Source organism: Algibacter mikhailovii, assembly GCF_014651495.1.
GTDB classification, from domain to species: Bacteria; Bacteroidota; Bacteroidia; order Flavobacteriales; family Flavobacteriaceae; genus Algibacter_E; species Algibacter_E mikhailovii.
Map to the genome: position 1 here is coordinate 57,672 of NZ_BMWZ01000005.1, position 115,343 is coordinate 173,014.

Genomic DNA, 115,343 nt, shown 5'->3' on the forward strand with positions numbered 1-115,343 from the left:
GTCTTCGTTTGCTTCGGCTGATACGGCGATTGGAGATACTTTAAATTTAGAAACTCCTCAATTCATTGTAATTACCGCAGAAGATGGTACTAAATATAATTGGAAAATAAAGTCATTTATTGCAACAGCAAACCCGCAGCTTGATAATTATGATCTAAATCAATGGTATAAAACAAGTGCTGATTATTTTGAACCGGGAATAGATGCTACTTCTACCATATGGGGTACCGGTAATCCGGGCACTCAAATATTAAATAAGTTAGCTACAACACCCTTGGATCTTGGAAGTAGTAATCTAGCCGCTAAAATGGAAACGCTCGATAATGGTAAATTAGCTGGGACATTCGGGGCCCCTATTTCAGCAGGATCCATTTTTACTGGTGTTTTTAATTCTGATAATATAGATCCTACCAATCCACAAGCAGCCATTGAGTTTGGAACACCCTTTATAGGGCGTCCGGTAAAAGTTAAGTTTAAATATGCCTATCAGCCGGGTAATGAAAACAAAAATAAAGATGGTGACTTATTAGACTATAGTGATGCATGTGATGTTTATGCGCTTTTAGAGGTGCGGTCAGGAGGGAAAATTGAGCGACTTGCTACAGCTTGGTTTAGAAATGAAGAGGTTCAAAATGAGTTAACTACAAAAGAGCTTGAATTTACATATGGCGCTTTAGATGATAGTTTTCCTGATTATATGAAGCCCATAGAAGGCCGCTATGTGAGTAAAGATTCGGCAAGTTTTGTTTTGCCAACACATGTTACTTTTGTTGGATCCTCTAGTTATGATGGCGCTAATTTTGCTGGCGCTATTGGTAGTTTGTTGATTATTGATGATGTAGAATTTGTTTATGAATAAGCATTGGCTTAATTAACGGGGTTACCGGTTGGTAGCTGCAGTTCTAAAACAATATGTATTAGAGATGAATTTAAACGCATTTTCTAGAGCAATATTCTTGGTGTTTTGAATACCTAATTATCAGAATTAATTGCTTAGAATGATGTATTAATGATCTAATAAATAGGTTTTGCTTTTAAAGTAGTTTTAACTTGTGGCTAAAGTGTTTCGCATACTTATGGTTTTGTTACCTTTGCAGAACTTAAATTATTGTATCTATGATATATTCAATGACAGGTTATGGAAAATCTGTATTGCAACTGCCCACAAAAAAAGTAACAATAGAGCTTAAATCTTTAAACAGTAAAAATTTAGATTTAAACGCAAGAATGCCCTCTATTTACAGAGAAAAGGAGCTTGCCATACGAAAAGTGCTTGCTGATAAATTAGTGCGTGGTAAAGTGGATTTTTCAATTTATGTTGAGGCCACTGCCGAAGACACATCGTCTCAGATAAATACACCGGTGGTCAAACAATATATAGCCCAATTAAAGGAAGTTGTTGATGGTGATACTACCGAATTGCTTAAAATGGCAGTTCGATTTCCCGATGCCTTAAATACAATTAGAGAAGAGATTGATGAAAATGAGTGGCATACTATTGAGGCTGAAATTCGAAAAGCGATAGATGATTTAGTGGATTATAGACTAAATGAAGGGAAAGTGCTTGAACAGGATTTTAATGCACGAATTCGAAGCATTGAGGATATATTGGATCAAGTTATAGCCATGGATCCTGAACGTGTTGAAGGCGTTAGAGAGCGCTTATTAAAAGGGGTGACAGAATTAAAAGAGAAGTACGATGAAAATAGGTTTGAGCAGGAATTGGTATATTATATTGAAAAGTTTGACATAACAGAAGAAAAAGTACGGTTAAAAAATCACCTGAACTACTTTGCAGAATCTATGAAATCTAACGAATCAAATGGGAAGAAATTAGGTTTTATAAGTCAGGAAATGGGAAGAGAAATTAATACCATTGGTTCTAAAAGTAATTATGCACCCATGCAGCAGTTAGTGGTTCAAATGAAAGATGAGTTAGAAAAGATTAAGGAGCAATTATTAAATGTACTTTAATAAATAAGTGATTTGTGAAAAAAGAAACTGCAATAAAAGGTAAGCTTATCGTTTTTTCGGCGCCATCAGGTTCTGGGAAGACCACTATTGTTAGGCATTTATTAGGCATACAGGATTTAAACTTAGAGTTTTCTATATCAGCTACATCTCGTGCTAAACGTGGTACAGAAGAACATGGTAAAGATTATTATTTCCTATCTGCTGAAGAATTTAAGTCGAAAATTAAAAATGATGAATTCTTAGAGTGGGAAGAAGTGTACCGTGATAATTTCTATGGTACTTTAAAAACAGAAGTTGAACGTATATGGGCAAAAGGCAAGAATGTTATTTTTGATATTGATGTTTCTGGGGGTCTTAGAATTAAAAGAAAATATCCTGATGAAACTTTGGCAGTATTTGTAAAGCCTCCAAGTGTTGATGAATTAAAAATACGACTAAAAAAGCGTAAAACGGAGTCTGAGGATAAAATAAATATGCGAGTTGCCAAGGCATCAGCAGAATTAGCTACGGCTCCATTATTTGATACTATTGTAGTAAACGATACTTTAGAACACGCCTTAGAGGAGGCTCATGAAAAAATAAGTACCTTTATTAAGTCTTAAGTTCTCATCATGAAAATAGGATTGTATTTTGGTTCTTTTAATCCCATTCATGTTGGGCATTTAATAATTGCAAACCACATTGCTGAATTTAGTGATTTAGATCAAGTTTGGTTTGTGGTAACCCCACATAATCCATTTAAAAAGAAATCGACACTTTTAGACAATCATCAGCGCTATGAAATGGTATATCGTGCAACTAAGGATTACCCGCATTTAGAGCCTAGTAATATTGAGTTTAATTTACCGCAGCCTAATTATACGGTGAATACCTTGATTCATTTAGAAGAGAAGTACCCTACACATACCTTCTCACTAATTATGGGTGAGGACAATTTAAAGGGATTTCATAAATGGAAAAACCATGAGGTCATTCTAGAGCGGCATCATATTTATGTGTATCCTAGAGTTTCCCAAGACAAGGTTGAAACACCATTTCTTAATCACAAAAAAGTCCATTGTATCGATGCTCCTGTCATGCAAATTTCATCTACTTTTATAAGAAAGGCTATTGCAGCGGGTAAAAATGTAAAGCCAATGTTTCCGGAGCATGTTTGGGAGTATTTAGATGAGATGAATTTTTATAAATAGGATATAAAAATACTTATAAATAAAAAATGCGAACCTTTTGGTTCGCATTTTTTTATACATTACATGGCCACTAAATCGCCTGTAACATCCTTTGATGGTAAATTAGACTTACCCATTAAATATAAATCTACTTGTCTTGCGGCTTCTCTTCCTTCAGAAATAGCCCAAACAATTAACGATTGTCCTCTACGCATATCCCCAGCGGTAAATATATTAGGGACATTAGTTTGGTACTTACCATATTCCGCTTTGTAATTTGAACGGGCATCGGTTTTAAGTCCTAATTTATCAGCTAAAGTGCTTTCAGGTCCTGCAAACCCGAGGGCTAGTAATGCTAAATCACAAGGCCAAGTTTTTTCCGTTCCTGCAATTTCTATAAGTTGAGGACGCTGTCCTGGAACCATTTTCCACTCGACGTTAACCGTTTTTAAAGCGATTAATTTGCCGTTTTTATCTTTAACAAATTCTTTTGTGTTAATCAACCAGTTACGTTCAACCCCTTCTTCATGAGAAGACGATGTTTTTAACTGTAATGGCCAAAATGGCCAAGGTGTTGTTGGCGAACGGTGTCCTGGTGGTTTTGGCATGATCTCAAAATTCACTACAGATTTAGCCCCATGACGGTTAGAAGTACCAATACAATCGGAACCGGTATCACCACCACCTATAACAATTACATTTTTATCGGTGGCCATAACTTGGTTTTCTACCTTTTTGCCAAACAATACTTTTGTTTGTTGCGTTAAGAAATCCATAGCTTGTACTACACCATCAGCATCTATACCTGGGGTTGGTAAGCTGCGTCTTTCAGTTGCACCACCACAAAGCACTACAGAATCAAATGCTTTTAAATCTTCAACATCATAATTAACACCAACATTTACATTGGTTTTAAACGTAATGCCTTCCGCTTCTAAAATAGCTACACGACGGTCTATAATGCCTTTCTCCATTTTGAAGTTAGGAATACCATAACGCAGTAGTCCTCCAATTTCATCATCACGTTCAAAAACAGTTACCGTATGTCCCGCTCTGTTTAATTGCTGAGCAGCCGCCAGACCTGCAGGGCCAGAACCAACTACAGCAATCGTTTTTCCTGTTCTAGTTTCTGGAGGTTGAGGTTTAATCCAGCCTTCTTTAAAAGCACGTTCTACAATATTCTTTTCTATATTTTCAATAGATACAGGGTCTTCAATAATACCTAATACACATGACTTTTCACAAGGTGCTGGACATAATCTTCCTGTAAATTCAGGGAAATTATTTGTAGAATGTAATAACCAAGAGGCTTTTTGCCATTCTCCTTGGTGTACCATATGATTAAAATCAGGAATTAAATTACCTAGTGGACACCCACTATGGCAAAATGGTATTCCGCAATCCATGCAACGAGATCCTTGTTTGGTAATCTCAGAATCACTTAATGGAACTGTAAATTCATTATAATTTTGCACACGGTCTTCTACAGAAGTGTACTTTTCATCTTGTCTTTCAAATTCTTTAAATCCGGTTACTTTACCCATGACACTATGCTGTTGTTAATTCTTCTACCATTACTTCGCCAGTTGCTAAACGGGCAAGCGCTTTTTTGTACTCTATTGGCATTACTTTCACAAAGTTTCCTAAGCTAGTATCCCAGTCTGCCAATAATTCTTTTCCTCTATTACTATTTGTATAAAGCACATGCTTTTCAATTAGTCCTTTTAAATCTGAAGCATCTTCAGTAGTAAAATCTTCAAATTCTATAGTTTCTGTATTACATAAACCATTTACAAATTTGTTGTCCGGATCATAAACATAAGCAATCCCGCCGCTCATACCTGCAGCGAAATTTCTTCCTGTATTTCCTAATACAATGACTTTACCACCAGTCATATATTCACAACAGTGATCACCAACACCTTCAACTACTGCCGTAGCTCCAGAGTTTCTAACAGCAAACCGTTCGCCTGCGATACCATTAATATAAGCCTGACCTTCAACAGCACCAAATAAACAAACGTTACCTATGATAATATTGTTTTCGGCAATGAAATCTGCTGTTTCTGGTTTTTTAACAATTAGTTTCGCTCCTGAAAGCCCTTTACCTAAATAATCGTTTGTATTACCATCAACGGTGAAGGTTAAGCCGTGTGCACCAAAAGCACCGAAACTTTGACCCGCAGATCCTGTAAAGTTGATATTTAAGGTGTCTTCAGGTAATCCTAAATGGCCATAAATTTTTGAAATCTCATTACTTACAATAGCGCCTACCGTACGATTAATATTCTTAATTGGGTAAGATAGGTTTGTTTTTTCTTTTCTGTATAAAGCTCTATGTGAGTCTTTAAGTATGTCAAAGTCTAAAACGCTTTCTAAATTATGATCTTGTGTTTCTGTATTTCTTACGGTAAGATCTCTGTAGGCTGAAGGTCTGTGTAAAATGCTAGATAAATCTAAACCTTTCGCCTTATAGTGTTTAATTGCTTTATTCGCATTTATTTTGTGCGTTTGACCAACCATTTCAGCTAAAGTCCTGAATCCTAATTGAGCCATTATGCCTCTTAATTCTTCTGCAATGTAGTAGAAAAAGTTAATGACATGTTCAGGAGTACCTTTAAAGTTTTTACGTAACTCTTTATCTTGAGTGGCTATTCCAACAGGACAAGTGTTTAAGTGACATTTACGCATCATGATACATCCGGAAGCTACTAAAGGAGCTGTTGCAAAACCAAACTCTTCAGCACCTAATAAGGCTGCAATAGCAACATCTCTACCCGTTTTTAATTGGCCATCACATTCAACAACGATTCGGCTTCTAAGGTTGTTAAGCACTAATGTTTGTTGTGCTTCTGATAAACCAAGTTCCCATGGTAATCCAGCATGTTTAAGTGATGTAAGCGGGGATGCCCCTGTACCACCATCATAACCAGAAATTAATACCACATCAGCTTTGGCTTTTGCAACACCAGCTGCAATAGTACCAACACCAACTTCAGATACTAGTTTCACGTTAACACGAGCTTCACGATTTGCATTTTTTAAATCGAAAATTAATTGTGCTAAATCTTCAATAGAGTAAATATCATGATGAGGTGGTGGCGAAATAAGCCCTACAAAAGGTGTTGAGTTTCTTGCTGATGCAATCCATGGTAAAACTTTTTCCCCTGGAAGCTGCCCACCTTCACCTGGCTTTGCACCTTGAGCCATTTTTATTTGAATCTCTCTGGCATTGGTTAAGTAATGTGAAGTCACACCAAAACGACCAGAAGCAACTTGTTTAATAGCTGAGTTTCTGCTATCACCATTAACATCTTTTTGGAAACGTTTTCTATCTTCTCCACCTTCACCAGAATTAGACTTACCGCCAATACGGTTCATGGCAATCGCTAAATTTTCATGCGCTTCACGAGAAATGGAACCATAAGACATCGCTCCAGTTTTAAATTTCTTTACGATTTCAGTCCATGGCTCTACTTCATCTAATGGAATAGGGTCTAAATTATCAAATTCAAACAAACCACGAATAGTCATTAAGTTTTCTGACTGCTCATTTATAGCTTTTGAGTAAACATCATAACTTTTCTGATCACTTAATCGAACTGCTTGTTGTAGTTTAGCAACGGTAGTAGGATTAAACAGGTGTCTTTCACCATTACGTCTCCATCTATAATCACCACCTATATTTAAGCCAAGTTTTCTGTTAACTTTATTGTCAGGGTAAGCTTGTTTATAGCGTTTATCAATTTCTTTTTCAATTTCATACAATCCAATACCTTCAATTCTTGAGGCTGTATACGGGAAGTATTTTTCAACAAATTGCGAATTGAAACCAACGATTTCAAAAATCTGAGAACCTCTGTAAGAATGTAATGTAGAGATTCCAATTTTATTCATCACCTTTAAAATACCTTTTCCAATGGCTTTGTTAAAGTTGTCAACTGCTTTTTGTTCATCTATATCAGTAATGAAGCCTTCTTTAACTTGCATTCTGATGATTTCATTAACCATATATGGGTTAATTGCACTTGCGCCATAACCAAATAACGTTGCAAAATGATGTGGTTCTCTTGGTTCTGCAGATTCTATTATGATATCAAAATAAGAGCGTTTACGTAAACGGTTTAATTGATGATTTACATAAGAACATGCTAATAAAGCTGGAATTGGCGCATTTTCTTCGTTTACACCTCTATCAGAAAGAATAATGATATTCGTTTTTCTTTCTAAGGCTTTTTCAACTTGTATTACCAAATCTTCTAAAGCATCTTCAAGACCGTTAAGACCTTTTGATTTAGGATAAAGCATCTGAATGGTCTCAGCTTTAAAGCTCTCAATTTGAATGCTTCTAATTTTCTCTAAATCGGCATTAGAAATAACGGGGTTTTGAATTCTTAGTTTTCTACACTGTCTGTCCGTAATACTAAATATATTGCGGTCTTTACCAAGGTTTAAACTGATATCGGTAACAATTTCTTCACGAATACCATCCAATGGTGGATTGGTAACCTGAGCAAATAATTGTTTGAAGTAATTAGATATTAATTGTGGGCGGTCAGATAATACAGCCAAAGGGGTATCAATACCCATAGAACCTAAGGCCTCTTTTCCAACAATGGCCATTGGCGTAATAACTTCCTGAATATCTTCAAAAGTATAGTTAAATAAACGCTGACGTGTTTTAATGTCTATTGTTTCAATAGGACATGTTTCATTGGTGTATGGCACATCTCTTAAATGAAGACGGGTTTTGTCTAACCATTCTTTGTAAGGTCTTTCAGAAACAATTTTGCTCTTTATCTCTTCGTCTTCAATAATACGTCCCTTATTCATGTCTACCAAGAACATTTTTCCTGGTTCTAATCGACCATGCTCTTTAACGTCGGAAGGATTCACATTAACAACACCTATTTCAGAAGACATGATTAGTTTACCGCTTTTTGTAACAGTGTACCTAGACGGTCTTAATCCATTTCTGTCTAGTAAAGCACCGATGTAATCACCATCTGTAAATGGTACAGAAGCTGGACCATCCCAAGGCTCCATAATGCAGCCGTTATATTCGTAAAAGGCTTTACGTTCTTCAGACATGGTTGCATGTTTTTCCCATGCTTCAGGAATCATCATCATCATTATCTCCGGTAATGAGCGTCCTGTATGTGTTAATAATTCCACAACCATATCCATAGACGCAGAATCTGATTTTCCAGGTAAAATAATTGGAAATAATTTGTCTATTTGAGGACCAAATACGTCACTTTTCATGATTTCTTCACGAACGCGCATACGGCTTACATTACCTCTTAAGGTATTGATCTCACCATTTTGACACATAAAGCGAAATGGCTGAGCTAATTCCCAAGTAGGCATAGTGTTTGTAGAAAAACGCTGATGTACTAAGGCTAAACGTGTAACCAAATCAATTTGCTGTAAATCGGTATAATAAGGGCCAATATCTTCAGGCATTATTATACCTTTATATATTATAGTCGTGTTAGATAAACTTGGCACATAAAAATAACCGCTTTCAGAGATTTTAGATTCTATAATAGCGTGCTCAGTTATTTTTCTTGCAGCATACAGTTTCGCTTTAAAATCAGCCTCACTGATGTCCTCTTTTTTCCCAATGAAAAGCTGTTCTATATTAGGCTCAGAAGCCAAAGCTATTTGTCCTAATTGAGAAGAATCAACAGGCACCTTTCTCCATCCTAAAATAGAAAGCCCTTGCTCTTCAATTTCCTTTTCAAAAGTCTTTTTACAAAAATCATATTGGTTAGACGCTTTAGGTAAAAAAACCATACCTACAGCATATTCTCTTTGGGCAGGTAAAGTGAAATCACATACACGATTAAAATAGTCATGAGGGATATCAATTAATAAACCAGCACCATCACCTGTTTTTCCATCGGCACTTACACCACCACGGTGCTCCAATTTTACAAGAATTTCTAAGGCATCATGTATAATTTGATTTGTTTTCTCTCCTTTTAGATTACAAATAAAACCGGCGCCACAATTTTCATGTTCAAATTCCGGTGAGTAAAGTCCTTGTTTCTTCAGCATAATCAACAAATATTGGTTTTAAAAACTTGAGTTGAAGGGCTAAGATACGCCCTAGTTTTTGATTTTCCATATTCGCTATTTCATTATTTCGATTTTATAGGAGAAGTCAAGATAAAAATAATTATATATCAATATTACACCAGTTTTTTAATAAATATTCAAACCATATATTATAGGTGTAATTGCAGAAATATGAATTTCCATTTGTTTTCTTATTAATTCTTAAGAGTAATGTCATTAAAACATGGAAAATACTGACAATAATTCAAATTCCAAAGTTGTTGAAAAACCAATAAATCAAATATTATTGTGAATACCCTTAAAAAAATAGGGTAAAAAATGGAATATTGATAAAAGTAACTCAATTACCCCTATTTTTTATGGGGGTTAAATCTTTTTGACATAGTTTTGACTCGTTCTAAGAAAAAAAGACCTAGAAAAACAACCAAAACATTTAGGTCTTACTAATTAAAAAACTTAAAATGAAAACAATTATGAAAAAATTATTTACTCTTTCAATGCTTCTTGTAGCAACAGCGATATTTGCTCAAGAAGAAGCGACAGAAAAAAAACTTTCAATTACAGGTTCTGTAGATGCTTATTATCAAACGTACTTATCAGCTCCAGATAATCAAGGTGCAACCTTTGGAACTGCTTTTGCAGGTCAGTCTGGTTTTGCTTTAGGTATGGCAAATCTTATAGTTGGTTATGAAGGTGAGAAAGCAGGAGCAGTTATTGATTTAGTTACTGGGCCAAGAGGTGCCGGTGCTACTTTTAGTAATGATATTGTTGATGGTATTGTAAATCAAGCTTATGTTTACTGGAATGTTTCTGATAAAACAACCTTAACTTTTGGTAGATGGAATACCTTTTTAGGATATGAGGTTATTGCGCCTGCAGGAAACTTTAACTACAGCTGTTCATATTTATTTTCAAGTGGGCCATTTTCTCATATGGGTTTAAAAGCAGATTTTGCTTTATCTGATGATTTTAGCTTAATGTTAGCATTGACTAACCCATGGGATACAAATGATGTTTCTATGACAGGAGAATATGCACTTGGTGCTCAATTAGGGTACAAAGGACAGTTTTTAAACTTATACTATGACAGTGGTAATAATGGTGGTTTAGGATTTGAAATTGATTATACTGGTGGATTTGATTTTGGTGATGCATTTTACTTAGGAATTAATGCTGCTTATAATGATAATGACGGTTCTGGTTTTTACGGTGCTGCTTTATATCCACAATTGTCACTATCTGATTCTTTTGGTTTAGGTTTAAGAGGTGAGTATTTTGCACTTCATGGTGATGCAAACAATGACGAAAGTGTTTTTGCAACAACGTTAACAGGAAGCTTTACTGTAGATAACTTAATTATCAAGCCTGAACTTCGTTTAGATTCTGGCGATGAAATTTACGGAAACTTTATTGATAGTGATGGTGCGCCTTCAGATAGCTTAGCTGCCTTCACTTTAGCTGCAATTTATACTTTCTAAGAAAGATAAGTATTAAAAAAAATATAGAGAATATAAAAGGCAAGTTCTCTAAACTAGAGCACTTGCCTTTTTTTTTATTATTAACTAACCCTAAAAATTATTTATTATGTCATTATTAAATATGCCCCTTATAATGCAAGATACTGCCGCTGTTGAAGGCGATATGGGAATGTTATGGATGCTTATTTCTGGTATCTTAGTATTCTTAATGCAAGCTGGATTCACATTGGTTGAGTCTGGTATGACGCGTTCAAAAAATGTTGTGAATATTGCAATGAAAAATGTCTTGGATATTGCAGTAGGATCATTAGTATTCTGGTTTGTTGGTTATTCATTGATGTATGGAGAATCTGCTAGTGGATGGATAGGATGGAGTGGTTTTATGTTTAACCAAGGTCCTGCAGATTTATTCTTCCAAACCGTATTTTGTGCAACAGCTGCAACTATTGTATCTGGTGCTATTGCTGGTAGAACAAAGTATACTACCTATATTATTTTCTCAGTTATTTTAACAGCAATCATTTATCCAATCGCTGGTGGTTGGGAATGGAATGGTGGATGGTTGAATGATACCGATGGTGTTATGCCAGCTGAATTTATTGATTTTGCAGGTTCTTCTGTAGTACACGCCGTTGGTGGATGGGCTGCTTTAGTTGCTGCTTTCCTTGTAGGCCCAAGAATTGGAAAATATTTAAATGGTAAAGCCGTAAATATTCCAGGTCACAACAAATTATTAGCTGCTTTAGGTGTGTTTATCCTTTGGTTTGGATGGTTTGGGTTTAATGGTGGTTCTCAATTAGCTTGGGGAGGTGATGATGCTGTTGGTGCGTCTATGGTTGTATTGGTAACTAACCTTGCTGCTTCTGCTGGTGCTGTTGGTGCTTTGTTCTTATCTTGGTTTAGATACAAAAAGCCAAATTTAGATATGACTTTAAATGGTGCTTTAGCTGGTTTAGTAAGTATTACTGCTGGTTGTGGTAACATGACAGAAGGCGGTGCTATTATTGCTGGTTTTATAGGAGGTATCATTGTGGTATTCTCAATGGAATTTGTAGAACAAAAACTTAAGATTGATGATGCCGTTGGTGCATTTTCAGTACACGGTGTTGCCGGTGCTTGGGGTACTCTTGTTATTGGACTTTGGGGTGTTGATGGTGATACTGGAATTGGACTGTTTAACGGTGGAGGATCTGCACAGTTTGTAGCGCAATTAATTGGAACTTTGGCTTACGCCATTTGGGCCGTAGTAACATCATTTATATTCTTGTCTATTCTTAAGAAAACATTAGGATTAAGAGTTACTGAAAATGAGGAAGTAGAAGGATTGGATCTTTCAGAGCACGGTGCTTTAGCTTACCCAGGAAAAAGACAAAGAGAAATAGAAGATTAATTTTTCGCAACTGAGCGATAAATTAATGATTGAAGAAATATAGATTTTAAATTGAAAGAAATTCAAAATTTAGTTTAATTAGTTTAAGTGTTACTAAAAGGATGTCTATTATTTTAGACATCCTTTTATTGTGATTTCATGGTTCGCTTAAAAGAATGTAGAATCTAAATTATTTTTTACTTTTGGAATCTAACCAAAATAACTAGAAGACATTATGAAAAAAATTGAAGCAATTATTAGAAAATCCAAATATCGTGTGGTAAAAGAAGCGCTTCACGAAGTTGGTGTGAATTTTTTCTCTTATTGGGATGTAACCGGTCTTGGAAATGAGAAGGAAGGTCATGTTTATAGAGGGGTTTCATATAGTACAAGTGATATTCAGCGTAGACACTTAGCTATCGTTGTAAATGATGATTTTGAAGAAGTAACCATTCAGGCTATACTTAATTCTGCTGGAACAGGAGAGGTAGGAGATGGAAAGATATTTGTATCAGATGTCAATGAGTGTTACAGGATAAGAACAGGTGAAAAGGGTGGAGACACTTTAAAATAAAATTATTTAAAACAATTATAATGGAAGGATTATTTACAGCGAATAATGTATGGATGATGATCTGTACAGCACTAGTTTTCTTTATGCATACAGGATTTGCATTTTTAGAAATAGGATTAACTAGGCAAAAAAATACAATTAACATATTATTTAAAAATATCTTTATAATTACCGTAGGCCTATTGCTTTATTATTTAATAGGTTTTAACTTAATGTACCCAGGTTTTGAAGAGGGCTCTTCAGGGTTTTTTAATTTTGCTGGATTTGGTATTGCACCTCCAGAAAATGGAATGACTCCAGAATATGCTGATGGAGGTTATACTTGGTGGACCGATTTCTTGTTTCAAGGAATGTTTGCTGCTACAGCCGCTACAATTGTATCAGGTGCTGTTGCTGAACGTATGAAAATTGGGCCTTTTATGATTTTTACTGTCATATATGTAGGTATAGTATATCCACTTGCTGGATCTTGGAAATGGGGTGGTGGATTCTTAGATATGAGAGAAACACCATTTTATGATTTTGCAGGATCAACTTTAGTACATTCTGTTGGAGGATGGGCAGCTTTAGTGGCCGTATATTTATTAGGTTCTCGAATTGGTAAATTCAAAGATGGTAAGCCTCAAGCAATCCCAGGACATAGTATTCCTCTTGCAACTGCCGGCGTATTAATTTTATGGTTAGGATGGTTTGGATTTAATGGAGGTTCTGTACTTTCAGCTGATCCAGAGTTAACATCATTAACCTTAGTAACTACATGTTTAGCTGCAGCTGCAGGTGGAGTAGTTAGTGCTTTGGTGTCTTTCTTAAAATATAAGAACTTAGACTTAACTATGTTTTTAAATGGTATTTTAGGTGGTTTAGTAGGTATTACTGCTGGAGCAGACCAAATGAGTCCTGAAAATGCAATCGCTATTGGGGCTATAGCAGGTGCGCTTATTGTATTTGCAGTGGCATTTATAGATGCTATTAAATTAGATGATCCAGTTGGTGCTATCGCAGTACACTTAATTTGTGGTATTTGGGGTACATTAGCAGTTGGAATCTTTGGAGCACTAGCAGGTGTAGATCAATTTGTGAGTCAATTAGTAGGTGTTTTATCTTATGCTGCAATATGTATTCCTTCGGCATTTATTATATTCTTTATAATGAAGAAGACGGTTGGAATTAGAGTTTCAGAAAGAGAAGAATTAGAAGGTTTAGATGCACACGAACATGGTATGGATGCTTATCCAGATTTTCGTTTAAATGAGCACTAAATTTTAGTTTCTTAGTTATATATAATCGAAAGATGTCTTGCGTTTGCAAGACATCTTTTTTTTGATACTACAACGACGTTTTTCGGATTGTTTTTACTTGTTCAGGTTTCAGTCTTGTCTCAGTCAAAAGGGTTGCTTTGTGTATCATAATACTCGGTTATTCAATGGAGTATAAATAATTGACATAAAAAAACCTCGCTTTAAATAAGCGAGGTTTTTCGTTTTTATTTGTAATCCTTCTATGCGTTGAATTTATGCAGAGTTTCTACTAGCATTAATATTTCCGAATAAAGAGCGTGTTACAATTTTTTCAAAAATTAATTTTTCAGGATCATCAGCAGCAACCCCCGCTTTTTCTAGTTCTTGAACCTTTTTAAGCGCATATTGCTGAATAGTTAATAAAGGCAGTACTATTGATTCTCTTACTTGGATAGACGCCTTACCTGAAGGTTCATTCTCCATTAATTCGCTATAGCCTGTAAGCTTCAATAGTAACCTTTTCGTGATTTTATACTCTTCAAAAATAATGTTCCAAAATCCACCAAATTCTTCATCCTTAGACATGTATTTTGTTAAATCAAAGAACGACTTGGTTAAAGACATCATACTGTTTTCTAACAGCGTTTTGAAGAATTTAGAGTTGTTATATAATTGTTCCACCTTGCTCCATTCACCTTTGTCTTCGTATTGTTTTAGCGCTGTTCCAACACCGTAGAAACCTGGTACATTTTGTTTTAACTGACTCCAAGACCCTACAAAAGGAATAGCTCTAAGATCTGAAAATACTAATTTATCAGATTTTCCTCTTTTTGATGGTCTACTACCAATGTTAGTTTTGGCATAATACTTTAATGTGCTCATGCGCTCCAAATAAGGAATAAACATTTCATGGCCTTTAAAGTCTTTATAGGTCTGATAACTGGTCTCTGCTAGAGTATTCATAACCAATCTGTCTTCATCAGACAATAGGTTTTTTTCACCATCAATTCTGTTTTTAATACCAGAACTAATTAATTGCTCTAAGTTGTATTGCGCGGAATCATTTGTACCAAAGTTAGAACTTACGGTCTGCCCTTGTATGGTTATTTGCACTTCTTTGTCCTCAATAGTTGGCCCTAATGATGAATAGAAATTATGGGTTTTTCCACCACCACGTGCTGGTGGTCCACCACGACCATCAAAGAAAATAGCTGTAATATCATATTTTCTAGACATTTCAGTAAGTAACTCTTTGGCTTTATAAATACCCCAGTTGGCCATTAAATAACCACCATCCTTGGTACCATCAGAGAACCCAAGCATAATGTGTTGCTTGCTTCCTCTTGCTCTTAAATGAGCCATATATTCTGGGTTTTGGTACAATTGTTCCATTACGCCAGGCGCATTTTCTAAATCGGGGATGGTTTCGAAAAGCGGAGCAACATCTACAGTTAATTCGTCTTTGAAAGCGACTATTTTCAACATAGAAAATAATTGCATCACATTAAGTGCCGTTTGGTTGTTACTAATAATGTATCGGTTAGCACCACGCTCTCCATTGCTTTCTTGTATGTCTTTTATGATAGCAATAGTTTTTAAGGTATTGCGAACCATTTCATCTTCAAAAATTTCTAAGTCTGCAATTGAGTCATCAGCCTTTGAAAGAATTTTAATTTGCTCACCCTCTGATAGATCATGGTAGTTGTCCGGGAATGAAGAATTTCCAGAGGCAATTAAGTGATCAATAACCGTGGTAAATACATTATGGTGAATTCTACTGTCCTGTCTAATGTCTAATGTTGCAAATCTATAATCAAACAGATGTACTCTATTAATTAAGTTGTTTATTTCGTTAACGTAAAGCGATTGGTGTTGCTCAACAATAACATCTCTTATGCTTAAAAGTTCTGCACGCAATTCTTTAGCACTAATAGCCTTTTTAGTTTTGAGGTTTATGCTGTAGTCATACATGATAGTCTCCAAACGAATGATACGCTCTTCAACACCTCTAAAGGTTAGTTTTTTTCTTAAGTCCTTTAAATCTTGATAGTACTTTTTAAGTATTGCTTTCTTCAGCTTTTTGGCTACTTTTAAAGTCGTCTCAGGCTTTACAAATGGATTTCCATCCCGGTCACCTCCTGGCCAAAACCCTACATTAATGATGTCGTTGTGCTTTTTACCGTCATCATAAATATTGGTTTGTATGTAATTGTAAATATCACCAAAGGTTTCATAAAACACATTTTCCAAATACCAAATTAAGCTTTTAGCTTCTTGATAAGGTGTAGGTTTTTTATGTTTAAAGAACGGTGTTTTACCTAATTGACCAAAAAGATTATTTATATCTGAAAGATCGTTTCTCTTAATAGCATCGGTAAGGTTTGTTATTATGCCTAATACAGACCCTGGGTAGAATTGAGTAGGGTGTGCTGTTAATACAATACGTACCTTAAATTCTTCAAGAAATTCTTTGAGTTCATCAAGATTTCCTTCTGCATTTGCTGAGCCTTTTAAGTTTCTTAGAGTACCAACACCTTCCATATTATTTACTGTTGAAAATGAAGCATCTTCAATGGCGTCAAATAATACGACTTGCCTTTCTATATATTGAATGAATCTAAAAAGTAAATTTATCTGACTCTCTTTGTTTCTTCTTGCTTGGTATTTTGAGAAAAAAGTATCTACAATGGTTGTTGGGTTATCCCCTTGTGCAAATCCTTTTTTACAGGTTTCATGAAATAGAGGAAGCAACACTCCCGTTTTTGTAACTGCATCAAATGGTAATGTCATGAATATACTATTGTATATCTGATATTTTGATAAAACGCTTTGATTAAATCTAGTTAATTTTGGCTCTACTGGCATAGTGTCTTTCTATTGAAAATTGACTATAAAAGTACTAAAGAAAGGTATAACCTCATAGCTTTTTAGAAGTTTTACAGATATATAATGGATAGTGAATTTAATTTGATGATAATTAAAAAAATAGGTGGTTATCCTCGTGTTTTTCATTTTGGTTTTGCATGCTGAGAGCCTATTTCTGTAAAAGGTTGTATGACAAAAGTCATATTATAGAAGTGTTTTCATGCATATTTTTGTCGATTAATAAAATGACGAACACTAAAACCAAGTGTTTGCTTTGATTTAATAGTGTAAATTATTTATATATGAAAAAAGCACATTCGTTTCATATCCCAGTTATGGGAATAGGGTTTACCATTGATACGCCTTTAAAAGTGGCACAATATGGTATGGATTCTGTTATTTCTCTTGTTGATGATATTTTACTGGAGAAATTAAGAAAGATGTATAGTGAGAAATTTGAGGTTCCCTATCATGAAATTACCGATAAGATAGATGATTTTAGAGCTAAACGAATTACGTCATATTTAAACTTAATTAGCGATTTAGCCGATAAAAAGTTTGACGCTTTAAAAAATGTAACCGCTAAAAAAGGTGATGAACTATTAGCATATATTAATATGTTACCCGATAATTCTAAGCTTAAAGCAGAGTTTAAAAATTTAACCTCAAAGGGCGTTAATTTTTCTGAAATTAAAGCTTGGGCCTCCAAAAACTTAGTCATGGGTGCTATTGATGTAAACATTATGACTAAGGTTGACAAGGATAATTATAAAAAAGACGAAAAATTATCTGTTGAGTATAATGATGCTCATGCGGCTTTAAGAGGTTTTGCTAATAGTAAATTGCAATCCTCGGTGGTGCTTTCGGCGGGTATGAACCCTAGATTATATAGTTATATGGGTCAATTTGATGACTTTTTTCCTGACGAAAATGGTCAGCTTAAAAAACGAATTATTTTAAAAGTAAGTGATTATAGATCGGCGCTTATTCAAGGAAAGTTTTTAGCTAAAAAGGGTCTGTGGGTGTCTGAGTATCGTATTGAGTCTGGACTCAATTGTGGTGGACATGCCTTTGCAACCGATGGTTATTTATTAGGTCCAGTTTTAGCAGAGTTTAAGGAAAAGCGTGAAGAGCTGCAAGACGCCATTCAAGGGGTGCTAAATCCGGAACTTCAAAATCAAGATAGAGTTGTGCCTAAATCATTGTCGTTTGAAATTACAGCCCAAGGTGGTGTTGGCACTGAAGAGGAACATGCTTTTTTATTAGATCATTATAATTTAGATTCTGTTGGCTGGGGGAGTCCATTTTTATTGGTTCCAGAGGCGACAACAGTGGATGACAAAACGCTCAATAAATTAGCGAAAGCGAAAGAAGAAGATTTATATCTAAGTGATATTTCTCCCTTAGGAATACCGTTTAATAATTTAAAAAGTAATACAAAAGACGCTGAAAAGCAGACTTTGATTAATAAAGGAAGACCTGGTAGTTCATGCCCTAAGAAATTTGTGGCTATGAATAAAGAGTTTAAAGAAACAGGTATTTGTACGGCGTCAAGAGAATTTCAATATTTAAAAATCAAGGCCCTTGATGAGCAGGGGTTAGATAATGACCTGTATCAGAAAGAATATAATAAGATTATAGAAAAATCTTGTACTTGTGTTGGGTTAGGTACTTCTGCTTTAATTAAATACAATTTAGATACCAAGGTGGAAGGCGATGGTGTTTCCATATGTCCTGGTCCAAATATGGCTTACTATTCTAAAGTGATGAGTCTTGAAAATATGACAGATCATATCTACGGAAGAACGAATATGGTGTCTAGAATTGATCGTCCTAATTTCTTTATCAAAGAACTTCAAATTTATATTGAGTATTTAAAGAATAAACTAGAGGATACTAAATATGCAATGAATAAGAAAGAAGAGAAGTATCTTAAGACATTTACAAAGAATATGATGGCAGGAGTAAGCTATTATCAGAGTTTATTTGTTAATGTAAAAGGGAGTTTTCAGGATGTAAAGGCAACCATATTACATGAACTGGAAAGGACAGAATTAACATTAAATCAAATACAAGCAGATATTCAAAATATGTCTGTTGTCGCTTAATAAAGGCATTTTTAGTAAAATCTGGTTTCTCTTTTTATTAATGAATAAAGCCTTTGTTTAGCAATAGTTTAATGATTTAATAAAAAAACTAATGGTTTTATATTCAATGCTTTTTTTTAGAGAATTCGCATTTTACTAACGGTTTTAATTAAGATATTTGTAACTTTATTAATAGTGAATACTAGCTGTTTATTATTTTACAATTATTCTTATAGATTAAAATGGATTTAGTTAAGGAAATCAATCGCCTAAAAAAGGAGAAAAATGCAGTTATTTTAGCGCATTATTATCAGATACCAGAAATTCAAGATATTGCTGATTATGTTGGAGATAGTCTAGGGTTATCTCAACAGGCAGCCGAAACAGATGCCGATATTATTGTTTTTGCAGGAGTGCATTTTATGGCTGAAACGGCTAAAATTTTAAGTCCTTCAAAAACCGTAGTATTACCTGACGTTAATGCGGGTTGCTCGTTGGCTGATTCTTGTCCTCCAGATGCGTTTGAAAAATTCACCAAGGCACATCCAGATCATGTGGTTATTACTTATGTGAATTGTTCTGCTGAAATAAAAGCTTTGAGTGACATTGTTTGTACCTCTTCAAATGCGCTTAAAATTGTGGAGTCCATTCCAAAAGAGACGCCTATTATATTTGCTCCGGATAAAAATTTAGGGCGTTATATCATTAATGAAACGGGTAGAGATATGCTCCTATGGGATGGTAGTTGTATTGTTCATGAAGCGTTTTCAATGGATAAGCTTATCGAACTTCATAAAAAATATCCAGATTATAAGATTATTGCGCACCCCGAATCTGAAACTCATATCTTAGATACTGCAACCTATATAGGTTCTACTTCAGGTATGATTAATTATGTAAAAGAGCATCAAGACCAGAAGTTTATTGTAGCTACTGAAGCTGGGATTTTACATAAAATGCAGCAGGAAATGCCACATACCGAGTTGGTGCCAGCACCTGCAAAAGAAGATAATACCTGTGCTTGCAGTGAATGTCATTTCATGAAAATGAATACCATGCAAAAATTATACGATTGCTTGTTAAATGAGTCGCCTCAAATAGAAGTAGATCCTGCTATAATTGACCGTGCATTATTGCCTATTGAGCGTATGTTGGAGTTATCAAAATAATACCATGACAACAGATTATTTAGTAATTGGTTCTGGTGTTGCTGGCTTAACATTTGCGGTAAAAATGGCAGAAAAGTTTCCTAAGCGAAACGTCGTTATTGTTACCAAAGCCAATGAAGACGAATCTAATACTAAATATGCCCAAGGCGGGGTTGCTATTGTTTCTAACAAAGAAGAAGATTCCTTTAAAAAACATATAAAAGACACTTTAATTGCTGGAGATGGGCTTTGTAATGAAGAGGTTGTTGCCATGGTGGTTAAAGAAGGGCCTGATCGCTTGGAGGAATTATTACTTTGGGGCGCAAATTTTGATGTTAATGATGCTGGGAAGTTTGATTTAGGTAAAGAAGGAGGGCATTCTGAATATCGCATTATTCATCATAAGGATATCACAGGTTATGAAATAGAACGTGCTTTATTGAATAAAGCACACCAATTAGAAAACATTTCTATTTTACCTCACCATTTTGCTATTGATTTAGTTACCAATCACCATATAGCTTATTTAAATTCAGAAGAGTTAAGGTGTTATGGGGCGTATGTTTTTGATCAAAAATCTGGAACAATATTCACTATAAAAGCGAATAGCACGTTGTTGGCTTCAGGTGGTATAGGATGTGTATATGGGCATACTACAAACCCAGTAATAGCTACTGGAGACGGTATTGCTATGGCTTATAGAGCCAAGGCCCGTATTCAGGATATGGAGTTTGTTCAGTTTCATCCAACGGCGCTTTATGAGGCTAAAGGAGAATCATCGTTTTTAATTTCAGAAGCGGTTAGAGGTTTTGGAGCATATCTCAGAAATAAAAAGGGCAAACGATTTATGCCTGATTATGATGAACGCGCAGAATTGGCATCGCGAGATATAGTCTCTCAAAGTATTGATAGTGAACTCAAGAAGTCTGGGGAATCACATGTCTATTTAGATTGTACCCATTTAGATATGGATGCTTTTATAGATCACTTTCCTAATATTTATAAAAAATGTTTGGAGCATCATATTGATATTAAATCAGACTGGATTCCGGTAGTTCCGGCATCTCACTATTTGTGCGGCGGGATTAAAGTAAATAAGAAAGGAAAAACAACCATTGATAATTTATATGCCTGCGGTGAATGTTCTAGAACAGGATTGCATGGGGCTAATCGTTTAGCTTCAAATTCATTGTTAGAAGCCTTGGTATATGCGCATAACATCTATAAGCATCTTGTCAAAAAGGATCACGTGGCTTTTGAATTAGATATTCCTGATTGGAATGACGAAGGAACCACTATACCTGAAGAACATATTTTGATTCAGCATAATTTAAAACAACTTCAAGCCATAATGCGTGATTACGTGGGTATTGTACGAAGCAATAAGCGTTTAAAAAGAGCGATAAAACGTTTGGATTTGATTTATGAGGAAGTTGAAGATTTATATAAAGAATCTAAAATAACCACCTCACTTTGTGAATTGCGTAATATGATCAATGTGGCGCATTTAATTATCAGGCAGTCCTTGGATAGAACAGAAAACAAAGGGGGCTATTACAATATTGATAATTTAAAATAATTAGAACTTTTCCTTTATTAAGTCTACGATTTTTCTAAAATGCAACGGCGCTTATAAGCTCTATACTTGTATTTGTCCTGTTTTGGCCTTTCACTATAAAAACGGCCGTGAAGTGCTCATGCGTTTTCAAATATTTCTGTGAAAAGTGAGATATACTATCAACGTTTGTGAAATACTCTGCAGTGGCACTTACCCCTATGTCATGCTGAGAGAAAAAAACAAGGTGTTCCGTATTATTAGTGTTAGGGTATTTTGAAACAATCGCATATTCTTCGTTGTCGTTGGGGCTATTGATATTGAAGATGTCATCGGGTAAATTTGGATGATGACTAAATATCAAGGTATTCTCTTTGATTTTAAAATATGGGTTTGCTTCATTAAAAAAATGGATAAAATGAGTTTTGTTTTTAGAGGGGCCGGCGTAAATGGCATTTCCTTCCTTTATTTCAGAAATAGAAGTTTGAGTTGAAAAGCGAATATCAAATGTCCTGTCGTGTTTTTGATATAACTTTTGAAATTGCTGTGTTACAAGAGCAGCCATCGTTGTTGTGTAACTATATTTGGCGGGTTTAATAATATCTTTTAATTCAGGGTTTTTATCTAATAAATCGTAAAACTCATTAATACTATTTATATTGAAATCTCTAGTCCAGCCCATGCCATTGGTGATTGTTTTTCCAGTTGCTCCAAAATGATCACCTATAAAAAGATGAGTAGGAGATTTATGGGTAAGAAAGCTTTGCCATATTTGGGGGTGTTTGGGCGGTGATTTGAGGTAGAAAATTATCAATATTGCAATGCATAAGCTCATATAAGGAATAACTCTAGTCCAATGTATGCCTTTGCTCAATATACCATCAGGTTCCTGTTTTAAAAAACGAACTTTATATTGGCCTTTGTCAATGATAAGTTCCCAATTATCATTTAGACCTTCATTTTCGTAATAAGTTTTTATTTTTTTTCTAAGGTTGTATACGTTTACCCTTACTCTGGGATTGCTCTTTTCAGAAACGTTTTTATTACCAAAAAATTCAATATCAACAACACTCTCCTTTAATGGCACGCCTTTGGTGGTTGCATCGAATAAATATTGTAATAATGCAATACTTGTAGGAGCATTTTTAAAAGTATTACTGGATTTTATTTTGGAAACAATCTTTTGTCTTTGTTGGCCGTTTAGTTGCATTTTGTGTTTTAGCTTTCTCCGATTAATTTGGTGTTATAAGTCTAAAAGACTCAAGCATTAACCGTTATAAGTACCGTTAAAGATACGTTAAAGTTATAAAAACAAATACTTCTCATTAGATTTGGTTGGCAAGGAATAAACTATTTATGCGCTAATCAAAATATAGACAATGAAAAAACAGACTTTTATCATAATTACTCTTGTTGTATTAATGCAACAATTTGCTGAAGCGCAATCTGCTGTAAATATGAACAACCAAACAGAAATACAATATCTTTCTGGAACTGGAAAAGATAATATGGTTGCATGGGATTTCTATTGTTCTTATGGAATGAATAGTAAGAAGTGGACAAAAATAGGAGTGCCTTCTTGTTGGGAATTGCAAGGTTTTGGAAATTACAACTATGGGCATGATAAGCGGAGTGGAAAGAAAATACATGATGAGTACGGACTGTATAAACATGCTTTTTCTGTTCCTGATGATTGGAGTTCAAAAAATATTAACATTGTTTTTGAGGGGGTGATGACTGATGCAGAAGTGAAAGTCAACGGAAAGCTTGCTGGAGAAATTCATCAAGGCTCCTTTTACGAATTTAAGTATGCTATTTCGAAACTTTTAAAATATGGACAAGAAAATGTTTTAGAGGTTAAAGTGAATAAAGTCTCAGCAAATGAATCCATTAATTTTGCAGAGCGAAATGCGGATTTCTGGATATTTGGTGGCATATTTCGTCCAGTTTACTTGCAAGTATCTCCCAAGGACTTTATAGAAAGAGTTGCTGTAGATGCCAAAGCAAATGGAGCAATAAAAGCAGATATATTTTCGACATCAAGGAAAGCGGCAGGCATAAATATGTTTTTGTCAGGTGAACAAGGGAATAAAATTCAGGAAATAAAGATTGATACTATTGTAAAGGCAAATGGTAAATGGCGTGTTTCAGGACAGGCAAACAATATAAAAACATGGAATGCCGAAAAACCAAATCTGTATGTTTTAAATATAGAACTCCTAAATAAAAAGAATGAAATACTACATAGTAAAAAGGTGAGAATTGGTTTTAGGACTATTGAAGTTGTGGAAGGAGATGGTGTATATGTAAATGGTAAGCGTATAAAATTTAAAGGAGTAAATAGACATTCTTTTTATCCGTCCTCTGGGCGTACTACCTCTAAAGCCTTGAGCATGCAGCATGTTAAAATGATGAAAGATATGAATATGAATGCGGTTCGTATGTCCCATTATCCGCCCGATGTTCATTTTTTAGAGGCATGTGATTCTTTAGGTTTGTTTGTATTAGACGAGGTTTGTACTTGGCATTCTCCTCATTTAGATACCGAAGTTGGAGAGAAAATTGTCAAAGAAACAGTAATACGAGATGTTAATCACCCTTCTATATTGTTTTGGGATAATGGGAATGAAACCGGCTGGAACACAGAATTGGATGATGATTATGCCATTTGGGATATTCAAAAAAGGGAAGTACTTCATCCGTGGAATATTTTTAATAAAACGAATACAATGCATTATCCTAGCTATCATATTTTCGCTTATGATAGCTATGCCAAGGATAAAATTTATTTTCCTACTGAATTTTTACATGGTTTGTATGACGGTGGTCACGGTGCTGGACTAGATGACTATTGGAAACAAATGTGGAATATGCCGCTTTCGGCAGGAGGCTTTTTATGGGATTTTGCTGATGAGGCTGTTGTTAGAACCGATAAAAATGGAACTTTAGATACCGATGGTAATCATGCAGCAGATGGTATAGTTGGGCCTTATGGCGAAAAAGAGGCAAGCTACATGACAATTAAAGAAGTTTGGTCGCCCATATATATAGAAGAACGTTATATTAAGCCAAGTTTTAATGGGGTTTTTAGAGTTGAAAACAGGTATCATTTTACCAATTTGAATGAATGTAAAATGATTGCTAAATGGGTAACATTCGATAGTCCTAATGGGGATGATTCTTTAAATGTGTTTTCTGAAAGCAATATAAATTTACCAGATTTAATACCAAGTGCTAAAGGTGTATTTATGGTTGATATGCCTTCAGGTTGGCAATCGGCAGATGCCTTATATCTAACGGCTATGGATAGGGACGGAAAAGAAATTTTCACTTGGAGTTACCCAGTTAAAACACCTAAACAGGTTAATGATGCCCTTATGGATTGCTCTGATAATGGAGCCATTAAAACTCAAATAAAGGATGGTGTAATCGTGGTTGAATCAGGCGGGATTAATTATTCGTTTTCAGAAAAAACAAGTTTATTAATTGCAGTTAAAAAGGATGGTAATATCATTCCATTTAATCACGGACCTATAATTTTTAATCATAAGGATAAAATAGAATCGGTTAATGTTAGAACGTTGGATGATAAAGTAGAGATTATTACCGTTTTTGAAAGTACCGATAAATCACCTAATTGGGCTGTACATAAAGAATATAGTTCAGATAAAATTAAATGGACTATTTACCCCAACGGCTTACTGAATTTAGAAGTAGAAATAAAAGGAAAGAAAATTGTGAATGGTTATAAAGGAATTACTTTTTCCTTTCCAGAATCGGAAGTTAGTGGAATGAAATGGCTAGGAGATGGACCTTACCGTGTATGGAGAAATAGAATGAAGGGTACTCAGCTTAAAGTATGGGAAAACGATTATAATAATACGGTTACGGGTGAATCTGGTTTTGTTTATCCTGAATTTAAAGGGTTCTTTTCAAGTTTGTACTGGGCAAAGGTAAAAGGGAAAAACAATAATGGCTTTACGGTGTATTGTAATTCATCAAATACATTTTTACGTATGTTAACACCTCAGAATCCTACGCCTAAAACAGATCCTAAAGCTAGGGTTTCGCCAAAATTTCCTATTGGGGATATATCATTTGTGAAAAACATTCCAGCAATCGGAACCAAATTCCAAGAAAGTGATAAAATGGGACCACAAGGGAATTCTGAAAATTACTTTGGTAACGATGATAACCCAATTAAAATTAACCTAACATTTGAATTTTAAAATAATGATGTCTTTTAAGAATTGCGTGTTGTTTCTAATGATTGGAACTATTTTAGTTTCTTGTGAATCCGATAAAAAGTCGATTGCAGTTGATGTTACTCAAAAGGATTTTCCGTTTTTTCTTCCTAAGGAAAAACCTAATCGCCCATTAAGTGCTGCACTAGAAAGAGGCTATGAAGCATATTCAGCCTTGCGCCCTGAGCAAAATGAATTGTATTCCCAATTCAAATATACAAAGCTTAAAGGATTTGAATATAACGGTGGAGACGGAACATTAACGCGTCGTGATCCATCTAAAGTTATTTTTGAAAACGGTAAACACTACGTATGGTATACCTATCGTAATACACCTGTTAAATCCTTAGGCATGGCGAGGGCTAAGGAAGCCAATGATACGATTCCTTCTGCCGATTGGGATTTATCTGAAATATGGTACGCCACTTCCGCGGATGGCTTTACATGGGAAGAACAAGGTGTTGCAGTGGCTAGGCCGCCTAAGCCAGCTGTAGGATGGCGTTCAGTGACCACCACAGATATATTAAAATGGGAAGGGAAGTATTATTTGTACTATCAAGCATTTATGGAGGCCAGTGGTTTACATGGTGATTATTGCCCCGTGGCAGTCTCCTATGCCTATTCACCTGATGGGCCATGGATTCCAACTCATAAGGTAGTTATACCAAATGGCCCGGAAGGCTCCTGGGACCAATATGCAATTCATGACCCTTATCCTTTAGTTCACGATGGAAAGATATACCTGTATTATAAATCTGGTTTAGATAAGAGACTGGAATTAAATCCTTCAAAAGTACGTATGCATGGTTTGGCAATAGCAGATAACCCATTAGGTCCTTTTATTAAGCATGAGCTAAACCCATTGTTGAATTCCGGTCACGAAACAACGTTGTTCCCCTTTAAAGAAGGTGTGGCTGCATTAATTATTAAAGATGGAATGGAGCGTAATACAATTCAATATGCTAAAGATTGGGTAAACTTTGAAATTGCCTCAATGGTTGAAATGATGCCTGTTGCTGGCGGGCCATACATTCCAGATGCGTTTAATAATACAAAAGACGGAAAAGGAATTACTTGGGGGCTTTCTCATTTTATAAATGCGGGAGGCGATTGGAAACATAATCATACTATTTTGACACGATTTGATTGTGATTTAAGTCGTGATTTACATGATGAACAAATGAAGGAGCATTATGTGAAATTTAGTCCAGAAGACCATTATAAATTTGGCTTATCAAAAAAACAAAAAGATAGAATTTTAAAAGAGAATTAAGGGTCCGTAAAAATGGAATGAAGGAAAATGAAGCAAACTTTAATGCTAATTATTTTGCTTTGCAGAAGCATAGACTTTGCAGTAGTATCCGTAAAAATTTGAATTTGCTGTTATGGGTTTTTAAAGCTGTGTCTGAAGGATTCTTATTATATTGAGAGCTGTAAACGAATGTAATAAGGCTCTGAATTATGGAGTTTTTAAAATTTTAAGTAGAACTCTTTTTAGTAAGCGTTGAAAAACAAAATGCGAGAAAGGAGCGGGATAAATAATAATATCTTTTAATTAATAACCTATGAAATTATCAAAGCATTTAGTCTTAGCCTGTTTTTATTCATTAGTATTTTTTTGTTGTAAAAATGAGAAAAGAGAGTTGAGCAAAGAACAGACGAAAAGACCAAATGTGATTCTATTCTTAGTGGATGATATGGGGTGGACAGATTCAGGTGTTTATGGTAGCGACTTATACAAAACACCTAATATAGATAAATTGGCATCACAAGGTATGATGTTTACTGATGGGTATGCGGCGTGTACTGTTTGTTCGCCAACGCGTGCTAGTATAATGACTGGAAAATATCCTGCGACAATTAATGTGACAGATTGGATAAAAGGACATAACAAGCCATATGCCAAAATGCAAATACCAGATTGGAATATGAAACTGGATTTAGAAGAGAAAACACTTCCTGAAGAGCTCAATAAACGAGGTTATAAAACGGCACATATAGGCAAATGGCATTTGGGAGAGGATGAAAAATTCTGGCCTAAAAATCAAGGTTTTGATGTTAATATAGGGGGGCATAGCGGAGGTTCGCCTAAAGCCAATGGTGGAGGTGGTTATTTTAGTCCTTACAATAATCCAAGATTAGAAAACGGCATAGAAGGTGAATATTTAACAAACCGCTTGGCAGACGAAGCAGTTAAATATATAAATCAGAATAAGGATAGTGCGTTTTTCTTGAATTTCTGGCTGTATAACGTGCATACGCCATTACAAGCCAATGCTAGTAAAATTGAAAAATATAAAAGACTTGTTAATGATTCATTGCACCATTCTAATGCAGTTTATGCTGCAATGGTGGAGCATATGGATGATGCTTTAGGTAGTGTTATGCAAGCTTTAAAAGATAATGCGCTTGAAGAGAACACCATCATTATTTTTAATAGTGATAATGGCGGATTAAGAGGGAATTTTGAAAATAGAAGAATTAAAGTAACCGATAATTACCCATTACGTTCTGGTAAAGGAGATATTTATGAGGGAGGTGTTCGTGTCCCGCTTATTTTTAAATGGCCAAAAAGAATTGAGGCTGGGACTTCTTCAAATACGCCTGAGATTTCAGCTGATTTATTCCCGACTATTTTAGGTCTTATTGATGATGGTGAAAAAAATGATTTTCAATTTGATGGGGTAGATTTAAGCCCTGTATTACTTGATAAGGGCGAAGTTAATAGGCCAGCTATATTTTGGCATTATCCACACTATCATTTAGAAGGCGCAAAACCATATAGCGCGATTCGTAAAGGGGATTGGAAATTAATTCAAGTTTTTGAAAATGACAAGCTCGAACTTTATAACTTAAAGGATGATATTGGCGAGAATAAAAATTTGGTTGATCTATATCCTGAAAAAACAAATGAGTTGTTTGGAGATCTTAATGCTTGGAGAACAAAAACCGCAGCCCAATTACCTTCTAAGAATTTAAATTATGACGCGGAACATGAGAATGATTGGAAATTTAATAAATCTGCAACTATTACAGAAGAGGATAAAAAGGTGAACCAAAAAAATAATGTCAAACTCTAAAGCTTACTACTGATTTTATTATTTTACTAATGGCTTAAATTATTAACCAAATGCAAAAAGGTCGTTTTTGTAACGATCCTTTTTGCAAATAGTACCCTAATTTTATTCTATTTTCCAAGCATCAATAATTCATTACACACTATTTCAGTGATGAAGCGTTTGTTGCCTTCTTTGTCATCGTAACTCCGTGAGGTCAATTTGCCTTCAATGGCAACCTCTTTGCCTTTATTTACGTATTTTTCAATAATTTGAGCTGTTTTTCCCCAGGCAATTACGTTGTGCCACTGTGTATCTGTAATTTTTTCACCATGGTTATTGGTGTAACTTTCATTCGTAGCGATATTAAACTTTGCTAATGTTTTACCTGATTCAAGATTGATGATTTCTGGGTCGTTTCCTAGGTTACCAATCAACTGTACTTTGTTTCTAAGTGTGCTCATAATTTTAAATTTTTAATGTTAAACAGTTAATACTATCGAGTTCTTATGTTTCGACACTGCAAATATCAATAGGCATTAAATGAGGAATCGGTTGTTATTCGTTTAAATTCGATTGTAAATGTTTGTAGTCGTTTGTAAACGAATAATAATTTATATCTTAGCAGGACAAATAACGAAGAATGAAATTTCACATTGAAACAGAACGTTTGATTTTGAGAGAATTACGGCTAACGGATTTAGAAGGCATGTTTGAATTAGATTCTGATCCTGAAGTTCACAGGTTTTTAGGAAATAAGCCTATAAAGACTAAGGAAGAGTCTCAAATAATAATTGAAAAGGTACTAGGTCAATATGAAGAATACGGCATTGGAAGGTGGGCAGTTATTGAGAAGAATACCGGTACCTTTATGGGTTGGTCTGGGATAAAATTTAATACCGACTATAATATGAATGGCTTTGAACAGTATTATGATGTAGGCTACAGGTTAATTAAACGTTTTTGGGGTAAGGGTTATGCCACCGAATCGGGAAAAGCTGCGGTTGACTATGCCTTTAATATTTTAAACTTACCCGAGCTTTTTGCTACCACCGAAATTGGAAACCAAGGGTCACATAATGCGCTCTTAAAAATTGGATTAAAGTATATAGACGATTTTTACTTTGAAGAACAACAGTTGAATTTACGTTGGTATAAAATTGAAAATAAGTAATTATGGAAAAACAATGTTTAGAATGTGGTGAAAACATTATTGGTAGAATTGATAAGAAATTCTGTGGTGATGGCTGCAGAAATAGTTATAATAATCGTGTTAATAAGGACAGTAAAAACTTAATACGGAATACGAATAATAGGCTTCGTAAAAATTATAGAATTTTGGAAGTTTTAAATCCTGAGAAAAAAACAAGAACGTCAAGAGCCAAGCTTATTGAGGCTGGATTCGATTTTAACTATTTTACTAGTATTTATACAACTAAAGCCAAGACCGTGTATTATTTTGTATATGATCAAGGTTATTTACCTCTAGAAAATGATTATTATGCACTGGTAAAACGAGAAAGTTAAAGATTTAACTTATTTCTAAGCTAGGTGTTTTATAGAATTTAGGACTATTTCCAAGTTTGCCCTTTCATAGTCATAGCTGCCTTGAGCACATCTTTTTGACTAATCTGACCAACTAATTTGCCTTTTTCTACAATGGGAAATCTACGGCGTTTTGATTGTAAGAATTTGTTCGCGGCATCAAAAATATTCATATTTCCATCAATGGTCTCAACATTTGACACCATATGTTTTTCTATCGTTTGGTCTTGCATTGGCATATTGTAGTATCGGCTTTCACTAATTTGTTTGATACAATCGCCTTCTGAAATAATGCCAACAAGTTCATTTTTATCATTTACTACGGGTCCACCTGAGATTCTGTTTTTTATTAGAGCCTGCATAACGCTTTCAATACTTTGATCAGGTTTAAATGTAATTAAACTAGTAGTCATGTAATCACTTACCGTTAAAGATTGCGAGTTTGTGCTGCTTGACTGCTGTCTTCTTGATCCTTGAAAGCTCTTGATTCCCATATATTGTATTTTTTAGTAATTCTAAATATAAATAATAAATTTTATAATTCCTAGAAAAATATCAGGCTCAGAACCCGTTTTGCTCAAGTGAAAAAAGTTCAAGTTTTAACCACACTTGAAAGGGGTAGAAATAATTGGCATACTTTTAAGAGTTTAAATGGTATTTTTTTATAGTTTTAGCGCTCAAAATTTAATAGCATATAAAGATGAAAAAATTAGTTGGATTGGTTTTAGTGATTAGCAGTTTAATGATGAGTGCACAAACTAACTCAGAATTAATTAAGCACTATGAGGCTTATTATGCACAGATGCAAAAGCAAGGTGATGTGCAGGGCATGATTAATGGGATGACTCATTTGAATATATTAGCGCCGTCACAAGCAAGAATGGATACCTTAGCATATATTTATATGAGCGAGGGTAAATATGTTCAAGCCTTAAATACCATTGGGTTTGAAGAAAACGCGGCGGATTCTGATATTGCTGTTGAGGTTAAAGCTATTTCTTTAAAAGCAGCAAAACAACCCAAAATGGCTATTGGGCATTTTGAGGAAGTTTTTAAAAGAAATTCAAGTCCGGTAATAGCCTATGAGTTGGCCGAGTTATATTTGCAAACAAGCAACCTGCCTGAGGCAGACAAGCATATTGCTTTTGGTTTAGCCAATGCCAAGGATGATATGAAGCGCGCCTTCTATGAATCACAACAGCCTTATGAGGTGCCTTTAAAGGCGGCTTTTATGTATTTAAATGCATTATCAACTTACAATAAGGATACAAAAGCGAATATAGATTCTGCAGTTGATATTTTAGATGCTGCTTTAAAAATAGCTCCTAATTTTAATATGATTAACATTACTAAAAATGAATTATTAAGACAGAAGCAAATGTTGCAATCTCAAACACCGCAACCTAAGCAATAGAGCTTGTAAGAACATATTTTAAAAGGTGTAGTTATATTATAAGCTACACCTTTTTTTATGCAATACACTGTATTGTTTTTAGAGCATATTATATCAATATTAGGCAGGTTTTTCTATGACCTGGGTGTCGAACTCTAATTTTTTATTCATTTGCAATTTGAAATTAGAAAATGCAACTAAAAACTCTTTAATAGTTTGAAGAAGTTCTGTTTTACTCGTTGTTGATAGGTTGGATAAACTTTCTAGTTTGTAGAGCTTTGTGTCAACAACAAGTAACCTTGCTTCTATGGATGTGGATTTTAAAGGTTCGGGGATATTTTTTTTTAATTCGCGCGAAAGTAAATTGATGGCCTTCTTATTGTCATTAAAAAAACTTAAGTCACCAGTTTTAATACCCGTTATGACATCTTGAATTTGTAGATATTCATTCCAGTCTTGAATAATGGTTTGTGTTTTGGGGTCCAAAGCATAGTCCGTATATTCTAAGGCCTCTATATCCTTTGAAGTAATACCCAAAGTGTTATTTTGTTCGGTAGTTTCAGTTTCTTGATTTTCTTCATTTTTTTTACAGTCGAGAAGGACAAGTGCTAAACTAACTAGAATCAATATTTTAAAACGCATGGTCTTTTTTTAAAATAATATGTTGCAAAGATATAGGAATAGTTGATTTTTCAATATATTTTATGGGAATCAAATAGAACGCAATTGCTCTTAAGAAGGTTGTGATGGCGATATTTTTGTAGTTGCGGTTGAAATATATTAAATTGTATATTTGTCCTCCCTAAATCTTATTTTACTATGCTCGACAATTTTTGGTTTAATGTGGAATACGGTATTAATCACGTGTTAGATATTAATGCTTACGACCATGTTTTGTTTCTTATTGTATTAACAATACCTTATCTGTTTAAAGACTGGAAACGCGTTCTTCTGTTGGTGTCACTCTTTACTTTGGGACATACGTTGTCTTTAGTATTGGCGGCATATAATGTAGTTAGTGTAAATGCTTCAATTGTTGAGTTTTTAATTCCCGTTACCATTATGTTTGTTGCGCTTTTTAATGTGTTTACTGCCGGTAAGGGAGCTCAAAGAGAAAATGTGGGTGTCTTATTTTTATCAACATTATTTTTTGGTTTAATTCATGGTTTAGGTTTTGCTCGCGAGTTTCATATGCTTTTAGGTGATACAGATAATAAACTTATACTTCTTCTAGAGTTTGCCTTAGGTATTGAATTAGCTCAAATTATCATCGTATTCCTTGTACTTTTTGTTGGATATGTGGCGCAAACTGTATTTAGGTTTTCAAAACGAGATTGGATTATGGTCATTTCGGCCGTAGTTGTTGGTTTGGTTATTCCTATGTTATTAAATAGCGATTTTCTAAGTTAGTTTTATCGGATGCTGGTCGTAGGATTGACGTAGAGTTTATCCGTTTTTTTCTTTAATCATGGATTAAGAGTTGGGAGTCTTGCTTCTTTACTCAGTTCGGATTAAATGAATTTCGTAATAAATTTTCGTAAAATTTTAACGTAGTGCCGTTGTAATTAAAATAGTATCTAACTATATTCGTTGCAAACTGCCGGTCTAAGGACTGTAGTTTTATAATTTGTCTGTTTTTACAAGGGCTTTGGAACAAATCCTAGTAAAAATGCTTGTAATGTTAAGAGAATTGATTTTTAGCAAGACATGTAATTTGAATTGTAAATAGAGCTCATGCCAGAACATAAACAGCTAAAGTACGACAAGGCTTATTTAAGAATAGCTAAAGAGTGGGGAAAATTATCTTATTGTAACCGTAGGCAGGTTGGTGCAATAATTGTAAAGGATAGGATGATAATATCAGACGGATATAATGGAACACCATCTGGGTTTGAGAACTTCTGTGAGGATGATGAAGGGTATACAAAGTGGTATGTGCTTCACGCAGAGGCTAACGCTATTTTAAAAGTAGCTTCGTCAACACAATCTTGTAAGGGAGCAACACTTTATATTACAATGTCACCATGTAAGGAATGTAGTAAATTAATCCATCAAGCTGGTGTAGTAAAAGTGGTTTATCATCAAGCCTATAAGGATGATTCTGGATTGAAATTTTTGGAGCGAGCGGGCATAGAATTGGAACAAATTGAAGATTTAAAAGCGTAATGGCGTATCAAAAGAAATATTTACCTCTAATATTTGGTGTAGCTATTGCTGCCGGTATTTTTATTGGTGGTAAATTGAGTTTTACAGATTCTCCAGACCGATTATTTTCTACAAATAGTAAAAAAGATAAACTCAATAGGTTAATAGACTATATTGAATATGATTATGTTGATGATATAAATACCGATAGCATCGTAGATGTTACCGTTAATGGTATTTTAGAAAATTTAGATCCGCATTCCGTTTATATTCCTAAAGAAGATATGGAACGTGTTGCCGAAGAAATGAAAGGTGATTTTGTAGGTATAGGTGTTAGTTTTTACACCTATAAAGATACCATAGCAGTGATAAGGGCGATTGAAAACGGCCCTAGTGCAAAGGCAGGAATTAAGGGTGGAGATAGAATTATTATGGCTAATGGTGATTCGCTTTATGGCGATAACTTGGAGGATGGCGATTTGGTTAAAAAACTCAAAGGGCCAATAAACTCCAAAGTGAATTTAAAGGTTTATAGGCGAGGAGAACCGCAGCTTTTAGACTTTACTGTGAAACGTGATAAGATTGCCATTAATAGTGTTGATGCCGCCTATATGCTCACAGAAAAATTGGGGTATATAAAAGTTAATCGCTTTGCAGAATCGACATATAAGGAGTTTAAAAAAGGACTCGATAAACTTCAAGCCCTTGGTGCCACTGAAATTACGATAGATTTAAGGGATAACCCTGGTGGCTTTTTAAGTGTCGCTGAACAAATATTAGATGAGTTTTTAGAAAATAACAAACTTATTTTGTTTACTAAAAATAAACGTGGAGATATTGAAGAGAGTTACGCAACTAGAAAAGGTGATTTTGAAGGGGGTAAGGTGTATGTTTTAATTGATGAGAATTCAGCTTCCGCGAGCGAGATTGTTGCTGGTGCATTACAGGATAATGATAGAGGTACTATTATAGGAAGGCGTTCTTATGGGAAGGGCCTTGTGCAGCGTGAAATGGATTTAGGTGATGGTAGTGCTGTTCGATTAACGGTGTCAAGATATTACACGCCAACTGGGCGTTCTATTCAGCGTCCTTATGATACGGGTAATAAAGACTATTATGATGAGTATTTTGAGCGCTTAGAAAGTGGGGAACTTCTAGATCCTGAAAAAATAAAAGTAGATGATTCATTGAAATTTACAACACCTGAAGGTAAAATTGTATATGGCGGGGGAGGTATTATTCCTGATGTATTTGTTCCCATTGATGGCAGTATGCAAAATGAAACCTTGTCCTTTTTACAACGCAGGGGTTACTTTGGTAATTTTGTGTTTGAAGAGCTAGAGCGAGATAGACATGCTTTTGACGGTATTTCTAGACAAGATTTTATTGATTCGTATGAAGTAGGGGAGGACTTGGTCTATGCATTTCAGGACTATTTAAATCTAAGATCTGACTCAAAGGTGACTTTTGTGGCCTATCATGATGAGGTAAAGCAATATATAAAATCTACCTTAGCAGATCAGCTCTATGGAACTGGTGCTTTTGATGAAGTTTTCAATCAACGAGATATTATGATTGATGAGGTGATTAAGTTGAGTGAAGCTCAATAGATGGTTAGTAGAAAGCTAAATTTTGTTTGTGCAAAAGCCTTTTGTTTTCCATAAATATTCTTGCAAGTAGTATCTAAACTTTATCATGCACCTTTACGTGCTTCCCATTATTCCAAAGTGTTAAAATATCAGTGGCAACATGAGCACCACTTCCAGAGGCCATAGCAAATTGACTGCGCCATCCAGCTAAGGTGCCTGCTACATATAGGTTTTTTTCTATAAGATGATCTGTGTTTTTTAACCAGATTCTATCTTTTTCAACAGCGGCTCTAGGATGGGGTTCTATATATTGTTCTAGGCCTTTAATAGTCATTAAATTAGTGTATCCAACGGTTATAACAACGCGTTTGGCCCTATATGTTCGTCTATTAGTTTGTACTGCAAATTCACTATCAGATTTAGAAATTTCCAATACCTTTTCTTTTTCTATTTGTTCAATATGTGAATACAAATTAGAGAGTTGGGCTTTTCCGCTTTCTAAAATTGATGCCCCAGTTGTTCCTGGTGCTAGTCCAAGAACATTATTAAATAAGGCGGTTTGAAGGTGTGATGTTTTCTGATGTATTATGATTCCAACAGCTTTGTCTTTTGCAAAGGGTTTGTCTTTTGCAGAACCTAAAACTAAAGCGCAGGAAATACCAGCTGCACCTCCACCAATTATTAAGGTGTCAAACATTATTTATATTTATGTCCTTTTACTTTCTGTGCAATACGTCTAGAAACTAAAAGTATTAGCATTAATATTATAGCACAAAGCGAAGCTAATACAGTGATTAGGCCAACAGTACTTTCTCCTTCAAAAGGGGCGTTAATGTTAATTTTTGAGGCATTAAATATACCCAAGCCTGCAGCAGCTACTATGATAAAATAGATAAAATATTTCATTATTAACGTTTTTACAAATTTAAGCAATATCAAACAATGCTTTTATGTTATGTGCAAAGAGCTTAACGGCAATGGCTAAAAGTATGACTCCAAAAACTTTTCGGATGATATTAATGCCATTAACACCCAAAAAGCGCTCAATTTTTGCTGAAGTTTTAAGAACAATATAAATAATGACAACATTCATTATCACGGCAACAATAATGTTTTCAATATTGAACTCAGCACGTAATGATAATAGGGTTGTTAAACTTCCAGGGCCAGCAATCAAAGGAAAGGCTAATGGGAAGACTGCAGATGTTAAAGAGGCATTTTCATCCTGTTTATATAAGGTGATGCCTAGAATCATTTCTAGGGCAATAAAGAATAAAATAAATGCACCAGCAACTGCAAAAGAGTTTACATCAATACCTATTAGTTTAAGAATGCTATTTCCTAAAAATAAAAATACAATTAAAATGACACCAGCTATTATAGATGCCTTTTCACTCTGAATATGCCCGGCCTTTTTTCTTAAATCTATAACAATAGGAATGTTACCAACAATGTCAATTACGGCAAAAAGAACCATGAATGCTGTGAATATTTCTTTAAAATCGAATTGCATGATTTATGTTTTTTAAATTTTCCGCAAAAATATATCTTTAATGCTTAATTATCTTAAAAAGAAAGTCAAAGTTTATCTATTTTTGTAAATTATTTTTAAAAGATAGTTTTATGTTTCAGTTGGGGAAGACCATTGTTTCTGAAGAGATTATAAAAAAGGATTTTTTATGTAATTTGAATGCTTGCAAAGGGGCCTGTTGTATTGATGGAGATGCGGGGGCACCGTTGGAAAGTGACGAGGCTGAAATCTTGAAAGCAATCTATCCCAAAGTAAAGCCTTTTTTGCGTCAAGAAGGCATTGATGCTATTGAGTCTCAAGGTGTTTTTATTACAACTGACGATGGTGAATTAGAAACGCCACTTATAAACGGTGCAGATTGTGCTTACGTAATTTTTGATGAAAAAGAAGTGGCACTTTGTGCTATTGAAGAAGCTTATAATCAAGGTGAGGTGTCTTGGAAAAAGCCAGTGTCTTGTCATTTATACCCAATACGAGTTCAAGATTACAGTGAATTTTCGGCAGTAAATTATCACAAATGGCAAATTTGTGATGATGCTTGTCAATTAGGCGAAGAATTGGGTGTTCCAGTTTATAAATTTGTAAAAGAAGCCTTAATAAGGAAATTTGGGGAAGATTGGTATGCGGAATTAGAAAAGGTTGCAGAAACTTTTTAACACTTAAGTTTGTGCTTCAAAAATTGTGTAAAAAGCCTTGTGAATAAAGGCTTTATATTGTTCAAACTTCATTTTTTTTTGTAAACTTTTCAAATACTAAAAAAACATAAACACCTGAAAATTAGAAAATTAACTATTTTTTTTTGTAAACTTCCTGATTACTAGTGTTTTTATTCTTTGTTAAAAACTTGTTGAAAAGCTTTCATTGTTTTTTTGAAAAAGTATCAATCATTTTACAATCTTTGTTATCCCGAAGTCAAAACAAAAAATCGTATAACTTTAAATAAAATCAATTTACAATGTCTCAAGTCGTAGAACCCATTCTTCAAGAAAACAAAGATCGTTTTGTTATTTTTCCAATTCAACATCATGATATTTGGGAATGGTACAAAAAACAAGAGGCTAGTATTTGGACAGCTGAAGAAATTGATTTGCATCAAGATCTTAATGATTGGAATAACAAGTTAAATGATGATGAGCGTTATTTTATCAAGCATGTTTTAGCGTTTTTTGCTGCAAGTGATGGTATTGTGAATGAGAATTTAGCTGAAAACTTCGTGTCTGAAGTACAATACTCAGAAGCTAAATTCTTTTATGGTTTTCAAATCATGATGGAAAACATACACTCTGAAGTGTATTCCTTATTAATTGATACTTACGTAAAGGACGATAAAGAAAAAGAAGCCTTATTTAATGCTATTGAAGTATTTCCAGCCATTAAAGAAAAAGCGGAATGGGCACTTAAATGGATAGATTCACCAAGTTTTGCAGAACGATTAATTGCATTTGCGGCAGTAGAGGGGATCTTCTTCTCAGGAAGTTTTTGTTCCATATTCTGGCTTAAAAAACGTGGTTTACTGCCAGGATTGACATTTTCTAATGAATTGATTTCAAGAGATGAAGGCTTGCATTGTGATTTTGCCGTTCATTTACATGAAAATCACATTGTAAATAAAGTTCCAAAAGAAAGAATCACAGAAATATTGACAAATGCTTTAGATATTGAGCGTTCATTTATAACAGAATCACTTCCAGCTAGTTTAATTGGAATGAATGCGAAGTTAATGACGCAATATCTCGAATTTGTTACAGATAGATTGTTAGGAGAGTTTGGTTGTGAAAAAGTGTACAACTCAACAAACCCATTTGATTTTATGGATATGATTTCTTTACAGGGAAAAACTAATTTCTTTGAAAAGCGCGTGTCTGAATACCAAAAAGCGGGTGTCCTTAACAAAGAAGAAGATGAAGATAAATTCAGTTTCGACGCAGATTTCTAATTGACCTCATTTTTTCAGAATTTATTTTTTGAGAAAAACATTAGAATCATATTTCCATATTTGGAAAATTAACAAAGAACTAATTATTGAATTAATTAAACCAACTGAATATGCTCTGTTCTTAAGGAATGATCATATTTAGAATAACCAATCAACCCATTTTCTGAAGGTGTGTCAGAAAATATAAAAAAAGTGTAAAAGTATGTATGTAGTAAAAAGAAACGGCAGAAAAGAACAAGTCATGTTTGATAAGATTACTGCCAGAGTAAGAAAATTGTGTTACGGATTAAACGAATTGGTTGATCCATTAAAAGTGGCTATGCGCGTAATAGAAGGGCTCTATGACGGTGTTACTACAAGTGAACTCGATAATCTTGCTGCTGAAGTTGCCGCAACTATGACTACTGCTCATCCTGATTATGCACGCTTAGCCGCTCGTATTTCAGTATCTAACTTACATAAAAACACGAAGAAAACGTTTAGTGAGGTGATGGAGGATTTGCATAAATATGTAAATCCAAGAACAGGGAAAGATGCTCCTTTACTTTCAGATGAAGTGTATAATGTAATCATGGAAAATAAGGATCGTTTAGATTCAACTATAATTTATAACCGTGATTTTGGATATGACTTTTTTGGCTTTAAAACCTTAGAACGTTCTTATTTGTTAAAACTTAACGGAAAAATTGCAGAGCGTCCACAACACATGCTTATGCGTGTTTCAATAGGGATTCATTTAAATGATTTAGATGCTGCCATTGAGACTTATGAGTTAATGTCTAAAAGATATTTTACACACGCTACACCAACATTATTTAACTCTGGTACACCAAAACCACAAATGTCATCATGTTTTCTTCTAACTATGAAAGATGACAGTATTGATGGAATTTATGATACACTGAAACAAACGGCGAAAATATCACAATCTGCCGGTGGAATTGGGTTAGCTATTCATAATATTCGTGCTACAGGAAGTTATATTGCTGGAACTAACGGTACTAGTAATGGTATTGTGCCTATGCTTCAGGTTTTTAATGATACCGCTCGTTATGTAGATCAAGGAGGTGGAAAACGTAAGGGTAGCTTTGCTATTTATATTGAAACATGGCACGCAGATATTTTTGACTTTTTAGAATTAAAGAAGAATCATGGTAAAGAAGAAATGCGCGCGCGTGATTTGTTTTATGCTATGTGGACTTCAGATTTGTTCATGAGACGAGTTCAAGAAGATGGCGATTGGACCTTAATGTGTCCAAATGAATGTCCTGGATTACCGGAAACACATAGTGAAGAATTTGAAGCGTTGTATACAAAATATGAAGCCGAAGGCCGAGGACGAAAAACTATAAAAGCACGTGAACTTTGGGAGAAAATCTTAGAATCTCAAATTGAGACCGGTACACCATATATGTTGTATAAAGATTCTGCTAACCGTAAATCAAATCAGCAGAACTTAGGGACTATTCGTTCTTCAAACTTATGTACTGAAATTTTGGAGTATACCGCTCCTGATGAGGTTGCTGTTTGTAATTTGGCTTCTATTGCATTGCCAATGTTTATTAAAAATGGCGCTTTTGATCATAAGGAGTTATTTAGAATCACTAAGCGTGTAACAAAAAATTTAAATAGAGTTATTGATAGAAATTACTATCCAGTAAAAGAAGCTGAAAACTCTAATATGCGTCATAGACCTATTGGTTTAGGCGTACAAGGATTGGCAGATACATTTATAAAATTGCGAATGCCATTTACAAGTGATGAAGCTAAAAAATTAAACCAAGATATTTTTGAAACACTTTACTATGCTGCAGTAACAGCTAGTATGGAAGAGGCAAAAGTTGATGGGCCTTACCAAAGTTATGAAGGGTCACCTATAAGTAAAGGGGATTTCCAACACAATCTTTGGAATATTAAAGACGATGAATTAAGCGGAAATTGGGATTGGGAAAAACTACGTAAGCAGGTGCTTAAAAATGGTGTTAGAAACTCGCTTCTTGTGGCGCCAATGCCAACGGCATCTACTTCTCAAATCCTTGGAAACAATGAGTGTTTTGAACCGTATACTTCTAATATTTATACACGTCGTGTTTTATCAGGTGAGTTTATTGTAGTAAACAAGCATTTACTTGAGGATTTGGTTGAATTAGGACTTTGGAATGAAAGCCTGAAGCAAGATATCATGAGAGCAAATGGATCTGTTCAACATATAGATATTATTCCTCAAGATATAAAAGATCTTTACAAGACCGTTTGGGAATTAAGTATGAAAGATATCATCGATATGTCTCGTCAAAGAGGGTATTTTATTGATCAATCACAATCACTTAACCTATTCTTAGAGGGGGCTACTATGGCTAAGTTAACTTCAATGCATTTTTATGCATGGAAAAGTGGCTTAAAAACAGGAATGTACTACTTAAGAACTAAGAGTGCAGTAGATGCTATTAAATTTACCTTAAACACAACTAAGAAAGAAGCTCCGGTTTCACAAGCAGTGGAAGTAAATACAGTAGCTGTTGAACAGGAGGAGTCAAAGAAAAAGAAATTGGCCGCACAAAACGCTGCTAAATTTGCAAAACAAAGTGAAGTTGAAGTAGAACCCATGTCAGCTGAAGAAATGAAAGCGCTTATTGCCCAAGCAAAAGCGGGTGAAGGTGATGATTGTTTAATGTGTGGTTCATAATTAAGTATTGATGTATTGGGTTATTTCCTGCTGAAAAGGTAGTAACCCTAAATTTATAGAAGAGCATTTCTTTTTAGAGATGCTCTTTTTATATTTTTAGAATATCTGTGCCTAAATATTTATCGTCCTTATTGTAATACCAAGCTCTTATTTTAGGCATTTTAATGCTATTAATAATAGCTTCTTCTGATAGTAGAATATATTCCCCTGTATCCGGTTTTGTTTTGCCCTTTTCATCTGTTCTAAAAAACTGATAAATTTCCATGGCATAAGTGATAGGGTCAAAATAAAAGGACCACGCATCACTTCCCACCTGCGCATCATAATTTACGTCTATTACCAAATAATCCTTGCCTTTAAAGGTTTTATGTTTCACTTCTTCGCTAATTATGGTTCCAGGATCTTTTAGCTTCATAGGCAATCCGTATAAATATGTATAGTAATTCTTATAGAGTTCAGTCATTTCACAATGGGATCGTTTTGGTTTCTCTTTTTGCATGGAAATTCGAATAGAATCATTTTTAGAGATGATGCATTCGCCTTTTTTATGCGTATAAGTCACAATAGCCGAATCGCGTTTAGTGATGAGATTAAAGTATTCATGCGCTAAATCAATATTAATTTTACTATCTCTATTTGATTTATTTGGAATTTCCATGGTTACCTCTAAAGTGCCCTTAAAAGTATGCCATGCATTGTTGGGGTCATGATAGGCAATACTTTTATTTAATAATTCTTGAGCTGTTAAGCTTTGACAAAAGCTTTTTGAAGATATTGAGATGAGTAATACGAAGAGGATAAGTTTTTTCAAAATAGATGCGTTTAGCTTCTAAGATAGTATTTTTTAACTTGGGAAAAAAAGCATCATGTTTTGAGTATACAAAATATATTATTTTAAAGTAAAACTCGTTAGTTATAAATATATTTGAATATTCAAAAGTACCTTATGATAAAAAGACTTTTTGTAATACTATTTTACGTATGCCCTTTAGTGCATTTCTCTCAAGATTTTTCTGCGCTATGGCAAGGTCATTTTTCATATAATCATATAAAGGATATTAGTCAGGGTAATGGCAAGATATACGCCGCTGCAGATAATGCTGTCTTTAGTTTAAATACGCAAACCAATGTAATTGAAGAAATAAACACTGTAAATGGATTATCAGGAGAATTAATTTCAGCCATTTTTTATAGTGATATTTATGAGTTATTCGTCATCGGTTATGAAAACGGACTCATCGAAATTGTTTTTGACAATAATGATAGGGTATTGACTTTTGTCGATATATTAGATAAGCCTACAATAGCCCCAACTAACAAGAGGGTTAGTCATTTTAATAGTTATCAAAACGTGGTTTATGTGTCCACTAATTATGGGATTACTGTATTAGATTTGGAAAAATTAGAATTTGGTGACACCTATTTTATTGGTGCTGGAGGGACTCAAATTCCAATTACACAGACAACTATTTTTGAAGGCTTCATTTATGCATCTTCAACAAATAATAATGGTTTAAAAAAGGCTGATATTTCAAGGCCAGATTTAATTGATTTTCAAAATTGGCAAACCATAAGTTCAGGGAGTTGGAGTGGGGTACAAGCACATTCAGGCAAATTATATGCAACAAATGAAAATAAAACTATTTATCAAATAGAGAATTCTAGTATTAATGAATTATTTACGTACTCTGATAGTCCTATAGATCTAAGAGCTGTTGAAGCAAACTTAATAGTAACCACACAAAATGAGGTGTTTATTTATGATGACAATTTTAATGTTAAAACTAGTATAACAAGCAGCGAAGATTTTGAAACTAAGTTTAAAGTGGCCACGGTTAGCCAAGAAAGTGTCTTTATTGGTACAGAATTATTTGGAGTTTTAAAATCAGATATTAATGATGCTTCAGTGTTTGAAGAAGTGCACCCGCCCGGGCCTTTGTTAAACAATCCATTTTCTATTCAAGCAAGACTAAATGGTTTATGGGTAACTTTTGGAGAACATGATTTGTTTTTTAATCCTTATCCGTTAAATAGTCGTGGCATAAGTCATTTGAAAGGCGAAGAATGGATTAATACGCCATATTCTAATGTATTAGACGCTAAATGTTTAAATGCCATTTCTGTTAACCCTTTTAAAGAAAGTCAGGTTTTTATAAGTTCTTTTTTTAATGGCTTGTTGGAACTTAATGAGGAGATTCCAACCGTATTGTATAATGAAAAAAACAGTGGTTTGGAGTCCTTAGTCTTGCCAGATAACCCAAATTATGTTGATATAAGACTAGGTACTTCAGTATTTGATTCAGATGGCTTATTATGGAGTATTACCAGTAAAATAGATAGTCCTTTAAAATCTTATAATCCAAGTAATGGGAGTTGGAAATCCTTTAGTTTCACAGACATCATACAAGATGGACTTACGGGAGATTTAGGGTTTTATGATTTAATTATAGGAAGTGATGGCACTAAATGGGTGGCATCATATAGAAATGGGTTTATTGGATTTAATGAAAAAGGTAGTTCCAATCAAATCAAAAATATAGTGCGGGAAGACCAAAATATGCCAACGGATTTAGTGACAGCTCTTGCTATAGATAATAGAAATCAATTATGGATTGGTACCTTCAGAGGCTTGCGGGTGTTATATAATACTTCCAATTTCTTTACTGATGATAATATAAGAGTTGACGAAATTATAATTGAAGAGGACGGCGTAGCTAAAGAATTGTTGTTTCAGCAGAATATTACGGATATTAAGGTTGATGGGTCCAATAATAAATGGATAGGCACATCTGATTCTGGACTCTTTTATTTCTCTCCCGATGGTCAAAAGACTATTTTTCATTTTACTAAAGAGAATTCACCTTTGCCTTCAAATAGTATCCGAGATGTATCATTGGACGGAATTAACGGCATTGTGTATATAGCCACTGATGGAGGACTGGTTTCTTTTAAATCTGGTAGTTCTGGACCTCTTGAAAATTTAGAACGTGCTTTTGCTTATCCAAACCCTGTAAGGCCTGGATTTAATATGCTTGATAAGAAAGTTAAAATTAAGGATATTTCAGAAAATGTAAATATTAAGATTACGGATATAGAAGGTAATTTAGTGGCTGAAGCGCAATCAAAAACAAACCAACGTTATGGAGGTTTCAATTTAGAGATTGATGGGGGTACGGCATATTGGAATGGTAAAAACCTTGCCAACAATACAGTAGCGTCAGGGGTGTATCTTGTCATGCTTTCAGATTTGGAAACTTTTGAGACTAAAGTCATTAAATTAATGGTAGTAAGATAATGCTGTTAACGACCAATGCCATTGTGCTCTCTAAATTGAAATACAGAGATCATGATTTAATTGTTAAGTGTTATACTCAAGAAAAAGGCATTCTTAGCTTTTTATTGAGAGGTATTTTAAAAAGTAAAAAAGGAAGTATTAAGGCGGCTCATTTTCAGCCTCTAACGCAATTACAAATAGTTGTTAATTTCAAAACAAATAAGTCTTTACAAACTATTAAGGAAGTAAAGCTTTTAGCTATATATAATAGCCTGCATTCGCATGTGCTTAAAAGTTCAATAGTTATATTTTTATCAGAGGTGCTATCAAGTACCTTACAGGAAGAAGAAAAAAATGAGACACTTTATAGTTTTTTAGAAAACACTTTGTTGTGGTTGGATGTGCAGTCAGAATATTCAAACTTCCACCTTTTGTTTCTTTTAAAGTTAACTAAATATCTTGGGTTCTATCCAGATGAAGAGGCTATAGATTATCCGAATTTTAATTTAAAGGAAGGACAGTTTCAATTAAAGCCCACAAGGCTATACAACGTATCTGGAGAAAATTTAATTATCTTAAAACAATTGTTGGGCACAACATTTGATGCTTTACCTAATATTAAAATTAATTCAAAACAGCGACAATCATTTTTAAGTATGATTTTGCTTTATTTTGAATTACATTTGGGAAGTTTTAAGCCTCCCAAGTCGTTACAGGTATTTAATCAAGTTTTTAGCTAAAACATGAAATTAATTAATTTTTTAGTCCTCTTATTTCTTGTTTCTATAAAGCTTCAGGCACAAAATATAAAAGTTCTTAATAGTGCCACTAAAACACCCATTTTTGGTGTGGCTATTTATAATTTAGATAAGTCTAAAAGTGTCATTACTAACTTTAGAGGTGAAGCTGAGTTAAGTCTGTTTCTTGATGATGAAGTTATATATTTTAAGCATTTATCGCATGTGCTTCAAAAGCTAACGAAGCGGGAGATAGGCCCTTTAAATAAGGTGTTTTTAGATTCCAATACTCAGGGATTGGAAGAAATTGTTATTTCTGCCTCAAAGTTTGCTCAAAATAAAAAAGACATACCTCAAAAAATAATTAGTCTTGATGCGGAAAGCATCACATTTACCAATCCCCCAACAAGTGCAGACTTAATTGAGAATACAGGTCTTGTTTATGTTCAAAAAAGTCAATTGGGAGGTGGAAGCCCTATGATTAGAGGTTTTGCAACTAATAGGTTATTGATAACCGTTGATGGCGTAAGAATGAATAATGCCATATTTAGAGGGGGTAATTTGCAAAATATTATTTCTATTGACCCCTTTGCAATTCAAAATACTGAGGTAACCTTGGGTTCTGGTTCTGTTATTTATGGAAGTGATGCTATTGGTGGGGTTATGAGTTTTTATAGCCATAAAGCCCAATTGTCATATACCGATGCTTTGGAGGTAAAAGCCAATGGTGTGGTGCGATATGCATCAGCAAGTGACGAAAAGACTGGACATTTTGATTTTAATTTAGGAATTAAAAAGTGGGGGTTTAAGAGTAGTGTAAGTTATTCTAGTTTTAGTGATTTGCAAATGGGAGATCATGGTCCAGAAGATTATCTACGTCCGGAATATGTTTTGGTTACTCCAGAAGGGGATAAAATTATGCAAAATATGGAGCCTTCAATTCAAAAGTTTACGGGGTACAGTCAATTAAATGTCATGCAAAAAGTGCGTTATGAACCTAAGGCAGATTTGAGTTTTGATTTAGGAATACATTATGCCACTACCTCGGATATTCCAAGGTATGATCGTTTAATACGATATGGTAGTGACGGTAATTTGCGTTCTGCCGAATGGAATTATGGTCCGCAACAATGGTTTATGTCCAATATTCAAATGACCAAGTTAAGTAGTAGATCTGATTTCTATGATAAGATTAAAACAACCTTGTCCTATCAAAATTTCAAGGAGAGTAGAAAGGATAGAGATTTTCAATCCATATATAGAAATGTACGCGAAGAGGCAGTTGGTGCTTATGCTTTTAATTTGGATTTGGAGAAGGCCTTAAGCCCAAAAACAAAACTGTTTTACGGTGTAGAATATGTGTTTAATAAAGTCACCTCAGAAGCTAATCAGGAAAATATAGTGAATGCCACAGCAGATAACACAGTCACTAGATATCCCAATGGAGCTACTTGGCAATCGGCATCTGTGTATTCAAGTATTAAGTATAAACCTAACCCTAAGTTTGTATTTCAGTCTGGATTACGTTATAATTATGTGATGTCGAAGGCTAATTTTGAAGAAAATAATGTCTTTTTGAATTTGCCTTTTAGTGCCACAGAAAACGAATCAGATGCCCTTACCGGAACCGCAGGTATTAGCTGGTCGCCCAGTACCATGATACAATGGCGATTAAATGGGTCAACGGCCTTTAGGGCGCCAAATATTGATGATATTGGTAAAGTATTTGATTCTGAACCAGGGTCTGTTGTGGTGCCCAATGAACATTTGAAACCGGAATATGCTTACGGTGGTGAACTTGGATTGAAATTAAATTTTAATGATAGGTTGATTTTAGATATGAGTACCTATTACACGTATTTGGATGATGCCTTAGTACGAAGAGATTATCATTTAAACGGTGAAACAGAAATTATTTATGATGGTGAACTGAGTCATGTTCAGGCAATTCAAAATGCATCAAAAGCTTGGATTTACGGTTTTGAATTAGGTCTAAAATTAGAATTAACCAAACATCTTGATTTAACATCTCAGTATAGTATTGTTGGAGGGAAAGAAACTATGAATCTTATTGAAGTACCTATAAGGCATGTGGCACCGCAGTTTGGTAACGCACATTTGCTATGGACCAATAAGAAGGTTAAATTGGATTTTTTTGCCAATTATAATGGCACATTAGATAACAATCAATTGGCGCCATCTGAACTCGAGAAGGATTATATCTATGCAAAAGATCAAAATGGTGACCCTTACAGTCCGTCATGGTATACGCTTAATTTTAGAAGTCAGTACCAATTGACTCATGCAGCCGTAATTACTGCCAGTTTAGAAAACTTGACAGACCAACGCTACCGAACCTACTCCTCAGGAATTGCAGCTGGTGGTATAAATTTTATAATGGCATTGAGGTACAGTCTTTAAATAAAACGAGCCTCAAAATTTTATATTTTGAGGCTCGTTTAACGTTAGGCTTAGACCTTAAATTTAATTCTTAATTATTTTTTTTGTGATTACCGCACCATTTGAAAGCTGTACCCTTACCACGTAAGTGGCTTTGCTTAAATTAGATAAACTATAGGTTTCAGCACTTTTAGTTCCTTTTAAATCATAGAGCTGTCTGCCCAAAAGATCAAAAATAGCTACTGTTTTAATACTCAGGTGATCTGAGGTCTTAAAAAGAAACGCATCACCATACAATGACACAATACGTAGGGTATTATTTTCTACATTGTTTTCATCCAAGGACAAGGCAGCCTCTTCTTTAAATATAATTTCAAAACGCTCGTTAAACTCACCAACTTCTGAGGTAAAGCTGTAATCTGAATCTGTTAAATTATGAATGGTGTTGAGCGCGTTATCTTTAATATAGATGGCATTACTGTTTAAGAAATCCCCTTGTAAATGGTCAATGGAGAGTTTGAATTCTGTAGGTACAGTAATAGTGGTGCTAAAACCAAGTTTTATAACGTCGTCTTCGTTTATACTATTAGGCTCTTTGCCTTGAATAATATATTTTCCACTGTCATTCTCCATAATGCTGTAAAGTGCAGCAGCAAAACCAGGGTTAAATACTTTTGGAGCATCATAAGCCATAGGATCTTTACCATCTGTAGCCCCATCTACATAAGCTATTAGGGTTTGATTAAACACACCGTTATTAGAGGTTAAATTAACCCAAAGTTTATTAGCAATAGTATTAGTAGCGGCCGATTTTTTTGTACTTGCGATTTTAAAAAATTGTTCATTACTTGTAGCGGTTGCCATACGCATGGTATTGGTAAAGGTCGCCGTGCCTGTTGTTATAGCAGGAATAAAAAAGCCTTGTCCTGATGGTATGAAACCGTTTGGTGTCACTCCTGCGCCTCCAGGTTCAGTGCCAACACCACCGCTAAAATTGTAAACAGCATAGTCAGCCTGGTTCAAGTTTAGCTTGCTATTGCCTGGATTTGACGCTAAAGGCGGTCTGAACTGCGACCAAAAATATGCAACGCCTTCAACTACCGCTGAATTAGCAGCAGCAAAGAGGTCAAAATCTATAGCAGACGGATAGGGGTTTCCTATAAAATTCCATTTGACATTAGGGTTTCCGCCGTTGACAAAGATATCTACAGTTTCATCACCAGTATTGAATTCTCCAAAAAAGGTGACATTATCAACCGCTGGATATGTACTTGACTTTATCCCGGTTACAGCATAGCCAACACCTGTTTCCATGGTTGAAGACCCAAAGGCAAAATTCCAATCATCACCGTTATCGTCTACATCATCACCGTCACTATCACGAAAGTTTATTGCCTCGAAATAGTAGCGACTATCGCCATCAACTAAAGGGAATACATCATCAATAGTTGCTCCAACTACCGGAGAACTCCAATAGGTATAATAATACCAATCTGCCTTTGAGGGCGTTGTTTTATTTACTGTGCCACTACCTATAAAGCTTCCTGCATCTGAACCTTCGCCTCTTTGCACAAAATTACCTTGCGTTTCAATAGTTAAATCCCCATTTACAATAGCATCATGTTCTATTTCTATATAGGTTGTGTTTTCAACTGTTAGGGTAACTCCTGTATTAATTGTTATACTACAGGCTGTTATATCGCCGTCATCTGCTGTATTATAAGGGGAAGCAATAATCACTTCATTGGTTGCATCTGGACCTGTTCCATTGCTCCATCCATCATCATCCCAAGTTACTCTAGCACGGCAATCTCCGCAGACAAAGTCGCAATAATCTGACAGGTCATAACGGGGTGTGTCTTGGGTATCCCAATTACCGGCAATACAAATAGATTCTAAAATGGAGCCAGTTCCTAAAGTGACTGTGCAGTCATATTTTCCATTGTCAAATTCAATGACACTGACTTCATCAATATTATCAGTTAATCCCCGAGGTTGGCCTGAAGTCTGATCACTGTTTGCACCGCGACCTCTCCAATCATCAGCATTGAAGTTAATACCGAATACAAAATCAGGATTATCATCAGTACCTTGGTACGCCAATATTTGGTCACCATTCGTGTCTAAATCAAAATTGGAAATTTCGCTAATGTCTAATTCGCCATCAGAGGGTTCTAAGTCAAAAGTAAATGGAATACCAAAAAACCAGCCCTCTCCTGTACCCGTGGGTATTGTTATTTCCGTACCACAAGGGAAATCGCTGTCGGCGGTCCAAATTAATACGCCTTCCCCTGTTCTAAACGTGTCAGGATTATCCTGATCATTCCAGCCATTATCGGTAAATCTAATGACAGTGCCATTTTCAATGTCATTTAAAAGGACAAACGAGAATTCATTTTCTGTGGTAGTTCTACTTCCAAAAAAGCCTATAAACCCCGCCTCAACTACACTATCTTCACTATTAAACCCTGTAATAGCAATGTCACCAGGGTTAAGGGTAGTCCCTTGTCCATAACTAAAAGTACTGACAATAAAAAGTAAAAGTATACAGGTTATTTTTTGTATCATGACACGTAGGTTTGTAGGTTAGGCTTCCTTTAATTAGGCGAAAGTAATAAAATGAATGCGGTTTTTTTAGGCTTTCATCGTATTTTTTTGCAAATAAACGATATTTTTTGCATAAAGTCAGAAAATCTTTACAATAAAGAAGGATTAAAAGATAAATGCCCCGTTTGGTGTTTTAAATCTACTAGTTTTTAACCATTTTTTTGGTGATTATGGCGCCATTTGAAAGCGTTGTTTTAATAATGTAAACCGTTTGCTTTAAATGGGATAGTCTATAGGTCTCAGAATGGGAATGGCCTTTTAAATGATATAAGGGCCTGCCTAAAACATCAAAAATGACTATGGTTTTTATGTTAAGGTTTTCAGCGGTCTTGAATTGCACTTGCTGATTATTTAGTTGCATAATATGCAACATGTTGTTTTTTAAATGGTTTTGAGCTGTGAATAGGGCCTTGTCTTGAAATACAAGTTCAAAACGATTATTAAATGCACCTACTGCCGAGGTAAAACTATAACCCGATTCGCTTAAATTATGAAGGGTATTCAGTGCATGATCTTTGAGGTAAATGTTGTGACTACTTAAGAATGCACCCTGCAAATGGTCAATAGAAAATGTGTAAAGGGCAGGGCTACTCATGGTGTTAATAAAGCCTAGTGTAATAACTTCATTTGGGCTTAAAGTTTGAGGGTCTTTTCCCTGAATGACATACTTAGTGTTATCGTTTTCTATGTGGCTATATAGTGCAGCAGCAAAATTAGGCTGTAGTACTTTTGGCGCATCATAGGATAGGCCATCATTGCCATTAGTAGCGCCATCAACGTAGCCTACTAATATTTGTTGAAACACGCCGTTATCAGAAGTTAAATTCACCCAAAGTTTGTTTTCTAAAGGGTTAGGGGCGTTTAATGATTTTGAACGTGATTGCTTAAAAAACTTATTATTACTGGTGTTATCTGCCATGCGTATGGCATTGGTAAACGTAGCTGTCCCTCTGTTAATGGCAGGAATAAAAAAACCTTGCCCACTGGCAATATACCCATTTGGTGTATCTGGTCCTCCACCAGCCACGCCGCCAGTACCAATGGTAAAAACAGCATAATCATTTTGACTTAAGTTTAATTTTGAGTTACCTGGGGCATCTTCTGATGGAGGCGTGGCTTGTGACCAAAAGTAAGCGGCACCATCTATAATCGCTGAATTAGCGAGTTGAAAGGCCACAAAATCTATTGCCGACGGATAAGGGTTGCCAATAAAATTCCATTTCATACCCAAATTAGTGGGGTCAAAAGTAATATCGATTTGCACATCACCGGTATTGAACTTGCCTTCAAATGAAATGTTATCTTGCCGAGGGAATATGCCTGATTTTTCAGCTGTTACAGCTTAACCAACACCAGGTACCATGGTGTCTTCAGCAACTGCAATTTCCCAGTCATTATTGTTGTCATCAACATCGTCTGTGGGGGCGTTATCTAAATAATTTTGAGCATTAAAACGATAACGTCTATCGGCCCCAACCAATGGAAATACGTTTCCAATAGTTTCATTAACAACGGGAGAGCTCCAATAGGTATAGTAATAATAATTTGGTTTTAATGGGGTTGTTTTGTTTAAAACACAGGATCCTGACGGGCCTAAGGTGATCGTGCCGTTTGAATTATTTTGTACAAAGTTACCTTGATGCTCAACCATTAATGTGCCATTTATGACCGCATCGTTTTGTATGGCGAGAAATGTTCCATTTTCAACAGTGAGAGTAAATCCGTAGTCTACAGTCAAACTACAGGCCATTAAACTATTAATACTTGTACTGTAGTTTGAGGAAATTTTAATATGCTTACTCATATCGGGATCCCCATTAGACCATGAAGAACCATTCCAAATTGTTGTGCTAAAACAAGTATTGGGCGTTGTACAGGAAATAGAACCGCTTGAGATACCTAATGTTTGACGTATGGTATCGTCACCAGTCCAATTTAAGGGATCAACGGTTGCCGCTAGGATTAAAGACTGATTGCTGGTAACGCTATAATTATAAATACAGTTGTCTTTATTAAAAGCTACGGCATTAATACCGTTAGTTAAGCCTGCTGGCACGGCGCTATTTTTATTGTCTACAGCATCAGTCCATCCATTGCTATTACCAAAATGAAGCGCATATTTTAATTGCGGGGTCCATATGTTGCTTTGAAACGCAATAATTTGATCGCCGCCAGTTTCATTAAATAGAAAGCCATCTTCTGATTCAACGGCTTCCCCAAGTGTTGCAGACCATATATTACCACCAGCTCCTGTAATAATAATCTCTGTACCACAATTTAAATCGCTGGTAGCAGTCCATTTTACAATACCTTCTGGCACAGGATCATTTGAACTGTCAAGAATAAAAGTACCTGTGGTATCCCAACTTTTATCGGTAAAATTAATTTCAGTCCCACGCAATATATCAGTCAACAGAATAAAAGAGAATTGGTCAGAATCAGTTGTATTGACGCCCGTTATGGCGAGGTCACCTTCTTCTAGTATGGTGGTGTCACAAGTAAAAACTCCTCCTCCTGGAATGCCTAAGGTTTGATAGTTACTACTGCTACCAAGCCATTCATTAGGATTAACAAGAGCTGCTAAAATCAAATTGGTGTTGCCTAAAATGTTATAATTATAAACAATATTATCCCTAGAAATATGAACGGCATTGATGCCGTCAGTTAAGCCTGTTGGTAAGGCGCTCTGGTTAGTGTTGACGGCATCAGTCCAATTAGAGCCGTTGGCAAAATGAAGCGCAAATAGGAATTCAGGAACTAATGTAGTGCCTTGAAAGGCGATAATTTGGTCGCCTGACCGTGAAAGCGTAAAACCTTGATCTGATTCAAGGGCTGTACCAACGGCTGGTGATACGGACCAATTATTGCTACCAGTATCTGTAATAATAATCTCTGTACCACAGTTTAAAGAACTGCTAGCTGTCCAGGTTATCATACCTTCACTAAGTAGGGCGCCATCTGTGCTAACATTATAAAATCTGCCGCTGGCTAGCCAGCCCGTATCTGTAAAATTAATAATGGTGCCATCTTCTACATCAGTTAATAATACAAAAGAGAAGGCATCGCTAGAATCTCCTTCAATTCCTGAATTTACTCCTGTTATTGCAAGCTCACCGGCTCCAAGACTAGTTTGCCCAAACCCAAGACCAAAAGTTAACATTGAGAATATAAATGAAGTTATTTTTTTCATAATGGCAGAATTTCCTGTAAATTGGATTTCTATGTCAGAATACACTTATGATAAAGATAGGTTTTTATTTTTTGTAATCCAATGATTACAAAAAAAACATACACGGTAAAAGAGGCTACAAAAAAATTAGAACACTATTGTGCCTATCAAGAACGCTGTCATCAAGAGGTGCGTCAAAAGTTAATAGCCATGGCTATGATTCCAGAAGCTATAGATGTAATTATTGTGCATCTTTTAGAGCATAATTACCTTAATGAAACACGTTTTGCTCAAGTTTTTGTGAGTGGAAAGTTTAGAATAAAGCACTGGGGAAGGCGGCGGCTAACTCTAGAATTAAAGAAAAGAGATATTTCAGTGTATAATATCAATAAGGGGCTAGCTGAAATTGATGATATAGAATATTTGGAGGTTTTTAATCAACTTGCTGAAAAAAGAGTTGAGACCATAAAGGAAACACAGGTATATAAAAAGCGCAAAAAGTTTATAGATTATTTTTTATATCGTGGTTGGGAGTCTCATTTGGTATATGATAAGGCGCAAGAACTCATTAAGTAAATTAACTAGTGCACCCAATAAAAAAGCCCTGTTATATGTATAACAGGGCTTTTTTACAATATTACATTGTCTTATAAGTTAAACGAAGCACCTATATTTACTGTAAATTGATTGTTTAGTTCTTCAGCAGGTGTTAACGTCCCAGATTTGTATTTTGCTATAGGTGTATTAAATTCAGTGAAAAGACCAAAGCCAGAACTAAAAAAATATCGAACACCAAGATGCCCACCAAAATTTCTAAGACCTAAACTTAATCCAGGATATAAATCGAAATTATCATCAATATTAATCACATTTCCTAAGTTGGCATTAAACCGACCTCTTACGTCAAAGCGGTCTATGAATTCAGCATTAATAATATCGTTAACGCCTAAAGCGTAAGATGATGAAATACCTAAGGATATATTCTCCCCAATACCAAAGTCATAACTGGCATTTATACCGGTAGCATTATTTTGTAAATTAACACCTAATTGAAATTTGTTATCTCCTTTGCCAATAAAAGCTTGAGAATTGACTATAGTAATACTTAAAAGTATGGCTATAAAAAGTAGTTTTTTCATGATTTGAGTTTGTTGTATGAACAGGCAAAGATATTATAAGTTCATGAATATCAAGCCAAATATTACAAATGCTTATGCGTGCGCATTATAGCTTGGTCGTTTTTCCAATCTATCCACTGCTGTCCTTTAATTCTACGCATGATATTATCAAAACTGCGCATAATGAAAACATTATAGACGGCTTTACCAAAGTTTTTTGGATTTCTTGCTATGGCTCGTAAACTCATTGAAAATCCAGGTGTAATATAACGCATATAGTGCCAGTAGCCTTCAGGCATGTAAAGCACCTCACCGTGATTAAGTTCGGTTTTGTATCCCTTAGCTTTTTTTAATAAGGGCCATTTTTCAAAATCAGGATTTTTAAAGTCAATGTCTTCTCTAGTGATTAGAGAGTGTGGTATTTTGTATAAAAAATCGTTCTGGTCTTGATCAAATAGGATGCATTGCTTTTTACCCTCAAAATGAAAATGAAAAATATTTGCCAAATCAATATCATAATGCATGAAGGTATGTGAATCTTGTCCACCAAAAAAAAGCATGGGCATGCCTTTCATAAGTCGTAATCCAAAATCGGGAAACGTAAAATCCTTTTGAAGCGCAGGGATCTCTTTCAGCGCATTCCACAAAAAAATACGGTATTTAGTGGGTTCGCGTTTTAAAAGATCTATATAGTCTTTTAGCTTCATTTTAGCATGGGGCTCATTAAACCCATCTTTGTAGTCTACTGGTCTATCGTCATAGAGGGGGATTGTTAAATCACCTCCCATTTTTTTCATATAGTCTAAATTCCATTTGCTGTAAGCCGGCCAATCTTTTATGACCTGCTCTATGACCACAGGTTTTTGTGGTTTAAAATAGTGCTTTAAGAAATCTTCCTTGGTAATGGTTTTTACTCTTGGAATGTCTTGTAAGTTTAATGACAAAGCGTGATAGTTTTGACTTCAAAGTTAAAAAAACGTTATAAAACAAAAAACACCCTCATGATATAAATGAAGGTGTATTTTGTAATTGTTATATCGCTTAAACTATTTTAAAGCTTTGGCTTTAACCTTTGCAGCTTCATTACGCTCAATGGTATGATCTGGTCTAGTCCATTTTGGCTTTTCACCTAATGATTGATATTCAGAATTTTGGGCTTCAACAGTTTGTGGTTGCACCTTTTTAGTAAAAGGTTTTTGTGGGTTTAAACCAAGTTCCTCAAACATTTTCATATCCTCATTCACATCTGGGTTAGGTGTGGTTAAAAGTTTATCACCTGCAAAAATAGAGTTCGCTCCAGCAAAGAAACACATGGCTTGACCTTCTCTAGTCATCTGTGTTCTACCAGCACTTAAGCGTACTTGAGTTTCCGGCATCACAATTCTAGTTGTTGCTACCATACGTACCATATCCCAAATCGATACTGGTTTTTGATCTTCAAGAGGGGTGCCTTCAACCGCTACCAAAGCATTAATAGGAGTCGATTCGGGCTGTGGGTTTAATGTAGAAAGAGCTACTAACATACCTGCCCTGTCTTCAATGTTTTCACCCATGCCTATAATACCACCGCTACACACAGTGACATTGGTTTTACGCACATTATCTATGGTGTCTAAACGGTCTTGATATCCTCTAGTGGAGATGACTTCTTTATAATATTCTTCCGAAGAATCTAAATTATGATTGTAAGCGTATAAACCAGCTTCGGCTAAACGTTGCGCTTGATTTTCTGTAACCATACCCAATGTACAGCAAACTTCCATCTCTAATTTATTAATGGTACGCACCATTTCAAGAACTTGATCAAACTCTTCACCGTCTTTAACATTTCGCCAAGCTGCTCCCATACAAACACGAGAACTACCTGTCGATTTTGCACGTAAAGCTTGTGCTTTTACCTGCTGAACAGACATTAAATCATTCCCTTCAATATCGGTATGATATCGTGCGGCCTGTGGGCAATAGCCACAATCTTCAGAACAACCTCCCGTTTTAATAGATAGTAAGGTGCTTACTTGAACCACATTTGGATCGTGATTTACTCTGTGAACCGTTGCCGCTTCATAAAGTAACTCCATAAATGGTTTGTTATATATCTCAAGAATTTCTTCTTTGGTCCAGTTGTGTCTAGTCGCGCTCATAATTTTGAATAAGGTTGTAAAAGTAGAAAATTCCGCTGTAAAAGCGGAATTTTAATCTTATTCTTTACCTTTAGAATTATCAACATCCTTTTTGGGAGGGCTAGTTTTTGGCTTTGTTTCTACTGTTTCTGCTTCAACTTCTTTTCCACTCAGATATTCCGGTAATGTCATACCTGCCATATTGAACATGTCTTGTAATGGCGGAACAGATTTATACATACCAGATAAGAAATTGGCTGTAGAAGACTTGCCGTCTTTTGAGCCACCATTTTCCCAAACAGTCACCTTGTCAATTTTTATGTTTTTAATGGCTTCAGCCTGAGTTTTCACTAACTCTGGTAACTTGTCTGCAATAAGTAATAATACAGCATCTTTAGAGTCATTACCTGCAGCTTTTACAATTTGATCTAAACCAGCTGCTTGTTTTGTTAATACTTCATATAGGCCTTCAGCCTCAGCTTGGGCTTTCAATAGGATAGCATCAGCTTCACCTTTAGCTATTCTACGTATGTTTTCAGCTTCAGCTTCCGCATCTATTTCTACTTTACGCTTGTCAATTTCAGCAGGCACAATAATGTCAGCCAATTGCGAAGAGCGTTCTCTTTCTGCTCTAGCTTCCTCTGCTTCTCTCTCAGCTGCATAGGCTTCTTCTAAAGCTTTTGCAGCCTGAACTTTTTCAGATGCAATAGCACGTTTTTCTGCTTCAGCTTCACGTTCTCTACGTTGAGCATCGGATTCAGCAATAGAAATTTTTGCAATATTTTCTCCATCAATCGCTCGGGCATTAGCTTCTGATGTTTTTATTCTTTCTTCTTTTAATGCTTCAGCTTCACCAATTTTGGCTAAGGCGACTGCACTTGCGGTTTGTATGCGCTCATTTTGATTCGCATTAGCTTCTCCAATTTTAGCTTGAGCATTGGCTGCGGCTACTTGAGTTCTTTCATTTTGCATAGCATTAGCCTCACCAATTTTAGCTTTGGCGTTTAATTCGGCAACTTGAGTTCTTTCATCTTGTACCGCATTAGCTTCACCAATAGAACCGTCCCTAGTTTTTTCAGCTACCGATTTACGTGCTGCATTTATGGCATGAGCAGCAGCTTCTTTTCCTAAAGCTTCAATATATCCGGATTCATCAACAATATCTGTAATGTTTACGTTAATTAGCTTTAATCCAACTTTTTTAAGTTCAGATTCAACACTCTTTGAAATATTGGTTAAAAATTTGTCCCTATCTGAGTTGATCTCTTCAATATCCATTGAAGCCACCACCAAACGTAACTGACCAAAAATAATTTCTTGAGCCAACTCTTGAATTTCATTTTGTCCTAAGCCTAATAACCGTTCAGCAGCATTTTGCATAATACCTGGTTCGGTAGAAATACCAATAGTAAAACGAGAGGGCACATTAACACGAATATTTTGTTTGGATAGCGCGTTTATGAGATTAACTTCAATAGATATAGGTGTTAAATCTAGAAATTCATAATCTTGGATTACTGGTAATATAAAGGCCGCACCACCATGGATACATTTGGCCGATTGTCCACCACCAACTTTACCATAAACCACTAAAATGCGATCTGACGGACAGCGTTTGTAACGTCTTATTAAAATGATGAAAAAGACAAAAACAAAAAAGATAGCGGCAATAATAGCCATGGGCAAGCCTAGATTAAAGGCTTGTAAAGAAAATGTTAAATACATATGTTACTTGTTAAGTTGTTCTACAATTAAAATACCATTATCGGTTACAGATGTTACCGAAATTACAGTTCCTGATTTTAAATCGACTTGGGCATCTGTTAAAGCTTCAAGTTCTCTTAAAGCGCCTTGAATGCGGATATGGGCTTTTCCAATGCTTGATCTGTTAGCCCCTATAGTTAGGTATACTTCGCCTACGCCGCCTATCGCGTTTTTGTAATTTAAAGTACCACTATGGTTTAGTTTATTCATATAATAAAACATGCCTGCCATTATGGCCATCATAATTAAACCAGCGATTAAGGCAATAATGATGGTTAATGGTTTTGATAAACCGGCATCTATGCATGCAATACCACTCCAGCCAAAAAGGGTGAAAAAGCCAACCAAATTTTTGAATGTGATAAATTGAAAACCAATGCCCGTATCGGTTTCTATTTCGGCGTCAGTATCTAAATCAGCAGAGTCGCCTCCTATAAATGTGGTCATGATAATAAAAACAAATATTACCGACCCCAATAAAGCAATGCTCCAAAATATCTTTGGGAAAAGTTCTAAACTCGAGTACCACTCCATAGTATTAAAAATTAAAATAATTAAATAAACGGGTAAATATTTGATGATAGCTAGGGCGTAGATTCAAGAAATATTTGAAAAATAAATGTAAGGCTTTTTGTATAATCTTACAATGTTAAATTGAAAGTAATATAGAAACGGCATTGCCACCAAAGCCTACAGCATTAACTAAGACGTTTTTTATTTTTTTTGGTGGTTTAGGGTTGTCTATATAAGGGACACCTATACAGGTTTGATGCTGAAGCATCAATACCGCGAGTTCAATGTTTAGCGTTCCCGAGGCTCCAAAGGTGTGACCTATCTTCCACTTATTGGTAGTTAAAAAAGGAGTTTTGTTACAAAATATTTTTTCAATGGCCTTAAATTCTGAAAGATCACCTTTTATTGTACCTGGTGCATGCATGACAATAACATCGACTTCATCGGGGTTGATATCCCCTAAGGCCATTTTCATGGAGCGCTGAAAGCACTGCGCATCACTAGAAATAGAGATATTGTGTTTTAATAGTTCTGTGGCATATCCAATGCCAACAATGCTAGCAAGGGCATGGTCTTGCCATCCTTTTTCTAAACAAACCATTGCAGCGCCTTCGCCCAATACCATGGTGTTTTCAGTTTTTTTAAAATCCAATGCACGACACGGGTAGTGGTCTGTACGCTTTGAATATATTTTTAAAGCTTGCATTTGGGCAATGGTAAAAGCTGTAAGTGGTGCTTCACTTCCGCCAACCAAAAATTTATCACACATGCCGGAATTAATCCAAGCAATACCATTTAACATGCTATGTAAGGCTGTAGAACACGTTATAGAATGACTGATTTCAGGACCTTGGGTCTGTAAATCGTGTGCCACCCAAGAAGAAATGTTGCCTAATGTGGTGGTTGGAGAACTTAAGGTTTCGGCTTTATTATTTTTTATGAATGAATCATAATAGGTTTCAAAAAGTTCAGTGGCTCCTCTTGAAGATCCAATATTGATTCCAAAATTGTCTGAACCATCCCAGTTTGCTTGTTTTATAGCTTCCCTCGATGTATAAATAGCGTATAGAACGGAGTTGTCTAATGATTTGTATTTGCTATCAGATAGCCTTAATTGTTCAATGTCTTGTTTTACTTCATCAGAAATTTTAGATACAAGTAACTCTTTTCCTAAAACCTCTTTTGTAGTAATGTGATGCGAATTGTTTAGGTAGCTTTTCCAAACTTCAGTAGATGATTTCCCTAAAGAAGATATAGAGCCAATGGCTGTTATTGAAATAATATTCTGCAAGGTTTTTAAAAGCTTTTGGCAAAAGTAATGCTTATGCCTCAGTGATAGAAGCGGCACCCATTTTAATTTTCAAAAAAATAAAAAAAGGCGGTGTCTTGACCTTTATGCTAAGACTCTAAACTATTTCTAATACGTCTTCAATTGCTTGATAGACTTGCTGTAATTCAGCATTAGAAATCACATAAGGTACTTGTATGTAAATGGTATTACCGAGCGGTCTTAAAAAGACGCCTCTATCCATGAAAAATGTTAAAAGTTTATCTCTTAGACTGCCATAACGTTCCATTTTAGTATTAAGATCAATGGCTAAAATAACACCTATATGTCTTGTGGTTTTTATTTTAGAGTGGTTTTTTATGCGTTTTAGGAATGCCTTATGGTTGCTACTTATGTTTTTAATATTATTTTGAATTTCTTCTGAAATAAGCAGCTCAATACCTGCAATGGCAGCTGCACATGCTACGGGGTTTCCAGAATACGTGTGGCAATGGAAAAACCCTTTTGCCATATCATTGCTTAAAAATGCATTGTAAATATCTTGGGTGCAAGATGTGATGGCCATAGGAATTAGACCTGCTGTTAGGGCTTTGCTAAGGCAAATAATATCTGGCTTAGTGTCTATATAATCAGAAGCAAAATATTTTCCGGTTTTACCAAACCCAGTCATCACCTCGTCTGCAATAGTAAGAATATCATGATTTTTACAATATTCTAAAATAGAATTAAGTCCATCGGCGTCATGAGTTTTCATTCCAGCAGCACCTTGAATTAAAGGTTCATAAATAAAACCAGCAATATGGTGATTAGAAATATAATCCTCCAATTGTTTTAAAATGTTTTGTGTGTTGGATCCGTTTGGTGTTGGAATGCGTTGTACATCAATTAAAAACTCTTCAAACGGGCCATTGTAAACAGATAATCCAGAGACGCTCATGGCTCCAAATGTGTCACCATGGAAGCCGTTTTCAAAGGCTATAAATGTTGAGCGTTTGTCTTTTTTGTTAAAATAATATTGAAGGGCCATTTTAATGCCTGATTCTACTGCTGTTGAGCCGTTATCATTAAAATAAATTTTATTTTGATTTTTGGGAAGTATGTTGATTAACGCTTCAGATAACTTTATAGCAGGTTCATGGGTAAAATCACTAAACATAACTTGGTCGAGCTGTTGCATTTGCTTGTGAGTGGCGTCTATAATATAGTCGTTACAGTGTCCATACATGCAAGTGTACCAAGAGGCAATGGCGTCTATATATTCGTTGCCATTTTCATCCGTAAGTATGCAGCCTTTTGCTTTTACAATGGCTAAGCTTTCTGGGTTTAGTTGGTGCTGTTTTAACGGATGCCAGAGGTGTTTTTTGTCTCGTTGTTTTAGATTCATAGGCGTCATGCTGAACTTGTTTCAGCATCTCATTATTTTGATTTTTAATATTAAAATAGAAATTAATATTCCAAAGTTTTTAAAGTTGGGTTTACAGTTTTAATTAAGTTTAATTTCCATGCTTTATGCCAATTCTTCAATTGCTTTTCTCTTGCAATAGCTTGATGGACATCTGAAAATGTTTCAAAATAGATTAAGTCTTTAAGTTGATACTTCTTTGTAAACTTTGAAGCAGTTCCATCATAATGTTCTGCAAGCCTTTTAGAAAGGTTAGCTGTAACACCAATATAAAATGTTGTTCTATATTTATTGGTTAATATGTAAATATAACTTGTTTTCATAATTTGATGGGACCCTGAAACAAGTTCAGTGTGACGTTACAATTTATCTTTAAACAATTTGGCATATTCTTTAACCACATTTTGATCAAAATAAGGCTCTTCATCGATTCTCCCAATTACCGGAACTTGGGTCATTTCAATAATAATATCTTCAGTTGATTGATGCGCGTTACCACTAAAAATTAGGGCAACTTCAAAGCCTTTTGCTTTTAAAGCGTTTATAGTTAAAAGGGTGTGATTGATGCTTCCTAAATAATGGCGTGAGACCACAATAACTTTATAGTCTGGTTTAATTAAATCGAAAATAGTGTTTTTATCATTAAGCGGGACATACAATCCACCAGCCCCTTCAATGACCAAATGATTCTCTGTTTTTGGGGACTTAATCGCTTTAATATTAATTTTAATACCATCAATATCTGCAGCAGCATGCGGACTCATGGGTGTTTTTAAGGCATACGCATTGGGGTAAAATGTTGACTTAGTATTGGATATTAGCTGTTTTACCTTTTTTGTATCGCAATGGTCTAATTCTCCGGCTTGAACAGGTTTCCAATAATCGGCTTGTAGGGCCTCGGTTACTATTGCAGATGCAATGGTTTTACCAACATCGGTTGAAATTCCAGTAATAAAATAGGTGCTCATTTAAAAATAGTTTGACAATCATTACAGATATGCTTTGACTTTTCAAAAAAAGGAAATAACATATATAAAATATTCTTTCTATCCGGTGGCGCCATTAAAATATGGTTTGAATTGCAATTAGGACAATGAATATCTTGCCCGTTTTCAGTTTTGCGGTAGCGCCGAATCTCATTATATATTTCAGTGGCTCTTTCTAAATCATGTTTATGAACTAATAGCTTCACACCGCCTATAGCCTGACTGAGTAATGGGTCAGTGTCTATTGTTTTTTCATCAGCTAACATGGTGTTGATGTGCTCTGAGTCTAACTTTGATTTGGTAATTTGAGCTTCAGTGGAATACTCAAAAACAGCTAAAACAATAAAATTATCATTCATCACATTTTCAATTTAATGGACAAAGGTAGCCAACAGACCTAAGACTTCCGAGATTTCTTTTTCAGAATTATAGGCATGTAAACAAAAACGCAAACGTTCTTCGTCTTTAGGAACTGTAGGAGATAATATGGGTTTTACATCAAAACCACTATCCTGAAGCTGTTGTGAGATGGATTTTACGTTATCATTACCAGAAATAATACAACAATGTATGGCTGAGTTTGATTCAATAAAAATATGCTCAAGATTATTATTTACTATTTCAGCTTTAAAACAAGTAATATTTTCATACAGTTTGTTTCTGCTTTCGGTATTCGTTAACATCTTGTAGGCTGAATGTATTGTTGCTAAACTATGCGGGGGTAAAGCCGTGGTGTATATAAAACTCCGCGAAAAGTTAATAAGGTATTGCTTTAGTTTTGAGCTTCCTAAAATGGCTGCGCCATGACATCCCATAGCTTTTCCAAAAGTTATAATACGCGCAAAAATGTCGTGTTCAAGTTTTAAATCCTGAATTATACCGGCACCGATATCTCCATAAACACCAATGGCATGGGCTTCATCTACAACAAGAAGAGCATTATAAGTTTTACAAATGTTGGCTATACCTGTTACATCTGGAGAATCTCCGTCCATTGAAAAAACAGATTCTGTAACAACATAAATTTGAGAATCAAGAGGACTTCGATTACGCTCCATCTTATACTTTTGTTCTAAGTCTGCAAGATTGTTATGCTTAAACTTGTAGGCCTTAGCGTTACTTATTTTAATACCATCTCTTATGGAGGCATGGATAAATTCATCGTAGAGTATAATGTCTCCACGTTGAGGAACCGATGAAAAGAAGCCAATATTGGCATCGTAACCTGAATTAAAAATTAAAGCAGATTCGCTATTGTGAAATTTACTAATATCACGTTCAAGGTAATTATATAATGTGTGATTTCCTGAAAGCAACCTGGAACCTGTGGAACCATTCTGCTTTATATTTTGTTCAATTAAAAAGGTATGGGCGTTGTTAAAAATGGTTTCGTTTATAGAAAATCCTAAATAATCATTTGATGAAAAATCTATTAAATCATCTGGTGTTCTTAGTTTACGTAAGGCATTATTCGCTTTACGCGCATCTAATTTTTGATTTAGTTTTTTAGGGAAGTCTTTCATCTAAAAACAAATATAAATAATGCTTCCCTGATTTTATGGTTTAAAATATTTTTAATTAAAATTATTGTTTATCAATAATTTTATATACTTTTGTTACTGTTAAACAATAATAAAATGAAAAAACTAGCTTATTTTACAGCGTTAATTTTATTTTATTTCATAGCTGCAGTGCTTCTGTTTGTATTCTTGTTTTCCATACTTTCGTTTTTAGAATTAAAATTTGGAATTCAAATTCCGTTTGTAGAGGTTGTTGAGAATCGCGGTAAAGTACATGTCCCTTTCATAGGGCTAAATATAAATGTACCTTTTAACTATGGTGTTCTAATCATGTGGAGTGCTATGTCTTATTATACCATATACTTTTATGCCTTCAAGGAATTTTTAAAAGTATTTATCGAAAAAAAGGTTTTTGAAAGTAAGTCTTTAAAACGAATGCGGTTTTTTATGATATTAAATCTCGTACCGTTAATTTATATCTTAGGATTCAGCGTATCATTTTTGGTAAGAGGTATTCCTGTCCGTTTAGAAGATGATTATTTTATTGTATTTGCTCATGTAGTAATAGCTTTTCTAATCTATTTATACTTGGATGTTTTGAAAAAAGGGAAGTATGTTCAAGAAGAAAACGATTTAACCATATAGCCATGAAGCACAATACTACTATTTTAATTGTTATAACTTGGGTGCTTTTGTTATCGGCTGTTTCAATATTACTAAATGATATGCGTGAGTTTGATTTTGATCAATTCAAAGATTTTCAAAATTGGGCAAAAACAGCGAATAAAAATGATCCTTGGTTTACCTCAAAAAATGCTATCCAATGGAGTTATTATGCTATTAACGCTGGCTTGTTTTTTTGGAGAGGTTATCTTATTTATGGGTTTTCATATTTTTTATCTATTTTGAAAGAGATTGAAAATGGAAATTATTTTTGTGATAAGAATATTAATTATTTTAAAAAGATTGGAAATATCTTTATTTGGTATACCATTAGTGTTTTAGTATTAAGGTTTCTATTGGCGGCAATTGGAGGATCTACGTTTAACTTTTTTAATGAACTTAAAGGAGAATTTACCTTTTTAATACCAGTAGGTTTAGCATTTTATATTTTAGCAGAAATTTTTAAACGAGCAAAACATACCGAAGAGGAAAACGATTTAACCATATAGCCCATGTCAATAATTGTTAACCTAGACATTATGCTTACAAAGCGAAACATGAAAAGCAAAGAGCTAGCTGAAATTATTGGTATAACCACGGCGAATATATCTATTTTAAAATCTGGTAAGGCTAAGGCGGTCCGGTTTTCTACTTTGGAGGCCATTTGTAAAGCTTTAGATTGTCAACCTGCTGATATTTTGGAATATGTTGAAGATTAAAATTGTATTTTTGAAATGATTTAAATTTTACACGTTCGCTATGAAAACCCCTTTTATTATTTTGTTCTTTTTTGTGTCGTTTATTGGTTTGGCTCAAAACAATTATATTGTGAAAACTGAGGATGGACGTCGTGTGTTATTAAAGGCAGATTACACTTGGGAATACATTGATTTAGAAATTCCTGCTGCAAAGACTGCAGATTCTACATTGGTTGCTGCAACTTTGCCTGTGGCATCAAATACTTGTGACCTTGCTCCAGATTTTGAAGAGCCAAAGTTGAATAGTAAAGTTCAGTCACAGTTAAAAAAGGGTCGTGCTACCATGAAGTATGTTAAGAAAAAGGTAGCTAAGGATTATAATTGTAATGAAGAAGATGTTTTGTTGATTTCTTATAAAGAACAGAAAGAAAAAGGATCCTACACTTTATGTGCCAATGGAAGTAGAGTGGCTTATAAACGCATAGGTACTAAAATTATGAAAAAAGGTAAGTTGTTTTAGAGAGCCGCATACAATCTTCTTTTAGTTTCTATTTTTTGATTAAACTTTACTATATTTAGTACCAAAGTATATTTAAATGATAGCACACAAATCAAATGCACTAAATATTTTTCAACCGCAGTTTACCGAAAGTCTTGGTGCCCTGTTTTTTGATACAGGGATTTCAGCGGGGTTTCCGTCACCTACTGAAGATTTTGAGGAGCAACAGCATCTTTCGTTGGATAAAGAACTGGTTAGGAACAAGGAAACTACGTTTTATGCGCGAGTAAGCGGACAGTCAATGATTGGCGCAGGGTTAGATGATAATGATTTGCTTGTCATTGATAGGAGTTTAGCACCAGCCAATAACAAAATAGCCGTTTGTTTTTTAGATGGTGAGTTTACAGTGAAACGTTTAAGAGTGGATAAGGATGAAATATGGTTACAACCTGAAAATCCGAACTATCCAATTATTAGAGTTACGGAAGACAATGATTTTGTTGTTTGGGGTATTGTTACTAATGTAATAAAAAAGGTTTAACCTGATTTAGAGATAAAAAAAAACGCGAAATCAATGATTTCGCGTTTTTTTTATCTCTAAGAAATAATACTAGTCGGCTAGTATTATAACCTTGTTATCCTTCATTTCCAGTGTACCTGATTTTATATCAACTAATAGCACTTTGTTATCCACCATATGAGGTTTTACTTCAGGGTGTAACTGATCATAATCTAAATGACTCTCAGTATGTACTCTAATTTTTACTTTTCCAGCAGTTAGTGTTGAAACAATAGGAGCGTGATTATTCAACATTTGAAATTCACCATCAGTTCCTGGAACAGTTACTGAGTCAACTTCTGAACTTGTAAATAATGTAGCTTCAGGTGATACAATTTCTAAATACATATTCTTGATATTAGTTATTTGTATTAGTTTATAGTGATATCAAAATAACCATAAACTAATAGCTGTTAACACTTTTTAAGCTTCAGCTAACATTTTCTCTCCAGCTTCAACAGCTTCTTCAATGGTTCCTTTAAGGTTAAATGCTGCTTCTGGTAAGTGATCTAATTCACCGTCCATAATCATATTAAATCCTTTAATGGTTTCTTTAATATCAACCAATACACCTGGGATACCAGTAAATTGCTCTGCTACGTGGAACGGTTGAGATAGAAAACGTTGTACACGTCTAGCTCTACCTACTGCCATTTTATCTTCTTCAGATAATTCTTCCATACCAAGAATGGCAATAATATCTTGTAACTCTTTATAACGTTGTAATAACTCTTTAACACGTTGCGCACATGCGTAATGTTCGTTTCCTAAAATATCAGCAGTTAAAATTCTTGAAGTAGAATCTAATGGATCCACCGCAGGATAGATACCTAATTCTGCAATTTTACGAGATAATACTGTTGTTGCATCTAAGTGAGCAAAGGTTGTAGCAGGAGCAGGGTCAGTTAAATCATCTGCAGGTACATATACCGCTTGTACAGATGTAATAGAACCTCTTTTAGTTGAAGTAATACGCTCTTGCATCGCACCCATCTCAGTTGCTAAGGTTGGTTGATAACCTACCGCAGAAGGCATACGTCCAAGTAGTGCAGATACCTCTGATCCAGCTTGTGTAAAACGGAAGATGTTATCTACAAAGAATAATACATCTTTCCCTTGTCCTTCTCCAGCACCATCACGGAAATATTCAGCAATAGTTAAACCTGATAAGGCAACACGTGCACGTGCTCCAGGAGGCTCATTCATTTGTCCGAATACAAACGTGGCTTTAGATTCTTTCATTCCAGCTTTATCAACTTTAGATAAATCCCATCCGCCATCTTCCATAGAGTGCATAAAATCTTCACCATACTTGATAATGCCAGATTCTAACATTTCTCTTAAAAGGTCATTTCCTTCACGAGTTCTTTCTCCTACACCTGCAAATACTGATAAACCACCGTGACCTTTTGCTATATTATTAATCAACTCTTGAATTAATACTGTTTTTCCAACACCAGCACCACCAAATAATCCAATTTTACCACCTTTTGCATAAGGCTCAATTAAATCAATAACTTTAATACCTGTATATAAAACTTCAGTTGATGTAGATAAGTCTTCAAATTTTGGAGCTTGTCTGTGAATTGGTAAGCCAGCATCGCCAGCTTTAGGTAAATCACCTAATCCATCAATAGCATCTCCAATTACATTAAATAAACGACCATAAACATCACCACCAATTGGCATTTGTATTGGAGCTCCAGTTGCAGTAACTTCAGTTCCTCTACTCAAACCATCAGAAGAATCCATGGCGATAGTACGAACTGTATCTTCACCAATATGAGATTGTACTTCTAGTACTAATAAAGAGCCATCAGGTCTTTTAATTTCTAATGAATCGTAAATTTTTGGAAGTTCTGATCCAGCAGCGAATTCAACATCGATTACTGGTCCTACTATTTGTGCAACTTTTCCTGTAACTTTAGACATTACTTATGTGTTTAATATTATGCGACTTAATTGCGTGAAAACTCTTTTTGTTTTCGCGCTGCAAAGATATATTTTTTAATTGAAAATGAAAGTTCTTTTTTCTAGCTTTTTTGGAATAAAAAAAGACCTTCAATTTGAAGGCCTTTTCGTTTAAATATATCGTTATATTATTTAGCAGGTAATAACGGAGAGTAATTGGTTGGATACGTCCCTATATCTACTAAATTTCCTGAAGCTTCAAAATTAGAACTATATGTAATATCTATGGCTTTCATAAACTCATTAGCTACTAATGCATAACCTCTAGATGTTAGGTGAATGCCGTCTAGTGAAAAAGCGCCCCCTGTTATTAAGCCAGATGTTAACGTAAAGTTATCTGAAGTAATACCAGTACTTGTTAATTGCGTTAATAAAGCATTCATGTCTACAAAGGCTAATCCAGCCTGATTCGCCGCAGCTTCTATAGTGGCGTTAAAATTATCAACAGCGGTTTTAATTTCTGCCTTTTCACTTGGTATTAAAACCCATTTATCTGCTAACGGAAAACTAATCCCATTAACATTTACGGGGGCAGGTACTCCAGGCTGTGTTTGAGCAATAACTCCACCAGCAGATAATACCACCAGATCATCGGCAGTAGCTTGTCTAGCTTTTCCAAAAATGACCCCAAAAGCCCCTGCCGTAGGTGCTCCTAAAACAGGTGTTAGCGCAGCAGCAATTTCAGCTCTTCTATCCGTTGCCGTTTCATCATTTATTAAAAGGGGGTTAGGACCATCTGCAGTTAATAAATCAATTCTATCTGGCTCTCCTAATGCCGTAAAAATAGCTTTTAGAGGACCATATAATTGCGCGTTTAAAACAGGAATTTGAGGTGCAAGATCTGCTTGACATTCATCCGTTGGATCAAGCGTATTCCAGGCAATAGTTGTGAAATGAGCAATATCTGTAACGTATGGTATGTTAGCCACGATACCTTTTGCGCCCCCAGAAGTTAATGTGGCAATCAAAGCGCTATAGGTCTGATTAAAACCAACGCCTGGAGGGCCATCAACTGGAGTTATAGGATTGGTGCCATCGCCACCGGAAGTTGCATAACCCAAAACATCATTATTACCTATCCATAACGAAAAGAAGGAAGGCGTTTGGGCCATAGTCAGTTCTAAAACACTCGCATCAGGGGTAGATCCTGTCATTCTTATAAAATATGGATTTGCTAACCCTAATGGTAAATTAGATAAATTACCATATCCAGGGGCTAATAAATGATAACTTTTAGCACCAGGAACCCCCATATTATTGAATGGTCCTGTTGGATTATTTAATAAAATATCTGTGGAAACAGTAACAGGTCCTATTACACTTTCTAGACCTGCAGGTGTTGGATCTCCGCTACATGGATTTTCACCTATTACAAATCTAGGACCTGCAATTCTACTGCCATTAAGGGCTAAGCCGCCATAGTTGTCATTTACTAAGGGTTGCGTGAAATCTCCTCCGCCAACTAAACCAAATTTTTCTGATAAAATTTTTGGAAATGACATTTTTTGAGCTGCCAGAAAAACAGTGCCATCAGAAAGTCCTGAGGTTAATGAATTTCCTACTGATACAAATTTGGAAAAATCAGCTTCTCCCGCAATGAGTGCTGGTAACTGAATTTCTTCTTCAATAGGCACGTTATTATCTCTTAATACATCTTCAGGTGAATTGCATGAAGTAAAACCTATTAAGATGAATAGAATAATTATATATTTTGTACTCATGATGTTCTTTTTTATTAATTGTTAATTGTCCAAGAGAGATAGAACATTGATCCGATGTTACCCGTTCCAAATGCAGTAAAATATTCTTCACCAAGTAAATTGGTAGCACCTGCCTTAAATGAAGATTTAAAACTAGGTACCCTTAGGTTAATTTGAGCATCAACAACATGGAACTCTGGAACCAATCCATTACCAAATGTAGCTTCCCAAAAATAGTCATCACTAAATCTATAGGCGACATTAAATCCGAAGTTTTTAAACAAATCTGTATTCCCAAACGAAGCTTTAAATTTATGTTCAGGCGTGTTGAAATTTGTCGTGAAATCTGGAAATCTTTGACGATCAAAATCTAATTTGGCATAAGTATAACTTCCGCCTAAGTCAAAATTTCCAAATATTTTGGTAGATAAACCAATGGATGCGCCATACGAGTTAACATCGGCTGGTGAATTGGTGTATGTGCTCCAAGCTTGATAATCATCATTTGCTATTGCAGCAATAGAAAGACCACCATCTCCTGCAGTTCCGTAAAAAGGAGATATTACCACCTCTTGGGAGATGAAATCCTTGTAACTATTGTAATAGGCACTTAAATCAACTATAATGCCGCTAAACTTACCTCTATATCCAACTTCAATAGAGGATACTTGTTCTGGTTTTATTAAATCAGGATTGGCTACTTCCAAGTCGCCAGGGTTTTTAGATTCACCAAATGCTTGAACAGAACTGGCTTTGTATGAATTTTCATAAGCAACTCGTCCTGTTTGAGTTACCGAACCCGGTTGCCCTATGGCTTGTCCTTCATTGCTAATATCAAAAGTTCTTACATAACGATCTAGGTTACTTGGAGCAGCACCAATTAATATGGCTCTACCCGCATCCAGACCAATAAATAAATCTTGTGTGGTTGGATTTCTAAAACCAGTTTGAACAGAAGCTCTTATGTTATGATCTCTATTAATGGTTAAACCAGCTGATAATCTTGGGGAGAAAAAGCCGTCAAAAAATTCAGATTTATCAAATCGTACAGAACCTGTTAATTTCAGGTCCAGACTTTCATTAAGTTCCAAACTTTTTTGAATTTGCGTATATAGACCAAACTCTGAGTAATTAATAGGCCCATCTAAATCTGTATAAATGGTTCCAGATGAATTTAGGCTATATCTTCTGTATGAACCTCCTACTTGTATTTCGGCAAAATCAATTAAATGACTGAAATTATAATTCGCATCGGAGTGATAGTATTTAGATGCATCTTGAAATTTTGACCCCGTACTTAAGTCTGGATCATTAATACTTCTGTCAAAAGCCGCTTGATATTCTGGAGTTCCAGGTTCAAATCTGCCTGATTCGGCTTGAGTTCTTGCTGCAGCATGAGCTTCCTCTTCAGTAGCACCACCTAATGTGGCTCCGGCATAGGTTTCAATATATTCTCTAAACCAATCTTCATCACTTTTCCAAGCTCTATTGATGTTTATTCCTGTGAATACCATATCATAGGAATCACCTGCTTTATCAGCTACAACATAGCCTCGTACAAAGAAATTATCATTTCTTATTTCTAACTTATGCTGTTGTTGGAAGAAATTTGCAATATTATATCGGTTAGTTCCTTGATAAATCGTTGATCCAGTACCCACTTTACCAACATAAGCAATTTCAAAATCATCTTCAAAAGGACGGTAATAAAGCCCCCAATCTGCTTTAATGCTTTCGGCATTATAGTTTGTTAAATACTTTTCATTATAACCTGTTCTACTAACGTCAACATCAGGAATAATGCCCTTAACACTTTCAGGAGCTTCTGTTCTTATGTTTGCAGACACTTCATCACCATATATATTAATACCGTCATAATCTAAATCGGCTCTTGTTCTATTTGGGTCAATTTTATCAACTTCACTTACTGCAGCCCAATCTGTACCTTTGAGATAACCAAAATTAATTTTTGCGGCAAATTTATCACTGAATTTATGTGCAATGCGAAGACTTAAGTCGGTGTAGGCATTATCTCCTGCAGCTTCTTGAGAAGTAATACCCCTTTTAATGGATGCGCTGATGCCTTCATAATCAAAGGGATTTTTACTTCGCATAAATAGGATACCATTAAAGGCGTTTGCGCCATAAAGCGCGGAAGATGCTCCCGGTAAAAGCTCCACACTTAGGACATCTGTTTCTGTCATACCTACTAAATTTCCAATAGGAAAGTTCAATGCAGGTGTTGAGTTATCCATACCGTCAACAAGTTGCATAAAGCGATTATTAGCAAATGTGGCAAAACCTCTCGTGTTTACAGATTTAAATGTTAAACTGTTGGTGTTCACATCTACACCTTTTAGGTTTTCTAGACCGTCATAAAAATCTGCTGATGCAGTGTTTTTTATTTCTTTTAGGCCTAAGCGTTCTACTGTTACAGGAGATTCAAAAATGCGCTCAGGAGTTCTCGATGCGGATATTACAACAGCGTCTAGTGCAGTACCTTCAATAAGAACAAAATCTATCGTTTGGTTATTTGAAGTAATGTCTTTGGTCACAGTTTCAAATCCTACACTACTTGCTTGAATAGCAAATGGCGGATTTTGGCTATAAGTAAGCGTAAAATTGCCGTCAAAATCTGTAACTGTACCACTTGATGTTCCTACAACAATGATGTTTGCACCAGGAATAGGTTGTTGGTTGTCATCTACTACAGACCCGGTAATTGTAGTTTGCGAATGGGCGAGGCCACAAAAGAGCAACAATAAAATTGGGTAAATTGTTTTCATTTAATTAGTGATGTTTAAGTTGAATAATTAGGTCGGTAAGATTATTCAATTCATATTTTTGCTAAAAATATAAAAAATTATGCACGCATAGTATATTTTAATAAAAAAAGTATGGTTTTATTATGTAATAGATAAAAATAAGGGCTAAAAACACGAATGCCATGATTTGTAAATCATGGCATTCGTGTTTTTAAACAAGTTACTCGCAATATTATTCCACGGTAACTGATTTAGCTAAGTTTCTTGGTTGGTCTACATTTTTATCTAACATAACTGCTATATGGTAGGACAGCAACTGTAGCGGGATGGTTGTTAAAAGGGGTGATAGAAGTTCTAGGGTTTCTGGAACTTCAATGACATGATCAGCCAGACCTTTAACTTGTGTATCTCCTTCAGTAACAACGCCTATAATTTTCCCTTTTCTTGATTTAATTTCTTGTATGTTACTTACAACTTTCTCATAATGCCCTTTTTTTGTTGCGATAACAACAATGGGCATGTTTTCATCAATTAAAGCAATTGGACCATGTTTCATTTCCGCCGCCGGATAACCTTCAGCATGGATATACGAAATCTCTTTTAATTTGAGTGCGCCTTCTAAGGCCACCGGGAAATTGTACCCTCTTCCCAAATAAAGAAAGTTACTAGCGTTTTTGTAGACTTCAGAAATGGTTTGTATTAGACCGTCAGATTGTAGCGCCTTTTCTACTTTTTTCGGAATCATTTCTAACTCCAGAAGATGTGTTCGGAAATCAGAACTACTAATAGTCCCTTTAGCTCTTGCAAGTCTTAAAGCTATTAAAGTTAAAACAGTAATTTGAGTAGTAAATGCCTTTGTTGAAGCAACGCCTATTTCCGGCCCTGCATGGGTGTAGGCTCCTGCGTCTGATTCTCTCGCAATAGAGGAACCAACAACATTACAAACTCCAAAAATAAATGCGCCTTTTGATTTAGCAAGTTTTATGGCAGCCAATGTGTCGGCTGTTTCTCCCGATTGAGAGATGGCAATAAGCACGTCTTTTTCTGTAATAACCGGATTACGGTATCTAAATTCGGAAGCATATTCAACTTCAACAGGAACTCTAGCTAAATTTTCAAATATATATTCTGCTACCAAACCTGCATGCCATGATGTACCGCAAGCTACGATAATTATTCTATCGGCATTAAGAAACTTTTTCATGTTATCCTCAATACCCGCCATTTTAATAATGGCTTCGTTTGTTAATAATCGGCCTCTGTATGTATCAGTTATAGCTTTTGGCTGTTCATGGATTTCTTTAAGCATGAAATGATCATAACCACCTTTTTCTATTTGTTCTAAATTAATTTGAAGTTCTTGAACATATGTGTCAACCAAGGAGTCATCCTTGATTTTTCTTATTTTAATGCCTTTATGAAATCGTATAACGGCCATTTCTTCGTCTTCTAAATAGACTGCATTTTTAGTGTATTCTATAAAAGGAGAAGCGTCACTAGCAATAAAGAACTCATCTTCATTTTCACCAATACCTATCGCCAAGGGACTACCTAATCTTGCTACCACAACCTCTTCAGGTTTGTTTTTATCAAAAACAGCTATAGCATAAGCACCAATGACTTGATTTAATGCTATTTGAACGGCCTTACCCAATTTTACATTTTCCTGCTTTTTAACATCTTCAATCAGATTAATTAAAACTTCAGTATCTGTATCAGATTGAAAAGAATAGCCCCTTGTGATTAATTCTTGTTTTAAGGACTCATAATTTTCAATAATACCATTATGAATAATTACTAATTCTCCTGAATTTGAAACATGAGGATGAGAGTTGACATCATTAGGGACACCGTGTGTTGCCCATCTTGTATGCCCAATCCCTACATTTCCATGTCTGGTAATTTCTTTGGAAGCTCGATCTTCTAAATCTGCTACCTTACCCTTTGTTTTGGCTACTTTAAGCTCAGTGCCATCAAATAAGGCAATTCCTGCACTGTCGTAACCTCTATACTCTAAGCGCTTTAAGCCTTCAACAACAATAGGGTAGGCTTCTCTTGGTCCTATATATCCAACAATTCCACACATAATTTTGTTTTTTGATTAGGGTTTTTAAATTTTGACAAAGATGTCGAATTAATAAATATTATTACTAATTAATATTTGAACGCTATGATTTTAACGATGAAATCCATGGGCAAATACAATTGAAGACCTAATTGTTTAATTCAGAAACCTTTAAATCTATTTTGACTCTGTAAAGAATATCTTTAGTTGCAATTTTTTGTCTTCTTTACTAGGCGTTTCTTTACTACCAAAAACAATAGTGCCTCTAGGAGAGAGTACCGTTGCTGAAGGGACTTCTGTGACATCGTCAGTACTATTTAGTATTTTACCCGTATTGGTGTAATTTACATTAGTAGAAATCACTAAGCCCAATTTGGTATTGGTAGAATCATTGATTAAAATATTATTTAAATGTTCCGTTATACGAATTTTATACTTGCCGTTGTCTGGATTTCTTTGCCCTAAACTAATAACTTTAGAATTAAAGGGTTCCTGTGTATTATCCGTTTGATCTATTGTGTAGTCAACAGTTGGTTCATTGTTTTTTATATCGTAGGCATAAATTCTGTCATAAAAATGATAGTTCTCGTCACCTAAATCTGGTAAGTCTTCATCTTCAAAAACCATTAAATGGGCTTCGTTTATAAGTCTTTTTAATAGATATCTATTCGTTAATGGATCTTGAATATATTCGCCATCTTCATCGATTTGTCTAAAGGTATTTTTAAAACATTCGAGAGCGTCGTCATTTATATTGCCATCACCATCGCAATCCACTAAACCATTAAATAAATCTACTACAGCCATAGAGCCTTCAGTGCCTTTAAGGTATAACTTGGCGTCACCTAAATTTTGATCGCCATCATCTAGAGGGATATCATAATTGTTGATAAAGGTATTGAGTTTGTTACCGGTAAAATTAAAAGCGTAATTGTTACTAATTCTAGCAGTATCTTCCCCATTTGTGTAATACATAGTAATACTGGCATCAGCGTCTAAACTAAATTGCACCATAGTGCCATCAGTTTGAATAGGTTCAACTTTGAAATAAAGGCCTCTAAAGTAATTTCGAAAGTTATTGGCATTGCTTAATACAGGGTCTCCTTCTTTTTCAATAATTTTTTTCGTCCAGAAGTCATTATCGAGTGGGTATCTAAAAGCGGGCTCAGATCTTGTTGTTACAGCATCGTCACCCGTTCCAACGGTAGTTTTTATAGTTTCATTGCTAGGAATAAAATCCTCAATATTCAAAATTGGAGCATCTACACCAACAATATGATCATCAAACTTAATTGTAGTGCTTCCGTTTAGAGCCGTATTAACAGAACTACTTGCATTTGAGTAATAATTTTGAGCAATGCCCTCTTCGTTATTCGGGTCAAAATCCCTTAAAAAGTATCCGTTTTCATAAATGGTTAATTTGATTTTTGGACTTAAAGTAAGGTCTTCTTTGTTAGCGCCATATAATGAATCCAACCGATACGTAGGAAATCCATCGTCATCTGCACCGTTTACAGTACTAAAGTATGGGATAGAAATTATAACACTATCAATTATGGGGTTAACGCCGAATTCTGGATCAAAACTATTAGGGGTGATTTGAGTAATGATGCTAGCTTTAGTCTGTCCATAAGCAGGGTCATTAAATATACCTAATAAGTGTGATGCTAAATTATTTACCTGAATTGCCTCTGTTTTTCTGTTGTAAGCCGTTATTGGCCACAAGGAATCTCTAGTAGCAAAATTAAAATTTTCTTTTCCTAATACATCACTGTCAATAACATTGAAATCTTTGTCACAGGCAATAAATGTAGAAACCATTAATATAAAAACAACGGATATATTTAGGGCTTTAATTGTCTTTTTCATATTTAATAAAAAGCGTAAAATCGTTTAGCTTAAAACGGTATCATTGAAAAATGTTGTATAAGCTTCACCAAATTCATCTTTACTTTTGTATTCTAAAATAGGTTTTTCTGAAGATTTAAGATAAGCTTCTAAATCATCCGGAATATTTTCAGAGCCAACAATTAGAGCGTCAGAATGATCAATAGCAACCTTCATTAAATTATTAAAAGAAGGTTCTTCCAGAGATTTAATAACGTTCTCATCAATGTTGTCAAATTTAACTTTATTGACCATGTCTTTATTTAAGGCCCCATCAAAACTTTGGTTGTAAATTGACGTGACCACTTTACTCTCATTAAATAAAGGTTCATCTTTATAGAATTCTTTGAGATATAGCGGTAGTAATGACGCTAACCAACCATGAACGTGTATTATGTCAGGTGCCCAATTTAATTTTTTAACAGTTTCTATTACGCCTTTTGCAAAGAAAATAGCGCGTTCATCATTGTCAGAGAATAACTGGCCATCTTCATCTGTTAGTGTTGCTTTTCTCTTAAAGTATTCATCATTATCAATGAAATAAACTTGAATACGTTCCTTAGGGATGGAAGCTACTTTGATGATAAGAGGCATGTCTAAGTCGTTAATAACTAAATTAATACCTGACAACCTTATGACTTCGTGTAATTGATGCCTTCTCTCATTAATGTTACCGTATTTAGGCATGAAGATTCTTATTTGTCCCCCTTGTTGATTCACCATACGAGGTGCTTCAAAGGACATGGAAGAAATTTCAGTTTCTGGTAAATAAGGCACAACTTCAGATGATACGTATAATATCCTCTTATCTTTCATATATTAGTTTTATTTGACTTAAAAATGCTTTTAAAATTAGAAAATACCTGTTTCAATTTACTGATTGAAATTTTGTAAAGTCTAATAATAAAGGTTTAGGTTTCTATTATTGAAAATAAAAAACACGCAAAAATACAAAATTTTATGCTAATTGCGTGTAAAATCTTAAGTTTGCACCCGTTAATTTTATATTAAATTGTGGAAGTTTACTCAGAAAAACAACAAATTACAGCAGCCCTTGATTCCTTGAGAGGGGAAAACTTAAACGTTGGATTGGTTCCAACTATGGGGGCATTGCATGAAGGTCATTTACAGTTAGTAAAAAAGGCTTTGACCGAGAATGATAAGGTTGTTGTTAGCATTTTTGTGAATCCCACGCAGTTTGATAATAGTGAGGATTTAACAAAGTATCCGAGAACACTTAGTGCTGATATTGCATTATTAGAGGCTATAGATAAAGCGTCTATTATAGTGTATGCGCCCACTGTAGATGACATGTATGAAGGGCAAACTGTGTCTCAAAAATTTGATTTTGAAGGTCTTGAGTTTGAAATGGAAGGCAAATTTAGGGCAGGACATTTTGACGGTGTTGGTACTATTGTGAAACGCTTTTTTGAAATAATAAAGCCGGATAAGGCCTATTTTGGTGAAAAAGATTTTCAGCAGTTGGCTATTATTAGAAAAATGGTTGAATTGAGCGATTTACCTGTTGTTATTGAGGGTTGTGAAATTCATAGGGAGACCAATGGACTGGCTATGAGTTCAAGAAACACGAGATTAAAACCACAATTCAAAGAGGCCGCACCGTTCATCTATAAAACACTAAAAGCTGCCAAAGAAAAATTTGGCACAGAAAGTGCTAATAAAATCGTGGATTGGGTGGAAAAGGAGTTTTCAAAGCATGCTTTGTTGGAACTTGAGTATTTTATAATTGCAGATACTAAAACCCTAAAGCCAGTTAAACGAAAAATAAAAAACAAGGCATATAGAGCCTTTATTGCCGTATATGCTGATGATATTAGACTTATTGATAATATCGCATTAAATTAATTATCTTTGCCGCATGCAAATTCAAGTAGTAAAATCTAAAATTCATAGAGTAAAATGCACTGGTGCTGAGCTCAATTACATCGGTAGTATTACCATTGATGAGGACTTAATGGATGCCTCTAATATTATACAGGGTGAAAAGGTTCAAATTGTTAATAATGACAATGGTGAGCGTTTGGAGACCTATTGTATTCCAGGGCCGCGAAATACTGGAGAAATAACCTTAAATGGCGCAGCAGCTCGTAAAGTATCAGTAGGAGATACACTAATTTTAATTACTTATGCTTTTATGGACATTGAAGAAGCTAAAGTTTTTAAACCTGCATTGGTTTTTCCAGACGAAGCTACCAACTTATTAAAGTAGTCATTTGAATAAATACACAAAAAACATACTAAAAGTATCACTCCCACTGTTGTTGGGAGTTTTTTTGGTCTGGTATTCTATGTCCAAAGTGTCTCTTAGTGAGTTATTAGTATATGCTAAAAATGCCGATTACACATGGATTGTGTTGGGGATGTTTCTGGGTTTGCTAAGTCACTTATCTAGAGCATATCGTTGGCGTTTTCAATTGGAACCCATGGGGTATAATGTAAAACTGGGCAATAGTATCATGGCTGTTTTTGCAACGTATTTGATTAATTATACCATTCCAAGAGCTGGCGAAGTGGCACGTGCTTCCATTCTCACAAATTATGAAGGCGTTCCTTTTGAAAAAGGTTTTGGAACTATTGTTGCCGAGCGCATAGCAGATATGATTGTTATGCTTGGTATTATAGGAATAACATTATTTCTTCAATTTGATTTTATATATGGCTTTTTAATTGAAAGATTTGATACTACTAAGATCTTAGTTGCAATAGTTGTAGGTCTTATATTAATTTTTCTGTTTTCTAAATTTATAAATAAAAGTCAATCTAAATTTGCTCTAAAAATCAGAAGTTTTATTGTTGGTTTAATTGAAGGTGGGTTAAGTATTTTTAAAATGAAAAAGAAGTGGGCATTTATTGCTCATACGCTATTTATTTGGGGTATGTATTTGCTAATGTTTTATGTAACCTCCTTTGCAATTAGTGATTTAGAAGGTATTTCAGCTGGTGCTGTTTTAATAGGGTTTATTTCTGCAAGTTTTAGTATTGCTGCTACAAACGGTGGAATAGGATCATATCCTTTAGCTATTTATGCGGCATTTTCAATTTTTGGAATTCAGGAGGAGCCGAGTATCGCTTTTGGTTGGATTATGTGGTCTTCTCAAACATTACTTATTATTTTATTTGGAGGGCTTTCATTGGTGTATTTACCAATTTATAATCGCAATAAAAAGAATATGCCCTAAAGTTACTTTAAGTGTAATTGTTTAAATTGCGTTCCCAATATTATAATACATAATGCTTATATGAAATTGAAATTGTTATTAATAACGCTGCTTGCCTGCTTTAATACTTTGTTTTCGCAAGTTATATATGAGGCGTTTGATTCTTATAAGTTAGGAGAAAAAAGAAATATTAAGATTCAACTTCCTAATAATTATAACCCGGAAGATGATCTTAAATACCCAATCGTTCTAGTCCTTGATGGAGATTATCTTTTTGAACCTATTGTTGGTAATATTAACTATCAAGCCTATTGGGGTGAAATTCCTGATTGTATTATTGTAGGTGTAAGTCAGGCAAAAACAAGGCTATCTGATTTTGAATATAGCAATGAAACCTTCTTGCCTTCTCAAGACGGAGCTGCATTTTTTGAGTTTATTAGTATGGAGCTTTTGCCTTATATTGATGCTAGGTATAAAACATCTTCCTTTAAAGTTGTGGCTGCACATGATTTGGCCGCTAATTTTATAAATTTTTACCTCTTTAAAAAAGAACCGCTGTTTAATGCCTATATAGCCATAAGTCCTGAATTTTCGAAGAAAACTCCAAGCCGACTTAGTTTAAGGTTGTCAAATATAGAAAGTGAAAAGCAGTTGTTTTATTATTTAGCTACAAGTGATACTGATATAAAGGGGTTTAGGTCAACTATACTTGAGGCGGACAGTAAATTAAAGGATGTATCGAATACTAATTTGCATTATAAGTTTGATGATTTTGAAGATGCAAATCACTACACGATTGTAGGTCAGGCTATACCAAGTGCTTTGAGTGAAATATTCCAATTGTATAAGCCAATTACTAAAAAAGACTATACAGAGGATATTCTTACATTTGGTGGTTCAACTTTTGAATACTTAGAGCAAAAGTATGATAACATTGAGGATTACTATGGGCTTAAAAAAGTGGTAATTGAAAATGATTTAAGAGCCATTGCTGCTGCCTGTAAAAAGAGGGGTGATAACGAGTCGTTGTTGGAATTGGCTAAAATAGCACGAAAAACCTATCCAGATTCAATGATTGGGGCCTATTACTACGGTATTTATTATGAAGCCATAGGGAATTATAAAAAAGCATTGCAAAGGTATCAGTCTGGGTTGTTGTTGATGCCGTCACAATTTATTGATAAGGATATTTTACTTGAAAAAATCTACGAAATAAAGGAGGAACGTTTTTAATTTATGCGTTTCATCGAAAAAATTGAACACTTTATCTGTAATTGATTATCTTTCGGCACCAAATTTAATCAAACCTACTATGAAGAAAGGCCTATTCTTTACGCTCTTCCTATGTTTTTGTGGAAGTGCTATAGCTCAAATTATTACCAAGTCTATTGATTCAAAGATCTTGAATGCTAAACGATCTATTAGTATTAAGTTACCTGATACTTATGATCAAGCTAGTAATATCAAACACCCAGTTATCGTCGTTTTGGATGGCGACTTTTTGTATAATCCAGTAGTTGGACAAACAGATTTTCAGACCTATTTTAAAAAAATGCCAGCTTCAATAGTTGTTGGAATTAATCATGGTGATATGAGGGTCGCAGACAACTTATTTAATAAGGTTTCCGGTTTGCCTGAAGATTCTGGTGCCGAATTTTATGGATTCATCAGAGAAGAATTATTGGCATATATTGATGAAAACTATAATACAAATAACTTTAGGGTTGTTGTTGGTTATGAAAAGAGTGTCAATCTAATGAATTCATTTTTACTCGAGGAACAACCTTTATTTCAAGCCTATGTTAATTTAAGCCCTGAATATAATGACGCCATGAGTCAAAATATCGTTGATAGAATTCAAAGGTTAAATGAGGATGTTATTTATTATATGACATCAGCCAAAACTAACGTGGAAGATATAGCTACAAATCTAACAAGCGTAAAAAACATGCTAAGCAATATAGATAATGCTTATTTTAAGTTTTATTTCGATAATTTCAAAGAAGTTCCTCATCACACATTGGTAATGCGAGGAATGGCTCATGGTTTTGAAAAAGTTTTTGACGTTTATAAACCAAGTTTAGACCGTAAAAGAAATGACAAATTATTAAGCTATGAAAATATTTTAGATTAATATTTTGCCGCGCCTATTAAGTCCCATGAACGCATAGTATGTTTATTATCGTAGAATTGTTTTTCTGGGAAGCACAAATATAAAAAGGACATTTAAAATGATGTTTAAAGATCTAATTCTGGAAAAAAATCAAACTGAAGGTTTCAAACAATTTTTATAACCATACCATATTATATTTTCAGTCTTTTTTTAGTGTCATCATCCCTTTTGTCTTGTTTAAGTAAAACTTCAAATCAGCTAAAAATGAAATATATTCCAATCTACTTATTACTACTTTTTTTTATGCCAATGGGCGTATTTTCTCAGGTGAAATTTGAGACTATTCAATCATCAAAACTTGAGGAAAAACGCGAAATTAAAATTCAGTTACCAGAGGATTATGAGAATAATATAGATAAAACATATCCGTTATTTATTGTTTTAGACGGTGACTATATGTTTGACACTGTTGCAGGAAACGTGAAGTATTATTCTTATTGGGATGATATGCCAGAGGCTATAGTTGTTGGGGTAAGTCAGTTGAATAGCCGTTATGATGATTCTGTGTATTCTGAACAAAATTCATTACCCATTGATACGGGTGCTGATTTTTTTGAATTTATAGGTCTGGAATTGGTTCCATATATCGAGAATAAATATCGAGCAAATAAATTTAGAGTTATTGTAGGTCATGGCGAGACAGCAAATTTCATAAATTATTATCTATTAAAACCAAAGCCGTTATTTCAAAGCTATATTGCCATTAGTCCAGAATTGGCTCCAAATATGATTGATTTTCTGCCTAGTACATTAGAAGTATTAAAGTCGAAAATATTTTATTATTTAGCAAATACTAATAATGATAGTGGTTCGATAAAAAAAATGTCGCAAGTTTTAAATAAGGATATTGTGGCTATTGAAAACCCAAATCTAGACTATAGGTTTGATGCTTTTGAGGGGCCCTCTCATTATGCAGTGCCTACCCATGCGATACCTAATGCATTAGAGAAAATGTTTAAAGTTTATGAGCCTATTTCAAAAAAAGAGTACAAAGAAATTATTTTAGAATTAGAAATTTCCCCAGTTTTGTATCTTCAAGAAAAATATCAAAACATTGAAGATGTGTTCGGAATAAGCAAAAAAATACGAATTAATGATTATAGAGCCATTTCATCTGCTATAGAAAAAAATGAAACCTATGAGTATTATGAGGAACTTAGTAAGATGGCAAGAAAGGATTATCCAGACACCTTATTGGGAGAGTTTTATATGGCTAGGTTTTATGAAGAGACCGGAGAACCTAAGCGCGCTATGAAAACATATCAGGCGGCATATAGTTTAGATGAAATAGCTGGGGTTACTGTTGATGACATGCAGGATAGAGCGGCGTTAATAAAAGAGGATTTTGGATATTAACTAATGGCAAAAGTTAAAACAGCATTTTTTTGCCAGAACTGTGGCACCCAATATGCCAAATGGCAAGGGCAGTGTAATGCCTGTAAAGAATGGAACACCATTGTTGAAGAGCTGGTTCAAAAGCCAGAAAAAAGTGATTGGAAATCACCGAACACAAAATCTAAAACGGTTTCCGTTCCATTAAAAATCAATGAGATTGATACTGCTAAGGAGCCAAGGTTGGATACGTTTGACGGCGAGCTCAATCGCGTATTAGGCGGGGGTATTGTGCCGGGTTCATTAACGCTTTTAGGAGGTGAACCAGGTATTGGAAAGAGTACCTTGTTATTGCAGATTTCTCTTAAACTACCATATAAAACGATTTATGTTTCTGGTGAAGAAAGTCCGAAACAAATTAAGATGCGGGCTGAAAGAGTCAATCCAAATTCTAGTAATTGTTATATACTAACCGAAACAAAAACCCAAAATATATTTAAGCAAATTGAGGTTCTAGAACCGGATATAGTAATAATTGATTCAATCCAAACCTTACATAGTGATTATATTGAATCGTCTTCTGGTAGTATTTCTCAAATTAAGGAATGTACCACAGAGCTGATTAAATTTGCTAAAGAAACGGCAACGCCCGTTTTATTAATTGGCCATATTACTAAAGATGGTAATATAGCCGGCCCTAAGATTTTGGAACATATGGTAGATACCGTGTTGCAATTTGAGGGGGATAGAAATCACGTTTTCAGAATTTTGAGAGCTCATAAAAATCGATTTGGCTCTACCAATGAGCTTGGAATTTATGAAATGCAAGGTTCTGGATTACGCGAAGTTACTAATCCTTCAGAAATTCTTGTTTCAAAAAAGGATGAAGAATTATCGGGGAATGCTATTGCTGCTACCCTGGAGGGTATGCGTCCACTTATGATAGAAGTGCAAGCTTTGGTAAGTACGGCTGTTTATGGCACGCCTCAGCGTAGTGCAACTGGCTTTAATGCTAAGCGTTTAAATATGTTATTGGCAGTATTAGAAAAACGAGCGGGATTCCGTTTGGGAGCCAAAGATGTTTTTTTAAATATTACAGGCGGAATTACTGTAGATGATCCAGCTATAGATTTAGCGGTTGTAGCTGCTATATTGTCCTCAAATGAAGATGTTCCGCTGCAAAAGGATTTCTGTTTTGCGGCAGAGGTGGGGCTTTCAGGTGAAATTCGTCCCGTGCAGCGTGTAGAGCAGCGTATTTTAGAAGCCGAAAAATTAGGTTTTGATACTATCTTTGTTTCTAAATACAACAAAATTTCACTAAAAAATACAGCTATTAAAGTTCAATTGATTTCTAAAATTGAAGATTTGGTAGATTTGATTGTCTAACAATACGCATAGCCGTAAAAATCTAATTATACCTTTGTATAGCTTTAATGCTTTATTAGGAAGTTTGGTAATTCAAAGCTTTTTGTGCTGAGTATGAGCAAACTATTTTATTGACAATACGACTTCTTTTTTTCCTAAAATTCCTTAAATTCGCGAACTTATAAGAATCAATAGTAAATGAGCGCTAAATTTCCTGAATATAAAGGACTTGACTTGCCAAATGTAGCTAATGAGATACTACAATATTGGCAAGAAAATAACATTTTTGAGAAAAGTGTATCTACCAGAGAAGGAGCAACACCATATGTGTTTTATGAAGGACCTCCTTCTGCAAATGGACTTCCGGGAGTACACCATGTTTTAGCACGTGCTATTAAAGATATTTTTCCGCGTTATAAAACCATGAAAGGCTACCAAGTGAAGCGCAAAGCAGGTTGGGATACACATGGTTTACCTATTGAATTAGGTGTTGAAAAAGAACTCGGTATAACAAAAGAAGATATTGGTAAAACTATTTCTGTTGAAGATTACAATGCTGCATGTAGAAAAGCGGTGATGCGCTACACAGATGTTTGGAATGACCTCACTGAAAAAATGGGTTATTGGGTGGATATGGATGATCCATACATTACCTATGAACCTAAATATATGGAATCTGTTTGGTGGTTGTTAAAGCAGATATATAACAAGTCATTGCTATATAAAGGTTATACTATTCAGCCATATTCGCCAAAAGCAGGAACGGGTTTAAGCTCCCATGAATTGAATCAACCTGGAACGTATCAAGATGTTACAGATACTACAGTTGTGGCTCAATTTAAAGCGATAGCCAATACATTACCCACTTTTTTACAAAATGAAGGTGATGTGCATTTTGTAGCATGGACAACAACACCTTGGACCTTGCCAAGTAATACGGCTTTGACTGTAGGGCCTAAGATAGATTATGTATTAGTAGAAACTTATAATCAGTATACCTTTGAGCCAATAAAAGTAGTTCTAGCTAAGAAATTAGTGAGCTACCAATTTTCAGGGAAATTTAAGCAGGTTGAAGCCCAATCGGAATTATCAACTTTTAAGGCAGGTGATAAAAAAATACCGTTTTTTATCATAAAGGAGTTTGTTGGTAAAGATTTGGTAGGTATTCAATATGAGCAATTGTTGCCATATGCATTGCCTAATGATAATCCACAAGATGCTTTTAGAGTTATTTCTGGAGATTTTGTTACTACTGAAGATGGTACTGGTATTGTGCATACAGCACCTACTTTTGGAGCAGATGATGCTTTAGTGGCAAAACAAGCAGTACCAGAGGTGCCGCCATTGTTAGTCAAGGATGATAGTGATAATTTAGTGCCCTTAGTCGACTTGCAAGGTAAATTCAGACCAGAAATGCAGGAGTTTGCCGGTAAGTATGTTAAGAATGAGTATTATAATGATGGAGAAGCGCCTGAACGTTCTGTTGATGTTGAATTAGCCATAAAATTAAAAGAAGAAAATAAGGCCTTTAAGGTTGAGAAGTACAAGCACAGCTATCCAAATTGTTGGCGTACAGATAAACCAATTTTATACTATCCATTAGATTCTTGGTTTGTGAAAGTGACTGATGTAAAGGATAGAATGCATGAACTTAATAATGCTATTAATTGGAAGCCAAAAAGTACTGGTGAAGGACGTTTTGGTAACTGGTTGGCAAATGCTAATGATTGGAATTTATCCAGATCGCGCTACTGGGGTATCCCATTGCCAATTTGGAGAACTGAAGATGGTAAAGAAGAACTGTGTATTGGATCTGTTGAAGAATTAAAAGTAGAGATGGCCAAAGCGGTTTCAGCGGGTGTTTTAGCAGCGGATATTTTTGCAGATTTTGAAGTTGGAAACCATTCTGAGGAGAACTATGCTAAAATAGATCTACATAAAAATATTGTTGATGCTATTGTATTAGTGTCGCCAACGGGTCAGAAGATGTTTCGTGAAAGTGATTTAATTGATGTTTGGTTTGACTCGGGGTCCATGCCTTATGCGCAATGGCATTATCCTTTTGAAAATCAAGATTTAATTGATAAAGGAACAACATTTCCAGCCGATTTTATTGCGGAAGGTGTCGATCAAACACGTGGATGGTTTTATACCTTGCATGCTATTGGAACTATGGTTTTTGATTCTGTGGCCTATAAAAATGTGGTTTCTAATGGCTTGGTGTTAGATAAAAACGGACAAAAAATGTCTAAGCGTCTAGGTAATGCTGTTGATCCTTTTGAAACATTAGGGAATTATGGGGCTGATGCTACACGCTGGTATATGATTTCAAATGCCAACCCTTGGGATAATTTAAAGTTCGATTTAGAGGGTATTGAGGAGGTAAAGCGAAAGTTTTTCGGAACGCTTTATAATACCTATTCCTTTTTTCAATTATATGCGAATTTAGATAAATTCAATTATAGCGAAGCTGACATTTCTTTAAATGAAAGACCAGAAATAGATCGATGGATTTTATCCGAACTGCATACCTTAATCCAAAAGGTAGATGCGTATTATGCAGATTATGAACCAACTAAAGCAGCGCGGGCGATTTCAGATTTCACACAGGATTATGTGAGTAACTGGTTTGTAAGATTAAGTAGAAGGCGTTTTTGGAAGGGTGATTATCAGCAAGATAAAATATCGGCCTATCAAACCCTTTATACCTGTATGGTCACTATTGCAAAATTAAGTGCACCTATTGCTCCATTTTTTATGGATAGGTTGTATTTAGATTTAAATGCGGCAACCAAAAAGGAAACTTTTGATAGTGTTCATTTAGCCGACTTTCCTGTTTTTGATGAAGCTTATGTTGATAAGTCATTAGAACGTAAAATGGAAAGTGCTCAAATTATATCATCTTTAGTGCTTTCATTACGAGCAAAAGAAAAAATTAAAGTAAGACAACCGCTGCATAAAATCATGATACCGGTGAATAATGAATCTCAAAAAAATGAGATATTAGCCGTTGCAGGACTTATAAAATCAGAGGTTAATGTTAAAGAGATTGAGGTTTTAGAAGATGCTTCAGATATTTTGGTGAAACAAATAAAACCAAATTTTAAAGTGCTCGGTCCTCGTTTTGGAAAAGACATGAAATCCATAGCACAGGTAGTTAATAACTTTACTGCTGATGATATTAAAAAAATAGAACAAAATGGTATTTTAGGCATTGAAGTAAACGGAAAAAATATTACTTTAGAACTTGGAGATGTAGAAATAACATCGCAGGATATTGAAGGTTGGTTGGTTGCAAATGAAGGGGCTTTAACAGTAGCTTTAGATGTGACTATTTCGCCGGAATTGCGAAGTGAAGGTATTGCAAGAGAATTGATAAATCGTATTCAAAACTTGCGCAAAGATTCAGGTTTTGAAGTTACAGATAGAATTGATGTTTTGCTTCAAAAAGATGAACAAGTTGTAAATGCTGTAGAAGCTAATATGACTTATATTAAATCGGAAACTTTAACTAACGGACTTGAAATAATAGATAACTTAGAAAATGGTATTGAAATTGCTTTTGATGATGTAAATACCAAATTATTTATACAAAAACATTAATACAATGACAGATAGCGTAAGATATTCGGATGCAGATTTAGCTGAATTTAAAAAACTGATTTCAGATAAAATAGAGAAAGCTCAGCATGATTTAGAGCTTATTAAAAGTGCATATATGAATGACCATAATAATGGTACAGAAGATACATCACCTACGTTTAAAGCCTTTGATGAAGGCAGTGCTGTGATGAGTAAAGAATCAAATTCTCAATTGGCGATTCGTCAAGAAAAATTTATTCGAGATTTGAAGAATGCGCTTATTAGAATTGAAAATAAAACATACGGTATTTGCCGTGTTACTGGGAAACTAATCAACAAAAAAAGATTAGAGCTTGTGCCTCATGCTACGTTAAGTATTGAAGCTAAAAACATGCAATAACCTTATAATAAATGATGTAATTAAACGTCTCATTCTATGAGACGTTTTTTGTTTAAATGCATTTTTCGTTCTCGCTTAGGTGAGAATATACTTTGTAAAACATGTCTCTAAAAAAGTCAATACTCCTTATTATTCTAGTTTTGCTTATCGATCAAATAAGTAAAATATATATTAAAACGCATTTTGCACTGCATGAAAGTGTTGATGTGTTTAGTTGGTTTAAAATCTATTTCATAGAAAATGATGGTATGGCTTGGGGAACAAAAATTAGTGATTTTACTTCTTTTATTTCAGATAGGTCGGCTAAAACAATATTAACCGTTTTTCGTGTCATCGCTATTTTTGGTATCGGTTATTGGTTGTATGACGCCACTAAAAAGAAAAGTTCAAGTATTCTGATATTAGCTATTGCCTTAATATTTTCAGGGGCTCTAGGGAATATTATTGATTCAGTATTTTATGGTGTTCTGTTTGGAGATAGTATGGGGCAAGTAGCCTCTTTTATGCCAGAAGTTGGTGGTTATGATTCGCTGCTACACGGTCGTGTAGTTGATATGCTATATTTTCCTCTTGTGGAGATTGACTTGCCAGAATGGTTCCCATTTTACGGTGGTAAACGTTTTAACTTCTTTGAACCTGTATTTAATATTGCTGACATGGCAATAAGCACGGGGTTTATTATGTTGATTGTATTTAATAAGCAGGCGTTTTCTAAGAAGCCAATATAAATCAAGACAGATTTAAAGTAAGTATTTACACATAAGTTTATTTTTTATATTTATCTTATGCTATTATATTTAATTCCCTCAATAAATGAAAGGTAAACACGTAATCTTAATTGTTTGCTTATTGTCTCTTAAGCTTACTTTCTCTCAAAATACTTATGATATTGTTTTTCCAAAAAAAGGTGAAAATGAAAAGTGTCGAACCTGTTTTGAAATATTTAATCAAAAACCCGAGGATGTTGAATTCTCTATAACTAGAAAGGGTGATATTGTTTACTTTCAAGTTAATGACATTAATTGGTTTAATCGGTTATTTGAAAATTCAGGTGATGGTTTGGCGGTTGATATAGTACCAAAAAATAAATATAGTTGCTTAAAAAATTCATTGCCAGTAAATGAAATTCGCGGTACATTACTTAAGCCAATTTATTCTAAGTTGTTAAAGAAAAATTTGGAATTAAAAGGTGAAACTAATTATCAAGTTGAACTTGGAAAAATCCCGAAAGAGTTGTTAAATGAAGATTTAGAGTTTAATATTTTATTTTTAAGTAACAGGAATTTATGTAGATATTATATAATTTATGACCTAAAATCGTATGATTGGGATTTACTTGATATGGGAATGTATTTGGATGAATTAACTTTTACACCTAAACAAATAAAATCATCTGATGATCAATCTTTTTTGGTAAAAAATAAGTCGCTTAAATTTATTATTCCATTTAATAAAAATCAAACCACATTTTCAAAGACGGATATAAAACCAATTTACGATTCCTTAAAGTTAACCGATTTCAATATCAAAACTATAAACATAAAAGCGTATGCTTCGATTGAAGGAATTGTCAAGAGGAATATGGTCTTGCAAGAGCAACGTGCAAATAGTATTGTACAAGCTTTGCAGTCATTTCAAAATCCAACTATTGAAACTTATGTGACGTCTTCTGAAAATTGGGTTGAGTTCTTTAATGATATAGAAGGGACAAAATATGAGTATTTAAAACCATTAACAAAAAATGAGGTAAGAGATAAAATAGCAGGATCTGTTTCAAAGCAAATGGAGCCTATTCTTAAAAACCACAGAAAAGCTGTTGTAGAGTTGGAGTTAGTAAGGAAAGATAAATACAAAAGCTTTTCCTCAGACGATTTGATTACGAAGTTTAATACTCTAATTAAAAAAAAGAATATTGAAGAAGCAAAGGATGTTCAAAATTCCATATTTGAAAGACTAAAAGGGAAGCCGGAAGAATTAAAACTTTTAAATAAAATGTCCATTCCTAAGGAGCAAGCGTTTATTGATATATTAAATAAAAATGAGGCTTTTAAGTTTATGACAGATTTCACATATGCCTTGATTGTGTATACAGAACTTAAGGAACTTGAAAAATTAGCTCCAAATAATGCAGCAATTAAGTATAACTTATCAACACTTAAGTTGAAGTTATGGCATTGGAATGCATTAAATATAAATAGAGAAGACTTAAATACGCAAATATTTTCTTTAGAAAAGTACGGTGTGGCTCAGACCGAAATTTCGCGAATGCTTGTTAATTCACATATAATTCTATCGGAATTGTTTTCCGGTGAAGGGGATTTCGCTAGTAAAGATAATTCAGTAGCTTTCGTTAATAGTAATTACAAAAAATTCAAACTATCAAATAATGATTATTTGAATTTAGCTCAATATTTGAATAAATACGGTAACCCAACAATGGCTGTAGATTTGCTAGACGGGAAAGCTAGAACAATTGATATTGATGAGGATTTATTATTTTATTATTTGAACTTGTCTTTAATAGATGAAAAATTAATCGAAGATAAAGGATATAGAACAATAATGCTAAATGCCATTAATATGAATAAAGCTCGCTTTTGTAAATTGTTTAACTCCGTCGATTCAGGAGGAGTCACCTTTCAGTTGTTGGAAAATCAGTTTTTAAGAAAGACCTATTGTGAAAATTGTAATAATTAAAATTGAAAGATCTGTTTTGGTGTGACGCAATAATCCAGTTTAATATCGTGTTCAAAAACGTCTATAATTTCATTTTCAGCTTCAAAAAAAGACAATCCAATTTTAAGGGTATTAGGTTTGCAGTTTGCTAAAAAGCGGTCATAAAAACCTTTGCCATAGCCAATACGATTACCTTTTTTGTCAAATGCTAAAAGTGGTATAAAAATTACATCAATTTTATCAGTTGAGATTTCAATACCGTCAACTGGCTCTGGGATGTTATAACTGTTTTTCTTAAAAGACATGTTATCCGTAAGTAAGAAATGCGTCATGTCTCCTGACGCGAAATCACTTTTAGAAATGAGAATATTTTTGTCTTTACCTGCCAAAATATTTAGAATAAAGTCTGTATTAACTTCCTTTAATTCTACAATAGCTAAAAAGATATGATAAAAGGAATAGGTCCATATAGGCAGTTTTAAAAGTTGGTTGGAAATGGCCAAACTTAAATTTTCAATGTCATTTTCCGATAATGCTTTTCGTTTTGCCTTGTAGGTTTTACGTAATTCTCTTTTAGTCATTTTATTTTTTTAATTCTAACGAAATATGAAATAAAGCATCACCTTGATACACTATTGGTGATTCATTAACATTGATAACAAAACCTGAGTTTCTAGCACGAACAAAATAGTTGAATTTGCCATAAGGGTCCATAATGTGTCCTAAAATATCTTCTTTTTCAACATGAGTGCCACAAGGAACAACCGCTTTAAACATTCCAGAATACTTGGCACGTATCCATTTGCTTTCAGTTATAAATACGCAATCATTTTTTGGTTTACTAGATTTAAAACCTGTATTTAACATGCCTAAATGTTTTAATATCCGTTTTGATCCGTTAACTCCAGAGTTTGTAACTATATCATCAATATGAAAAGATTTTCCACCTTCAAAAAGCAGTAAAGGTTTGTTTAGTTTAAAACAAGTGGTTCTGAAGGATTTTGATACGTTTTTTGAATATAATACAAATGGCGCTCCAAATACTTTAGCTAGGTCATTTAATTTGGTATTACCTTTTGAATAGCGCAGTTGTGGTGCGTTAAACCGACCAGAGCCACCAGTATGAAAATCAATGATTAAATCTGCATGCGGTATGATTTCATGCGTAAGTTTGTGAGCTACCCTACCTGCTAACGAGCCATTAGAATTTCCAGGAAAAACTCGGTTTAAATCTCTGCCGTCAGGAAATTCTCGTTTTAGGTTTATAAATCCAAAAACATTAATAACAGGCATACATATAATAGTGCCAATTTTCGGTTTGTTAATGCCTTTGGCTATAAGCTGTCTTACAATTTCAACACCATTTACTTCATCTCCATGAATCCCAGCCGTAAATAAAACTATGGGACCAGATTTGTTTGAACGTTCAATGATAACTGGAACATTTACGGGCGTTGAGGTGTGCAGGTTAGCCACATCAAAGTTTACCTCTTTACTTTCGCCAGGGAGAACTTCTTCTCCTAGAATATGTAATATATCTATTTTAGTGTTAGACATTTTTGACGTTTTGTTCTATAAATCTAATAATGGCTTTAGCTATATTTCTTCCTGTTGCAGTTTCAATTCCTTCAAGTCCAGGTGTAGAATTAACCTCTAGTAATAAAGGACCTCTTGAAGACTGCAACATATCAACACCACAAACAGGTAAGTTTAATACTTTTGATGCATTCATAGCCAATTTTAATTCGTCATGGTTTAGCTTGATGATAGTTGCTGACCCTCCACGATGTAAATTAGAGCGAAATTCGCCAGCTTTGCCTTGACGCTTCATGGCGCCAACAACCTGGCCGTCAACAACTAATGCTCTTAAATCTGCTCCACCTGCTTCTTTAATGAATTCTTGAACAATAACGCGAGCTTGTAGCCCATTAAATGCTTCAAGGACTGATTCTGCTGCATTTTTAGTTTCAGCCAAAACGACCCCTAGACCTTGAGTACCTTCCAATAACTTAATTATTACAGGTGTTCCTCCAACATGTTCAATCACCTCTACAACATCTCTAGAATAGTTAGTGAATACTGTTTTTGGCATGCCAATGCCTGCCTTGCTTAGTCGCTGTAAACTTCTTAATTTATCTCTTGAACGTTGTATGGCATCGGAGGTTACAATAGTAAAAACACCCATCATTTCAAATTGCCTAACCACAGAACAACCAAAAAAGGTTACAGAAGCACCTATCCTTGGGATAATGGCGTCAACATAATCTAAATAACGATCTTTATAGTAAATAGTAGGTTTTTCTTTTTCAATAATAATGTCGCATTGTAATGGGTCTATGACCTCAATTTTGTGGCCTCTTTTTTCACCTTCTTCAACAAGGCGATCCGTAGTATATAGCTGCGGGTTTCTGGATAGAATGACAATATTCATAAAAGTACTTAAAGTTACAAAAGTTGACGTACTTAAGGTGATTTAAAGTTTTTTTAAATACTTTAATTATTTGTAATATGAAATGCAAGATACTAAAAAAAGGTCTGTTGATTTTTAGATTTTTACTATTTAGTATATACCTTTACAATAATGGATACCCCTGATTTAGAGATACAATTAAAAACCTTGCCTAGCCAACCTGGCGTCTATCAATATTATGATAAAGATGGCGTAATTATATATGTTGGAAAAGCAAAAAATTTAAAGAAACGCGTTAGTTCTTATTTTACCAAGAACCACGATTATGGTAAAACACGGGTTCTTGTAAAAAAGATTGCCGATATTAAACATATCGTTGTTGCTACTGAAACGGACGCACTTTTATTAGAGAATAACTTAATTAAAAAATATCAACCACGGTATAATGTATTACTTAAAGATGATAAATCATACCCGTGGATTTGTATAAAAAATGAGCGTTTTCCGAGGGTGTTTTCAACCCGTCGGGTTTTTAAAGACGGTAGTCAGTATTTTGGGCCATATACCTCGGGAAAAACGGTTCATACCTTACTCGATTTAATTAAAGGGCTTTATAATTTACGCACTTGTAATTATGATTTGTCACAAGATAAAATTGAAGCTGGAAAATACAAAGTCTGTTTAGAATATCATTTAGGAAACTGTAAAGGACCTTGTGAAGGTTTTGAAACAGAAGAGGAATACAATCAAAGTGTGAAGGCTATTAAGGAGATTTTGAAAGGAAATTTTAAGGACTCATTAGCTCAATTTAAAGGTCAAATGAAGCAGTATGCTGAAAACTTGCAATTTGAAGAGGCTCAAAAAATTAAGGAGAAAGTTGAAGTATTAGAAAACTATCAAGCGAGATCTACTATTGTTAATCCTAAAATAAGCAATGTTGATGTGTTTTCAATTGTGAGCGATGAGAGCTATGGCTATATTAACTTTTTACAATTGTCTTACGGATCCATTATTCGATCGCATACTTTAGAGATTAAAAAGAAGTTGGATGAAACAGACGAGGCCTTGTTGGGTTTAGCAATTACTGAAATAAGGCAACGGTTCAATTCTAATTCAAAAGAAATATATCTCCCATTTAAGGTTGAATTAGGGGAAGGCATCAAAGTAACGGTTCCTAAATTAGGGGATAAAAAGCATATTCTTGATTTATCATTAAGAAATGCGAAATATTACAGAATGGATCGATTCAAGCAAATGAAAATTGTTGATCCTGACAGACATGCTAATAGGATAATGGCCCAAATGAAGGCTGATTTAAGACTCTCAAAAGAACCTAGACATATAGAGTGTTTTGATAATTCAAATATTCAAGGAACACATCCTGTGGCTGCATGTGTCGTATTTAAAAATGGAAAACCAAGTAAAAAGGATTATCGCCATTTTAATATTAAAACCGTAGAAGGGCCGGATGACTTTGCTTCTATGGAAGAGGTAGTGTATAGAAGGTATAAGCGTTTGGTAGAAGAAAATCAGTCTTTGCCACAGCTTATTATAATTGATGGTGGTAAAGGCCAATTATCTTCAGCATTAAAAAGCTTAGATGTACTTGAATTGAGAGGCAAGATTGCTATCATCGGAATTGCCAAACGTTTGGAAGAATTATTTTATCCAGATGATCCAATTCCTTTATATTTAGATAAGAAAAGTGAAACGCTCAAGATTATCCAGCAACTGCGTAATGAAGCGCACCGCTTTGGAATTGAACATCATAGAAATAAACGAAGTAAAACTGCGTTAAATACAGAACTTGAAACTATTCAAGGTGTAGGAGAAAAAACAGTTGTAGAGTTGTTAAGACATTTTAAATCTGCCAAACGGGTTGCTAATGCCAAATTAGATGAATTGGAAGGTGTTATTGGTGTTTCTAGAGCAGAAAAAGTATATAATTATTATCATGAAAAGTAAATTGCAATGACCATAACCATTTCATAATGTCCAGTTAATTATTTAGAAGTTTTCAAAACTCAATACATATAAAACTCAAAAAATTTGAGAGTTAAAAGCGCCATACTAGTTCTATTTGTTTTTGCTTTGTTTACGGTACAAGCGCAAAACAAAACAGAAGCGCATAAACCAAAAGTAGGATTGGTTTTAAGCGGTGGTGGCGCAAAAGGTCTTGCTCATATAGGCGCATTAAAGGTTATTGATAGTCTGGGTATTAAGATAGACTATATTGCAGGAACTAGCATGGGTGCCATAATAGGAGGTCTTTATGCTTCCGGATACTCTGGAAAGCAACTCGATTCTATTTTTCAAGTTCAAGATTTCGATATCATTATTAATGACAATTTACCCAGAGTTTCAAAAACATCTTATGAACGGGATAGCGATGATAAATATGCTGTAAAATTGCCTTTTGATAATTATAAAATTAAGCTACCATCGGCGCTTTCTAAGGGATACAATGTTTATAGTTTGCTTTTAGAGTCATTAATCCATGTTAATCAGATTAATGATTTTGATAAATTACCAATCCCATTTTTCTGTATTGCTACCGATGCAGAAACAGGATCTCAAATTGTTTTAGATCAGGGGGATTTAGCAAGGGCTATATTGGCTAGTGGAGCGCTTCCGTCGGTGTTTCAGCCTGTCATGATTGAAGATCAACTATTAATTGATGGCGGAGTTGTTAATAATTATCCAGTGGATGAATTAAGAGCTAAAGGTATGGACGTTATTATTGGTGTTGATGTTCAGGATGGTCTTAGAAATCGTGAAGCGTTGGCTTCAGCTCCTGAGTTGTTAATCCAAATCAATAATTTCAGAACCATCCAAGACATGAAATTAAAAGCCCAACAAACAGATATTTATATTAAGCCAAATATAGAGGATTTTAATGTCGTTTCTTTTAGTGATGGCGATCAGATTATTAAGAATGGGGTAGCAGCAACAAAAACACAGGTAGAGGCGCTAAGTACTTTGCCCCGTAAAACAAAAAATGATACGCTTTCAAATTTAAGACCAAGACGTATTGATAGCCTTAAGATAAATCATGTGCATTTAAAAGGTATTGATAAGTATACAAGAGCATATGTTTTAGGAAAGCTAAAAGTGAAAGGCTATGAAACCCTTAGTTATGAAAAAATTAGAGCAGGGATGGATCGCCTAGAAGCTACCAATAATTTTGATAACATAAAATATGAGTTTATAAAAACTGAAGACAACAGTGGTTATGATATAAACGTTTATGTTAAAGAAACGAATCAGAATTTATTTTTGAAACTCGGTATACATTATGATGACCTCTATAAAAGCGCGGCGCTGGTTAATGTTACAAAAAAAAGATTGTTTTTTAAAAATGATGTTGCATCATTTGATTTTATTCTTGGGGATAATGTCAGGTATAATTTTGAATATTTAATTGATAGGGGATTTTATTGGAGTATTGGTTTAAAATCAAGGTATAATCAGTTCGATAAGAACATTAATACGCAGTTATTAATTGATAATCTCGTGCGTTTTGATGCAGGCGGAGTAAATAAGATAGATGTTAAGCTCAAAGATTTTACCAATCAGTTTTATGTACAGACATTATTTATGCGAGATTTTGCATTAACCATGGGACTTGAGCACAAGAATCTTGAATTGAATACGGAGACTATTTCAGAGGATGATTCGGGAAATAGGATAAAGTTTGAAAATACAAACTACCTCAGTTTGTTTGGTAATATGAAATTGGACACCTATAATAACAAGTATTTTCCCAAAAGAGGGGTTTATCTCAATGGAGATTTAAACATCTATTTGTTATCCTCAAGTGAAGGGAAGGATTTTAATAATTTTTCAATAGCTAAGGCAAATATGGGGTATGCTTTTAGCGTGCATGATAAACTGGCATTTAATTTGCAAACAAGCGGTGGTTTCAAAATTGGGAATAGTACTACTGCAGCTTTAGATTTTGCTTTGGGTGGCTACGGTAGTGATCTAATTAATAACTTCATTCCTTTTGTGGGATATGATTTTGTGTCTTTAATTGGAAATAGTTTTGTGAAGGCGAGCGCCGTGGCTGACTATGAGATTTTTAAAAAACATCATATTACTTTAGAAGGCAATTGGTCTAATGTAGAAGATGATATTTTTGAAACTGGAGAGTGGTTTACATTACCAGATTATAGAGGTTATGCCTTGGGTTATGGTTTAGAGACGTTTTTAGGACCTATTCAAGTAAAATATAGTTATTCCCCAGAGCAAAAGGAGAGTACTTGGTTTTTTAATCTGGGCTTTTGGTTTTAACGGTTTACCTTTCGTGGTAATAATACTGAACATATAAAAGGCTAAACAATAAAATAAATTTTCCGATATTTGTGTCAATATGAATCTTTTCTGGAAAGACTTATTAGCATATCTTCATTATCTCATCAAGAGAAATCCTGAGTGAGTATACTTTTTGTATCTTTAGAAGTATTAGCTATTTAGACTGTTAAAACCTGTTTTTTATAGCCAATAATAATTAATTTTTAAAATAAAAAAGTATGCCTTTTTATCATAAATTAGGAAACATTCCACATAAGCGTCATACCCAATTTAGGAAGCCAGACGGCAGTTTATACTATGAACAATTATTTGGGACCATTGGTTTTGATGGTATGTCAACAAATAGTTATCATGAGCAACGACCAACTCAAGTTAAATCTATAAAAAAACAATATAGTATTGCTCCTAAAATTGCCTTAGCCAATAATATTAAATCATATCGTTTAAAAGGCTTTCAAATAAATCCTGAAGAGGATTATTTAGATAGTCGAAAAACGGTTTTAATCAATAGTGACTGTGCTATCATTTTAGCAGCACCCAGGCAATCAACACAAGATTATTTTTATAAAAATACAGATGCCGATGAACTTTTATTCATACATAAGGGTACTGGAAAATTAAGAACCATGCTAGGTAATCTGGATTTTAAATATGGTGATTATTTACTAATACCAAGAGGAATTATTTATAAAATTGATTTTGATACAGCAGATAATAGGTTGTTTATAGTAGAATCTCGTAGGCCTATATATACACCAAAACGCTATAGAAATTGGTTCGGCCAATTATTAGAGCATTCCCCGTTTTGCGAACGCGATATTAGAAGACCTCAAGAATTAGAAACCAATAACGAATCAGGCGAGTTTTTAATCAAAGTAAAAAAGCAGGATGATATTATAGAAATGATTTATGCCTCACACCCCTTTGATGTCATTGGGTATGATGGTTATAATTATCCTTATGCGTTTTCTATTCACGATTTTGAACCTATTACGGGCCGTGTACATCAACCGCCACCGGTACATCAAACATTTGAAACAGACGCATTTGTGGTATGCAGTTTTGTACCTAGACTTTATGACTACCATCCGTTGTCTATCCCTGCGCCATACAATCATAGTAATATTGACAGTGATGAGGTGTTATATTATGTAGATGGTGATTTTATGAGTAGAAATGATGTTGAAGCAGGTCATATATCATTGCATCCAGCAGGTATACCGCATGGCCCGCACCCCGGGGCTACAGAGCGGAGTATTGGTAAAACTAAAACCGAGGAATTGGCGGTGATGGTAGATACATTTAAGCCACTAATGCTTACGGAAGAAGCTTTGGCAATAGCCGATGAAAATTATCATAAATCATGGTTGTAATAGTATTTTGATTGGCATCTACTTTTTATAATAGTTTATTTGCCCTATAGACCTTTAAAGACTTATTTGATGGCTAGAAATAAACTAAATACAAGATGTCAAAGTTGCAATAATTACAAAAAAAAGAATCTTATTTCAACGCGGTTTGACAATCACGAATTATCTTTTTTTGATAAAAAAGCACCCTAATAGGATAGCAATTAATAAATAGACAAAATGAGTAAAGATATAAAATCAGTAAACTACGGTTTAGAAAAAATATTTGAAGGTGCGCAAGATTTTTTGCCGCTTTTAGGAACGGACTATGTCGAGTTCTATGTAGGTAATGCCAAACAATCGGCGCATTTTTATAAAACAGCATTTGGTTTTCAGTCCTATGCATATAAGGGGTTGGAGACAGGTTCAAGGGATCAGGTCAGTTATGTCTTGAAACAAGATAAAATAAAACTGGTATTAACAACACCGTTAAATAGTAAATCCATAATAAATAATCATCTTGTAAAACATGGCGATGGGGTAAAGGTAATTGGTCTATGGGTTGAAGATGCAAGAAAGGCATACCAAGAAACCACTTCAAGAGGTGCTAAATCATATATGGAACCTGTCGTAGAAAAAGATGATCATGGTGAGGTGGTTAGAGCAGGCATTTATACTTATGGTGAAACGGTGCACATATTTGTGGAACGTAAAAATTATAATGGTTGTTTTTTACCGGGCTTTAGAACTTGGAAATCTGATTACAACCCAAAACCTACAGGGTTAAAATTTATAGACCATATGGTAGGCAATGTAGGTTGGGGTCAAATGAATACATGGGTAAAATGGTACGAGGATGTTATGGGTTTTGAGAACTTTTTGTCTTTTGATGATAAGCAAATTCATACCGAGTATTCTGCCTTAATGAGTAAGGTGATGAGTAACGGTAATGGGCGGATCAAATTCCCCATAAATGAGCCAGCAAAAGGTAAAAAGAAATCGCAAATTGAAGAGTATCTAGATTTTTACGAAGGGGCAGGAGTACAACATATTGCTGTAGCCACTGATGATATCATTAATACGGTATCTCAATTACGGGAACGTGGCGTAGAGTTTTTGTCAAAACCGCCAGAGGCTTATTATCAAGCTGTACCGGGGCGCTTGGAAGAACATAGCCATGAATTAAGAGAGGATATTGAACGTTTAAAAAGTTTAGGTATTATGATAGATGCCGATGAGGAAGGCTATTTATTACAGATATTTACAAAGCCCGTGGAAGATAGACCCACGTTGTTTTTTGAGATTATTCAGCGTATGGGAGCTCGTGGCTTTGGTGCCGGAAATTTTAAGGCTTTGTTCGAGTCCATTGAAAGAGAGCAAGCCAATAGAGGGACTTTATAACTTTTTTAAAATTCAAATAATGATACGTTTTCTATAAATTCTAACAGAACTATAACATTCATAAATAACGCTAGTTCAATTAAATTTATATTTTTGGAATGGTAATTGTAATTCTTGGTAAAAACAATAAATTGTAATTAAAAGAGTTCATTAGGAATTACCCAGGCTATTATGAGAAAAAAACTGCTAATTTTTTGTCTTACATTTTCCTTGCAATTGGTTTTTGCACAACAAGAATCCTCCTTTGGTGCAGGAGAATGGTTTAAATTCAGAATGAGTTACAGCAGTTGGCTTAAAGCGGGTAACGCTACACTTCATGTGAAAAATGCTAAACTTGGTGATAAGGACGTATATCATGTGGTAGGCAAAGGTTGGACCACAGGCATGATAAAATGGTTTTTTAAAGTGAAAGATCGTTATGAAACTTATTTTGACAAAGAAACCATCCTGCCTTATAAATTTGTTAGAAATATAGATGAAGGAGGACACACCAAAGATATTGTTATTAATTTCGATCAAGAAAATAATAGGGCGGTCATAAATAACAAAAAGAACAATTCCGTTAAAATAATAGATACCAAACCTAATATTCAGGATATGGTTTCTACGTTTTATTATTTAAGAAATAATCTAGATATTAAAAGCCTTAAACCAGGAGATGAAGTTAGAATTGATATGTTTTTTGATGAAGAAAATTACGGATTCAAACTTAAATATCTTGGAGAAGAGGTCATTGAGACAGAATTTGGTACCATTGAATCCATAAAATTCCGACCATATGTGATGGCTGGACGGGTCTTTAAAGAAGAAGAAAGTTTAACATTATGGGTATCCAAAGATAAAAATAAAGTACCTTTACGTATTCAGGCAGATTTGGCTGTAGGGTCTTTACGAGCTGACTTAGAGGCTTATAAGGGTTTGAAGTATCCCTTTGAAATTGTGGTTAAACATTAACGATTTGAGTGCTAAACTTTCCAAAAAACTAAAAGATAAATACGAAGCTATTCACCAAGATGTGGAAACGCATTTGGAAGGGTTATTGCACAGTAAGCCAATTAATTATTGGGATTATATACAAACAGATGCGCTTTTAAACCTTCAAGTACAGCGTACTGTTTTTCCAGATGAGAAGGTGTTTATCATGTATCATCAGATTTCTGAATTGTTATTCAAAATGATTTTAAGTGAAATAGAGCAGGTTGCAAAATCTACTAGCTTAGATACGCATGTTTTTACAGATAAGATAATGCGTGTTAGCAGATATTTTGATGTACTCACCTCGTCTTTTAGTATTATGAAAGACGGTATGGATGTTGAGCAATACAATAAATTTAGAACAACTTTAACTCCGGCCAGTGGTTTTCAAAGTGCACAATATAGAAAAATTGAGTTTGCATCTACAGAGCTAATCAATCTTATTGATAATAGATTTAGGAAAACTATAGATAGAAATTCATCTTATGAACATGCCTTTGAACACTTATATTGGCAGGCAGCAGGAAAAGATTATAATACGGGTAAAAAGACTTATACTTTAACAGCTTTTGAGGAGCGCTATAAGGAAGAATTTATTAGATTTACCAAATTTTATCAAACGAACAATTTGTGGAGCAAATTTAAAGGGTTACCTAGTGATGCTCAAACAAATAAGGATTTGATAAAGGCCATGCGACATTATGATTTTACGGTCAATATAAAATGGGTTATGGCACATTATAATACAGCAAATCATTACTTAAATATTGGTGGTGAAACGGCTGAAGCAACTGGAGGAAGTGAGTGGGTAAAATACATGCACCCTAAATATCAAAAAAGGATTTTCTTTCCAGATTTATGGACAGAGCAAGAAATAGCAGCGTGGGGAACAAATATATAGTATTAATAGTATTAGCCGTTTTATTTGCGGCATGTAAGAAGGACTTAAAGGAAGAAGTCATCGTTGTTGAAGAGGTTGAAGTTGAATTACCTCCGGAAAATATTGAATTTGGATTCAACCTAAATGACTATGTTGTAAAACGAGATACCATAAAAAGAGGTGACAGCTTTGGTGTTATTTTAGAGAGAAATAAAGTGGGTTATCCTAAAATATTTCATATTGCGGAAAAGGCAAAAGATACTTTTGATATAAGACGTTTACAAGTCGGGAAACCCTATACGTTATTATGCTCTAAAGATTCTTTAGAGTTGCCACAATCGTTTATTTATCAGCCTAATTTGGAAGAATTTGTGGTTATCAATTTCAAAGATTCCATACACGCCTACAAAAGTAAAAAACCTATTACTTATGTCGAAAAAATTGCAACGGGTGTCATAAATAGCAGCATTTCATTAACCTTAGAGGAGAAGGGACTAAGCCCACGATTAGCCTATAAGCTTGCCGATGAGATTTATGCTTGGACCATAGATTTTAGAAGGTTACAAAAAGGAGATCGTTTTAAAGTGATATATACAGATAAATACATTGATGATAGTATTTATGCTGGGGTTCATGATATTAAGGCGGCCTATTTTGAACATAATAAAGAACCTTTTTATGCTTTTGAATTTATGACAGATTCAGTTAAGGAGATAAAAGATTACTTTAATGACGAGGCTAAAAACTTGAGGCGGGCCTTTTTAAAAGCACCGGTTAAATTTAGTAGAATTTCTTCAAGATATAACTTAAAAAGGCGCATTGCCGTCTATGGTTACAAAGTAAGAGCTCATAAGGGTACTGATTTTGCGGCACCTATAGGTACCCCAATCATGGCTACTGCAAATGGTACTGTGACAAAATCTGAAAGACGCGGTGGCAATGGTAATTATGTGAAAATTAGACATAATGCGACCTATGAAACCCAGTATTTGCATATGAGAAAACGCAATGTCAAGGTTGGCCAATTTGTAAAGCAAGGCGATGTTATTGGATGGGTTGGTATGACCGGAAATACTGGAGGACCACATGTATGTTATCGTTTTTGGGTCAATGGAAGACAAGTTGATCCGTTTAGACAGAAATTGCCGGAAGCAAAGCCTATTTCAGATTCTTTAAAAACAGAATATCTTTATTTTATTCAGCCAATAAAACAACAATTGGATGATATTAACTTTTTAGAAGACGTTTTTGAAGATCAAAATCAACCAGAACACTTAATAAAACAAAACAATAATCCTATTTCATATAACGATTAATCATGGCATTACCAAGTATAAATCCAACTACCACAGAGGCGTGGAAAAAACTACAAACAAATTTTGAAACGGTTAAAGATCTACAAATGAAAGATTTATTTGCTCAAGATCAAGAACGAGCTAATAAATTTACCATTACATGGGATGATTTTTACGTAGACTTTTCAAAGAATAGAATCACAGAAGAGACCTTTAGGTATTTACTAGAACTGGCTGATGATGTGAAATTGAAAGCCGCTATTAAAAGTCAGTTTTCAGGAGAAATAATAAATCAAACAGAAGGAAGAGCAGTTTTACATACGGCTTTAAGAGCGCCTAAAACCGCAGATTTTAAGGTAAACGGTGTTAATGTTATTCCGGAAGTCTATGCCGTAAAAGAAAAGATTGAAGGGTTTACCAATGAGGTTGTAAACGGCGATAGAAAAGGTTACACGGGTAAAGCCTTTACTGATGTTGTAAATATTGGTATTGGAGGTTCAGATTTAGGACCTGCCATGGTTGTAGATTCATTACAATATTATAAGAACCACTTAACAACGCATTTTGTAAGCAATGTAGATGGAGACCATGTTAATGAGGTTATTAAAAAATTAGACCCAGAAACAACCTTGTTTGTTATTGTATCTAAAACATTTACAACACAGGAAACACTGTCAAACGCAAACACCTTAAAAACTTGGTTTTTAGAGTCGGCCAGTAATGAAGCCATTGCAAAACATTTTGTTGCGGTATCCACTAACATTGAAAAAGTTCAAAGTTTTGGAATAGATGCTAGCAATATTTTTCCTATGTGGGACTGGGTAGGCGGTCGTTTTTCACTTTGGAGTGCGGTAGGATTAACTATTAGTTTAGCGGTTGGATATGACAATTTTGATAGCTTGCTAAAAGGCGCTAACAAAATGGATGAGCACTTTAAAACTGAAGATTTTGGTTCGAATATACCAGTGGTATTAGCACTTATTAGTATTTGGTATAATAATTTCTTTAATGCGGAAAGTGAGGCTGTTATTCCTTATTCGCAATACCTCAATCAGTTTGCAACGTATTTGCAACAGGGTATAATGGAGAGTAATGGTAAAAGTATTGATAGAAACGGAAATTCTATTGATTACCAAACAGGTACTATTATTTGGGGGGAGCCTGGAACAAATTCGCAACACGCCTTCTTTCAGTTAATTCATCAAGGCACTAAATTAATACCAGCAGATTTTATAGGTTTTGTAAAATCGTTGCATGGCAATCAAGATCATCAAGATAAATTGACGTCTAATTTCTTAGCGCAAACTGAAGCTTTATTAAACGGTAAAACAGAAGCTTCTGTAGTAGCCGAAGGTACTGATGAAGCCATCATTCCATTTAAAGTGTTCCAGGGTAATAAACCGACGAATACCATTTTTATAAATAAACTATCTCCAGAGAGTTTAGGGAAACTTATTGCTATGTATGAACATAAAATATTTGTGCAAGGCGTAATTTGGAATATATTTAGTTATGACCAATTTGGTGTAGAGTTGGGGAAACAACTGGCAAGTAAAATTTTGCAAGAATTTGGTGGAAATCCTGTTGGAGCCCATGATTCATCAACCTCTAATTTATTGAACTATTATAACAGTAGGTCTTAGGCTTAGTCAAGACTTTAAAATTTATAGAAACCGCTTCAATCCGAAGCGGTTTTTTTAGGTTATTAATTGTTACATTTGCTTTTTAATTTTTAAATAAAACCCATCATGTACAATATTATACAAACACTTCATTCCTATTGGGCATACGTAGTACTCATTGTGTTGATCATTGCTACTATAAGCGCCATAGTAAAAACTGTAGGGGATAAAGAATATGAAGCTAATGATTTTAGAAGGTCTTTGTTTACATTAATTGTTTCGCATATTCAACTATTAATTGGTTTAGTGCTGTATTTTGTATCACCACGTTTACAATTGTTTGGTGAGTTAGGTATGGGAGGTGTGATGAAAGATGCTGTGAACAGGTTATATTTAGTTGAACATCCTTTTATAAATATTGTTGCTGTAGCTTTAATTACAATTGGCTATTCAAAGCACAAAAAGAAACTAACCTCTAATGCTAAGTTGAAAACCATAGCTATTTTCTATACTATTGCCTTAGTATTGTTTTTGTCGAGAATTCCATGGAGTTCTTGGATAGGCTAGGTTAATTTTTTGGAATTTCTTTAATAAGATAAATGAACACGGGAAAATGGTCGCTAAAACCATTGCTAAAAGACCCGTTTGACCAACTGCGATAAGGATACCCTTTATATCGTCCTTTTTGATGTGTAAGGTATTGCTTATTATAGATGCCAGCTTTATAGTATCTAAAAGCAGAATAATCTTTTTCAAGCAACGGAGCACTTACCATAATTTGGTCAAATAAACTCCAATCATCTCTATATGCTGTTGTCCCTAATCCGTTTTTATGAAAATCAAAAAAGGGATTATATAGCGCTTTCAAGCCTACTCTTGTTTTATTTGATTTGGGTTTTAATATTTTTTTTACACTTGGGTTGTTCGGATTATCATTTAAATCACCCATAATTAATATTTTGGCATATGGGTCAATTACCTGTAGTGAATCGATTAAATATTTGTTCAGTTTTGCAGCAGCAATACGTTTAGGCCTACTTCTTGTTTCACCACCTCGTCTTGATGGCCAATGATTTACTATAATATGTATTAATTCCCCTTCCAGTTTGCCGCTTACCAAAAGCTGATCTCTGGTGTATGCACGTTTTTGATTGTGATTATCATAAATTTTTAACTCGTGCGAACTCGTGTTTAAGGGTGTAAATATTTTTTTCTGAAAAAGTAGGGCCACATCTATACCACGAACATCTCCGGAATCATAATGAATGATACCGTAATCTTTGGGTTTTAATAACGGATCATTAACTAAGTCTTCCAGAACCCTTTTATTTTCAATTTCGCAAACACCAAGAATAGCAGGTGTGTTTTGAGAATCCGTATAACCAATATCGGCAATCACTTTGGCCATGTTTTTAACTTTCTGGTTATAGGCCTCAGTTTTATTGGATTTCAACTCCATTATAGGGCTATACTCGTCCAGCTTATTTGGGTTATTAATCGTGTCGAAAAGGTTTTCTAGATTATAGAACGCCAGCGTATGAATTTGAAATGTTTTGTCTTGTGCATGCAGACATAAAACTAAACATGAAAGAAAAATGGAAAAATATATTTTTTGGTAAGACATGCATGTAGATATTAATTATGTAGAATAAATAATACGTATTGTAGTAAAAAACACATGTAATTTATGTAAAAATTACGTATTTTACTACTTTAAAGTAGGTTTTTAAGGCAATAATTGGCGTGGTATATGCATAAAGTATTTTCTTTTATTTTCTTCTGTTGTCATACGTACTGTTTTTACGCTCAGGAAACAGGGGTTAAAGGAAGCGTTATGGATGCAGCTACTTTTTTAGCTATTGAGAACGTAGTCATTAGTTTTGAAGGTGTTCCTCTTAATACTTTAACAGATTCCGTTGGTGTATTTCGTTTTACTAAAAATGTGCCTTTAGGTACTCAAACCCTGCGTGTTTATAAGGACGGATTTGTCACCAAACGTTTTCCTATCATTGTTAATAAAGGTGAAATTTTAAGCCTTAACGACATAACTATTACCCGTGATGCTCCAAATACTGATAATTTATTCTTAATAACCTTATCTGATGATGAACTTAATACGGATACTGGTAGTGCTGATAATATTTCTGGGTTGCTAGGCGCTTCCTTAGATGTTTTCCAAAGAACTGCAGCTTTCGAGTTTAGTGCTTCTTTTTTTAGAATGCGTGGACTAGATTCTAATCATGGTAAGGTGCTAATAAATGGTATTGAAATGAATAAAGCATTTAATGGGAGACCGCAATGGAGCAATTGGGGAGGTATTAATGATGTGCTCCGGAATCAAGAATTAACTGTAGGTTTGTCACCTTCAAGATATGGTTTTGGTGGTGTACTTGGCACTACTAATATAGATGTTAGGCCATCTCAATCTAGACCCGGTGGACGATTAACCTACTCTTCATCAAATAGAAGTTATTCCAATCGCCTTTTGGCAACATACGCTTCTGGATTATTAAAGAACAATTGGGTGTATACTTTGTCATTAGGTCGGCGCTGGGGAAATGAAGGGTATCAAGATGCTACGGTATACAGTGCTAATTCGCTGTTTGTTGCCGTAGAAAAGAAAATAAATGATAGTCACAGTTTGAATTTTACGGGCATATACACACCCAATAGAAGAGGGAAATCATCGCCTAACACCCAAGAGGTTTATGATTTAAAAGATATTAAGTACAATGCCTTTTGGGGATGGCAAGATGGCAATAAAAGGAATTCAAGAATTAAGGAAGTCATAGAACCCATATTCTTATTGAATCATTTTTGGACTATTAATAAAACAACTACTATTAACACTAATGTTGGTTATCAGTTCGGGAAACTTGGCAATAGCCGCTTAGACTACAATGGTAATGATCTAATTGATGGAGTTCCACAAGGGGGCGGCTCAAACCCTAGTCCTACCTATTATCAAAAACTTCCAAGTTATTTTGAGCGGAATTTTCCGGATAATCCTGGTCTGGCATATTTAGCCCTAAAAGAGTTTCAAAGCGATGGACAGATTAATTGGCATACCATGTATCAGGCGAATATTAATAATGCGCAACATGGTGGAAATGCGAAATACGCCCTTTATGAAGATAGGGTGGATGATTCTCAATTAACAATAAATGTTATTTTGGATACGGCATTAAATGATCATGTAATTATAAATGCAGGAATCAACTATAAAAAGCTAAAATCTGAAAATTTTGCTGAGGTTCAAGATTTATTAGGTGGGTCTTCTTATTTAGATATCGATCCTTTTGCTAATACTATAGATGAGGCGCAAAATGATCTTCTAAATCCCAATAGACTAGTTGGGGTAGGTGATAAATTCAAGTATCATTATAATATAGAATCGAGCTCAATAAAGGTATTTGCCCAAGGTCAATTTTCCTATAATGCCATTGATTTCTATTGCACTGGAAGTGCCTCAGGTACAAACTACCAAAGAGAAGGTATATATCAAAATGGCGGTTTTCCTAATCATTCTTTGGGTAAAGGTGAGAAATTATCCTTTAGTGGTTTTGGTTTAAAAGGCGGGATTACTTATAAATTGTCTGGAAAACATGTGTTTAATACGAATGCAGGCTTTATTTCTAGAGCTCCATTTATTCAGAACACGTATTCTAATTCTAGAGAAAACCATAATGTGGTTCCTAATATTTCTGAAGAGCGTATTCTTTCTTTTGATGGGAGCTATATATTAAGATCATCCATAGTCAAAGCAAAATTGACTGGGTATTTTACCAAAATTACTGATGCTAGCCAAATAGCTTTTTATTTTGCTGATGGTGTAGGCGGTGATAACGCGATTTTTGTTCAAGAAATATTACAAGGGATAGATAAAAAGTACTTTGGAGCAGAGTTAGGTATTGAAGCTCAGCTAACCTCTACAATCAAGTTAAAGGGGGTTGTTGCTATGGGCCAATATACCTATGATAATAACCCTAATTTATTTCTAACAACGGAGCCAAATAAGGAGGCCGAAGATGCTGGTTTTATTGATGGTTTTAAAGATTTTGGAATCTCTACCTTAAAGAATTACCGTCTAGGTAATGGTCCTCAAAATGCATATTCAATAGGTTTTGAGTATCGCGATCCCGATTTCTGGTGGTTCGGAGCTACAGCAAATTTTTTCGCAAACACCTATTTAAGCATAAATCCATTAACTCGATCTTCCAATTTTAATACGGATTTTGATGGTAATCCTTTTCCAGATTATGATAAGGAATTAGCAAGAGAATTATTGAGGCAAGAACAATTTGATGATTATATGGTAATAAATCTGATAGGAGGGAAATCATGGAAATTGGGTAAATATTATATCGGCCTGTTTGCCAGTGTTAATAATTTGCTAGATGAAGTATACAGAACAGGTGGTTTTGAGCAAAGAAGAAATGCCAATTACAGAGAGTTAAGAGATGATCAAGCTCTGGAAACTCCTGTTTTTGGACCTAAATACTGGTATGGTAGAGGCTCTACGTATTTCCTTAACCTGAATCTGAGTTTTTAATGAAATAAAATTCCAGTCATTTTAAGAGCTAGAATTAAAAGTGAATTTAATATGCAAAATAAAAATAAAATAGTAGAATTAGTCCACCTTCTTATAATTGTCTTTTTGATAACATCATGTGTTAATGGTGATGATTATTATGTTCCAGATATAGCATTTAATGAGCCAGAAATTCCTATAGAAAGTATAACCACTTTTGGTGCTATAAAATCGCTTTATGATCAAGCTGTAAACGGCGGTAGTACTACAGTAACAATAGATGAATCCCCAATTCTTTATATTCAGGGTTATGTAGTTTCAACTGATAAGTCTGGGAATTTTTTCGAAGAGTTAATAGTTCAGAATAAAACGGATGATAGCCATCCAGATGATGATCCAAGACTGGGGTTTAAAATTGACATTAATGCCAGTAGTCTATCTGACACCTATCAATTTGGTCAAAAAGTATATATTAAAATGAATGGGCTCACTATCGGTGAAACTAGTGGAGTAATTACGATTGGTAAGGGTGATGCTATAAAAGTAGAACAAATTCAGGCATCAGAATACAAAGATATCGTGATTAGAAGTAATGAAATTGTAGACATTAAGCCGAAAATTGTGAGCTTACAAGATTTAACACCTCTTGATGAAAACACATTAATTCAGCTTCAAAATATGCAACTGAATAGATTTGAATTGGGTGCAACCTTTGCGAGTGAATCTTTTGATGAGTTTGATGGACTTCGGTTGTTGGAAAGCTGTGAATCTGGTATATCTATGGTAATGCAAACCAGTACATTTTCAGACTTTAAAACCTTAATAGTACCGCAAAGTAAAGGAAGTGTAACTGGTGTTTTTAGTAGAGATTACAGAGATAATTTTAATGTACTCATTATTAATAGTTCTGCTGATGTTGTTTTTGAAGATACTGAACGTTGTGATCCACTAGAATTTAATTGCGGCCTAGCTAACGTTTCCGGGATAACCAATATATTATATGAAGACTTTGAGGCGCAAAAAAACAATAAGCCTATAGATATTGATGGCTGGACTAATTTTATGGAGTCAGGTTCTCAATCTTGGGAAGGGTATTCCTCAACATCATCAAACGCATCTTTGGGCAGATCAGCTCGATTTCAATCTGCGAGTTCAGGAGATATTAGTAATATAGGATGGTTGATAACACCTCCAATTAATTTAGATACTCAAGATGGAGAGACCCTAGGTTTTAAAACGTCCAATAGTTTGGCTGATAGTAGTTTTATGGAAGTTTTGTATTCCTTAGATTGGGATGGTAATGAAGCAACCATAACATCGGCGACTTGGGGTGTAATGTCATCAGCCTATATTGTAAAAGATACCGATTCTTTTGCCGAATGGTTTACCTCAGGAATCATAGATTTATCTTGTGAGGCAGGCATTATCTACATTGCCTTTAAATATACAGGTAGCGGACAATCTTCTTTTGATGGCGTTTATGAATTGGATGAAATAAGCGTGGATTATAAGGAGTAATTTTGATTAATTGTTTTGAGTCATTACATTAGCCCAATGACAACATTTGATAATTTCTTCTTTCATTTTTTACAGTATTATAAAACCAAAAAGAATAAAAAAGCGACGCGTATAGCAACATTTTATATTACGTTTCTGCAAAGTAGTTTGTTACTGCTTCTAGGTGTTTTTTTTGCTAAGTTTTTCAAACAAATGCACGTAGAAACCATGTCGTCCACAAAGGCATGGACCTTGTTTACTTTAACTGTCATTATTCTATATTTTAAAAATTGGATGCAGTATGGTGGTAAGAAACTTAAAGTTAGAGGTGCCAAAATGCTTAAAAACAAAAAACTAAATTATAATATTTGGATGCTATGGTTGCTTCCTTTTATAATTCTGGCCTTAACCTATATCTTATTTCAAGCCGCTTAGTTCCCCCTTATTTTTTTAAAATGGCATACACTGGAAAATGGTCGCTATAACCGCCTTTGTATTTTTTTCCAACATAGGTTCTATATGGTGCACCTTTAAAAGGGCCTTTGAAAAGTTTTAAAAAGGCTTCATCAAAAATATTTGCACGATAGAATTCAAAGGCATGTTTTGAACTTTTAAAAAAATTGGTTGAAATTAAAATTTGGTCAAATAAAAACCACTGGCGCTTGTGTTTTACTGAGCCTCTATTGTAGGAGCGTATGGTTTCAAACGGATTATAAATATCAAAATTATCAACTAAGTTTTTTATGCTTTCACTATGTGGATCATCATTAAAATCGCCAATCACTATTATTCTGGCCGTGTCATTATTTGATTTTAAATTAGAAATAATTTCACCTACCTTATGAGATGAAGCCATGCGTTTAGGTTGCGTTTCTTTTTGACCTTCTCGACGCGATGACCAGTGATTAACAATAATATGAACTTCTTCGCCATCCAATAATCCAGATACTAATAAAATATCACGCGTGTAATCTGCCGATCCGTCATTACGGGTTAATTCTATCGCGAAAGGCTCTGCACTGAGAACTTCAAAAACATTTTTGTCATATAACAATGCTACATCAATTCCCCGTTCATCTAAAGAATCAAAATGGACATAGCCATAATGGTAATCCTCTAAATGTTTTGTTGCTAATAATTCTTCAATCACCTTAGCGTTTTCAACCTCTGCTAGCCCAACCAGTGCAGGATGTTTACCGGTTTCTCTCCTACCAATATTTGAAATGGCATAACTTAATTTTCTAAGTTTATTGTCATAGCGTTTTGGTGTCCATTTTTTTACTGATGTTGGTAAAAAATCAGTATCGTTTGTATGTCGATTGTTCTTTACATCGAATAAATTTTCAAGGTTGTAAAACGCAATAGTTTGCATGTCTTTGCGTACAGGGATATCTTCAAAGGGTTCTGTCATAATCCAAAAATAGGCCTAAAATTATAAATATTAAAATGCTAGCAATTGTGTAACTTTGCACAAATTTATTTACAGTATTTAAAAGAAAGATGTGGGTTTAGAAAAAGCAGTTTTAATAGGTGTTATTACCAAAGATCAGGACGAAGTTAAGTCTAAGGAGTACTTAGATGAGCTTGAGTTTCTAACCTTTACAGCTGGGGGTTATGCTGTGAAACGTTTTACTCAAAAAATGGACATGCCCAACCCTAAAACTTTTATAGGTACTGGTAAAATGGAGGATGTGCGTCAGTATATCAATGAGCATCATATTGATACGGCTATTTTTGATGATGAATTGTCTGCAGCCCAAGAACGTAACATAAGTAAAATTCTGGATGTAAAGGTTTTAGATAGAACGAATTTAATACTCGATATTTTTGCGCAACGTGCTCAAACCAGTTATGCTAGAACACAAGTTGAATTGGCGCAATGTGAATATTTATTGCCAAGATTACGTGGTATGTGGACGCACCTTGAAAGACAAAAGGGGGGTATTGGTATGCGCGGACCTGGTGAAACAGAAATAGAAACAGATAGACGTATTGTTCGCGATAAAATTGCACTACTAAAAAAGCGTATTAAAACTATTGATAAGCAAATGGCTGTGCAACGTGGTAACCGTGGTAAAATGGTGAGAGTCGCGCTAGTGGGGTACACCAATGTAGGGAAATCTACCTTAATGAATGTTATTAGTAAAAGCGAGGTGTTTGCTGAGAACAAGTTATTTGCAACTTTAGATACCACCGTGAGAAAGGTAGTTATACAAAATCTGCCTTTTTTGTTATCAGATACCGTAGGTTTTATAAGAAAGTTACCTACACAATTGGTAGACAGTTTTAAGAGTACCTTAGATGAAGTCACAGAGGCCGATTTGTTGCTGCATGTGGTTGATATTTCGCATCCTAATTTTGAAGAACATATAGCTTCTGTAGAGAAAATTTTGGGTGAAATAAAAAGTGGTGATAAACCAACTATAATGGTTTTTAATAAAATAGATGCGTATCAACAAGAGCATATTGACGACGATGATTTAGAAACCGAACGTACTGCAAAACACTATTCTTTGGAAGAATGGAAAAGCACTTGGATGAGTAAAATAGGGGATAATGCGCTGTTTATTTCTGCTTTGAATAAACAAAATTTGGAAGATTTCAAAAAACGCGTCTATGCTGAGGTTAGAGAAATTCATGTCACACGGTTTCCTTATAATCATTTTCTTTATCCAGATTACGAGGAAGAAAGCTAAACCAGGTTTATGAGTTTTAAAATTTCAAGGTGGTTTAAAAATAAATGGTTGAAATGGCTCTTTGTTTTTGGGACTACCATTTTATTTTTTTTCGTAGGTCTCTATTTTAGTATTTATCTTGGCTTTTTTGGAGAATTACCTACCACCGAAAGTTTAGGTGGAATTAAACAAGATCAAGCCACTCAAGTATTAGATAAAGACGGTGCTTTAATTGGGAAATATTATATTTACGATAGGCAGCCACTCCAATTTAAGGATTTTCCTAAATATTTAATAGATGCTCTAGTGGCCACTG

Annotated in this window: 92 protein-coding genes and 1 pseudogene (2 of these 93 cut by a window edge); 57 read left to right on the top strand and 36 right to left on the bottom strand. The window is 34.6% G+C overall.

The features are described from left to right. From IE051_RS11350 to nadD, 4 genes are all read left to right on the top strand, one after another. On the top strand, nt 1-859 hold the 3' portion of the coding sequence (locus IE051_RS11350; protein WP_189360918.1) for a PCMD domain-containing protein. The gene continues 212 nt to the left of window position 1, outside the view; only the last 859 of its 1,071 coding nucleotides appear in the window; its start codon lies off the left edge, out of view; its stop codon occupies nt 857-859. A 257-nt stretch (nt 860-1,116) separates the two neighbouring features. Further along, complete coding sequence (locus IE051_RS11355; RefSeq protein WP_189360919.1) at nt 1,117-1,974, top strand: YicC/YloC family endoribonuclease; 858 nt, start codon at nt 1,117-1,119, stop codon at nt 1,972-1,974. A gap of 14 nt (nt 1,975-1,988) precedes the next feature. Continuing rightward, the gene (gene gmk / locus IE051_RS11360) at nt 1,989-2,576 is read left to right on the top strand and encodes a guanylate kinase (protein ID WP_229796792.1); all 588 of its coding nucleotides are present in this window, start codon (nt 1,989-1,991) and stop codon (nt 2,574-2,576) included. A gap of 9 nt (nt 2,577-2,585) precedes the next feature. Next, nucleotides 2,586-3,164 carry a nicotinate (nicotinamide) nucleotide adenylyltransferase gene (nadD, locus tag IE051_RS11365; RefSeq protein WP_189360920.1) on the top strand — a complete coding sequence of 193 codons (579 nt, stop codon included), beginning with the start codon at nt 2,586-2,588 and terminating at the stop codon, nt 3,162-3,164. A gap of 59 nt (nt 3,165-3,223) precedes the next feature. Here the strand turns inward: nadD and IE051_RS11370 are convergent, their stop codons facing one another. Next, a complete protein-coding gene (locus IE051_RS11370) occupies nt 3,224-4,687 on the bottom strand; it encodes a glutamate synthase subunit beta (RefSeq protein ID WP_189360921.1) in 1,464 nt (487 codons plus the stop codon). Between the two features lie 4 nt (nt 4,688-4,691). Continuing rightward, complete coding sequence (gene gltB, locus IE051_RS11375) at nt 4,692-9,206, bottom strand: glutamate synthase large subunit (RefSeq protein WP_229796793.1); 4,515 nt, start codon at nt 9,204-9,206, stop codon at nt 4,692-4,694. A 494-nt stretch (nt 9,207-9,700) separates the two neighbouring features. Between gltB and IE051_RS11380 the strand changes: the two genes are divergently transcribed. From IE051_RS11380 to IE051_RS11395, 4 genes are all read left to right on the top strand, one after another. Next, nucleotides 9,701-10,705, top strand: a complete 1,005-nt coding sequence (locus IE051_RS11380) for an outer membrane beta-barrel protein (RefSeq protein WP_189360922.1) — start codon at nt 9,701-9,703, stop codon at nt 10,703-10,705. 106 nt (nt 10,706-10,811) lie between these two features. Beyond that, nucleotides 10,812-12,095, top strand: coding sequence for an ammonium transporter (locus IE051_RS11385; RefSeq protein ID WP_189360923.1), 1,284 nt, complete (start codon nt 10,812-10,814; stop codon nt 12,093-12,095). Between the two features lie 214 nt (nt 12,096-12,309). Beyond that, a complete protein-coding gene (locus IE051_RS11390; RefSeq protein WP_189360924.1) occupies nt 12,310-12,648 on the top strand; it encodes a P-II family nitrogen regulator in 339 nt (112 codons plus the stop codon). Between the two features lie 20 nt (nt 12,649-12,668). After that, nucleotides 12,669-13,907, top strand: coding sequence for an ammonium transporter (locus IE051_RS11395; RefSeq protein WP_189360925.1), 1,239 nt, complete (start codon nt 12,669-12,671; stop codon nt 13,905-13,907). A gap of 252 nt (nt 13,908-14,159) precedes the next feature. Here the strand turns inward: IE051_RS11395 and IE051_RS11400 are convergent, their stop codons facing one another. After that, the gene (locus IE051_RS11400; protein ID WP_189360926.1) at nt 14,160-16,751 is read right to left on the bottom strand and encodes a phosphoenolpyruvate carboxylase; all 2,592 of its coding nucleotides are present in this window, start codon (nt 16,749-16,751) and stop codon (nt 14,160-14,162) included. Between the two features lie 302 nt (nt 16,752-17,053). Here IE051_RS11400 and IE051_RS11405 point away from each other — a divergent pair, with 302 nt between their 5' ends. From IE051_RS11405 to nadB, 3 genes are all read left to right on the top strand, one after another. Then, the gene (locus IE051_RS11405) at nt 17,054-18,859 is read left to right on the top strand and encodes a hypothetical protein (RefSeq protein WP_189360927.1); all 1,806 of its coding nucleotides are present in this window, start codon (nt 17,054-17,056) and stop codon (nt 18,857-18,859) included. A gap of 221 nt (nt 18,860-19,080) precedes the next feature. Then, a complete protein-coding gene (gene nadA / locus IE051_RS11410) occupies nt 19,081-20,007 on the top strand; it encodes a quinolinate synthase NadA (protein WP_189360928.1) in 927 nt (308 codons plus the stop codon). A 4-nt stretch (nt 20,008-20,011) separates the two neighbouring features. Beyond that, nucleotides 20,012-21,565, top strand: coding sequence for an L-aspartate oxidase (gene nadB, locus IE051_RS11415; protein WP_189360929.1), 1,554 nt, complete (start codon nt 20,012-20,014; stop codon nt 21,563-21,565). 34 nt (nt 21,566-21,599) lie between these two features. On the opposite strand, the gene IE051_RS11420 is transcribed toward nadB, so the two are convergent. Next, nucleotides 21,600-22,751, bottom strand: coding sequence for a helix-turn-helix domain-containing protein (locus IE051_RS11420; protein WP_189360930.1), 1,152 nt, complete (start codon nt 22,749-22,751; stop codon nt 21,600-21,602). Nucleotides 22,752-22,920: 169 nt separating this feature from the next. Between IE051_RS11420 and IE051_RS11425 the strand changes: the two genes are divergently transcribed. The 3 genes from IE051_RS11425 to IE051_RS11435 all read left to right on the top strand — a co-directional run bounded on the left by IE051_RS11425 (nt 22,921) and on the right by IE051_RS11435 (nt 28,865). Further along, on the top strand, nt 22,921-25,770 hold the full coding sequence (locus tag IE051_RS11425; RefSeq protein ID WP_189360931.1) for a glycoside hydrolase family 2 protein: 2,850 nt from the start codon (nt 22,921-22,923) through the stop codon (nt 25,768-25,770). A gap of 37 nt (nt 25,771-25,807) precedes the next feature. Next, nucleotides 25,808-27,058, top strand: coding sequence for a glycoside hydrolase family 117 protein (locus IE051_RS11430; protein ID WP_189361310.1), 1,251 nt, complete (start codon nt 25,808-25,810; stop codon nt 27,056-27,058). A gap of 292 nt (nt 27,059-27,350) precedes the next feature. Further along, nucleotides 27,351-28,865 carry a sulfatase gene (locus IE051_RS11435; RefSeq protein ID WP_189360932.1) on the top strand — a complete coding sequence of 505 codons (1,515 nt, stop codon included), beginning with the start codon at nt 27,351-27,353 and terminating at the stop codon, nt 28,863-28,865. A gap of 107 nt (nt 28,866-28,972) precedes the next feature. Here IE051_RS11435 and IE051_RS11440 read toward each other — a convergent pair whose 3' ends face one another. Continuing rightward, nucleotides 28,973-29,305, bottom strand: coding sequence for a single-stranded DNA-binding protein (locus IE051_RS11440; RefSeq protein WP_189360933.1), 333 nt, complete (start codon nt 29,303-29,305; stop codon nt 28,973-28,975). Nucleotides 29,306-29,484: 179 nt separating this feature from the next. Between IE051_RS11440 and IE051_RS11445 the strand changes: the two genes are divergently transcribed. Together IE051_RS11445 and IE051_RS11450 are read left to right on the top strand one after the other, a co-directional pair. Then, nucleotides 29,485-30,015 carry a GNAT family N-acetyltransferase gene (locus IE051_RS11445; RefSeq protein WP_189360934.1) on the top strand — a complete coding sequence of 177 codons (531 nt, stop codon included), beginning with the start codon at nt 29,485-29,487 and terminating at the stop codon, nt 30,013-30,015. A 2-nt stretch (nt 30,016-30,017) separates the two neighbouring features. Next, nucleotides 30,018-30,368 (top strand): hypothetical protein, encoded by a 351-nt coding sequence (locus tag IE051_RS11450; protein WP_189360935.1) that lies wholly within the window; start codon nt 30,018-30,020, stop codon nt 30,366-30,368. Nucleotides 30,369-30,412: 44 nt separating this feature from the next. Here the strand turns inward: IE051_RS11450 and IE051_RS11455 are convergent, their stop codons facing one another. Continuing rightward, nucleotides 30,413-30,880 (bottom strand): CBS domain-containing protein, encoded by a 468-nt coding sequence (locus tag IE051_RS11455; protein WP_189360936.1) that lies wholly within the window; start codon nt 30,878-30,880, stop codon nt 30,413-30,415. A gap of 206 nt (nt 30,881-31,086) precedes the next feature. Between IE051_RS11455 and IE051_RS11460 the strand changes: the two genes are divergently transcribed. Continuing rightward, nucleotides 31,087-31,800 carry a tetratricopeptide repeat protein gene (locus IE051_RS11460; RefSeq protein ID WP_189360937.1) on the top strand — a complete coding sequence of 238 codons (714 nt, stop codon included), beginning with the start codon at nt 31,087-31,089 and terminating at the stop codon, nt 31,798-31,800. 99 nt (nt 31,801-31,899) lie between these two features. Here IE051_RS11460 and IE051_RS11465 read toward each other — a convergent pair whose 3' ends face one another. Continuing rightward, nucleotides 31,900-32,421: a hypothetical protein gene (locus IE051_RS11465; RefSeq protein ID WP_189360938.1), complete on the bottom strand. Its 522-nt coding sequence runs from the start codon at nt 32,419-32,421 to the stop codon at nt 31,900-31,902. Between the two features lie 177 nt (nt 32,422-32,598). Here IE051_RS11465 and IE051_RS11470 point away from each other — a divergent pair, with 177 nt between their 5' ends. The 3 genes from IE051_RS11470 to IE051_RS11480 all read left to right on the top strand — a co-directional run bounded on the left by IE051_RS11470 (nt 32,599) and on the right by IE051_RS11480 (nt 35,534). Then, complete coding sequence (locus IE051_RS11470; RefSeq protein WP_189360939.1) at nt 32,599-33,189, top strand: HupE/UreJ family protein; 591 nt, start codon at nt 32,599-32,601, stop codon at nt 33,187-33,189. Between the two features lie 324 nt (nt 33,190-33,513). Then, complete coding sequence (locus IE051_RS11475) at nt 33,514-33,945, top strand: deoxycytidylate deaminase (protein WP_189360940.1); 432 nt, start codon at nt 33,514-33,516, stop codon at nt 33,943-33,945. Next, nucleotides 33,945-35,534 carry a S41 family peptidase gene (locus IE051_RS11480; protein ID WP_189360941.1) on the top strand — a complete coding sequence of 530 codons (1,590 nt, stop codon included), beginning with the start codon at nt 33,945-33,947 and terminating at the stop codon, nt 35,532-35,534. The genes IE051_RS11475 and IE051_RS11480 overlap by 1 nt, the downstream gene beginning before the upstream one ends. Before the next feature lie 73 nt (nt 35,535-35,607). Here IE051_RS11480 and IE051_RS11485 read toward each other — a convergent pair whose 3' ends face one another. Genes IE051_RS11485 through IE051_RS11495 form a run of 3 tightly spaced genes read right to left on the bottom strand, consistent with a single transcriptional unit; the run spans nt 35,608 to nt 37,026 of the window. Next, nucleotides 35,608-36,210 (bottom strand): FAD-dependent oxidoreductase, encoded by a 603-nt coding sequence (locus tag IE051_RS11485; protein WP_189360942.1) that lies wholly within the window; start codon nt 36,208-36,210, stop codon nt 35,608-35,610. Next, nucleotides 36,210-36,419 (bottom strand): hypothetical protein, encoded by a 210-nt coding sequence (locus tag IE051_RS11490; protein WP_189360943.1) that lies wholly within the window; start codon nt 36,417-36,419, stop codon nt 36,210-36,212. The genes IE051_RS11485 and IE051_RS11490 overlap by 1 nt, the downstream gene beginning before the upstream one ends. 19 nt (nt 36,420-36,438) lie before the next feature. Beyond that, nucleotides 36,439-37,026: a MarC family protein gene (locus IE051_RS11495; RefSeq protein ID WP_189360944.1), complete on the bottom strand. Its 588-nt coding sequence runs from the start codon at nt 37,024-37,026 to the stop codon at nt 36,439-36,441. Nucleotides 37,027-37,136: 110 nt separating this feature from the next. On the opposite strand from IE051_RS11495, the gene IE051_RS11500 reads away from it, so the two are divergent. From IE051_RS11500 to IE051_RS11510, 3 genes are all read left to right on the top strand, one after another. Further along, entirely contained in the window at nt 37,137-37,700 is a 564-nt protein-coding gene (locus IE051_RS11500) for a DUF3109 family protein (RefSeq protein ID WP_189360945.1), read from the top strand. A 299-nt stretch (nt 37,701-37,999) separates the two neighbouring features. After that, nucleotides 38,000-38,980: a ribonucleotide-diphosphate reductase subunit beta gene (locus tag IE051_RS11505; protein WP_189360946.1), complete on the top strand. Its 981-nt coding sequence runs from the start codon at nt 38,000-38,002 to the stop codon at nt 38,978-38,980. A 202-nt stretch (nt 38,981-39,182) separates the two neighbouring features. After that, nucleotides 39,183-41,666, top strand: coding sequence for a ribonucleoside-diphosphate reductase subunit alpha (locus IE051_RS11510; protein ID WP_189360947.1), 2,484 nt, complete (start codon nt 39,183-39,185; stop codon nt 41,664-41,666). Between the two features lie 88 nt (nt 41,667-41,754). Here IE051_RS11510 and IE051_RS11515 read toward each other — a convergent pair whose 3' ends face one another. Further along, nucleotides 41,755-42,477, bottom strand: a complete 723-nt coding sequence (locus IE051_RS11515; RefSeq protein ID WP_189360948.1) for a DUF6503 family protein — start codon at nt 42,475-42,477, stop codon at nt 41,755-41,757. Nucleotides 42,478-42,612: 135 nt separating this feature from the next. On the opposite strand from IE051_RS11515, the gene porZ reads away from it, so the two are divergent. From porZ to IE051_RS11530, 3 genes are read left to right on the top strand one after another with little or no spacing between them, the layout of a single operon-like run. Further along, nucleotides 42,613-44,961 carry a type IX secretion system anionic LPS delivery protein PorZ gene (gene porZ / locus IE051_RS11520; protein WP_189360949.1) on the top strand — a complete coding sequence of 783 codons (2,349 nt, stop codon included), beginning with the start codon at nt 42,613-42,615 and terminating at the stop codon, nt 44,959-44,961. Further along, nucleotides 44,961-45,680, top strand: a complete 720-nt coding sequence (recO, locus tag IE051_RS11525; protein WP_189360950.1) for a DNA repair protein RecO — start codon at nt 44,961-44,963, stop codon at nt 45,678-45,680. The genes porZ and recO overlap by 1 nt, the downstream gene beginning before the upstream one ends. A 3-nt stretch (nt 45,681-45,683) precedes the next feature. Next, nucleotides 45,684-48,098, top strand: coding sequence for a TonB-dependent receptor plug domain-containing protein (locus tag IE051_RS11530; protein WP_189360951.1), 2,415 nt, complete (start codon nt 45,684-45,686; stop codon nt 48,096-48,098). A 63-nt stretch (nt 48,099-48,161) separates the two neighbouring features. On the opposite strand, the gene IE051_RS11535 is transcribed toward IE051_RS11530, so the two are convergent. Together IE051_RS11535 and IE051_RS18790 are read right to left on the bottom strand one after the other, a co-directional pair. Further along, nucleotides 48,162-50,645 (bottom strand): RemA C-terminal-like gliding motility protein, encoded by a 2,484-nt coding sequence (locus tag IE051_RS11535; protein ID WP_189360952.1) that lies wholly within the window; start codon nt 50,643-50,645, stop codon nt 48,162-48,164. A 181-nt stretch (nt 50,646-50,826) separates the two neighbouring features. Beyond that, nucleotides 50,827-53,874: pseudogene (locus IE051_RS18790) on the bottom strand (RemA C-terminal-like gliding motility protein). A gap of 81 nt (nt 53,875-53,955) precedes the next feature. On the opposite strand from IE051_RS18790, the gene IE051_RS11550 reads away from it, so the two are divergent. Further along, nucleotides 53,956-54,429 (top strand): regulatory protein RecX, encoded by a 474-nt coding sequence (locus IE051_RS11550; RefSeq protein WP_189360955.1) that lies wholly within the window; start codon nt 53,956-53,958, stop codon nt 54,427-54,429. A 71-nt stretch (nt 54,430-54,500) separates the two neighbouring features. Here IE051_RS11550 and IE051_RS11555 read toward each other — a convergent pair whose 3' ends face one another. From IE051_RS11555 to IE051_RS11605, 11 genes are all read right to left on the bottom strand, one after another. Beyond that, entirely contained in the window at nt 54,501-54,992 is a 492-nt protein-coding gene (locus IE051_RS11555) for a DUF6646 family protein (RefSeq protein WP_189360956.1), read from the bottom strand. Between the two features lie 62 nt (nt 54,993-55,054). After that, nucleotides 55,055-55,915, bottom strand: coding sequence for a cupin-like domain-containing protein (locus IE051_RS11560; protein WP_189360957.1), 861 nt, complete (start codon nt 55,913-55,915; stop codon nt 55,055-55,057). Between the two features lie 102 nt (nt 55,916-56,017). Beyond that, complete coding sequence (bioB, locus tag IE051_RS11565) at nt 56,018-57,112, bottom strand: biotin synthase BioB (RefSeq protein ID WP_189360958.1); 1,095 nt, start codon at nt 57,110-57,112, stop codon at nt 56,018-56,020. Between the two features lie 57 nt (nt 57,113-57,169). Then, entirely contained in the window at nt 57,170-58,771 is a 1,602-nt protein-coding gene (locus IE051_RS11570) for a flotillin family protein (RefSeq protein ID WP_189361312.1), read from the bottom strand. A 48-nt stretch (nt 58,772-58,819) separates the two neighbouring features. Continuing rightward, entirely contained in the window at nt 58,820-59,389 is a 570-nt protein-coding gene (locus tag IE051_RS11575) for a hypothetical protein (RefSeq protein ID WP_189360959.1), read from the bottom strand. Nucleotides 59,390-59,504: 115 nt separating this feature from the next. After that, nucleotides 59,505-60,659 (bottom strand): beta-ketoacyl synthase N-terminal-like domain-containing protein, encoded by a 1,155-nt coding sequence (locus tag IE051_RS11580; protein WP_189360960.1) that lies wholly within the window; start codon nt 60,657-60,659, stop codon nt 59,505-59,507. Between the two features lie 115 nt (nt 60,660-60,774). Next, entirely contained in the window at nt 60,775-62,040 is a 1,266-nt protein-coding gene (gene bioA / locus IE051_RS11585) for an adenosylmethionine--8-amino-7-oxononanoate transaminase (RefSeq protein WP_189361314.1), read from the bottom strand. Between the two features lie 62 nt (nt 62,041-62,102). Beyond that, a complete protein-coding gene (locus IE051_RS11590) occupies nt 62,103-62,381 on the bottom strand; it encodes a GIY-YIG nuclease family protein (protein ID WP_189360961.1) in 279 nt (92 codons plus the stop codon). 36 nt (nt 62,382-62,417) lie between these two features. Further along, nucleotides 62,418-63,026 (bottom strand): dethiobiotin synthase, encoded by a 609-nt coding sequence (gene bioD, locus IE051_RS11595; RefSeq protein WP_189360962.1) that lies wholly within the window; start codon nt 63,024-63,026, stop codon nt 62,418-62,420. Then, nucleotides 63,023-63,403 carry a putative signal transducing protein gene (locus IE051_RS11600; protein WP_189360963.1) on the bottom strand — a complete coding sequence of 127 codons (381 nt, stop codon included), beginning with the start codon at nt 63,401-63,403 and terminating at the stop codon, nt 63,023-63,025. The genes bioD and IE051_RS11600 overlap by 4 nt, the downstream gene beginning before the upstream one ends. Nucleotides 63,404-63,415: 12 nt before the next feature. Further along, nucleotides 63,416-64,567, bottom strand: coding sequence for an aminotransferase class I/II-fold pyridoxal phosphate-dependent enzyme (locus tag IE051_RS11605; RefSeq protein ID WP_189360964.1), 1,152 nt, complete (start codon nt 64,565-64,567; stop codon nt 63,416-63,418). Nucleotides 64,568-64,681: 114 nt separating this feature from the next. Here IE051_RS11605 and IE051_RS11610 point away from each other — a divergent pair, with 114 nt between their 5' ends. The 5 genes from IE051_RS11610 to IE051_RS11630 all read left to right on the top strand — a co-directional run bounded on the left by IE051_RS11610 (nt 64,682) and on the right by IE051_RS11630 (nt 66,965). Further along, nucleotides 64,682-65,209 (top strand): DUF2975 domain-containing protein, encoded by a 528-nt coding sequence (locus IE051_RS11610; protein WP_189360965.1) that lies wholly within the window; start codon nt 64,682-64,684, stop codon nt 65,207-65,209. Nucleotides 65,210-65,211: 2 nt separating this feature from the next. Then, nucleotides 65,212-65,736, top strand: a complete 525-nt coding sequence (locus IE051_RS11615) for a DUF2975 domain-containing protein (RefSeq protein ID WP_189360966.1) — start codon at nt 65,212-65,214, stop codon at nt 65,734-65,736. A gap of 3 nt (nt 65,737-65,739) precedes the next feature. Continuing rightward, complete coding sequence (locus tag IE051_RS11620; protein ID WP_189360967.1) at nt 65,740-65,946, top strand: helix-turn-helix domain-containing protein; 207 nt, start codon at nt 65,740-65,742, stop codon at nt 65,944-65,946. Between the two features lie 40 nt (nt 65,947-65,986). Then, a complete protein-coding gene (locus IE051_RS11625; RefSeq protein WP_189360968.1) occupies nt 65,987-66,445 on the top strand; it encodes a DUF3157 family protein in 459 nt (152 codons plus the stop codon). Nucleotides 66,446-66,521: 76 nt separating this feature from the next. Beyond that, nucleotides 66,522-66,965, top strand: a complete 444-nt coding sequence (locus IE051_RS11630; protein WP_189360969.1) for a LexA family protein — start codon at nt 66,522-66,524, stop codon at nt 66,963-66,965. Nucleotides 66,966-67,034: 69 nt separating this feature from the next. Here the strand turns inward: IE051_RS11630 and IE051_RS11635 are convergent, their stop codons facing one another. The 7 genes from IE051_RS11635 to IE051_RS11665 form a co-directional block, all read right to left on the bottom strand. Continuing rightward, nucleotides 67,035-67,331 (bottom strand): F0F1 ATP synthase subunit delta/epsilon, encoded by a 297-nt coding sequence (locus tag IE051_RS11635; RefSeq protein ID WP_189360970.1) that lies wholly within the window; start codon nt 67,329-67,331, stop codon nt 67,035-67,037. A 75-nt stretch (nt 67,332-67,406) separates the two neighbouring features. Next, the gene (atpD, locus tag IE051_RS11640; RefSeq protein WP_189360971.1) at nt 67,407-68,915 is read right to left on the bottom strand and encodes a F0F1 ATP synthase subunit beta; all 1,509 of its coding nucleotides are present in this window, start codon (nt 68,913-68,915) and stop codon (nt 67,407-67,409) included. A 167-nt stretch (nt 68,916-69,082) separates the two neighbouring features. Further along, nucleotides 69,083-70,675, bottom strand: a complete 1,593-nt coding sequence (locus tag IE051_RS11645) for an SGNH/GDSL hydrolase family protein (protein WP_189360972.1) — start codon at nt 70,673-70,675, stop codon at nt 69,083-69,085. Between the two features lie 14 nt (nt 70,676-70,689). Next, nucleotides 70,690-73,440, bottom strand: coding sequence for a TonB-dependent receptor (locus tag IE051_RS11650; RefSeq protein WP_189360973.1), 2,751 nt, complete (start codon nt 73,438-73,440; stop codon nt 70,690-70,692). 211 nt (nt 73,441-73,651) lie between these two features. Then, nucleotides 73,652-75,505 (bottom strand): glutamine--fructose-6-phosphate transaminase (isomerizing), encoded by a 1,854-nt coding sequence (gene glmS, locus IE051_RS11655; protein ID WP_189360974.1) that lies wholly within the window; start codon nt 75,503-75,505, stop codon nt 73,652-73,654. A gap of 156 nt (nt 75,506-75,661) precedes the next feature. Next, complete coding sequence (gene bamH, locus IE051_RS11660) at nt 75,662-77,353, bottom strand: BamH family beta-barrel-assembly machinery protein (protein WP_189360975.1); 1,692 nt, start codon at nt 77,351-77,353, stop codon at nt 75,662-75,664. A 24-nt stretch (nt 77,354-77,377) separates the two neighbouring features. Next, nucleotides 77,378-78,187, bottom strand: a complete 810-nt coding sequence (locus IE051_RS11665; RefSeq protein WP_189360976.1) for a glycogen/starch synthase — start codon at nt 78,185-78,187, stop codon at nt 77,378-77,380. 198 nt (nt 78,188-78,385) lie between these two features. Here IE051_RS11665 and panC point away from each other — a divergent pair, with 198 nt between their 5' ends. From panC to IE051_RS11720, 11 genes are all read left to right on the top strand, one after another. After that, complete coding sequence (panC, locus tag IE051_RS11670; RefSeq protein ID WP_189360977.1) at nt 78,386-79,237, top strand: pantoate--beta-alanine ligase; 852 nt, start codon at nt 78,386-78,388, stop codon at nt 79,235-79,237. A gap of 13 nt (nt 79,238-79,250) precedes the next feature. After that, complete coding sequence (gene panD, locus IE051_RS11675) at nt 79,251-79,601, top strand: aspartate 1-decarboxylase (protein WP_189360978.1); 351 nt, start codon at nt 79,251-79,253, stop codon at nt 79,599-79,601. 4 nt (nt 79,602-79,605) lie between these two features. Next, complete coding sequence (locus tag IE051_RS11680; RefSeq protein WP_189360979.1) at nt 79,606-80,571, top strand: lysylphosphatidylglycerol synthase transmembrane domain-containing protein; 966 nt, start codon at nt 79,606-79,608, stop codon at nt 80,569-80,571. 60 nt (nt 80,572-80,631) lie between these two features. Next, nucleotides 80,632-81,783, top strand: coding sequence for an alpha/beta hydrolase (locus IE051_RS11685; RefSeq protein WP_189360980.1), 1,152 nt, complete (start codon nt 80,632-80,634; stop codon nt 81,781-81,783). Between the two features lie 79 nt (nt 81,784-81,862). Continuing rightward, the gene (locus IE051_RS11690; protein ID WP_189360981.1) at nt 81,863-82,684 is read left to right on the top strand and encodes an alpha/beta hydrolase; all 822 of its coding nucleotides are present in this window, start codon (nt 81,863-81,865) and stop codon (nt 82,682-82,684) included. A 243-nt stretch (nt 82,685-82,927) separates the two neighbouring features. Further along, nucleotides 82,928-84,079 carry an alpha/beta hydrolase gene (locus IE051_RS11695; RefSeq protein ID WP_189360982.1) on the top strand — a complete coding sequence of 384 codons (1,152 nt, stop codon included), beginning with the start codon at nt 82,928-82,930 and terminating at the stop codon, nt 84,077-84,079. A 3-nt stretch (nt 84,080-84,082) separates the two neighbouring features. Next, nucleotides 84,083-85,441 carry a DNA repair protein RadA gene (radA, locus tag IE051_RS11700; protein ID WP_189360983.1) on the top strand — a complete coding sequence of 453 codons (1,359 nt, stop codon included), beginning with the start codon at nt 84,083-84,085 and terminating at the stop codon, nt 85,439-85,441. A gap of 177 nt (nt 85,442-85,618) precedes the next feature. Beyond that, complete coding sequence (gene ileS, locus IE051_RS11705; RefSeq protein WP_189360984.1) at nt 85,619-89,023, top strand: isoleucine--tRNA ligase; 3,405 nt, start codon at nt 85,619-85,621, stop codon at nt 89,021-89,023. A 4-nt stretch (nt 89,024-89,027) separates the two neighbouring features. Beyond that, nucleotides 89,028-89,402: a TraR/DksA family transcriptional regulator gene (locus tag IE051_RS11710; protein ID WP_189360985.1), complete on the top strand. Its 375-nt coding sequence runs from the start codon at nt 89,028-89,030 to the stop codon at nt 89,400-89,402. A 101-nt stretch (nt 89,403-89,503) separates the two neighbouring features. Beyond that, nucleotides 89,504-90,130 (top strand): lipoprotein signal peptidase, encoded by a 627-nt coding sequence (locus IE051_RS11715; protein WP_189360986.1) that lies wholly within the window; start codon nt 89,504-89,506, stop codon nt 90,128-90,130. An 85-nt stretch (nt 90,131-90,215) separates the two neighbouring features. Next, a complete protein-coding gene (locus IE051_RS11720; protein WP_189360987.1) occupies nt 90,216-92,099 on the top strand; it encodes a hypothetical protein in 1,884 nt (627 codons plus the stop codon). Here the strand turns inward: IE051_RS11720 and IE051_RS11725 are convergent. Genes IE051_RS11725 through rimK form a run of 3 tightly spaced genes read right to left on the bottom strand, consistent with a single transcriptional unit; the run spans nt 92,096 to nt 94,509 of the window. Then, nucleotides 92,096-92,659: a 5-formyltetrahydrofolate cyclo-ligase gene (locus tag IE051_RS11725; protein ID WP_189360988.1), complete on the bottom strand. Its 564-nt coding sequence runs from the start codon at nt 92,657-92,659 to the stop codon at nt 92,096-92,098. The genes IE051_RS11720 and IE051_RS11725 overlap by 4 nt on opposite strands. Before the next feature lies 1 nt (nt 92,660). Beyond that, a complete protein-coding gene (locus IE051_RS11730) occupies nt 92,661-93,635 on the bottom strand; it encodes a succinylglutamate desuccinylase/aspartoacylase family protein (RefSeq protein ID WP_189360989.1) in 975 nt (324 codons plus the stop codon). After that, the gene (rimK, locus tag IE051_RS11735; protein ID WP_189360990.1) at nt 93,628-94,509 is read right to left on the bottom strand and encodes a 30S ribosomal protein S6--L-glutamate ligase; all 882 of its coding nucleotides are present in this window, start codon (nt 94,507-94,509) and stop codon (nt 93,628-93,630) included. Before rimK ends, IE051_RS11730 begins: the two co-directional genes overlap by 8 nt. Nucleotides 94,510-94,659: 150 nt before the next feature. Between rimK and uvrC the strand changes: the two genes are divergently transcribed. From uvrC to IE051_RS11780, 9 genes are all read left to right on the top strand, one after another. Continuing rightward, the gene (gene uvrC, locus IE051_RS11740; protein WP_189360991.1) at nt 94,660-96,453 is read left to right on the top strand and encodes an excinuclease ABC subunit UvrC; all 1,794 of its coding nucleotides are present in this window, start codon (nt 94,660-94,662) and stop codon (nt 96,451-96,453) included. Nucleotides 96,454-96,537: 84 nt separating this feature from the next. Beyond that, on the top strand, nt 96,538-98,781 hold the full coding sequence (locus IE051_RS11745; protein ID WP_189360992.1) for a patatin-like phospholipase family protein: 2,244 nt from the start codon (nt 96,538-96,540) through the stop codon (nt 98,779-98,781). A 239-nt stretch (nt 98,782-99,020) separates the two neighbouring features. Continuing rightward, the gene (locus IE051_RS11750) at nt 99,021-100,175 is read left to right on the top strand and encodes a homogentisate 1,2-dioxygenase (protein WP_189360993.1); all 1,155 of its coding nucleotides are present in this window, start codon (nt 99,021-99,023) and stop codon (nt 100,173-100,175) included. 216 nt (nt 100,176-100,391) lie between these two features. Further along, the gene (hppD, locus tag IE051_RS11755) at nt 100,392-101,552 is read left to right on the top strand and encodes a 4-hydroxyphenylpyruvate dioxygenase (RefSeq protein WP_189360994.1); all 1,161 of its coding nucleotides are present in this window, start codon (nt 100,392-100,394) and stop codon (nt 101,550-101,552) included. 171 nt (nt 101,553-101,723) lie between these two features. Continuing rightward, on the top strand, nt 101,724-102,506 hold the full coding sequence (locus IE051_RS11760; RefSeq protein WP_189360995.1) for a DUF3108 domain-containing protein: 783 nt from the start codon (nt 101,724-101,726) through the stop codon (nt 102,504-102,506). After that, nucleotides 102,502-103,428, top strand: a complete 927-nt coding sequence (locus IE051_RS11765; RefSeq protein ID WP_373294363.1) for a tryptophan 2,3-dioxygenase family protein — start codon at nt 102,502-102,504, stop codon at nt 103,426-103,428. The genes IE051_RS11760 and IE051_RS11765 overlap by 5 nt, the downstream gene beginning before the upstream one ends. Beyond that, nucleotides 103,386-104,723, top strand: coding sequence for a peptidoglycan DD-metalloendopeptidase family protein (locus tag IE051_RS11770; protein ID WP_189360997.1), 1,338 nt, complete (start codon nt 103,386-103,388; stop codon nt 104,721-104,723). Before IE051_RS11765 ends, IE051_RS11770 begins: the two co-directional genes overlap by 43 nt. A 2-nt stretch (nt 104,724-104,725) precedes the next feature. Next, the gene (gene pgi, locus IE051_RS11775) at nt 104,726-106,345 is read left to right on the top strand and encodes a glucose-6-phosphate isomerase (RefSeq protein ID WP_189360998.1); all 1,620 of its coding nucleotides are present in this window, start codon (nt 104,726-104,728) and stop codon (nt 106,343-106,345) included. A gap of 105 nt (nt 106,346-106,450) precedes the next feature. Continuing rightward, the gene (locus IE051_RS11780) at nt 106,451-106,891 is read left to right on the top strand and encodes a hypothetical protein (protein WP_189360999.1); all 441 of its coding nucleotides are present in this window, start codon (nt 106,451-106,453) and stop codon (nt 106,889-106,891) included. A gap of 1 nt (nt 106,892) precedes the next feature. On the opposite strand, the gene IE051_RS11785 is transcribed toward IE051_RS11780, so the two are convergent. Then, nucleotides 106,893-107,948, bottom strand: coding sequence for an endonuclease/exonuclease/phosphatase family protein (locus IE051_RS11785; protein ID WP_189361000.1), 1,056 nt, complete (start codon nt 107,946-107,948; stop codon nt 106,893-106,895). Between the two features lie 126 nt (nt 107,949-108,074). On the opposite strand from IE051_RS11785, the gene IE051_RS11790 reads away from it, so the two are divergent. From IE051_RS11790 to IE051_RS11800, 3 genes are read left to right on the top strand one after another with little or no spacing between them, the layout of a single operon-like run. Beyond that, the gene (locus tag IE051_RS11790; RefSeq protein WP_189361001.1) at nt 108,075-110,876 is read left to right on the top strand and encodes a TonB-dependent receptor; all 2,802 of its coding nucleotides are present in this window, start codon (nt 108,075-108,077) and stop codon (nt 110,874-110,876) included. Nucleotides 110,877-110,927: 51 nt separating this feature from the next. Further along, nucleotides 110,928-112,373 (top strand): DUF5689 domain-containing protein, encoded by a 1,446-nt coding sequence (locus tag IE051_RS11795; RefSeq protein WP_189361002.1) that lies wholly within the window; start codon nt 110,928-110,930, stop codon nt 112,371-112,373. Between the two features lie 36 nt (nt 112,374-112,409). Further along, nucleotides 112,410-112,787, top strand: a complete 378-nt coding sequence (locus IE051_RS11800; RefSeq protein WP_189361003.1) for a hypothetical protein — start codon at nt 112,410-112,412, stop codon at nt 112,785-112,787. 7 nt (nt 112,788-112,794) lie between these two features. Here IE051_RS11800 and IE051_RS11805 read toward each other — a convergent pair whose 3' ends face one another. Further along, on the bottom strand, nt 112,795-113,763 hold the full coding sequence (locus IE051_RS11805; RefSeq protein WP_189361004.1) for an endonuclease/exonuclease/phosphatase family protein: 969 nt from the start codon (nt 113,761-113,763) through the stop codon (nt 112,795-112,797). Between the two features lie 91 nt (nt 113,764-113,854). On the opposite strand from IE051_RS11805, the gene hflX reads away from it, so the two are divergent. Together hflX and IE051_RS11815 are read left to right on the top strand one after the other, a co-directional pair. Next, on the top strand, nt 113,855-115,048 hold the full coding sequence (hflX, locus tag IE051_RS11810; RefSeq protein WP_189361005.1) for a GTPase HflX: 1,194 nt from the start codon (nt 113,855-113,857) through the stop codon (nt 115,046-115,048). Nucleotides 115,049-115,057: 9 nt separating this feature from the next. Continuing rightward, on the top strand, nt 115,058-115,343 hold the start of the coding sequence (locus tag IE051_RS11815) for a penicillin-binding protein 1A (RefSeq protein ID WP_189361006.1). The gene runs 1,973 nt beyond the window's last position; the window shows 286 of its 2,259 coding nt (coding positions 1-286); its start codon is at nt 115,058-115,060; the stop codon falls past the right edge of the window.

Coding starts and splice junctions, on each gene's coding strand:
- IE051_RS11570 (WP_189361312.1), bottom strand. CDS start 58,771: ATGGCTATTATTGCCGCTATCTTTTTTGTTTTTGTCTTTTTCATCATT.
- IE051_RS11355 (WP_189360919.1), top strand. CDS start 1,117: ATGATATATTCAATGACAGGTTATGGAAAATCTGTATTGCAACTGCCC.
- IE051_RS11530 (WP_189360951.1), top strand. CDS start 45,684: ATGAAATTAATTAATTTTTTAGTCCTCTTATTTCTTGTTTCTATAAAG.
- IE051_RS11425 (WP_189360931.1), top strand. CDS start 22,921: ATGAAAAAACAGACTTTTATCATAATTACTCTTGTTGTATTAATGCAA.
- IE051_RS11455 (WP_189360936.1), bottom strand. CDS start 30,880: ATGGGAATCAAGAGCTTTCAAGGATCAAGAAGACAGCAGTCAAGCAGC.
- IE051_RS11645 (WP_189360972.1), bottom strand. CDS start 70,675: ATGAGTACAAAATATATAATTATTCTATTCATCTTAATAGGTTTTACT.
- IE051_RS11710 (WP_189360985.1), top strand. CDS start 89,028: ATGACAGATAGCGTAAGATATTCGGATGCAGATTTAGCTGAATTTAAA.
- IE051_RS11590 (WP_189360961.1), bottom strand. CDS start 62,381: ATGAAAACAAGTTATATTTACATATTAACCAATAAATATAGAACAACA.
- IE051_RS11650 (WP_189360973.1), bottom strand. CDS start 73,440: ATGAAAACAATTTACCCAATTTTATTGTTGCTCTTTTGTGGCCTCGCC.
- IE051_RS11420 (WP_189360930.1), bottom strand. CDS start 22,751: ATGCAACTAAACGGCCAACAAAGACAAAAGATTGTTTCCAAAATAAAA.
- panD (WP_189360978.1), top strand. CDS start 79,251: ATGCAAATTCAAGTAGTAAAATCTAAAATTCATAGAGTAAAATGCACT.
- IE051_RS11390 (WP_189360924.1), top strand. CDS start 12,310: ATGAAAAAAATTGAAGCAATTATTAGAAAATCCAAATATCGTGTGGTA.
- IE051_RS11465 (WP_189360938.1), bottom strand. CDS start 32,421: ATGCGTTTTAAAATATTGATTCTAGTTAGTTTAGCACTTGTCCTTCTC.
- recO (WP_189360950.1), top strand. CDS start 44,961: ATGCTGTTAACGACCAATGCCATTGTGCTCTCTAAATTGAAATACAGA.
- IE051_RS11400 (WP_189360926.1), bottom strand. CDS start 16,751: ATGCCAGTAGAGCCAAAATTAACTAGATTTAATCAAAGCGTTTTATCA.
- IE051_RS11780 (WP_189360999.1), top strand. CDS start 106,451: ATGTACAATATTATACAAACACTTCATTCCTATTGGGCATACGTAGTA.
- IE051_RS11685 (WP_189360980.1), top strand. CDS start 80,632: ATGAAATTGAAATTGTTATTAATAACGCTGCTTGCCTGCTTTAATACT.
- IE051_RS11635 (WP_189360970.1), bottom strand. CDS start 67,331: ATGTATTTAGAAATTGTATCACCTGAAGCTACATTATTTACAAGTTCA.
- IE051_RS11785 (WP_189361000.1), bottom strand. CDS start 107,948: ATGTCTTACCAAAAAATATATTTTTCCATTTTTCTTTCATGTTTAGTT.
- atpD (WP_189360971.1), bottom strand. CDS start 68,915: ATGTCTAAAGTTACAGGAAAAGTTGCACAAATAGTAGGACCAGTAATC.
- IE051_RS11450 (WP_189360935.1), top strand. CDS start 30,018: ATGGAAAAACAATGTTTAGAATGTGGTGAAAACATTATTGGTAGAATT.
- IE051_RS11795 (WP_189361002.1), top strand. CDS start 110,928: ATGCAAAATAAAAATAAAATAGTAGAATTAGTCCACCTTCTTATAATT.
- gltB (WP_229796793.1), bottom strand. CDS start 9,206: ATGCTGAAGAAACAAGGACTTTACTCACCGGAATTTGAACATGAAAAT.
- IE051_RS11665 (WP_189360976.1), bottom strand. CDS start 78,187: ATGAAAGATAAGAGGATATTATACGTATCATCTGAAGTTGTGCCTTAT.
- IE051_RS11695 (WP_189360982.1), top strand. CDS start 82,928: ATGAAATATATTCCAATCTACTTATTACTACTTTTTTTTATGCCAATG.
- IE051_RS11490 (WP_189360943.1), bottom strand. CDS start 36,419: ATGAAATATTTTATCTATTTTATCATAGTAGCTGCTGCAGGCTTGGGT.
- IE051_RS11430 (WP_189361310.1), top strand. CDS start 25,808: ATGATTGGAACTATTTTAGTTTCTTGTGAATCCGATAAAAAGTCGATT.
- IE051_RS11440 (WP_189360933.1), bottom strand. CDS start 29,305: ATGAGCACACTTAGAAACAAAGTACAGTTGATTGGTAACCTAGGAAAC.
- bioA (WP_189361314.1), bottom strand. CDS start 62,040: ATGAATCTAAAACAACGAGACAAAAAACACCTCTGGCATCCGTTAAAA.
- IE051_RS11730 (WP_189360989.1), bottom strand. CDS start 93,635: ATGTCTAACACTAAAATAGATATATTACATATTCTAGGAGAAGAAGTT.
- IE051_RS11555 (WP_189360956.1), bottom strand. CDS start 54,992: ATGAAAAAACTACTTTTTATAGCCATACTTTTAAGTATTACTATAGTC.
- ileS (WP_189360984.1), top strand. CDS start 85,619: ATGAGCGCTAAATTTCCTGAATATAAAGGACTTGACTTGCCAAATGTA.
- IE051_RS11575 (WP_189360959.1), bottom strand. CDS start 59,389: ATGGAGTGGTACTCGAGTTTAGAACTTTTCCCAAAGATATTTTGGAGC.
- IE051_RS11480 (WP_189360941.1), top strand. CDS start 33,945: ATGGCGTATCAAAAGAAATATTTACCTCTAATATTTGGTGTAGCTATT.
- rimK (WP_189360990.1), bottom strand. CDS start 94,509: ATGAATATTGTCATTCTATCCAGAAACCCGCAGCTATATACTACGGAT.
- porZ (WP_189360949.1), top strand. CDS start 42,613: ATGATAAAAAGACTTTTTGTAATACTATTTTACGTATGCCCTTTAGTG.
- IE051_RS11495 (WP_189360944.1), bottom strand. CDS start 37,026: ATGCAATTCGATTTTAAAGAAATATTCACAGCATTCATGGTTCTTTTT.
- IE051_RS11715 (WP_189360986.1), top strand. CDS start 89,504: ATGTCTCTAAAAAAGTCAATACTCCTTATTATTCTAGTTTTGCTTATC.
- nadD (WP_189360920.1), top strand. CDS start 2,586: ATGAAAATAGGATTGTATTTTGGTTCTTTTAATCCCATTCATGTTGGG.
- IE051_RS11620 (WP_189360967.1), top strand. CDS start 65,740: ATGTCAATAATTGTTAACCTAGACATTATGCTTACAAAGCGAAACATG.
- IE051_RS11750 (WP_189360993.1), top strand. CDS start 99,021: ATGCCTTTTTATCATAAATTAGGAAACATTCCACATAAGCGTCATACC.
- IE051_RS11460 (WP_189360937.1), top strand. CDS start 31,087: ATGAAAAAATTAGTTGGATTGGTTTTAGTGATTAGCAGTTTAATGATG.
- IE051_RS11725 (WP_189360988.1), bottom strand. CDS start 92,659: ATGACTAAAAGAGAATTACGTAAAACCTACAAGGCAAAACGAAAAGCA.
- IE051_RS11690 (WP_189360981.1), top strand. CDS start 81,863: ATGAAGAAAGGCCTATTCTTTACGCTCTTCCTATGTTTTTGTGGAAGT.
- IE051_RS11770 (WP_189360997.1), top strand. CDS start 103,386: ATGGACAGAGCAAGAAATAGCAGCGTGGGGAACAAATATATAGTATTA.
- IE051_RS11445 (WP_189360934.1), top strand. CDS start 29,485: ATGAAATTTCACATTGAAACAGAACGTTTGATTTTGAGAGAATTACGG.
- IE051_RS11630 (WP_189360969.1), top strand. CDS start 66,522: ATGATAGCACACAAATCAAATGCACTAAATATTTTTCAACCGCAGTTT.
- IE051_RS11605 (WP_189360964.1), bottom strand. CDS start 64,567: ATGAAAGACTTCCCTAAAAAACTAAATCAAAAATTAGATGCGCGTAAA.
- radA (WP_189360983.1), top strand. CDS start 84,083: ATGGCAAAAGTTAAAACAGCATTTTTTTGCCAGAACTGTGGCACCCAA.
- IE051_RS11435 (WP_189360932.1), top strand. CDS start 27,351: ATGAAATTATCAAAGCATTTAGTCTTAGCCTGTTTTTATTCATTAGTA.
- glmS (WP_189360974.1), bottom strand. CDS start 75,505: ATGTGTGGAATTGTTGGATATATAGGACCAAGAGAAGCCTACCCTATT.
- bamH (WP_189360975.1), bottom strand. CDS start 77,353: ATGAAAAAGACAATTAAAGCCCTAAATATATCCGTTGTTTTTATATTA.
- IE051_RS11395 (WP_189360925.1), top strand. CDS start 12,669: ATGGAAGGATTATTTACAGCGAATAATGTATGGATGATGATCTGTACA.
- IE051_RS11720 (WP_189360987.1), top strand. CDS start 90,216: ATGAAAGGTAAACACGTAATCTTAATTGTTTGCTTATTGTCTCTTAAG.
- IE051_RS11470 (WP_189360939.1), top strand. CDS start 32,599: ATGCTCGACAATTTTTGGTTTAATGTGGAATACGGTATTAATCACGTG.
- IE051_RS11625 (WP_189360968.1), top strand. CDS start 65,987: ATGAAAACCCCTTTTATTATTTTGTTCTTTTTTGTGTCGTTTATTGGT.
- pgi (WP_189360998.1), top strand. CDS start 104,726: ATGGCATTACCAAGTATAAATCCAACTACCACAGAGGCGTGGAAAAAA.
- bioB (WP_189360958.1), bottom strand. CDS start 57,112: ATGAGCGCGACTAGACACAACTGGACCAAAGAAGAAATTCTTGAGATA.
- IE051_RS11600 (WP_189360963.1), bottom strand. CDS start 63,403: ATGAATGATAATTTTATTGTTTTAGCTGTTTTTGAGTATTCCACTGAA.
- IE051_RS11510 (WP_189360947.1), top strand. CDS start 39,183: ATGTATGTAGTAAAAAGAAACGGCAGAAAAGAACAAGTCATGTTTGAT.
- IE051_RS11505 (WP_189360946.1), top strand. CDS start 38,000: ATGTCTCAAGTCGTAGAACCCATTCTTCAAGAAAACAAAGATCGTTTT.
- IE051_RS11405 (WP_189360927.1), top strand. CDS start 17,054: ATGAAAAAAGCACATTCGTTTCATATCCCAGTTATGGGAATAGGGTTT.
- IE051_RS11550 (WP_189360955.1), top strand. CDS start 53,956: ATGATTACAAAAAAAACATACACGGTAAAAGAGGCTACAAAAAAATTA.
- bioD (WP_189360962.1), bottom strand. CDS start 63,026: ATGAGCACCTATTTTATTACTGGAATTTCAACCGATGTTGGTAAAACC.
- nadB (WP_189360929.1), top strand. CDS start 20,012: ATGACAACAGATTATTTAGTAATTGGTTCTGGTGTTGCTGGCTTAACA.
- IE051_RS11500 (WP_189360945.1), top strand. CDS start 37,137: ATGTTTCAGTTGGGGAAGACCATTGTTTCTGAAGAGATTATAAAAAAG.
- IE051_RS11615 (WP_189360966.1), top strand. CDS start 65,212: ATGAAGCACAATACTACTATTTTAATTGTTATAACTTGGGTGCTTTTG.
- IE051_RS11790 (WP_189361001.1), top strand. CDS start 108,075: ATGCATAAAGTATTTTCTTTTATTTTCTTCTGTTGTCATACGTACTGT.
- IE051_RS11535 (WP_189360952.1), bottom strand. CDS start 50,645: ATGATACAAAAAATAACCTGTATACTTTTACTTTTTATTGTCAGTACT.
- IE051_RS11760 (WP_189360995.1), top strand. CDS start 101,724: ATGAGAAAAAAACTGCTAATTTTTTGTCTTACATTTTCCTTGCAATTG.
- IE051_RS11800 (WP_189361003.1), top strand. CDS start 112,410: ATGACAACATTTGATAATTTCTTCTTTCATTTTTTACAGTATTATAAA.
- IE051_RS11485 (WP_189360942.1), bottom strand. CDS start 36,210: ATGTTTGACACCTTAATAATTGGTGGAGGTGCAGCTGGTATTTCCTGC.
- IE051_RS11475 (WP_189360940.1), top strand. CDS start 33,514: ATGCCAGAACATAAACAGCTAAAGTACGACAAGGCTTATTTAAGAATA.
- IE051_RS11380 (WP_189360922.1), top strand. CDS start 9,701: ATGAAAAAATTATTTACTCTTTCAATGCTTCTTGTAGCAACAGCGATA.
- IE051_RS11610 (WP_189360965.1), top strand. CDS start 64,682: ATGAAAAAACTAGCTTATTTTACAGCGTTAATTTTATTTTATTTCATA.
- IE051_RS11805 (WP_189361004.1), bottom strand. CDS start 113,763: ATGACAGAACCCTTTGAAGATATCCCTGTACGCAAAGACATGCAAACT.
- IE051_RS11370 (WP_189360921.1), bottom strand. CDS start 4,687: ATGGGTAAAGTAACCGGATTTAAAGAATTTGAAAGACAAGATGAAAAG.
- nadA (WP_189360928.1), top strand. CDS start 19,081: ATGGATTTAGTTAAGGAAATCAATCGCCTAAAAAAGGAGAAAAATGCA.
- hppD (WP_189360994.1), top strand. CDS start 100,392: ATGAGTAAAGATATAAAATCAGTAAACTACGGTTTAGAAAAAATATTT.
- IE051_RS11385 (WP_189360923.1), top strand. CDS start 10,812: ATGTCATTATTAAATATGCCCCTTATAATGCAAGATACTGCCGCTGTT.
- uvrC (WP_189360991.1), top strand. CDS start 94,660: ATGGATACCCCTGATTTAGAGATACAATTAAAAACCTTGCCTAGCCAA.